This is a genomic window from Paraburkholderia lebeckiae (genome assembly GCF_050436325.1).
Classification (GTDB): Bacteria; Pseudomonadota; Gammaproteobacteria; order Burkholderiales; family Burkholderiaceae; genus Paraburkholderia; species Paraburkholderia tuberum.
Genome location: NZ_JBNDLZ010000003.1, coordinates 1 through 115,343 on the forward strand (window position 1 = coordinate 1; position 115,343 = coordinate 115,343).

Genomic DNA, 115,343 nt, shown 5'->3' on the forward strand with positions numbered 1-115,343 from the left:
GCAGTGATCACGCCGGCAATCTCGGTGATCTCGGCGGTCGAAGGTCTCGAAATCGCCGCGCCGCATCTGGCGCATCTGGTGATTCCGCTGACCGTCGTGATCCTGATCGTGCTGTTCTGGATCCAGCGGCACGGCACGGCCACGGTCGGCCGTCTGTTCGGGCCGATCATGACGCTTTGGTTCCTCGTGCTCGCCGTGCTCGGCCTGTGGCACATCATGCAGTCGCCGAATGTGATCCAGGCGCTCAATCCCTACTACGCGTACACGTTCATGGCCGCGCACGTGCTGCAGGCCTACGTGGTGCTCGGCTCGGTCGTGCTGGTGCTGACCGGCGCGGAGGCGCTGTACGCGGACATGGGCCACTTCGGCGCGCAGCCGATCCGCATGGCGTGGTACGTGCTTGTGATGCCTTCGCTCGTGCTGAACTACTTCGGCCAGGGCGCGCTACTGATGCACGACCCAAAGGCGATCGAAAATCCGTTCTTCCTGCTGGCGCCGGACTGGGCGTTGTTGCCGCTCGTCGTGCTTTCGACGGTCGCGACGGTAATCGCGTCGCAGGCGGTGATTTCGGGCGCGTACTCGCTGACGAGCCAGGCGATCCAGCTCGGCTACGTGCCACGCATGAAGGTCCTGCATACGTCCGAACTCGCGATCGGGCAGATCTATGTGCCGGTCGTGAACTGGTTGCTGCTGTTCATCATCCTGTGCATCGTGATCGCGTTCAAGAGTTCCGACAATCTGGCGGCCGCGTACGGTATTGCGGTGACGGCAACGATGGTGATCACGACGATCCTTGCCTGCGTGGTGATGGTGAAGGTGTGGAACTGGAACAAACTGCTCGTTGGGCTCATCATCGGCGTGTTCATGGTGGTCGACCTGGGCTTTTTCGGCGCGAACCTCCTGAAGGTCGAAGAGGGCGGCTGGTTGCCGCTGTGCATCGGCGGCCTGCTGTTCTTCCTGCTGATGACGTGGTTCAAGGGCAGGATGATCGTGAAGGAACGCACGGCCGCCGACGGTATTCCGCTGATGCCGTTCCTGCAAGGCCTGCTCGCGCATCCGCCGCATCGCGTGTCGGGCACTGCGATCTATCTGACCGGCAGCGATTCGCTGGTGCCGGTGAGCCTGCTGCACAATCTGAAACACAACAAGGTGCTGCACGAGCGCACGATCTTTCTGACCTTCGTCACGCGCGACATTCCATACGTGAAGGACGCCGATCGCGTGACCGTGAAGGACATGAACGGTGGGCTGTGGCTGGTGAAGGCAGCCTATGGCTTTAACGAAACGCCCGACGTGAAGGCGGTGCTGCTCGACGTCGGCCGCACGCACGACATGACCTTCGAATTGATGGACACGTCATTCTTCCTCGCGCGCGAAACGGTGGTGCCGACGCAATTGCCGGGCATGTCGGTATGGCGCGAGCGTGTGTTCGCGTGGATGCATCAGAACGCCGCGAAGCCGACCGACTTCTTCAGCATCCCGGCTAACCGGGTCGTGGAACTGGGAACGAAGATCGAGATTTGACGGCCCGCGCGTGACGTGCGAGAGCGCAAACAAAAAGCCCACGCAATGCGTGGGCTTTTTGTTCATGCGTGCGTGCAAGCGGTTGAGCGCGCGACGCAGTCATGTCACGGACCGGAGCGCGTGCGACGACGTGCTCCGGTCCGTGACCCTCACTTCTGCTTGAGCTTCGCAAACGCAGCCGCCATCGCGCCGCCCGGCTCCGGTTCGCGCGAACGTTGCGGCGCGCCGCGTGCCGCTCCGCCGCGATTGAAGCTGCCGCCCGAGCCACCGCGATCCTGCTGCGCACCACCGCTGCTGCGCGCGGCCGCGGCGCCGGGTTCGTCGTCGAGACGCATCGTCAGCGCGATACGCTGACGCTTCACGTCGACTTCGAGCACCTTGACCTTGACGATCTGACCGGCTTTCACGACCTCGTGCGGGTCCTTCACGAATTTCGTCGACATCGCCGACACGTGCACGAGGCCATCCTGATGCACACCGACGTCGATGAACGCGCCGAACGCCGCGACGTTCGTCACGACGCCTTCGAGCACCATGCCCGGGATCAGATCGCTGACCTTCTCGACACCTTCGCGGAACGTCGCGGTCTTGAACTCGGGACGCGGATCGCGGCCCGGCTTCTCGAGTTCGACCAGGATGTCGCGCACGGTTGGAAGACCGAAACGCTCGTCGACGAATTCGGTGGGTGACAGTCCGCGCAACGCGTCGCGATTGCCGAGCACTTCGCCGACCTGCTTACTGATCTTCGCGAGGATGCGCTGGACAACCGGATACGCTTCCGGGTGCACCGACGAACGGTCGAGCGGATTCTCGCCGTTATTGATGCGCAGGAAGCCGGCAGCCTGCTCGAAGGTCTTGTCGCCGAGACGCGGCACCTTGCGTAGATGCTCGCGCGACGGGAACGGCCCGTTCGCATCGCGATAGTCGACGATGTTGCGCGCGAGCGTTGCGTTTAAACCCGACACCCGCGCGAGCAGCGCGACCGACGCGGTGTTCGCATCGACGCCGACCGCGTTCACGCAGTCTTCGACGACCGCGTCGAGCGAGCGCGCGAGTTCGCGCTGGTTCACGTCGTGCTGATACTGGCCGACGCCGATCGCCTTCGGCTCGATCTTCACGAGCTCGGCGAGCGGGTCCTGCAGACGTCGTGCAATCGACACCGCGCCGCGCAGCGACACGTCCATGTCGGGGAATTCCTTCGCGGCGAGTTCGGACGCCGAGTACACCGACGCGCCGGCTTCGGACACGACGATCTTCTGCAGCTTCAGCTCCGGATGACGCGCGATCAGCTCGCTCGCGAGCTTGTCCGTCTCACGCGACGCGGTGCCGTTGCCGATGCTGATCAGCTCGGCCTGCGTCTGCGCGGCGATTCGCGCGAGCTTCGCGAGCGAGCCGTCCCAGTCGCGGCGCGGCTCGTGCGGGTAGATCGTGTCGGTCGCGAGCACCTTGCCGGTGCGGTCGACCACCGCCACCTTCACGCCGGTGCGCAAGCCCGGATCGAGACCGATCACGGCCTTCGGACCAGCCGGCGCCGCGAGCAGCAGGTCTTTCAGATTGCGCGCGAACACGCGGATCGCTTCGTGTTCGGCTTCGTCGCGCAGATTGGTCAGCAGCTCGTTTTCGAGGTGCGGCTGCACCTTCACGCGCCAGCACCAGCGGCACACGTCGGAGAGCCACTTGTCGGCGGGGCGGTTCTGATTGGCGATGCCGAAGTGCCGCGCGATCAGCGCTTCGCCCGGATGCGGCACCTGCGCGTCGAGCTCTTCGCCGAGGCCGAGCTTGATCATCAGCACGCCGGCATTGCGGCCGCGGAACAGCGCGAGCGCGCGATGCGACGGCACCGTGCGGATCGTTTCGGCGTAGTCGTAGTAGTCGCGGAATTTCTCTTCTTCCGCCGTTTCCTTGCCTTCCACGACCTTCGACGACACCACGCCCTGGTTGAACAGATAGTCGCGCAGCTTGCCGAGCAGCTCGGCGGTCTCGCCGAACTGTTCGGAAAGGATGTCGCGTGCGCCGTCGAGCGCGGCCTTCACATCGGCGACGCCTTTGTCCGCGTCCACGTACGCCGCGGCTTCGGCTTGCGGATCGAGCAGCGGATTGCCGAGCAGCGCGTCGGCGAGCGGCTGCAAACCGGCTTCGCGCGCGATCTGCGCGCGCGTGCGGCGCTTCGGTTTGTATGGCAGATAGAGGTCTTCGAGCACCTGTTTGCTGTCGGCGCCTTCGATCGCGCCGCGCAGCTCGTCGGTGAGCTTGCCCTGTTCGTCGATGCTCGCGATGATCGCCGCGCGCCGGTCTTCCAGCTCGCGCAAATAGACCAGGCGTTCCTCGAGATTGCGCAGTTGCGTGTCGTCGAGATTGTCGGTCACTTCCTTGCGATAACGGGCGATGAACGGAACGGTCGCGCCTTCGTCGAGAAGTTCCACCGCGGCCGCGACCTGGCGCGGCTGGACGGACAGTTCGGTGGCGATGCGCTGGACGATCTTGAGTGCTACGGTTTCCGTCATAAGGTCTTGGTGTTCCTGCGGACTCAGTGATGGGCCGCGCGCGGGCGGCAAATCGGACAGGCCGGGCGTGCGCCGCGACCAGGTTGCTAGAGCGGGGCATTTTGCCATAAATGCCAAAGGGCTCAACCGCGGGGTGTTAGAATTTCGGGCATGTTCCGTTGACCCTCTACGACGTTGCCAATCTCCTTGTCCCTCAACCGCCTGGTCTCTTCGCTGGCGTCAGGTTCACTGCCGGGTTCACTGCCGGGTTCGTCTCAATTGCCGCTGGTTTCTTTGCGCTCGTTCGGTCGGTCGGCTTTAACGGCTGCCGCGTCGTGCGTGATCGCCGCAGCGCTCGTCGTGCCGGTGTCGGCCGTGGCGCAAAGCGCGACGCCGGCGCAAGGTACGGCACCCGTCGCGGCCTCGGGCCCGCAAGCCGCCGCAACCGCCGACGGCCCTCAAAGCGCAAGTGACGTAGCCGTGCTGGACAAGTCGTTCGACGAGCGGCAACAGGTGCTCAATCAGCGCACCGACGACAACAACTATCAATTCGCTGTCGCGCAACACAACTGCTACAGCCGCTTCTTCGTCAATCACTGTCTGAACCGCGCGCGCGACGCGATGCGCAGCGTGCAGGCGGACATCCGCAAGGAACAGCTCGCGCTCGACGCCGAGCAGCGTGCGCAGCGCGCCCGTGAACGCGACGAACGCACCGCGTTGCGGCGCGCGCAAAACGAGGCGGAAGCGCCGCAACGTGCCGCCGAAGACGCGCGCAACGAGCAGGCGTATCAGGAAAAGCAGCGTCAACACGCGCTCGATCAGGCGCAGCACAACGCCGAGGCGCCGCAGCGCGAAGCCAATGCGCAGGCCTACGCGGAGAAGCAACGTCAGCACGCGCTCGATCAGGCGCAGCGCAACGCCGCGGCACCGCAGCACGAAGCCAACGCGCAGGCCTACGAGGAGAAGCAGCGCCAGCATGCGCTCGATCAGGCGCAGCGTGGTGTCACGCCTGCGCAGGCGGCGGCCAATCAGAAGGCCTACGACCAGAAGCAGAGCGACTACCAGCGCAAGCTCGAGGAAGCGCGTCGGCAGGGTGCGCAAAAGGCCGCGGAGCGCCAGCAGAAACAGGAGACTTTCGAGCGGAAGCAGGCCGAGGCCGCGCAGCACAAGCTCGATGTTGAAGCACGTCAAAAGCAGGCCGACGAGAAGGCCGAGCAGAAGCGTCAGGACGAGTTGAAGCAGCAACAGCTCGAAGACCAGCAAAAGCAGCAACAAGAGCAACAGTAAGCGTGCTGTAGTGGCTGTGCCGTAGAGTAAGCCGTGGCGGTCGTGGCCAGGCCGCCGTAGTCGCCGTAATGCGTTTTGAGGCGGACAGCAACCTCAGGCATCGGACCGCGCGCACGCGGTTCGTGCCGCCGACCAGAGGAGGCGAGCATGCGTGATCGTCATCACGTCATCGACGCAAACACACTTCGCGATCGCATTCTGCAACTGGAATCGGAGCATAGTGGACTCGACCGGTTGATCGACCGGATGTCGGATGAACCCGGCATCGACGACTTCGAGTTGCAGCGCCTGAAAAAGCGCAAACTTAAAGTGAAGGACACCATCATCTTGCTGCAATTGCAGCTCGAACCGGACGCGCGTGCCTGAGTTCGCGGCCTGGCAGGCGCCGGGCGCGCAGCGCGCGAGCCGGACTTAGCAGGAACGCTTGCCTTGAATTCATCGCATGACACTTCATCCCGGGCCGCGCCGGACAACGCATCTGCTTCGGGCACGCCCGCGCCGCGCGCGGCAGCACCGGTGCCAGGTGTGTCGCTGAATCGGCGCCGCGCGAGCGAGCTCGACGACATCTTCGCCGACAATGGTCTGCTCGCACGGCAGATCGACGGTTATCGGCCGCGTGCGTCGCAGATCGAGATGGCGCGCGCGGTTGCCGCGGCGATGGAGGCGTCGGGCCGCGCGATGCCCGAGCCCGTGATGTTCGAGACGCAGAAGCGCCCGGCGCGGCGCCTGCAGCAGACCGGCGCTGAAGCCGTCTCTGAGTCGACCGGGAGCAACGCACAAGCCGATGGCGTCGACGGTGGTGAGAATACGTTGATCGTAGAGGCGGGTACCGGCACCGGCAAGACCTATGCGTACCTCGTGCCGGCCATGCTGTGGGGCGGCAAGGTGATCGTCTCGACCGGCACCAAGCATCTGCAGGATCAGCTGTTCCAGCGCGACATTCCGACAGTGCGCGACGCGCTCGCGGTGCCGGTGTCGGTCGCGATGCTGAAGGGCCGTGCGAACTACCTGTGCCACTACTACCTGCAACGCACCGCGGACAACGGCCGTCTGCCATCGCGCCAGGAGACCTCGTATCTGCAGGACATCGTGCGCTTCGCGAAGATCACGCGCACGGGCGACAAGGCCGAACTCGCGAGCGTGCCGGAAACGGCGCAGGTGTGGTCGATGGTCACGTCGACGCGCGACAACTGTCTCGGCCAGGAGTGTCCCCACTACAAGGACTGCTTCGTGATGCAGGCGCGCCGCGAAGCGCAGCAGGCCGATATCGTGGTGGTCAACCACCATCTGTTTTTCGCCGACATCATGCTGCGCGATACCGGCATGGCGGAGCTGCTGCCGACTGCGAATACGGTCATCTTCGACGAAGCGCACCAGCTGCCCGAAACCGCGACGCTGTTTTTCGGCGAGACGCTATCGACCGCGCAGTTTCTCGAACTCGCTCGCGATTCGGTGGCCGAGGGCCTCGGTCACGCACGCGATGCGGTCGATTGGGTCAAGCTCGGCGCGACGCTCGAGCGCGCCGCGCGCGACGTGCGGCTCGCGTTCAAGGAAGACTCGGTGCGTCTGTCGATCGGCCAGCTGCCCGACGATCACCCGCTGTTCGCCGCGCTCGAGACGCTCGAGGCCGAACTCGACGCGTTGGCCTCGGCGTTGGCGGGCCAGGCCGAGCGAGCCGAATCGCTCGGCGCGTGTTTGCGTCGCGCGCGCGAGTTGCAGGACGTGCTGAGCGGCTGGACCGCGCCACCCACGAGTGCAGAACGCGACGCGGTTGCGACCCGCGAGGGTGACGCCAGCGCGGAGCGCGCTGACCCGAATGAAAAGGTGCGCTGGATCGAGGTGTTCTCGCACACGGTGCAGCTGCACGAAACGCCGTTGTCGGTCGCGCCGATTTTCGCGAAGCAGCGCGCCGGCGTACCGCGCGCGTGGATCTTCACATCGGCGACGCTGTCGGTGCGCGGCGACTTCACGCACTATGCGGCGCAGATGGGCTTGAACTCGAAGCGCTCGATGACATTGCCGAGCCCATTCGACTATCCATCGCAAGGGCTTCTGTACGTACCGCGCAATCTGCCACAGCCGTCATCGCCGATGTTCACCGACGCCGTGTTCGATGCCGCATTGCCCGCGATCGAAGCCTCGGGCGGCGGCGTCTTCATGCTGTGCACGACGCTGCGCGCGGTGGATCGTATCTCGGCGAAGCTGCGCGACGCGATCGAGTCGCGCGGCTGGGACTATCCGCTACTCGTGCAGGGCGATGCGAGCCGCACCGAACTGCTCGACCGCTTTCGCGCCTACGGCAATGCGATCCTGGTTGGCAGTCAGAGCTTCTGGGAAGGGGTGGACGTGCGCGGCGACGCGCTGTCGCTGGTCGTGATCGACAAGCTGCCGTTTGCGCCGCCGGACGATCCCGTGCTGGCCGCGCGGCTCGACGCACTGACGAAGAAGGGCTTGAGCCCGTTCGCCGTGCATCAGCTGCCGCAGGCCGTCATCACGCTGAAGCAGGGCGCCGGCCGGCTGATTCGCGCGGAGACCGATCGTGGCGTGCTGATGATCTGCGATACACGTCTCGTCGATAAGCCTTATGGCCGCCGCATCTGGCAGAGTCTGCCGCCGTTCAAGCGCACCCGCGAGATCGACGTGGTGCGTGAGTTCTTTGAGGAGAGCGCTGGGCCAGCGGCGCCGGTTCGATAGGGGATGTGTTCCACACATGCGACAAGCTCCGCAGCGGAAAGCGGCCCTGAATGACAAAACGCCACGGATGTGAATCCGTGGCGTTTTTCTTTTCCCGTTTGCGGCTCGCGCCGTTTCCGGCCAGCCTCCAAACGTTTCGTGCGCAGGCGCTGTAGCGGGAGCGCCGCTACAGCGCCGAACCGTTGCGGCTTACTGGCTTGCGCCTGCTGCCGGCGATGCTGCTTCAGCCGGCGATGCTGCCATTGCCGGCGATGCTGCTTCGGCCGGCGATGCTGCTTCGGCCGGCGATGCCGCAACTGCCGGCGATGCTGCTTCAGCAGGCGATGCTGCCGCCGGTGCGGACGCAGCTTCCGACGGTGCAGCAGCCTGATCGTTGCTCTTGTTGCATGCAGCGAGTGCCACAACTGCCAACAGGGATGCTACGAGGAGGGATTTCTTCATGATCACGTCCTTTTATGGTTTAAAGGTAAGCAACAGCGCAAAATAAAACCGGTAATGTGCTCCAACACCGACCTGGGCCGCTGGTGGAGATGCTCTTTTGACGAGCTGGAATCTTCCCTACGGCTTGGGCGGAAATTATATGCACTTTCGTACTGACAGTCGATAAATGCGGGTCAATACGTTGTCTTTCTCATACAAAATTTCACTGTACGGTATAACAGGCGGGCAGAGTTACGCAATCTCGCCTACCTGTATCCAGCCCGCACGATACCACTCGTGTAGCAGTGCTGTCACCGATGAATCGTGCGATAGTGTTACAAAGCGTTTCGCACTCATGCACCGTAGATTTGCGAGTTCAAACAGCCATTTTTTCGCGCCGGTCCACGATATTTCTTCTCCATTTACGAAGAAAAAACGTCGTTCATACAACAGGTTACTCTTGCGATCGAGCCGTAGACCGGATCGGGACGCTGCGCCAATGAAACGGGCTTCGTTGAGCGGCCGTTGCGGCGGATCGAAGACCACACTCGGCTTGGGTTCGCTGAGGTACGTGCCAAGGAACGACGCAATGTCCTGCTCATTCCATCGCACATTAGCAAGCATCGCGCCCACCCGTTCGACGAGCGCCGCGGGCAACTCGGCCGGCTGTTCGACGGCGGCCTGCCGTGGGTCGCGATAAAGGGCGCCCGCCTTGCCGGTGGCCTCTCCCCGCTCGGCCAGGTGGTACAGGAACTGCGTGGTCAGCTCGCTTTCGGAGGGCGCGCGAAAACCGATCGAGCAGGTCATGCATTCGCCCTCGGCGATGCCGTCGTGCGCGATGTGCGGCGGCAGGTACAGCATGTCGCCAGGCTCGAGTACCCATTCACGTTCGTGCTCGAAGTGCTGTAAAACTTTCAATGGCAAGCCCGGCTGCAGAGTCAGATCTTTCTGCGCGCTAATGCGCCAGCGGCGCTTGCCTTTTACTTGCAAAAGAAACACATCGTAGGAATCGAAGTGCGGGCCGACGCCGCCGCCATCGGTCGCATACGAAATCATCAGGTCGTCGAGACGCGCGTCCGGCACGAAACGGAAACGGTCGAGCAACGCGCGCGCGCGGTCGTCGTGCAGGTCCACGCCCTGCACGAGCAGTGTCCATGCGCGCTGTTTTACGGACGGCAGTTCGTCGGGCGCGAACGGGCCGTGCTCCAGCTGCCATTTGTTGCGAAAGTGCGTGATCAGGCGCGCTTCGACGTCGTCCCGATCGGCCAGCTCGAACAACTCGTCGCGCGATAGCGGCGCTTCGATGTCCGGAATCGCTTGACGGATCAGCAGCGGCTTCTTCTGCCAGTAGCGGCGCATGAATTGCGACGGGCTCAGATTGCCGAGAAGTGCGGTCGGAACGTGGGGCGAGGGCGGAAGAATGGGCCGCGTGGCCGGCTTTGCGGCAGACGGCGAATTGCTTGCCGAACCTGCATCGGCCGGGAGGTGAGTGGGCCGCCTGGGCATCGTATAATGTGAGTTGTATTCTGGAGAATCGAATGAAAATCGCAAAGAACACCGTCGTGTCGGTCGCCTACAAACTGTCGGATGCGCAGGGCAATCTGATCGAGGAAAGCGAAGAGCCGATGGTCTATCTTCACGGCGGCTATGATGGCACGTTCCCCAAGATCGAGGAAGAGCTCGACGGCCGCGAGGCTGGCTTCGAGACCCAGATCCAGCTCGAGCCGCAAGACGCGTTCGGCGAATACGATCCTGAGCTTGTGAAGATCGAGCCGCGCGATCGCTTCCCGGAACCGCTCGAAGTCGGCATGCAGTTCGAAGGCACCCCGGAAGATGGCGACGAGGAAATCGATGCGCTGGTGTACGTGGTGACCGACGTCGCGGAAGACAAGGTCGTGCTCGATGGCAATCATCCGCTCGCCGGCATGGCGCTGCGTTTCGCGTTGACCGTCAAAGACGTGCGTCCGGCTACTGAAGACGAAATCCAGCACGAGCACGCGCATGGCGCGGACGGCCTCGAAGTTCTCGACGACGATGAAGACGAGGACGAACAAGACGACTCAAAACCGACCCTGCACTGAGTTTGCGGGCATGCGCGGTGTTGTCGCGGGGGCAGGCGGCACCGATGCGGGCAACGCAGGCGAGGCTGGCAGTATCGACCCCGGCGGCATCGAGATAGCGGGCCCATAGTCGCCGCCGCCTTGGTCGGACGGGATGCGCGGCTGCTGGTCCTGCGACTCTCCAGGCGTCCCCAATACGGGCGGCAATTCCGACGCCGGCCCGAAACCTTCCACATTCGGCATCTCCGGCGCAACCGGCATCGACGCGCCGGATCCGTCGCGCGGCGATGCGGGCGGCAAGACCGGCGGCGTGGTGGGCAGCGGCATCTGCTTCGGCACGTCGCGTACGCTGACTCTGAACGGCGGCTTCCTGCCGAAATCCGCTTCTATCTGAATCCATTGGTTGAGACGATCATGCGGCGCGAGCGCAATCCGCGTGAGGTTCGTCACGACCGTCCCCTTGTCGTTGCGTAGCGGCTGATCGATGACGAAACCGCCGGCCGGCCGGTCGTCGTCTGCATGAATGACGACCACGGGTCCGGGGAAAATCTGCGCGAGCTTGACCAGACTGCGCTTGAATTCTAGAAAGCCGTCGCGGCGCGAGCTATGTGCGAAGTGCAGCCAGGCGAACCGTTCGGGTCGTTCGTAGCGCTCTGGGTCGAAGTCGCCCTGAATGAACACGACGATCGCGCGCGCGTCGCGGCGCTTCGCGTATTCGGCCGCGTGCTCGAGCCAGAATGCGTTGGCGATCACGCGATCTTCGAACTCGCCGTTGCGGCCGCCCGCGCTCAGGTAGTGATTGTTCGGACCCGGCGCGTTCAGGCCGATGAAGACGATGTCGCCGGCTTTGGTGTTCGCTTTGTCGTTCGTTTTTTCGTTGACCACCCAGCGCACGTTTTCACGGAACGTGCGGAAGCGCGACACCTCGCTCTCGCGCGTCAACGCGATCGGGTTCTGCCCCATCGACGTTGGATCGGCGAACAGCGTTTGCCGCAACTGGTCGAGCCGCTCGACCGGATCGAAGCCGCCGGCTTCCGCCGTGCCGCAATCGACCCAGTCATGCTGGCCGGGGATAAAGAAGAGGGCAGTGCGCGAGCTGTCGAGCAGCGCTTGGCGGCGCTCGAACAGCGCGTCGCGGCAAACTTCCTTCGGCCCCTTCAGATTGCCGTCGTAGACGATGAAGCGCACGTCGCGCTCGCGGCCCATCGCCTCGAGCAGCCGTTGCGTGGCGGCTTCGTCGGCGGGGCTGTGCATCGTGCCGGAAATCACCGCGAACGCGAAGCGCGAGGCCTCGGCGTGCGCCGGCGCGGTCCATGCGCACACTGCCGCGAGCACGACGATGCCGCCTGCCGGTGCGAGCACGTGGCGCAGCGCCGCGCGAAGCCCGCACGGGCGCGGCTGGTGTCTCGGCGTGTCAGTGGTCCGCATCCGGCGCGACGGCCAGTTCATGCAGTTCGTACAGCAGATCGAGCGCTTCGCGCGGCCGCAGATCGTTCGGATCGATGCCGCGCAGACGCTCGACGAGTGTCTGCATCGCAGGCGACGCAGGCGTTGCGTCGCTCGCCGCCTCGTGGTCGTCGTCGGCGTCTTCGGCGAGCATGGCAGGCTGCGTCGCGAACAAATCGAGTTGCGGCGCGGGCTGCGCGGCCGATTGCTGCTCCAGATGCGCGAGATGCTTGCGTGCCGCGCGGATCACCGCGTTCGGCACGCCGGCGAGTTGCGCGACCTGCAGACCGTAGCTCTGATTGGCGGGCCCTTCGTTGACCGCGTGCAGGAACACGATGCCGTGCCCATGCTCGACCGCCGACAGATGCACGTTGGCCGCGTGCGGAAACTCTGCGGGTAGTTGCGTCAGCTCGAAATAGTGCGTCGCGAACAGCGTGTAGCAGCCGTTGTGGGCGAGCAGGTGGCGCGCGATCGCCCACGCGAGCGCGAGGCCGTCGAACGTCGACGTGCCGCGGCCGATCTCGTCCATCAGCACGAGGCTTTGCGGTGTCGCGTCGTTGAGGATCGCGGCGGCTTCGGTCATCTCCACCATGAAGGTCGAGCGGCCGCCGGCGAGGTCGTCGGCCGCGCCGATGCGCGTGAAGATGCGGTCGATCGGTCCGAAGGCTGCGCGCCGCGCTGGTACATAGCTGCCTACGTAAGCGAGCAGCGCGATCAGCGCGGTCTGGCGCATGAAAGTCGACTTACCGCCCATGTTCGGACCGGTGATCAACAGCAGCTTGCGCTCGGTCGCGAGTGAGCAATCGTTGGCGATGAACTGCTCGACCTGCGCCTCGACCACCGGATGACGACCCTGCTCGATGTCGATACCCGCGTTCGCCGAGAACGTCGGCGCAACCCAGTCGAGCGCGCGAGCGCGTTCGCCGAGCGCGGCCAGCAGATCGAGTTCGGCGAGCGCGAGCGCAACGCGCTGACAGTCGGGAATGAACGGCAGCAACGATTGCAACAACGCGTCGTACAGTGCGCGTTCGCGCGCGAGCGCGCGTTCCTGCGCGGACAGCGCTTTGTCCTCGAAGGTCTTCAGCTCGGGCGTGATGTAGCGCTCGGCATTCTTCAGCGTTTGCCGACGGCGATAGTCGTCCGGCACCTTGTCGGTCTGGCCGCGCGTGACTTCGATATAGAAGCCGTGCACCTTGTTGTACTCGACGCGCAGATTGCCGATGCCGGTGCGCGCGCGTTCGCGTGTTTCGAGATCGATCAGGAACTGTCCGCAGTTCTCCGAAATATCGCGCAGTTCGTCGAGCTCGGCGTCATAACCACGCGCGATGATGCCGCCGTCGCGCACCATCGCGGCCGGCTCTTGCGCGACCGCGAGCTTCAGCAAATCGACGCACGCGTGCGGCGGTTCGAGCGCCGCGTCGATGCGCGCGAGCGAATCCGCGTCCGATGCCACCGCCGCGAGCTGCGCGCGCAATGCAGGTAGCGCGATGAAGGTATCGCGCAGGCTCGACAGATCGCGCGGCCGCGCCGACAGCAGCGCGAGACGTCCGGTGATCCGTTCGATGTCCGAAATCTGCCGCAATGCGCCGCGCAATGTATCGAGATCGGCGCCCGGCGGCGCGTCGAGCAACGCGCCGATCGCCTGCTGACGCGCCTGAGCCACCGCCGATTCGCGCGGCGGATGATGGAGCCAGTGCCGCAGCAGGCGGCTGCCCATCGTCGTGCAGCAGGTGTCGAGCAGCGAGCACAGCGTCGGCGATTCGGTGCCGCGCAGCGTCTCCGTGAGTTCGAGGTTGCGGCGCGTGGCCGGATCGAGGCCGATGTATTCGGATTCGTATTCGACCTTCAGGCTGCGCACATGACGCAGTTGCTGGCCTTGCGTGGACGCCGCATACAGCAGCAACGCGCCGGCCGCGCCGCACGCGCAGCCGAGCGAATGCGCGCCGAAGCCGTCGAGGCTAGCGACTTCGAGCTGGTCGCACAGGCGCTTCGTGCCCGAGGTGATATCGAAGTGCCAGGCCGGTACACGCTTGAGCGCGCTGGCGTTGACAGGCGGTGTCCAACTGGTCGAATCGGCGGTGGCGTCGGCGACCAGAATTTCCGCGGGACGGATACGCTCCAGAGCGGCGGCGACCTGATCGGGCGCGACTTCGGCGAGGCGCAGCGCGCCGCTCGCGAGATTGAGCCACGCGAGACCGACACTCGTGGCGACACCGCGGCGATTGTGCGCGACGCCCAGCGCGAGCAGATAGACGTCGCTCTTGTCGGACAGCAGCGCGGCGTCGGTCAGCGTGCCGGGCGTAACCACGCGCATGACCTTGCGCTCGACCGGGCCTTTCGAGGTCGCCGGGTCGCCGATCTGTTCGCAGATCGCGACCGATTCGCCGAGCTTCACGAGCCTGGCCAGATACTGTTCGACAGCGTGATGCGGCACGCCGGCCATCTTGATCGGATTGCCCGCCGACGCGCCGCGCTGCGTGAGCGTCAGGTCGAGCAGGCGCGCGGCTTTTTCCGCATCGTCGAAAAAGAGTTCGTAGAAGTCGCCCATCCGGTAGAACACCAGCGTGCCCGGATGCTCCGCCTTGATGCGCAGGTACTGCTGCATCATCGGCGTGTGTTGTGCGACGTCGTTGGCCGCTGCGGTTTGAATACCCATCCTTCGTGTCTTCTTGCGGTAGATGCTCAGGGCGTGAGTTTAACCCGCCGGCGCGGCGAGCGGACCCTGGCCGAACGGACGATGCCAAACCCGAGAGCCGAATGGCAGCATGACTGCTTCGATCGAAGCGTGCGTTTCACGCGGTCGCGGCGCGTTGCGCACGTCGAGCCGCGCCTCGTGCTGTCATTATTGGAGCTCTGTGATGCATTCATTCCTCGATCATCGCCCGCATGTCCACGCTGCGTTCGTTCGCGGCGCTGCGGCGCTTCGCGAGCCACATCATCAGCGTGACGAAGCTGCCGAACACGACGATGATCCACTGCGCGGGCATCTTCGCCGTGAGCAGCAGCGCGTATGCCCCGAGCATCAGCAGCACCGCGAGGTTCTGGTTGAAATTTTGCACGGCGATCGAGTGACCGGCCGACAGCAGCGTCGCGCCGCGATGCTGCAGGATCGCGTTCATCGGCACGATGAAAAAGCCCGACAGCGCGCCGAGCACGATCATCAGCGGATAGGCCAGCAGAATGTAGTAGGGCGCGACGTGCGTGCCAAAGCGCAGGCCCGCGCCCGCCGGGAACAAGTCCTTGTTGTAGAAGGCCATCGCGATCGCCACCGCGCCCGTCAGCACGCCGACCGGCAAAACCTTCAGCGAGCGGCGCAGCGGAATCAGCGCGGCCGCGCCCGCCGCGCCGATTGCGATGCCGAAGCCGGTCACGCCTTGCATCACCGCCGCCTTTGACAACGACAGCCCGAGGTTCACGTTCGCCCATTTGAGCACCAGCAGCTGCATCGTCACGGCGGCGCCCCACATCAGCGTGGTCACCCACAGCGCGATCTGCGCGAGCTTGTCGGCCCACAGCACCCGGAAGCAGTGATGGAAGTCGCCGACCAGCTTATTCGGCTCGGTTAGCCGGTTCGGATAGCGCGCGCCAGTGTCTGGAATGAAGATGTTGATCGCGGCGGCGATCGCGTAGGTGAGCATGACCGCGCCCATCGCGAGATCGGCGGCCGAGCGGATCAGCGGCATATGCGCACGCGTGACGAAATGCTCGACGACGGTGCTGATCAGCGCACCGCCGAGCATCGTGCCGGCGATCGTCGACAGCACCGTCGCCGATTCGAGCCACGCATTCGCCTGCACGAGCTTTTCGGCGGGCAGCAACTCGGTGAGGATGCCGTACTTGGCGGGCGAATACGCGGCTGCGCCGAAGCCGACCACGCCGTAGGCGATCATCGGATGAACGCCGAGGATCATCATCAGGCAGCCGCTCGCTTTCAGCGCGTTGGAGATGAACATCACGTGGCGCTTCTGCATCGAATCGGCGAACGCGCCGACGAACGGCGCGAGCAGCACGTACGAGATCGTGAAAAAAATCTGCAGCAGCGGCGTAACCCACGCGGCCGAGCGCATCACGGAAAGCAGGGCGATGGCGGCGATCAACAGCGCATTGTCGGCCAGCGACGAAATGAACTGTGCCGCGATGATCGTATGGAAGCCTTTTTTCATGGGGCAGATTGGAGGCTGCGCCCGGGGCGAAAGTCGGGCAGGGTCAAAGCGGCATGGAGCAGGGAACGGTCCCGGCGGAGTACCGCCCCGAATTACTTTCCGCTTTTTAGCACGACGCCCCACACACTGGAGCGCCGCCAACAGAAAAGCGGCCGAAGCCGCTTTTCTCTGCAATCGTTATGCGTTGCCGCGGACCGGCCGCGGCGGCGCACCTTACGCCGACTGCTGACGCGTGCGGCTGTAGCGCGACAGGATCGGAATCATCTGCGCGTAGACCTTCGGGTTGCCCGCGACGACTTCGCCGACGTGCAGGAACTCCGAATCACCGGTGTAGTTGCCGACCAGGCCGCCGGCTTCGGTGATCAGCAGGCTGCCCGCCGCGACGTCCCATGCGTTCAGGCCCTGCTCGAAGAAGCCGTCCATGTGGCCGGCCGCGACGTTGGCGAGATCGAGCGCGGCGGCGCCCGGACGGCGCAGGCCGGCGCAGGCTTCGGTCATCTCGGCGAACTGATGGCCGTACGATTCGAGGCTGTCCTGCGCGCGGAACGGAAAGCCGGTGCCGATCAGGCAGTCGGCCAGGCGGTCGCGCTTGGCGACGCGGATGCGGCGATCGTTGAGAAACGCGCCACGGCCGCGCGATGCGGTGAACAGATCGTTGCGGGTCGGATCGTAGACGACGGCCTGCGTGACGACACCCTTGTGCGCGAGCGCGATCGACACGCAGTAGTAAGGGAAGCCGTGGATGAAGTTGGTGGTGCCGTCGAGTGGATCGATGATCCACTGGTATTCGGAATCGTGGTCCGACTTGCCCGACTCTTCGGCGAGGATGGCGTGGTCGGGATAGGCGGTCTTCAGCGTATCGATGATTGCCGCTTCAGACGCTTTGTCGACCTCCGTGACGAAATCGTTGTGCTGCTTTTTGCTGACCTGAATCAGGTCGAGATCGAGCGATGCGCGGTTGATGATCTGAGCTGCGCGGCGCGCGGCCTTCACAGCGATATTGAGCATGGGATGCATAAACTGATCCTTGTGCCGGGGCAGCACGGCTGCCGGCCGGTAAATAAGCGCGAAACTGCGCTGACGGGCGCCGCAACGACGCAAAAACAGCACGGAACGGCAGACCGGCTATCAAACCGGAGAGCATTCCGTCGACGGAGACGAATTGAATAAGAACGGTGCGACCGGTTCGACGGAAGCTTCAGCAAACGTCGGCGCCGGACGCGAGAAGCGGTATTTTACCTGAGTCCGGGCGCCCTCGCGCCGGTGCTCGCTCACGTGCGGCTGATGTACCGCGTAGGCGGCCGCCGGTGCCGGTCATATGCTGCGCCCTCGTCCGCGCGCGTGAGTCGCGCGTGCGCCTGATTCGGCATAGGTGCCCGTTGGCGCTACCATACGCGTCTTGAGTCCTAGCCATTCGAGTTTCATCGTGGATCACACCCACCATTCCTCCGACCCCGCCGTGGCCGATTTGCGCGGCGGCTTCACGTCGACGCGTTTCGTGCTGGTCGAGCCCAGCCATCCGGGCAATGTCGGCGCCGCGGCGCGCGCGCTGAAAACCATGGGCTTTTCGCGGCTAGTGCTCGTGTCGCCACGCGTGCCGAACGTGCAGAACGACCCCGAGGCGATCGCGATGGCGAGCGGCGCCGATGACGTACTCGCCTCCGTGCACGTGGTGCCGTCGCTCGCCGATGCACTGACTGGCGTGCACTGGTCGATTGCGCTGACCGCGCGGCTGCGCGAATACGGTCCGCCGCAATGGACGCCGCGTGCGGCTGCCGCCGCCGCGCACGCAGAGGCGATGCACGGCGAGATCGCGCTGGTGTTCGGCAACGAGCGCACGGGCTTGTCGAACGAGGACGTCGAGCGATGCAGCGCGATCGCGCATATTCCGGCCAATCCGGCCTATAGCTCGCTCAATCTCGCGCAGGCGGTGCAGGTGCTCGCCTACGAGCTACGCACCGCGTACCTCGGCGCCGACGAAGCGAGCGACGGCGCACCCACCGCGGGAGCACACGCGGCGCTGGCCGAACCCGCCGCTCCACGCGCGCAGATGGCGGCCAGCGACGAGATCGAGAGCATGTTCGCGCATCTGGAAAGCGCACTGGTCGCGCTCGAGTTTCTCGATCCGGCCAATCCGAAGAAGCTGATGTCACGGCTGCGGCGGCTCTTCGCGCGCTCGGGCCTCGAGCGCGAGGAGGTCAACATCATGCGCGGCATCGCCAAGCACATCCTGCTCAAGACCAGGCGGACCGACTGACGGTCCGTCGACCAGCCCGTGACGGCGCACCTGATGCGCCGCCTTCGTCTGACGACAACCTTGCAGGTGACGGGGACTTCCGGCAGGTTTCGCGCAATCGCCCTACAATCCACGAAACGTTAGAAGCAAAGCTGCCGCCGTGCTAAGCGGCAGCGATGCCGCTACCTATGGCGCGAAATGCAGTGTCCCGCGCACGCGCAAACCGCGCGGATCCGCTCACGCAGACGGATTTTTCCCCCAACAATACAGTCCCTGCCATGTTCACGAGACTTCGCGAAGATATCGCCACCATCCGCGAGCGCGATCCCGCCGCCCGCAGCGCATGGGAAGTGCTCACGTGTTATCCGGGGCTGCACGCGCTCGTGCTGCATCGGATCGCTCACGCGTGCTGGCGCGCGAAGCGCCGCTGGCTCGCGCGTTTCGTGTCCCAGATGGCGCGCTTCATGACCGGCATCGAGATTCATCCGGGCGCGACCGTCGGGCGGCGCGTGTTTATCGATCACGGCATGGGCGTCGTGATCGGCGAGACCGCGCAGATCGGCGACGACTGCACGATCTACCAGGGTGTGACGCTCGGTGGCACGTCGCTCACGCGCGGCGCGAAGCGGCATCCGACGCTCGAGCGTGGTGTGATCGTCGGTGCGGGCGCGAAGGTGCTCGGCGGCTTCACCGTCGGCGCGGACGCGAAGATCGGATCGAACGCGGTCGTGACGAAGCCGGTGCCCGCGCGTGGCACGGCGGTCGGCAATCCGGCGCGGATCATCGTGCCGGCCGCGGCGGCTGCGAACGGTGCGAACGGTGGGAACCCGAATGCGAACAACGCCGCGCGTGACGCGAAGCGCGGCAGCGAAATCAGCGCGTTTTGCGCATACGGCATCACGCCCAACGCGGACGATCCGGTTTCGCTCGCGATTCACGGTCTGATCGACCATGCGGCGACTCAGGCGCGACGTATCGATGAAATCGTCGATGCGCTCGAGCGGCTCGGCACGAGCCTCGAAGGGCTGCAAGGCGCGGATGCGGCGTTGCTCGATTTGCGGCGGCTATCGGCGGCGATCGCGGGGAAGGTGGAGGGGCTGGCGGCGGAGCGCTAGATATCGGCGCCTCGGCGTCTCCGCAGCGCGAAGCGCACGCCGTACCCAGGAAGTCAATCCAGCGGCAACGCTCGAATCCCGTCGGCATCGATCTTCAGATAGCCGCCCCGGCGCTCGCCGTGATCGAGATCCCAGTCGGGCAGAACCCAGCGCGTGCCGCCCGGCTCGCGATGCCGCGCGGGCAGATGGGTATGCCCATGAATGATCGTCGCGGTCTTCGATTTCCTGAACAGCGCGGCGACACCTTGCGGGGTCACGTCATACTTGATCGGCACCGGCCGCGTGCGGCCATGTTCGCTCTTCGAGCGCATGTTCTCGGCGAGCTTGCGACGCCAACGAAATGGCCACGCGAGAAACAGGATCTGCGCGAGTCGATTGCGCGCGAAACACCTGAACAACTGATAGCCGCGATCCGCGGTGCACAGACCATCGCCATGGGCGAGTGCAATGCGCGTGCCGAACGCGGTAATCACGAACGGATCGGGCAGCCAGATCGCGCCGGCCGCTTTCATGAAGCGCTTGCCCAGCAGAAAGTCGCGATTGCCGTGCATGATGTAGAGCGCGATGCCGCGCTCGGATAGCGTGTGCAGCAGCGCCGCAATATGGGCGACGAACGGCTCGCTCAGCATGTCGTCGCCGACCCAGTACTCGAACAGGTCGCCGAGGATGAACACCGAGTCGGCCGCTTCCGCGCTCACGCGGATGAAATGCTCGAACGCGGCCACCGTGCGCGGAATCGCCCCGCTCAGATGCAGATCGGAGAGGAAGAAAAAAGGGCGCGCGGCGTGCGGGCGTTGGCCTTCGCCTGGGACGCCCGCGGCGACGCTTCGCAGCGGCGTCTCTTGCAGCATTGAAGGTGCCTGATTTCAGTTCAAACGAGTCGACGCCCGGATGAGGCGCGACTCACTCACGGCTTAGCCGACGACGACAGCTTTTTCGATCACGACGTCATCGACCGGCACGTCCTGATGGAAGCCCTTCGAACCGGTCTTGACCTTCTTGATCTTCTCGACCACGTCCATGCCTTCGACGACCTTGCCGAACACCGCGTAGCCCCAGCCTTGCGGCGTCGGCGACGAGTGGTTCAGGAAGTCGTTGTCGTTCACGTTGATGAAGAATTGCGCGGTCGCCGAATGAGGGTCGTTGGTACGCGCCATCGCGATCGAGCCGTTCTCGTTCTTCAGACCGTTGTTCGCCTCGTTGGTGATCGGCTCGGCCGTCGGCTTCTGCTTCATGCCGGGTTCGAAGCCGCCGCCCTGGATCATGAAGCCGTCGATCACGCGGTGAAACACCGTGTTGTCGTAGTGGCCGGCCTTCACGTAGTTCAGGAAGTTCTCGACTGACTTCGGCGCCTTTTCGGGGTTCAGCTCGAGTTTGATGACGCCGTGGTTCGTATGCAGTTCAATCATGATGGAATCCTTTGATGAACAGGTGGATAAAAGGCGCGGCGCGTCGTCATGTGCTGACGACCGGCCGCGCCGGGGCGTTGGTTGGGGCCGGGCTTCGGCCGCGCGGGTTCGCTTGCTCGTTCGCTCGCTGGTTCGTTTTTACTTGCTCACCACCGTCGCCGACTGGATCACGACCGGCTTCTGCGGCACATCGCTCATCGGGCCGCGCGTGGTGGTGGGCGTGGCTTCGATGCGTTTCACGACGTCCATGCCGCTCGTGACCTTGCCGAATACCGCGTAGCCGTTGCCGTCCGGATTCGGGTAGTCGAGATTGGCATTGTCCACCGTGTTGATGAAGAATTGCGCGGTGGCCGAATTCGGGTCGCTGGTGCGCGCCATCGCGATCGTGCCAGCGGTGTTCTTCAGACCGGTGCGGCTCTCGAGCGGAATCGGCGCGCGCGTCGGCTTCTCGACGAAGCTCTGCGTATAGCCGCCGCCCTGGATCATGAAGCCCGGAATCACGCGATGGAAGATCGTGCCGCTATATTGGCCGGCTTTCACGTAGTCGAGGAAATTGGCGACCGTCTTTGGCGCTTTCTCGGGATACAGCTCGACGCGGATGTCACCCTCCGACGTCTTCAGCAGCACGGAAGGATGAACGGCCTGCGAACCGGACTGCGCAAAGGCGGGTGCGTTTGCGATCAGGGCGGCGCTGCCGAGCGCCAACATCAACCATTTCATGAAAGTCCTCGGGGTTGGAGAAAAGTTGCGGCAGGCACCGAGCCCGGCGCTCAGCGCGACGGCGCCATGTACGGCGGCATGGCGAGCGAGCCATTCGGGCCGCCGAACTGGAAGCTCGGACTGTCCGTGATGTTCGACGTGGGGTGCGCGGCGGGCACGGCCGTCTGCTCGGCGGCAGGCTGCGACGCCGCGGCAGCGGGCGTTGCCGGCGACACGACCTTCTGGATATCCGCGAGACGCTGCGCGGTCCTCGGGCTCGCCTTGCCGAGGCTCTCCGCGCGACGGTACGCGGCATCGGCGAGGCGCAGATAGAGGTCGCCGAGGTTCTCGAACGCGAGGCCGTAGTTCGGATTCACCTTGGTGGCCATCTCGAGCGCCGCGCGCGCTTCGGTCAGGCGGCCTTGTCTCGCGAAGAGTGTGGCGAGGTTGTTGTACGGCTCGGGCAACTCGGGATACAGCTGCGTGAGTTCGGTGAACGCTGTGATCGCTTCGTCGTCGCGATTCAGATGCACGAGCACGTTTGCGCGTTTGAACTTCGCTTGTGCGTCGCGCGGATTCGCGGCGACGCGCGCATCGAGTTGGGTCAGCGCGGCTTGCCAGTTTTTCTGTGCGATCGACGCGTCGATTTCCGGCGTATTGTCACGCACGGCGGGGCCTTGCGGCATCACCGCGGCTTTCTGCGCATAAGCGCTGGCGACCGGCACCGCGGCAAGCGCGGCAACGACGGTGACGCGCCACGCGAGGGCACGCGCCGCTTCGAAAGTAACGCCACCGACAACGTTGCCAAACGCAGTCGCGGCGAGGGTCGCAGCGCTGCGCGCGCGGCCGCTGGAGTGTTTCATAGGCTCAGGTCTGGATGTTATACTCCGAGCCATTCTAACAAAAGGTCTGCGCGTTCCGTCGAACCGCCGACTGTCTTTTCGCCACTCGTGGCCGTCTCCGCCCGGTTCGCAGCCTCGTCTGCAGCCTGATCGCCGCACGAGGTGCGCCGGTTTCAGCTGTATGCGATGCACCCCGTCATCCTGTTCGTTTCGCGGGTCGTGGCGCGCATGAAGCACAATGCGGACTTCTTTCGGCCCACGCACCGCTCTCTATGGAATCTCTGCGCATTTACAACACGCTCGCGCGTGACAAACAGACTTTCGTGCCGCTGCGCGAAGGTGTCGTGCGGATGTACGTCTGCGGGATGACCGTGTACGACTATTGTCACGTCGGTCATGCGCGCGTGATGGTCGTGTTCGACATCGTGCAGCGCTGGTTGCGTGCGCTTGGCTACAACGTGACCTACGTGCGCAACATTACCGATATCGACGACAAGATCATCAGGCGCGCAGTCGAGAACGGTGAAACCATCAAATCGCTGACCGATCGCTTCATCGCCGCGCTGCATGAAGACGCGGACGCGCTCGGCATCGAGCGTCCGGACATCGAGCCGCGCGCGACCGACTTCATTCCGCAGATGCTCGGCATGATCGAGACGCTCGAGAAAAACGGCTACGCCTACCAGGCGAGCGACGGCGACGTCAACTACGCGGTACGCAAATTCGCAGGCTACGGCAAGCTGTCGGGGAAGTCGCTCGAAGACCTGCGCGCAGGCGAACGCGTCGCGGCCAACGACGCGAAACAGGACCCGCTCGACTTCGTGCTGTGGAAGCAGGCGAAGCCCGAGGAACCGGCCGACACTGGCTGGGATTCGAAGTACGGGCGCGGTCGTCCCGGCTGGCACATCGAGTGCTCGGCGATGGGCTGCACGCTGCTCGGTGAACAGTTCGACATTCACGGTGGCGGCCAGGATCTGCAGTTTCCGCACCACGAAAACGAGATCGCGCAAAGTGAGGCCGCGACCGGACAAACATTCGTCAATTACTGGATGCACAACGGCTACGTACAGATCGACAATGAGAAGATGTCGAAGTCGTTGAACAATTTTTTTACGATTCGCGAAGTGCTCGCGCAGTACGATGCAGAGGTGGTGCGTTTCTTCATCGCGCGCGCGCATTACCGCTCGCCGTTGAACTACAGCGATGTACATATCGACGACGCGCGCAATGCACTCGCGCGTTTGTACACGGCGTTGAAAGACGTGACGCCCGATAGCGCCGTGCTCGACTGGAACGAAGCGTACGCGCAGCGTTTCCAGGCGGCAATGAACGACGACTTCAACACGCCGGTGGCCGTGTCGGTGCTGTTCGAGCTGGCCACCGAAGTGAACCGCACGTGCGACCCCGCGCTGGCCCGTCAATTGCGCGCGCTTGGCGCGGTGCTCGGGCTGCTCGGACGCGAACCGCGTGCATACCTGCAGCAGGCAGCGGGTGCTGCAGCCGAAGGCGCGCTCGAGCCCGCCGCGATCGAAGCGAAGATCGCCGCGCGTATCGCCGCCAAGCAGGCAAAGGACTATGCGGCAGCAGACCGGATCCGGGCCGAATTGCTCGATGCCGGCGTTGCCCTTGAAGACAAACCCGGCGGGTTGACCGAGTGGCGGCGCGTGTGAGCGCACCTCGTACTTCCCTCTGAACGACTCGCCAGGCAGGAGGCAGGATGGCAACGGCCACGAAGACGCCGGCTAAACGCGCGGCGTCTCAAACCAGTGCGGCAGCCGCGGCATCGGCTGCCGCAGCATCGGCTGCCGCAGCTCAGTCGACTCGTGCGAGCGGCGGCGCGGTAGACAAAGCACCCTCGAAAGCGGGCGGGGCGGCGGCGAAAGCCGACTCGGCCGCGGCAAAGAAGAGCGCGGCCAAACGCTCGCTCAATGGCGCAGGCACTGAAGCTGCACACGCGCCTGCGAAACGCGCGAAAACGGCGTCGCGTGCGAAGGGCAACGGTGCGTTGCCGGCCAAACTCGCGGCCGAGCTCGCCGGCGACGTGCAGGAACTTGCGCGCGACACGAACGCGGGCGAAGTCGTGCGCAAGACGCGCGTATCGGCCACTTCGGCGAGCACGGCCAGCGCGGGCGGCGAAGCGGCCGGTGTCGCATCGCTCGCGAACGAAGTCGCGGTGCCGGTGCAGATCGGCGGTCTCGCGCCTGAAGTCACGCGTCCCGCGTACTGGGACAGGGCGTGCGCGGATCTCGTCAAGCGCGATCGCATTTTGAAGAAGCTGATTCCAAAGTTCGGCCCCGTGCATTTGCTGAGTCGTGGCGATCCTTTCGTCACGCTTGCGCGCTCGGTGGTCGGCCAGCAGATCTCGGTCGCGTCGGCGCAGGCCGTGTGGGCGAGGGTCGAAGTCGCGTGTCCGAAGCTCGTGCCGCAGCAGTTCATCAAGCTCGGTCTCGAGAAGCTGACCGCGTGCGGTTTGTCGAAACGCAAGGCCGAATACGTGCTCGATCTCGCGAGGCATTTCGTGTCGGGCGCGTTGCACGTCGGCAAGTGGACGTCGATGGACGACGAGGCGGTGATCGCCGAACTCACGCAGATTCGCGGCATCGGCCGCTGGACCGCGGAGATGTTCCTGATTTTCAACCTGTCGCGTCCCGACGTGCTACCGCTCGACGACCTCGGGCTGATCCGCGCGATCAGCGTCAACTATTTCAGCGGCGAACCCGTCACGCGCAGCGAAGCGCGCGAGGTTGCCGCGAATTGGGAGCCGTGGCGCACGGTGGCGACCTGGTACATGTGGCGTAGTCTCGATCCGTTACCGGTCGACTACTAAAGAAGAACAGGAAACGAAGCCGTTTCAAAGACTATCGCGTATATGATATCGATAGTTGAGAAATGGTTTTGACATTGGCGCACGCGGTTAGAATACGCGCTGCCCGGTAAGTCCAAGGATTACAACCAATGAAGACCACGTTTCTGGATTTCGAACAGCCGATCGCTGAACTCGAAGCGAAGATCGAAGAATTGCGCTTCGTGCAGGACGACTCGGCCGTCGATATTTCGGAAGAGATCGAGCGGCTGTCCAAGAAGAGCCAGCAGCTCACCAAAGATCTGTATGCGAACCTCACACCGTGGCAGGTTTCGCAAATCGCCCGTCATCCGCAGCGTCCGTACACGTTCGACTACGTGAGCGAGCTGTTTACCGATTTCCATGAACTGCACGGCGACCGCAGCTTCGCCGACGATCTGTCGATCGTCGGCGGTCTCGCGCGGTTCAACGGCCAGGCGTGCATGGTGATCGGTCATCAGAAGGGCCGCGATACCAAGGAGCGCGCGCTGCGCAACTTCGGCATGCCGCGTCCGGAAGGCTATCGCAAGGCCGAGCGGCTGATGCGCCTCGCCGAGAAATTCGGCCTGCCGATCTTCACGTTCATCGACACACCGGGCGCGTACCCGGGCATCGGCGCGGAAGAGCGCGGCCAGTCCGAGGCGATCGGCCGCAACCTGTATGTGATGGCCGAGCTGAAGACGCCACTGATCGCGACGATCATCGGCGAGGGCGGCTCGGGAGGCGCACTCGCTATCGCGGTGGGCGACAGCGTGCTGATGTTGCAGTTCTCGACCTACTCGGTGATCTCGCCGGAAGGCTGCGCATCGATCCTGTGGAAGAGCGCCGCCAAGGCACCGGAAGCGGCGGAGGCGCTGGGCCTGACCGCGCATCGTCTGAAGGCGCTCGGTCTGATCGACAAGATCGTCAACGAGCCTCTCGGTGGCGCGCATCGCGATCCGAAGGGCATGGCGGCGATGCTGCGCCGTGCGCTCGCCGATTCGCTGCGCCAGTTCCAGGGTATGAGCACCAACGACCTGCGCGAACGCCGTTTCGAACGGCTGATGGCGTACGGCAAATTCAAGGAAACGACGCCGGGCGCATAAGCCCGCGCGTTGGCCCGTCTCTTTCGTCCACCGGCGCTTTCCGCGCTAACGACGTGACCACCACCGCCGACTCATCCGCCGAGCGCCTCGTGATCGAGGCGCTCGGCGCCGCGCTGTCCGGGCTCGATTCGAACGCGCGCATTGCGGTCGCATTCAGCGGCGGCGTCGATTCGAGCGTGCTCCTCGATGCGGCGGTGCGCGTCGCGGGTGCGTCGCGCTGTATCGCGCTGCACGTGCATCATGGTTTGAGTCCACATGCCGATACGTGGCTCGCGCATTGCGAGGCTTTCGCGCGCGAACGTGGCGTCGAATTCGACGCGCGACGCGTGGATGTTTCGCGCGCGCCGGGCCTGAGCATCGAGGCCGCGGCACGCGACGCGCGTTATCGCGCGCTCGATGCGATGTGCGCGACGCACGGCATTAGCATGCTATGGCTCGCGCAGCATGCGGACGATCAGGCCGAGACCGTGCTGCTGCAACTGCTGCGCGGCGCGGGGCTCGCGGGTCTCGCGGCAATGGCGCCCGGCACGCTGCCGACGGGAGCGTCGACGACACGTGTGCGGCCGCTTTTGCATCTGCTGCGCGCGCAGCTCGAACACTATGCGAGCGCGCGCAAGCTGCGCTGGATCGACGACGAATCGAACGCGGACACGCGTTATGCACGCAACGCCTTGCGTCATCAGGTGATGCCGGTGCTCGCGGTGCACTTCCCGGGCTTTCGCGATGCGCTCGCGCGCACAGCCGCGCATTCGGCATCGGCGCAGCGATTGCTCGACACGCTCGCGCGCGCCGACATGGAAAGCGCGTCGCGCGATGAAGGACGCGCCCTCGCGCACGACGTGCTGCTCGCTCTCGACGACGATCGCGCGCTGAATCTGCTGCGTTACTGGATGCGTACGCTCGGCTTCGTCGCGGCATCGAGCGCGCGTGTCGCGGATGCGCTGCGGCAGTTGCGCGAAGTGGCTGCGGGGAAGGACGGACATCGGCTCCGCATCGATCATGCGGGGCATGCGTTGCGCAGCTATCGCGGCCTCGTCTACTGGGAAGCCGGTGATAGCAGCGAACCCGCCGACGAAACCGCGCTCGTCGAGCGCGAGATCAGTGAACTCGCGTGGCAAGGGCAAGAGATCTGGCATTTGCCGCAATGGCGCGGCACGTTTGTGTTCGCGATGGTGGATGCAGCCGCTGCTTCCGACGTAGCCGACGCAGCCCACGCGGCGCCACGTAACGAAGCATGCGACATGGTTCCCGTCAGCGTCCTGCAACGAGCCTCTCTAAGCGTGCGGGCGCGCCGCGGCGGAGAACGCATGCGCATCGGTGTGCCGAACACGCCGAGCCGCACGCTGAAGAACCTGTTTCAGGAGCGCGGCATTCCCGCATGGAAGCGCGACGTGCCATTGCTTTACGTTGGCGATCAACTGCTGTTCGTGCCGCTGATCGGCGTGAATCGCGGGACCGCGCGCGACGCATCTCCGGAACGCGAAGCGTGCGTGAAAATCGTCTGGCGCGAGGATCTGCTGATCGCCTGAGCGCCGGCCGGACAGTCGCGCAAGCCGTGCGTGCACATGTCGAAAGCGTGAAACAGGGCGCAAATCAGCGATAAAACAGGCCATTGCAGGCCTGATTCGACGCATTTGAGCGCTCGTTGCGTCTTGTCTTTTTGCGCCTAATCAGGTACGTTAACTTGTTTGCCCGACCCGATTTCGCTGTCGCTTTTGTCGCTATCGGTCGGTAGTGCCGGCAGGCGTGCGTGATCCGTCGTCGCCGCTCAATTCCGATCAGCCATTTGCGATTTCATCCCGGGCAAATCCGCGCGTGCTGCACGCGTGCTGCATCTACGCCGCCACACACTTTGCCGCCGTTCACGAGACGTTGCGCTCCTGTGCTTTCTGTGCGGTCGTCTCCAGCGCGCCAGCGCGGTATCTCTTCCAGTTCAGAACGACAATGGCACTCATCGTACATAAATACGGCGGCACCTCGATGGGCTCGGTCGAGCGCATCAAGAACGTCGCCAAGCGCGTCGCGAAATGGCACAAGGCCGGCCATCAGATGGTCGTCGTGCCGTCGGCAATGTCCGGCGAAACCAATCGCCTGCTTGGCCTCGCGAAAGAAATCACGACTCAACCGAGCCCGCGTGAACTCGACATGATCGCCGCCACCGGCGAGCAGGTCAGCTCGGGTCTGCTCGCGATCGCGCTGCAGGAAGCCGGCGTCGAAGCAGTCAGCTACGCAGGCTGGCAGGTGCCGGTCAAGACCGATAGCGCGTTTACGAAAGCGCGCATCAGCGACATCGACGGCGAGCGCGTCATACAAGACCTCGCAGCCGGCAAGGTGGTCGTGATCACCGGCTTCCAGGGCATTGACCCGGACGGCCACATCACGACGCTCGGCCGCGGCGGCTCGGACACGTCGGCGGTCGCGGTCGCGGCCGCGCTGAAGGCCGACGAGTGCCTGATCTACACGGACGTCGACGGTGTGTACACGACGGACCCGCGCGTCGTTGAAGAAGCGCGCCGGCTCGACCGCGTGACGTTCGAAGAAATGCTGGAAATGGCCAGCCTGGGTTCGAAGGTGCTGCAGATCCGCTCGGTGGAATTCGCCGGCAAATATCAGGTGAAGACGCGCGTGCTGTCGAGCCTGACCGATCCGCTGATGCCACTCGACGAAGAAATGAAGTCGGGCACCCTGATTACTTTTGAAGAAGACGAGACCATGGAAAAAGCAGTCATATCGGGCATCGCGTTCCAGCGCGACGAAGCTCGTATCGCCGTGATGGGCGTGCCCGACAAGCCGGGCATCGCGTATCAGATTCTCGGCCCGGTGGCGGACGCGAATATCGATGTCGACATGATCATCCAGAACCAGAGCGTCGAGGGCAAGACGGCATTCACGTTCACGGTTGGCCGCGGCGACTATGCGCGTGCAATGGAAATCCTCACCGGCACGGTAAAGGCGCACGTCCAGGCCGAGCAGGTGCTGGGCGACCCGAAGGTGTCGAAGGTGTCGGTGGTCGGCGTCGGGATGCGTTCGCACGTCGGCATTGCCAGCAAGATGTTCCGCACGCTGTCGGAAGAGGGCATCAACATTCAGATGATCTCGACCTCGGAAATCAAGATTTCGGTGTTGATCGACGAAAAGTACATGGAGCTCGCGGTACGCGCGCTGCATAAGGCCTTCGATCTCGATCAGGCATAAGTGGCGGTAAAAACGGGGGGCTCTAGAGCATCCCGTTTGTTTTATGGCGTTCATGTGAATGAATTGCGTGATGAGACGTCACGTTGGCACAAAAAATGTTCGTCAGACATTGACCTTATCGGCCCGGCCCGCTATCATCTTGGCTTCGTCGCACTGACTCCCTGTGCGACAGAAAGTTTGGGAGACGTGGCCGAGAGGTCGAAGGCACTCCCCTGCTAAGGGAGCATCTGGGCCAAAACCTGGATCGAGGGTTCGAATCCCTCCGTCTCCGCCAGCAATGGTGGCGAAACCCCGCAGAGTCCAGGCTCTGCGGGGTTTTTGTTTTTCCGCGGCTTGATTTCGATCTCGCTCGATACTTCAGCGATGTCAGCGGCATTCCCAACCCTCCAGCATGTGACCACGTCCTACGTGAATATGCAGGTCTGCTGATCAATGCATGCCGCCGTTCGCCCAGACACGCTGGTCCGCAGAAAACCACGCCAGATCCGGCGCGGCGTGCGCAAGGAGTCTGCATGACCGATCCCATCGTGCTGCTGACCGAGACCGCCTCGCTTAGAACGCGTGTCGCAACCCTACCATGCCGACGAACTGAGACGGACCCGATGACGGCGTCGTGTTCTGCGAGTCGCCGACCACCGCGACCGCGTCGGCGATGGTCACGCCGCTGCCCGACGAGATCAGCGACTTGCCGCCTGCATGCTGATAGGCCTCGAGCGCATACAGCGTGGTGCGGGTCGACAGGTTGTACGTTTGTTCGAGCGAGATCTGATGATAGTGTGCCGGATCGCTGATGCCGTTCGCCTTGCTTGCCTGGGTGAAGCTGTAGCCGCCGCCGACCGTCACGCTCGGCGTGATCCGGTACGTCGCGATCGCGCCGTACGTGTTGAACACGGCCTTGTCGAAGAACAGCGAGCCGTGGCCCGGCGCGTACTGCACATTCGAGTAGTTGAGGCCAACCATCATATCGTGCCACGTATAGCGACCCGCCGCGGCGAACAGCTGCGCGCTGCGCGCGCTGGCGTAACCGTTGTTGACCGGCGAGTTGATCGCGAAGCTGCCGAGCGCCGCGCTCGTCGAAATGTCCTTCAGCTTCACGTAGCCGGCTGCGAGCGACACGGGCTGGAAGTCATAACGCAGCGCTGCGCTGAACAGGCTGCCGTTCGCGACGCTGCCGGGCACGCCGCCGAGACCATACTGCGCGCTTGCCTGCAGGCCCCCGATCGTCGGCGATAGGTAGGTTACCGAATTATTGAAGCGCAGCGTCGTGTCGAGGGCGTCGAGATCGCCGGGGTGCGCCCCGGTCGCGCCGGTCAGCACGCTGGTCGGTCCGAGCGCGCCGACCATCTGGAAGTAGGGTGTGTACTGGCGGCCGAGCGTCACCGTGCCGTAGCGGTCGTTCGCGAGGCCGACATAGGCCTGGCGATTGAACAGGTAGCCCGCGGTGCTTTGCGCGCCAGTCAGCGAATTGAAGCCGCTCTCAAGCCGGAAGATCGCCTTCGTCCCGCCGCCGAGATCTTCCGAGCCGAGGAAGCCGAACTTGCTCGCCTGCAGGTTGCCCTGGCTCATATAGAAATTCGAATGCCCTTTCTGGTTGCTGGCATAGGCGAACGCATTGTCGACGACGCCATACAGCGTGACGCTGCTTTGCGCCGATGCGCTGGTGGACAACGCGGTGCCCGCGAACGGCAGGCAGCAGAGGACGAACGCGCGGGTGCGCGCGCGCTGGTTTATTTTCATGATTGGGATGTCTCCAGACTGATGGGTCGGCCTGATCCCTCAGGCCGGTGCGGTGGGTTGTTCAGTGCGGCACCGAAATCGTCAGGCAGCGCCAGCCGTCCGCGGTGTGATCGGTGACGAGCGTGCCGTTAGCGCAGACGACCGCGCGTGTCTCGCGCATCGGCACGAACACGCGCACTTGAGGCTGCACGCGCGGCATCCATTGCGAACGCTCGAGCGTCACTCGCAAAGTGTTTGCGTCGCCCGTCAGCGTAACGTTCCAGCGGCCTTGCTCGCCGTTGCGCCAGGCTTCGGTCTCGCCGTCGTCCTCGATCGAGCCGCCTTGCGCGGTGCCCGCGTCGGCATACGGCACCGCGAGGAATGCGCGTTCGTCGGCAGGGCGGCCAAAATGCTGCTCGGCGATGTTGAGCGGAATCACGCTGCCTTCACGCAGCAGGAACACCGGCCGCTCGAACGGCGCGGGCAACGTGACGGTCTGGCCGCCGTCGAACGTTTCGCCGCTCCAGTACGACACCCAGCGCGAACCGGCCGGTAGATACACAGCGCGCGTGCTCTGGCCCGGATCGACCACTGGCGCGACCAGCATCGACGAGCCGAGCATCATGTCGTCGCCATCGACGAGGCAGCCCGGATCATGCGGAAACTCCGCGAACAGCGGCCGCAGCACCGGCTCGTACGCGCTATGCGATTGCCACAGCAACTCGTAGAGATAAGGGATCAGGCGATAGCGCAGCTTGATCAGGTCTGCCACGTGCCGCGTGACTTTCGGGATGCATCCATGGCTCGTTGACGGTGCCGTCGTCGTTCCACGAGTGAATCGAAAAGCGCGGCAGGAAGATGCCGAACCCGACCCAGCGCGCAAACAGCTCCGGCTCCGGCGCCGGACCCGAGAAGCCGCCGATGTCGTGACCGCTATTCGACACGCCCGACATCGCGAGCCCGAGACCCATCTTCAGATTGAAGCGCAGCGTTTCCCACGACGTGTAGTTGTCGCCCGACCACGTCTGTACGTAGCGATGCATGCCGACGCCGCCCGAGCGCGACACGAGGAATGGGCGCCTGTCAGGCGCATGCTCGCGCTGCGCGTCGTGCGACGCGCGCATCATCAGCTGCGTCTGCAGCACCTTCGCCTGGTGTGCCGGATACGGCTTGCCGAAGCCGCGCGCGATCGCATGCGGCGACCAGATCTCGAACTCGTTGTTGTCGTTCCAGGTGGCCGCGATGCCGTATTTGAGCAGTGCGTCCTTCACGCGACCTTTCCACCAGTCGATCGTCGCGGGATTCGTGAAGTCGAGGTACGCGCCGACTTCGTCCCAGAACTGCACCCATGCGGGCTCGCCATCGGGCGCTTCGATCAGCAGGCCGGCGTGGGCGACGTCGTCGAACGCTGGGTGGTCTTGCAGCAGACACGGCTTGATGTTCGCGCACAGACGCACGCCGTGATCGAGATAGCTCCGCACGAAGCCGTCGATGTCCGGAAACTTCTCGTGATTCCAGTTGAACACGTAGCGCTTCGGCCCGATCGACGTATAGCCTGACGACAGATGAAACGAATCGCACAGCATGTCGTGTTCGCGGCAGCGCTCGATGAATTCGCCCATCTGCTTTTGCGCGTCCGGCGCGTCGGTGTAGGTCATCGTCGAGCCCGAGTAGCCGAGGCCCCACTTCGGCATCCACGCGGGACGTCCGGTGAGCCACGTGAAGCGGCGCACCGCGTCGAGCGGCGAACCGGGCGACGCGATGAAGTAGTAGTCGAGATCGCCATGCTCGGCGATGAAGTGCCGATAGTGACCATGATAGTTGTCGAGCTCGCGGCCCATGTCGAAGCGGCAATCGGCGAGCGTGTCATAGAACAGGCCGAAACCCGTCGACGTCTGCGGCTGCCACGTCACGTAGAACGGGATGTGCTTGTACAGCGGGTCCGTGGTGCGCGCGCTGTAGCCCATCGCGTCGATGTTGCGCATCTCGTAGCTTTGCCGCGCGCGATCGAGTGAGCCGGCACGCTCGCCGAGGCCCACGTACATCTCGTCGCGGCGCCGCTCGACGTAGTGATAGACGCGCGAATCCCACCAGCCGAAGTTGTACGCCTGAGTCTTGCGATCGCTCATCACGCGATGCCACTTGCCTTCGTGCAGGATGTCCCAGGCGCAGGCGCCGCCTTCGAGCGCTACGCTCACGCGCACGCGCGCCGTTTCGATCACGATGTGACCGGCTGCTTCGTTCACCGTGAACGGCGGCGGCGTGAAGCCATTCAGGTCGCGGCGTTCGCGGCCTTCGAGCGGCACGTCGTCCATACCGGGCGCGATCGCCCACGTGCGCGGGCCGCGCGTTGCGCCGTCCGGCAGCACGAGCACGCGGATGATGTCATCGGCGAGCACGAACAGCTCTATGCGGCAATTCGGTTGCGCGCTTAGCACGACCGGGTTGGCCGCGGGGTTGCCAGCGTGAGGGGCGAGCGCGAAGCGCGGCGGATGTTTGAGATTGATCTGTGAACGCATGATGAGTCTTCGAGGGAGGTCAGGTAGCAGTGTTGACGCTCAGGTCGGCGCGGCGCGCGCGGCCGTGGCGCGGCACATCGCGCATCAGGATGATCAGCAGCGTCGCGCCGATGATGTCGAATGCGCCGAGCGCACCGAACAGCGGCGTGTAGCCGATCGAATCGGCGAGCGCGCCGACCATCAGCGAGAAGCCGAGGCCGCCGGTCCACGCGGCCATGCCCGCGAAGCCGGCGACGGTGCCGACTTCGCCCGGATCGAATACGTCGGCGGCGAGCGTGTTCACGAGCGCCGAGATCATCTGGTGCGCGAAGCCGCCGACGCAGAAGAGGGCGATGGCCTGGTAGGGCGACGCGACGAGACCGATCGATGCGGGCCCGATCATCATCAGCGCGCCGAGCACGACGCCCGAGATGCGCGACCAGATCAGCGGCACGCGAAAATGCTTCATCAGGAATGGCGACAGATAGCCGCCGAACAGACCGCCCAGGTCCGCGGCGAGAAACGGCAGCCACGCGAACATCGCGATCTGCTTCAGATCCATATGACGCTGCGTGGCGAGATAGAGCGGAATCCAGAAGCTGAACGTTTGCCACGCGGGCTCGGCGAAAAAGCGCGCTTGCGCGATCGCCCAGAAGCGGCGCGTGCGCAGCACTTCACGCACGCTCGCGCGGCGTGCCGCGGGCGGTGCCTGGCCTTCGGCGATCGCGGTGCGCTCGGCGTCGCTCACGCGCTTGTGCTCGGCGGGCGAGCGGTACAGCACGAACCATGCGGCGGCCCACACGAAGCCGAGCGCGCCAGTCACCGCGAACGCGCTCTGCCAGCCGTAGCGCAGCGACAGGAAAACGACGAGCGGCGGCGCGAGCAGCGAACCGAGCGAGGTGCCCGCATTGAAATAGCCGACCGCGACGGATTTCTCGCGATCGGGGAACCATTCGGCGACGACCTTCATGCCGGCCGGAATCGCGACCGCTTCGGACAGGCCCATGAAGCCGCGCAGCGCCGCGAGCGAAAACCAGCTGCCCGCGAAACCGTGGAACACGCCGGTCAGCGACCACAGGCACGCGAACAGCGCGAAGCCGAGGCGCAGGCCGATCAGATCGATGATCAGGCCGCAGACGGGCTGCATCACCGTATAGCCCACCTGGAACGCGCCGACCACGTACGAGTACTGCCGCGTGTTCATGTGCAGCAGTTTCATCAGCTCGGGCGCCATCACGCCGAGCGCGTTGCGCGACAGATAGTTGACGATCGTCCCAACGCACACGAGGGCGATGATCCACCAGCGCAATCCCTTGATCGTTTTCAAAATCAGTCTCCGTGGCGCATTGAGCAGTTGCTTCCGATGCAGTGCTCAGGGATGCGCGAATTCGAACATTTGTTGGTTTTCGATGGAAGTCATCCTACCACTTGGAAGCGACCTGGATATCCGGGGAAACCATAGCTATTGCCGCGTTTTCCGTGATATACCCGGGACATTTTGATTTTTTTGCCCGGTCTCCCGACCAGTGATCGGATGACTTCGATGAATAATGTCGAAAAGATATGTTCTTTCGAACTTGAAAATGTTCGTTTTAGGATGTCGGCCAGGCCGCGAGCCGGCGCCCGCGCGGAGGGTGTTTTTTACCGCCGTCTGGCGTGTGTAACCAGACATTACGCCGCCGCCCGGCGAGGCGATTTTCAGCATCAGTTATTACAAAGTTGAAATACGCGCGTTGCTGCCTTGCGTTATATTTCCGCCAACAAAACATGTTCCTACAAAGGTGATCAATGAAGTCCGCTCGTCTTGTTCCGCTTGTGCTCGGAGTGTTGACGTTGGCTGCATCGGGTGCCGCGATGGCCGCAGGGCTCAACGTCGGGGTCAATATCGGCATTCCCGCGCCGGTCTACGTCGCACCGGCGCCGGTCTACGCACCGCCGCCGCCTCCGCCGCCGCCCGTCGTCTATCAGCCGGCTCCCGTGTACTACGGCGGTCCGCAAATCGTGATCGGCTGGCATGGCGACCGTTACTGGGACGGCCGTCGCTACTGGGCGCGCGACGACTGGTATCGCCACCATCCGCCGGGCCACGGCGGCTATGCGCGCGACCACTACGACCAGCATCGCGGCTGGCACTGAGTCGCCACTGCGTCGGCGCTGAAGCGCGCCAACCGGCCGCAGCGATGACAGAACCGCCCTTGGAGGGCGGTTTTGTTTTTTGTGCTGAAACATCCGTCGCTGACGCATTTCGTCGCAGTCGCCCGCCAGATCGCGCAAGCTAATTGGGTAAAATCCCCCACATCGCTACTGCCCACTTACCAGCACGACTCCATGACAACTGGCTCGCGACGGGTTCAAACGCCTGAGGGACTTCGACACAGCGTGATCCACGGACCCTTGCGCGCCGCGCTCGCCGTCGCGCTGCTGTGCGCGACTCTGCTCGTCGCGCCGCACGCGCATGCCGCGCATGCAATCGCGCAATACGGCGAGCCCAAATATCCGGCCGGCTTCAAGCACTTCGACTACGTCAATCCCGATGCGCCGAAAGGCGGCACGCTCGTGCTCGCGAACCCGAGCCGTCTAACGAGTTTCGACAAGTTCAACCCGTTCACTCTGCGTGGCAATGCGGCGCCCGGCCTCGAATTGATGTTCGAGAGCCTGACGATCGGCAGCAGCGACGAAGTCGCGTCCGCCTACGGGCTGCTCGCCGACGACATCGTCGTCGCGCCCGACGGCCTGTCGGTCACGTTCCACATCAATCCGCGCGCGCGCTTTTCGAACGGCGACCGTGTGACCGCCGACGACGTCAAGTTCTCTCTCGACACGCTGAAGAGCCCGCAGGCCGCGCCGCAGTTCGCATCGCTTTTCAGCGAGATCAAGCGCGCGGTCGTCGTCGATCCGGCCACGGTGCGCTTCGAGTTTCGCGAGCGCAATCGCGAGTTGCCGCTGCTCGCGGGCAGCATGCCGGTGTTCTCGCGCAAGTGGGGGATGAAGCCCGACGGCAGCCGCGTTCCGTTCGACCAGCTCGCATTCGAAAAGCCAATCGGCAGCGGGCCGTATCTGATCGACAGCTACGACAACGGCCGCACGATCACGTTCAAACGCGACCCGCACTATTGGGGCGCCGATTTGCCGGTGCGCGTCGGCATGAACAACTTCGATCGCATCGTCTACAAGCTGTATGCCGATAGCACCGCGCGGCTCGAGGCGTTCAAGGCTGGCGAGTACGACGCGCTGGTCGAATACATCGCGCGCAACTGGGTGCGGCGCGACGTCGGCAAGAAGTTCGACAGTGGCGAGTTGATCAAGCGCGAGTTTGCGCAGCACAACGGCACCGGCATGCAGGGCTTTTTCCTGAACATGCGCCGGCCGCTGTTCCAGGACGTGCGGGTGCGCAAGGCGCTCGATCTCGCGCTCGACTTTCAGTGGCTGAACCGCCAGCTGTTTTTCAACCAGTACACGCGCATCGACAGCTATTTCGCCAACACCGAATGGCAGGCGAAGGGGCTGCCTTCGCCTGGCGAGCTCGCGCTGCTGGAGCCGTTTCGCGCCCAACTCGACCCGGCGGTATTCGGGCCGCCGCCGAAGCAGCCCGATACCGATCCGCCCGGCTCGCTGCGCGCGAATCTGTTGCAGGCGCGCGATCTGCTGCAGCAGGCCGGCTGGACCTATCGTGACGGCGCGCTGCGCAACGCGAAGGGCGAGCCGTTCCAGTTCGAGATTCTCGACGACTCGGGTTCGGCCTCGTCGATGGAGCCGATCATCGCGACCTTCACGCGCAATCTGCAAAAGCTCGGCATTACCGCGAACTTCCGCACCACCGACTTCGCGGTCTATCAGAAGCGGCTCGACGCATTCGACTTCGACGTGACGACGATTCGCATGCCCGACGTGCAGGTGCCCGGCTCCGAGCAGATCACCCGCTTCGGCAGCAAGGCCGCCGATACGCCCGGCTCGGACAACGCGATCGGCCTGAAGTCGCCGGCCGTCGACGCGGTGTTGAACGCGCTCGTGCATGCGCAAACGCGCGAGCAACTGACCGATGCCGCGCACGCGCTCGACCGTCTGCTGACGCATGGCTACTATGTGGTGCCGCACTGGTACAGCGGCACGCATCGCGTCGCGTTCAAGCGCGGGCTCGCGTGGCCGAAGACTTTGCCGCTGTACTATGGCGCGGAGGGCTGGATCACGACGATGTGGTGGTACGAGGACCCGCAGGCGCGCACGCCCACGGGCAGCGCCGACTGATTCGCCGATCCATCGCCCCCACCAACGCGTTCGCACTGGAACACCGCCTATGTGGAGCTACATCCTCAAACGCCTGATGCTGATGATCCCGACGCTGCTCGGCGTGCTGACGCTGACCTTCGTCGTGATCCAGTTCGTGCCGGGCGGCCCCGTCGAGCAGATGCAGCACGAACTGCGCAAGGGCGCGGAGGGCGCCTCGCCGTTCGGGCTGCGCTCGCATAGCGGCGTCGATGCGCAACAGATCGCGCAACTGAAGCAGCTGTACGGCTTCGACAAACCGCCACTCGAACGCTATGTGCTGATGCTCAAGCGCTTCGCGACCTTCGATCTCGGCCAGAGCTATTTCCGTCATCAAAGCGTGTGGTCGCTGATCGTGTCGAAGCTGCCGGTGTCGATCAGCATCGGCCTGTGGACGTTCTTTCTCACCTATCTGATATCGGTGCCGCTCGGCATCGCGAAGGCGGTGCGCAACGGCTCGCACTTCGATATCGCGACGAGCCTCGTCGTGCTGGTCGGCTACGCGATTCCGGGCTTCGTGCTCGGCGTGCTGTTGCTCGTGCTGTTCGGCGGCGGCACGTTCCTGCAGCTGTTTCCGCTGCGCAACCTCACCTCCGACAACTGGGACCAGTTGAGCCTCGTCGGCAAGATCCTCGACTATCTATGGCATATCACGCTGCCGATCACGGCGTCGGTGGTGGGCAGCTTCGCGGTCGTCACGATGCTGACGAAAAACGCGTTCCTCGACGAAATTCGCAAGCAGTACGTGCTGACCGCGCGTGCCAAAGGTTTGTCCGAGCGGCGAGTGTTGTGGAAGCACGTGTTTCGCAATGCGCTGCTGCCGCTGATCGTCAATTTCCCGGGCGCGTTCATCGGCGCGTTCTTCACCGGCAGCCTGCTGATCGAAACGCTGTTCTCGCTCGACGGGCTCGGGTTGCTGTCGTATGAATCGGTGATGCGGCGGGACTATCCGGTCGTGCTCGGCACGTTGTATCTGTTCACGCTGATTGGCCTCGTCACGCGGCTGATCTCCGACCTTTGCTATGTGTGGGTCGATCCCCGCATCCAATTCGAACAACTGGAGCGCTGATGAATCGAGCCCGCCTTTCCGCCGACGCGGCGGCGCGCACCGAACCCGCGCTCGCACTGATGTCGCCGTCGCCGGCGCGTCGCGTGTGGCAGCGTTTTCGCCAGCAGCGTCTCGGCTACTGGAGCCTGATCATCTTCGTCGTCGCGTTCGCGGCGAGCCTCGTGGGGCCGCTGTGGTCGAACGACAAGCCGGTCGTCGTGCGCTACGACGGCCATCTGTATTTCCCGCTCGTCAGGACTTACGCCGAGACCACCTTCGGTGGCGACTTCCCCACGCCGACCGATTATCTCGATCCGTACATCCGTCACCGCTTCGATGCGCCGGGCAACTTCGCGCTGTATCCGCCGAATCATTACTACTACGACACGCTCAATTACTTTTCGAAGGCGCCCAACCCGGCGCCACCGTCGCGCGAGAACTGGCTCGGCACCGACGACCGTGGCCGCGATCTGTTCGCGCGTCTGCTGTACGGCTTCGGCGTGTCGGTCGTGTTCGGCCTCGTGCTGACCGTGATCAGCACGATCGTCGGCATCGTCGCGGGGGCAGTGCAAGGTTACTTCGGAGGGCGAACGGATATCGTCGGGCAGCGTCTGATCGAGATCTGGAACGCAATGCCGCAGCTCTATCTGCTGATCATCTTTTCATCGATCTTCGAGCGCAGCTTCGCTCTTTTGATCGTGCTGCTGTCGCTGTTCAACTGGATCGGCCTGTCCGACTACGTGCGCGCCGAGTTCCTGCGCAATCGCCAGCAGGACTATGTGCGCGCCGCGCGCGCGATGGGCTTGTCCCATTGGCAGATCATGTGGCGTCACGTGTTGCCGAACAGTCTGACGCCGGTCATTACGTTCCTGCCGTTCAGCATGAGCAGCGCGATTCTCGCGCTGACGAGTCTCGACTTCCTCGGCCTCGGCGTGCCGCCGCCGACGCCGAGCCTGGGCGAACTGCTCGCTCAGGGCAAGGCGAATCTCGACGCGTGGTGGATATCGGTGTCGACCTTCGGCGTGCTGGTGGCGATGCTGCTGCTATTGACCTTCATGGGCGACGCGCTGCGCAACGCGCTCGACACGCGTATCTCCGATGCGATACACGCCGGAGGTGGTCAATGAGCGCGCTGCCGCAAATCGATCCGCAGTCGACGGACACGCCGCTGCTCGAACTCGACCATCTGCGTGTCGCGTTCGGCGACACGGTGGCCGTCGACGACGTCACGCTCGCGATCGCGCGCGGTGAACGCGTCGCGCTCGTCGGCGAGTCGGGCTCGGGCAAGAGCGTGACCGCGCTGTCGGTGCTGCGCCTGCTGAACGACGCGCAGGTGAGCGGGGCGATCCGCTTCGATGGCGAAGATCTGCTCGCGAAGAGCGAGCGTGCGATGCGTGGCCTGCGCGGCTCGGACATCGCGATGATCTTCCAGGAACCGATGACCGCGCTCAATCCGCTGTACACGATCGGCGACCAGATTGCGGAAACGATCGTCGTGCATGACGGCGTCAGCGCGACCGAAGCGCGCAGGCGGGCGGTCGCGCTGCTCGCGCGCACCGGCATCACCGAGCCGGAGAAGCGCATCAACAGCTACCCGCATCAGCTGTCGGGCGGGCAGCGGCAGCGCGCGATGATCGCGATGGCGCTCGCCTGCCGGCCGCGCCTGTTGCTCGCCGACGAGCCGACCACCGCGCTCGATGTGACGATTCGCGCGCAAATCGTCGAGCTTCTGCTGGAACTGCAGCGCGACGAAGCACAAAAGCGCGGCACGGCCGTGCTGCTGATCACGCACGACCTGAACCTCGTGCGTCACTTCGCGCAGCGCGTCGCGGTGATGGAGCGAGGCGTGCTGGTCGAAACCGGCACGGTCGAGCAGGTGTTCGAGGCGCCGCGCCATCCGTATACCCAGCGGCTGCTCGCGAGCCGGCCGCAGCGCGAGGTCGTGCCGGTGCTGCCGATCTCGCCGGTGCTGCTCGAAGCGCGCGACGTGGCGGTCGACTTCAGAACGAAACTGCCCGGCCTGCGTGGCTGGTTCGGCGCGGGGCGGTTTCGCGCGGTCGACGCGGCGAACGTGTCGGTGCGCCAGGGCGAGACGCTCGGGATCGTCGGTGAATCGGGATCGGGCAAGTCGACGCTCGCGATGGCACTGCTCGGTCTGCAGCGCACCGCGCGTGGCGAGATCCAGTTTCAGGGCAGGGCGCTCGGGAGCTATCGCGGCGCCGAAAAGACCGCACTGCGCTCGAATATGCAGGTCGTCTTTCAAGACCCTTTTAGTTCGCTTTCGCCGCGGCAGACGATCGAGCGGATTGTCGGCGAGGGGCTCGCGCTGCATCGTCCGCAGATGACTCCGCAGGCGCGGCGCGACAAGGTCGTCGCGGTGCTGCGCGAAGTCGGCATCGACCGGACCGCGCTGTATCGCTATCCGCATGAATTTTCGGGCGGGCAGCGGCAGCGCATCGCGATCGCGCGCGCGCTGGTACTCGAGCCGCGCGTGCTGATCCTCGACGAACCGACCAGCGCGCTCGACGTCTCGATCCAGCAGCAGGTGCTCAAGCTGCTCACCGGTTTGCAGCACAAATACAACCTCGGCTTCGTGTTCATCAGTCACGACCTGGAAGTGATCGGGGCGATGGCGCACCGAGTCTTGGTGATGCAGAACGGATCGATCGTCGAAACCGGCGAAGTCGAGAAAATTTTTGCTGCCCCCGCGCATCCTTACACGCGAAAGCTGCTGAAAGCGGCGCTGGATCGTTGATTTTTCACCCTTTCCCCAATTGAGTGCGCCCGTCGATTGATTTTTCCTATTCCTTTTGACACGCAAATACTTACTGGCTAGTATCGAGCAAACTTTTTTTCTAGACCCCTGATTTTTTGGCAAAAACTACCGACCAATGCAGCACAGAAACTTCACCCAGGCTTGCACGCGCGTCGTCGCCGGGATGTTCATTGGCGTCTTGATGGCAGCAGCTCCCGGCGCGTTCGCCGACGAAGTAAGCGGTTTTAATCAGAATGCCTCATATCCGGCCACCAACGGCTCGGATCCTCTTTTTCTTCTCACTCCGCAAACCAAGGCCGCCGGCAGCGAAAGCGGCAGCGCCAAATCGTTCCTTTCGGGCATGGCCGGCAAAGCGGGCGACGTGGTGGTCGGCGCGTTGAACATGATCGGCGTTCGCTACCGTTGGGGCGGCAATACGCCTGATTCGGGGCTCGATTGCAGCGGTTTCGTGCGCTACGTGTTTCAGGACACGCTCGGTCTCGCGTTGCCGCGCCGTGCCGAGGAAATGAGCCGCTTGGGCGAGAAGGTGCGGGTAAGCGACCTGAAGCCGGGCGATCTGGTGTTCTTCAATACGATGCGCCGCACGTTCTCGCACGTCGGCATCTATATCGGCGACAATAAGTTCGTGCACTCGCCGTCCACCGGCAGCACGATCCGCGTCGACGACATGGATGACGGCTACTGGGAAAAACGCTTTACGGGTGCGCGTCGGATCGAGACCTCGTATCAGGCCGACGATCTGCGCAAGCGCGTGACCGCGACGATCGGCGGGAATAACTGATTCCGCGTTGCGCCGGGGCGATAAAAAAGCCTGCTTCGTTCGAAGCAGGCTTTTTGCGTTTGATGCGCGCATTTTTGCCATGGCGACGCACAGCGACTGTGCGCCACCGGGCTTTCAGGCTCCCATGTGCCGCGCGGCTAGCTTGCGCTGCAACTCCGGCATCATCTTCGCGACCGCTTCCTCGCCGGCGAGAATCGCGGCGTTGCGCTGTGAGAAATCGCTGCCGCTCATCGCCGCGAGATTCGGCCGGATCACCACGTCGGCGTACTTGTCGAGCTCGTAGGCCTTGATCGTCTGGCCCATGATCGTGAAGGTCTGCATCAACACGTCGAACGAGCTTGCCGTGACGCCGGTTTCCGGTCGCTGGGAAATATCGACGGCGATCACGAAATCCGCGCCCATCTTGCGCGCGAACGACGCCGGTACCGGACTCACGAGACCCCCATCCACGTACTCGTGACCGCCGATCTTCACCGGCTCGAAAATCGACGGCACGCTACACGACGCGCGCACCGCGATGCCGGTGTTGCCGCGCTGGAACAGGATCGGCTGGCCGGTTTGCAGATCTGTCGCGACCACGCCGAGCGGCCTCGCCATCTTCTCGATCGGGCGGTTGTTCAGCGTCGTGTTCAGGTAGTTCTGCAGCGCGACGCCCTGCAGGAAGCCGCGCGTACGAAACGGCATCGCCCAGTCGCTGATCGACGCTTCGTCCATCGACAGCGCGAGCTTGTTCAGCGCGAAGCCGTTCATGCCCGACGCGTACAGCGCGCCGACGACGGAGCCGGCGCTCGTGCCGGCGATCAGGTCGATCTGGATATTGCGCGCCTCGAGAGCCTTGATGACGCCGATGTGCGCAAAGCCGCGCGCGGCGCCGCCGCCGAGAGCGAGCGCGACGCGAACTGGCTTCTGTTGCGCTTTTTCAGGCGGCGGGGGAACGGCGGGCGTCGCGGTGATCGGCGCGCCATCGAGTTTGCCGGCGGTCGTGGTGCAGGCGGCAAGCACCGCGGATGCGGCCGCCATCGAAAAGCTGCGGCGGCTCAAGTTCGGGGATGAGGGTTTCAACGAGTTCTCCAGCAACGGCGCGGGCGACGCGAGCGGCGTCGCGCGTACCGCGATCAGGCTGAGGTCAGACCGGGCGGATCGCCGACGGCGATTGCGCGCGCTGCAGCGGTGTTCGCTCCGGATCGGATCGATGTGCGGTAAGCCCGCATCGCAGCGCGCGCACATCTTAATGCAAACGATCGGCTCGCGCCGTCCGCTGTAATGAAACGTTGCAGAGGAAGTATTCGGAACTGGCGCGGCGCTTTTTCAAGATGAGTTGGGCGAGCGCTGGGAAGGTGCGTACGCGGATGTCCGGACGCCGTTCGCCCATGCGCCTTAGGTCGTTCGGACGAGGGCGGCAACCCGCGTGCGGAAGGTATAATTCGGCTCTTGCACTTATTCCCTCGTGGCCGTGCGCGACGTCGCGCGCAGCATGGGCACGCTTCGCTGCCGCGCTTCGCAGTCGTGTTCGCCTGAGCGCCGGCGCCTGTTTTCCGAGTAACCGCTAATGACCACCTCCGTTCGTACCCGTTTCGCACCGAGTCCCACCGGCTTCATCCACCTGGGCAACATCCGCTCCGCGCTGTATCCGTGGGCGTTCGCGCGCAAGATGAAAGGGACCTTCGTGCTGCGGGTCGAGGATACCGACCTCGAGCGCTCCACGACCGAATCCGTCGACGCGATTCTCGAAGGCATGGCGTGGCTCGGCCTCGATTTCGACGAAGGCCCGTTCTATCAGATGCAGCGCATGGACCGGTACCGCGAAGTGCTGAAGCAGATGCGGGAGGCGGGGCTCGTCTATCCGTGCTACATGTCGACCGAAGAGCTCGACGCGCTGCGCGAGCGCCAGCGCGAAGCAGGCGAAAAGCCGCGCTACGACGGCACGTGGCGCCCGGAGCCGGGCAAGGTGCTGCCGGAGCCGCCCGTCGGCGTGAAGCCGGTGCTAAGGTTTCGCAATCCGCTGACCGGCGTGGTCGCGTGGGACGACGCGGTGAAAGGCCGCATCGAAATCTCGAACGAAGAACTCGACGACCTCGTGATCGCGCGTCCAGACGGCACGCCGACGTATAACTTCTGCGTCGTCGTCGACGATCTCGACATGCGCATCACTCACGTGATTCGTGGCGACGACCACGTCAACAACACGCCGCGCCAGATCAACATACTGCGCGCGCTCGGTGGCGAGCCGCCGGTGTATGCACACCTGCCGACCGTGCTGAACGAGCAGGGCGAGAAGATGAGCAAGCGCCACGGCGCAATGAGCGTGATGGGTTATCGCGATGCGGGGTATCTGCCGGAAGCGGTCGTCAACTATCTGGCGCGCCTCGGCTGGTCGCATGGTGACGCGGAGATTTTCACGCGCGAGCAGTTCGTCGAGTGGTTCGATCTCGAGCACCTCGGCAAGTCGCCGGCGCAGTACGACCATGACAAGCTGAACTGGCTCAACGCGCACTACATCAAGGAAGCCGACAACGCACGCCTCGCCGAACTGGCGAAACCGTTCTTCGCGGAGCTCGGCATCGAGGAAGCCACACTCGCCCAAGGTCCGGACCTGACGGGCGTGGTGGGACTGATGAAGGATCGGGCGTCGACCGTGAAGGAGATCGCGCAGAACGCCGCGATGTTCTATCGCACCCCGGCACCCGACGCTGAGTTGCTTGCACAGCACGTAACCGATGCGGTTCGTCCGGCGCTCGCTGATCTGGCCGCTGCATTGAAGACGGTCGAATGGACCAAGGAGACGATCGCTGCCGCGCTGAAAGCGACGCTCGGCACGCACAAGCTGAAGATGCCGCAGCTCGCGATGCCGGTGCGTCTGCTGGTGGCGGGTGCGACGCATACACCGTCGATCGATAGTGTGCTGATGCTGTTCGGTCGCGACGTCGTCGTTAGCCGCATCGAAAAAGCGCTTGGCTAATCCGTTGGCGGCGTGCGTCAGAGGTTTCGCATGCCGCCGGAAAAATCCGCATGTAATTGCTCAAAGGGTATTTACAAAGCGCAGATCGCCCTCTAGAATCTCGTTTCTCTGATGTGCGCGGGGGTATAGCTCAGCTGGGAGAGCGCTTGCATGGCATGCAAGAGGTCAGCGGTTCGATCCCGCTTACCTCCACCAACAGAGCAGAGAGATTAAAGTGGTTAAGAAGTCTGATGGTTGTAGAAAAAAGACTTCACAAACCGCTGAAATGTAGTTAAAGTAGCGGTCTTCGCTTTTGACCAGAAGATAGCTTGGCGAGTTAACTGAAAAGTTAGCGCGAGTTGATCAAGTCAAAAGCGAATTGAGACGGATCTGAAAAGATTTTGTCCCCTTCGTCTAGAGGCCTAGGACATCACCCTTTCACGGTGAGTACAGGGGTTCGAATCCCCTAGGGGACGCCAAACATCAGCGTCGCTTTGGTATTCAAGTAGTAGTAAAGCAGCGCAGCTTGCAGAGAATTAACCGACGCTCGCAAGCAGGGTGTAAAGACTGGAGTGGTAGTTCAGTCGGTTAGAATACCGGCCTGTCACGCCGGGGGTCGCGGGTTCGAGTCCCGTCCACTCCGCCAGACAAAGCCCGTTCACACATACTTGAACGGGCTTTTTCATTAAAGGTGTAAGCAGTACGTTGTCCCCTTCGTCTAGAGGCCTAGGACATCACCCTTTCACGGTGAGTACAGGGGTTCGAATCCCCTAGGGGACGCCAGAACATCGGCGTCGTTCGGTTGGAAGTTTGAACGGTGCAGCAAGCTGAGAGTATGGCATCGCAGGCTGCGGTGCAAAATCTGGAGCGGTAGTTCAGTTGGTTAGAATACCGGCCTGTCACGCCGGGGGTCGCGGGTTCGAGCCCCGTCCGCTCCGCCAGAATTGAGAAAGCCCACTTCGCAAGAAGTGGGCTTTTTTTTATTGTGCGCCCAGCATGGGCGCACTCCTGCGGGTGCAAGTTCCGCCATAAGCTGGTCACAGCGAATGAAGTGAAGCTCAACTGTATGAGGGCGGCCGAATGTGGGAAGGAAGCGTGGAGCGAAAATAGCGAGCCGATGAACAAGAACTGCATAGAAGGCGTTGTCAAGCACGGCGGGCGAGCAATAGATCGCGAAGCTCTCGTGACCAAGGCGAAGCGGCGTAAATGCGGCGGCTGTGCGATGAAGGAGTGCGCTCGTACCTTGGGAGATTTCGCCTCATGCCTGAAAGGGCGACGGCGTCGAGCCGGAGCTAGAAGTCAGCAGAGGCCGTAGTAGTCGCAGGACAGATCGGTGAGACTAAAGCTGGTGAGGAAGGGCCGAACGGGAGGGAGTGTCCAGCGCCATGTCGATGCGACAGGAATTGCGTCAGATGCCCGCGCAAGCGGGGCGATCGGAGGCACGCACGGTGAAGCTGCGCCTATTTCCGTGAGCGACGAAGCCTGTTGCCCGCGCCATGAATCCGGGCACACAGGGTCACCGCTGTCATCGCTGCTGGTAGCGGCGTTGACGAAAGAGAACCTGAAGCACGCGTTTAAACGGGTACGGGCCAACAAGGGAACCGCTGGGCGTGGACCGTCTGGACATTGACCAGACGTCGCGCGATCTGGTGACAGCGTGGCCCGCGATCCGTGAACAGTTTTGCTGAAGGGGACGTACCGGCCCAGTCCGGTAGGGCGGCTGATGATGCCGAAACCGGACGGAGGTGAGCGCGAGCCTGGCATCCCGACGGTAACGGACCGGCTGATGCAGCAGGCGCTGCAGCAGGTGCTGCAGCCGGTTCTGGGACCCTTCCTTCAACGAGCACAGCTGCGGCTTCCGGCCCGGACGGCGTGCGCACGATGCGGTGCTTGCCGCGCAGTCGTACGTGTAGTCGGGCCGGTGAATCGTGGTGGACGTTGATCTGGAGAAGTTCTTCGACCGGGTCAACCACGACATCCTGATTGACCGTCCACAGAAACGAATTGGGGAGGCCAGCGTGATCCGGCTGATCCGCCGTTGCTGGCTAACGTGTTGCTCGACGAGGTGGACAAGGAACTGGAACGGCGCGACCACTGCTTCGTGCGCTGTGCCGACGATGCGAACGTGTATGTCCGCAGCCGTCGTCGTGCTGGTGAGCGGATGATCGCGCCTGCACATAGGACCGCAACCGCTCGGTTTCTACTGCCGTTGCCGGCCGCCTCCCGGAAGGCTCGGGACAAACAGCCATTGCCAGCGCGCGCGGCCTGTTTTACCGTTTATCCGACTTATCCTCGCGGTCCTGCCATGTTCGATCCCACCGAAGCTCCGTCACCGTTTCACCTGCGCACGGCCAGCATGGACGATTTCGAGTTTGCCGAGGCGCTGACCCGCAATAACATGGGCGGTTACTATCGCCGGCATCATCTGGTGTGGCGCAGCGATCTGTTTCTCGGCAGTTGGCGTGAATCGGAGAATTTCATTCTCGAAGTGGATGGCGTGCCGATGGGCGTGCTGCGTATCACCGAGGAGGGTGATTCGCTGCATATCCGCGACGTGCAGATCGCCGAAGGATATCGTCGGCTTGGCGCCGGTACGTTTCTGCTCGACATCTCGCATCAGTGGGCGCGCGAGCGCGGGCTGCGCGAGTTGCAGTTGCGCGTGTTCGTCGACAATCCGGCGGCGCGGCTCTATCAGCGCAAGGGCTATAAGCTCGCCGGGCCGCGGCTCGCGCAGCTAGGCGCGATCCGTCATCTGGCGCGGCGGGTTTGAGGCGGGCCCCGCGTTGATGGCCGACGCGCACCGCTAGTTGTCGCCATTCACCGCTCGGCGACGTCCGTCGAACCGGCTTGATCCTGTGCCGTTTCATCATCCGCTTGGGCGTCATCATGCTCGCCGTTGCTCGCGCGATGCTCGGCGCCTCGCTCGATAAACGCGCGTGGACTCGCGCCGAACGCACGCCGGAACATCGCGGAGAAGGCGCTCTGGCTCTGATAGCCCAGTTCCTGCGCGACGTGCGACAGCGGCCGTCCCTGGCTCAACAATGGAATGGCGCGCGCGAGAATCGCCTGCTGACGCCACTGCGAAAAACTCACACCCAGCTCCTGGCGGAACAGCCGCGCGATCGTGCGCGTGCTCGCGCCCACCGTCGATGACCACTGCTCGAGCGACTCGCCATGCATCGGGTCGGCGATCACGGCCTCGCACAGCGCGCGCAGGCGCTTTTCGCTGGGCATCGGCACGGACAGCGGCAACGGCTCCGAGCGCGTCAGTTCATCGAGCGCGAGCGCGCCGAGCAGCTGCTCGCGCGCGGCGGACAGGCCAGGCGTATCGAGCGCGGCAATCACCTCGCGCAACAGGTTCGATACTTCGACGACGCGCGGCGTATCGAGCCCGGCCGGCACCGTACTCTCGGTGATGTACAGCGTGCGCAGGAACGCATCTTCGACGGCGACCACTTCGTGCGTCACATGCGGCGGCAACCAGATTGCGCGCGATGGCGGCACCATCCATGTCGTGCCCGTCGTTGCGACCCGCAGCACGCCGCGCGACGCATACGCGACCTGCGCCCAGGCATGCGTATGACGCGCGATATGCCAGCCCGCCGGCATGGGCCGCGAGCGCACGCGGATCGGATGCATGTCGTTCGGCGCGAACTCGGGCGGTATGTCCGCGAAACGCACGCGGCTCGACAGGTCGGAGTCGGTGGGCGAAGTCATGGCAAGGTCGGTTGGGATCACGGAGCAGCAAAGGCGAAGCGCGCTCGAGGCCATTCTCCGCCGCGGGCATCAAGCATTGTAGGGCGTGCCCAGTTTTCTGTTGCCGACGGGCCGCCGTTGCATAATGTCCCGATGGCCCCGAGCCACCGACATCACCTCTGACCATGGAGACTCAACGACGATGCAGACCGTCTTTGTCTACGGCACGCTGCGTGCCGGTGAAACCAACGACATCAGCGAAGCCGCCGCGCGCAACGACATCCCCGCACCGAGCCTGCTCGGCAGTACCACCGTGCGCGGCCATCTGTTCGATTTTGGCGACTATCCGGGTCTCGTCGTCGACGAAACGGGCATCGAAGTGCGCGGCGACGTCTATGAAATCGACGATGCGCTCGTCGCGGTGCTCGACGAAATCGAAGCCGTGTATCCGGGCGTCGAGAATCGTTTTCTGGCACGTGAGGTGATGGTCAAAGTGGACGGCAACGTCGTGAATTGCCGCTTCTATCCGGTCGCGCCGAGCGCGGTAAGAGGGCTGCCCGAGATCCGTTCAGGAGATTGGGTCGAACATCGGCGCACGCGCTGAGCTGGTCCACGAAGGCGAGCAAAAAAACGGCGCGCCACGTATGTCCGCGGCGTGCCGTCGTTCAAGCGGATGCGATCACCTGGCTCGAGCAGGCCCAAGGCGCTCGAGCCCGCATCGTCAACACCATCAAATCTCTTCGTAAAGCGGCAGCGTCAGAAAATCGGTGAACTGCTCCGCGGTCGACATCTGCTCGAAGATCTGCGCGGCACGCTCATACGGCTTCGTATCTCCGCCCACCGTCTGTTTGACCTTGTCGAGCTCCTGCGCCGCGAGCTCGCGCACCAGTTCGACCGTCACCTTGCGACCGTCGTCGAGTTTGCCCTTCGGCGAGCGGATCCACTGCCAGACCTGCGAGCGCGAAATCTCGGCGGTGGCCGCATCTTCCATCAGGTTGTGAATCGGCACACAGCCATTGCCCGCGAGCCACGAACCGAGGTAGTGAATGCCGACGTTGATGTTGTTGCGCAAGCCCGCTTCGGTGATCGGCGTTTCCGGGCGGAAGTCGAGCAGGTCGGTCGCGGTCACGAGCACGTCGACGCGCTGCTTGCCGATCTGGTTCGGCCGGTCGCCGAGCACCTTGACGAACTCTTCCATCGCGACCGGCACGAGGCCCGGGTGCGCGACCCAGCCGCCGTCGTAGCCGTCGCCCGCGTCGCGCGCCTTGTCTGAACGCACGCCGGCCATCGCCTTGTCGTTCGCGGCCGCATCGTTCTTGATCGGAATCAGCGCGCTCATGCCGCCGATCGCCGGCGCGTTGCGGCGATGGCAGGTCTTCAGCAGCAGCAACGCGTACGCGCGCATGAACGGCGAAGTCATCGTGATCTGCGAGCGATCGGCAAGGCAGAAGTCGCGGTCGCTCTTGAACTTCTTGATCGCCGAGAAGATGTAGTCCCAGCGGCCCGCGTTCAGGCCCGAGCTATGTTCGCGCAGCTCGTACAGGATCTCGTCCATTTCGAACGCGGCGACGATCGTCTCGATCAGCACCGTCGCGCGAATCGTGCCGCGCGGCACGCCGACCGCTTCCTGCGCGGCGACGAAGATGTCGTTCCACAGCCGCGCTTCGAGATGGCTCTCCATCTTCGGCAGATAGAAGTACGGGCCCGAGCCGCGCGCGATCAACTCCTTCGCGTTGTGCACCATGTATAGCGCGAAATCGAAGATGCCACCCGACACGCGCTGGCCGTCGACCTTCACGTGCTTCTCGTCGAGATGCCAGCCGCGCGGACGTACGATCAGCGTCGCGGTCTTGTCGTTGAGCCGGTACGACTTGCCGTTTTGTTCGAGCGAGATCGTGCGGCGCACCGCGTCCTTCAGATTGATATGACCGGTGATCTGATTGTCCCAGCTCGGCGCATTCGAATCCTCGAAGTCGGTCATGTAGGAGTCGGCGCCCGAATTGAGCGCGTTGATGATCATCTTGCGCTCGACGGGGCCGGTGATCTCGACGCGCCGGCACTGCAGATACTGCGGCAGCGGCGCGATCTTCCAGTCGCCTTCGCGCACGCTCTTCGTGGCGGCGAGGAAGTCGGGCCGCTCGCCCGCGTCGAGCCGGTTCGCGCGCTCGACGCGCGCCTGCAGCAACTGCTGACGTCGCGGCTCGAACGTACGGTGCAAGGCCGCGACGAGTTCCAGCGCTTCGCGGGTGAGGATCGCTTCAAAGCCGGGCTTGATGTCGCCGGTGATTTCCATGCCTTGCGGCAACGACAGCGGATTAGCCATGTTTTCTCCTTGGTCGGTCAGATTGCAAAAATGCGAAGGTTGAAAAGGGGGGAAGTGGATCGCCGAATGCGAGGGGCGCCGTCATACGCGCGGGCCGGCGCGCTTGCGACTGCCACTGCCAGGAACTTTCGTTTGACGGCCGCCGCTCGAGCGTGACGACGTCGCGAGTGTGCGCAGAAAGTCCAGCAGATCGTTCATGCCGCCACCGGTGCCATGCGGCGTCACGCCGAGTTCTTCGACGGGCAGGTTCTGCCGGTTCAGCCAGAATGTCGTGAAGCCGAACCATGTCGCGCCCGCGACGTCCCAGCCGTTCGACGACACGAACACGATCTCGCGCGCGGCCACGCCGAACGCGTCGGGGCCGAGCGCATACGCGGCCGGCGAGGGTTTGTACGCGCGCACGGCGTCGACCGACAGCACGTGATCGAAGAGGGCGTTCATGCCGGCGCTCTTTACCGCGATGTCGAGCATTTGCGGATTACCGTTTGACAGAATCGCGAGCCCCACGCGTGGCGCGGCGGCGGCCTCGCGCAACGCGCGCAGCACGGGCACCGCGTCGGGAAATGCGGACAGGCACGCGTATTCGTCCATCAGCCGCTTTTCGGCCGCGCGGCCGAGCGTGAGCTGCAGTCTTTTCGCGGCGAAGCGCAGCGCGTCGAGCGTGATGCCCCAGAACGGGCGGTAGTGTTCGCCGGGGGAATCGCTGCGCGCGGCGAGCGTGCGCAATTGCGTGTATTCGATCTGCTTTTGGCGCCACAGCTGCGACAGCGCGTCGCCGTGGCTGGGGAACAGTTGCTCCGCGGCTGCGATCACCGAATGCACGTCGAACAACGTGCCGTAGGCGTCGAAAATCACTGCTCGCGGGGAAGGTGTCGTTGTGGCCGACATTGCCATGCGCTCCTGTCAGAGGTCGGAATCGATTGTATTGCTGACCTTAGGTGCTAAGAAATAGGGTAAAGATCACTTGATCTTTTACTTTCGGGTATCTAATCTGACGCGCACTGCTCACTTTTCCGGCTCGCCGCGGCGCGTATCGTTCATGGACCGTTTCAAGCAGATCGAGACCTTCGCCACTGTCGCGGCCAAAGGGAGCCTGTCCGCGGCGGCGCTCGCCGAGGGCGTCGCGCCCGCGATCATCGGCCGGCGCATCGACGCGCTGGAGGAGCGCCTCGGCGTGAAGCTGCTCGTGCGCACGACGCGCAAGATCACGCTGACCTTCGAAGGCTCGGCCTTTCTCGAAGACTGCCAGCGCATTCTTCACGACATGCAGAACGCCGAGGCGAGCGTGTCGGCTGGCGGCGTGAAGGCGAGCGGCCATCTCCGGCTGTCGGCGCCGGCCGGCTTCGGGCGTCGGCACGTGGCGCCACTGGTGCCCGCGTTCACGGTCGCGCATCCGGACGTGTCGATCACGCTCGATCTGTCCGACCGCCTCGTCGACCTCGTCAACGAAGGCTTCGATTGCGCGGTGCGGCTCGGCGAGTTGCCCGATTCGTCGCTGGTGTCGCTGAAGCTCGCGGAGAACCGGCGCGTATGCGTCGCGTCGCCCGCGTATCTGAGCCGGCGCGGCGCGCCGCACAGCCTGGCCGATCTCGCGCGTCACAACTGCCTCGCGCTCGCCGCCAGCGCGAACCAGCAGCGCGGCTGGATGTTTCAGCACGATGGCAAGGTCGTGTCGATCAAAGTGTCCGGCACGATGGAGTGCTCGGACGGCGCGGTGCTGCACGAATGGTGTCTCGCCGGACACGGGCTCGCGTGGCGCTCGTGGTGGGAGGTCGGCGCGGAGATGGCGACAGGCCGCCTCGTCAGCGTGCTCGACGAATTCGCCGCGCCGCCGATCGGCATCCACGCGGTGTTCCCGCAGCGCCGTCATCTGCCGCTGCGGGTGCGGCTGTTTCTGGACTTTCTCAAGCATACGTACGGCGAACCCGGTTACTGGGACTGATGCGCCAATCTCCAGACAGACGCGAATACCCGCATTCATACGCATTACAATCGTTTCGAGCAGCCTGCACCCTGGGCTTTGTTGGACGCTGACGCCGTGCTGCGCGCAGCCGGCGACGGAGGGGAACATGTTCAGGCACATCCTGGTTCCGACCGATGGTTCAGATCTGTCACGCAAGGCGATAGCGGGCGCGATCGACCTCGCGCAGGCCGTGGGCGCCCGCGTTACCGCATACGCCTGTCTGCCGCAATATCCGTACTCGCCGTTCTCCGATGTCGTGGTCGAACCGCCCGGCGAGTTCCTGCGACGCAGCGAGCGCGAGGCGCGCGTGCATCTGCGCGAAGTCGAGCATGCGGCGCACCGCGTCGGCGTCAGTGTCGAGAGCCGCACGAGCGTGCATCCGGCGCCGTATCTCGGCATCATCGAAGCGGCCGAGCAGGGGCGCTGCGACGTGATCTTCATGGCATCGCATGGGCGGCGCGGGCTCGGCAGCCTGCTGATCGGCAGTGAAACGCAGCGCGTGCTCACGCATACGAAAATTCCTGTGATCGTCTATCGCTGAATCGCTTGGCACTGCCGGCCGCGTGCCGGCATGCACCGCCCTCGAAAAAAAAACGCGCCGGCGGCGCTGCCGGCGCGTTCAGGTTCGCCGCACGCTTGCCGCGCGCTGGCTTTTTTCAGACTTTCCGGCCGTCGGCATTCGCGCTGACGCTCTCGCCAATTCGGGACGGCACGGCCCTCCGTGCGTCGGCGGCACTCTGGTGGTGCCGCTCGACGTTTGCCGATCGTTCCTGCGCTCAGGCCACGGGACTGCATAACCCGACTGGCTGATCTCAGGCGACCTTCTTGTCGAAGAACTGCTCGTTTTCCGTCGAACCGTGCAGCGCGGTCGTCGATGCTTCGCGCTCGACCGTCTGCGTGACGGCGTCGAAGTAGCCGGTGCCGACTTCGCGCTGATGCTTGACCGCGGTGAAGCCCTTTTCGGCCGCCGCGAACTCCGCCTGCTGCATTTCGACGAACGCGGTCATCTGGTTGCGCGCATAGCCGTACGCGAGGTTGAACATCGAGTAGTTCAGCGCGTGGAAGCCGGCCAGCGTGATGAACTGGAACTTGTAGCCCATCGCGCCGAGTTCGCGCTGGAACTTCGCGATCGTCGCGTCGTCGAGGTTCTTCTTCCAGTTGAACGACGGCGAGCAGTTGTACGACAGCAGCTGGTCCGGGTATTCCTTGTGGATCGCGTCGGCGAATTTCTTCGCGAACTCGAGGTCCGGCTTGCCGGTTTCGCACCAGATCATGTCGGCGTACGGCGCATAGGCGAGGCCGCGCGAGATTGCCTGGTCGAGACCGGGCTTCGTGCGGTAGAAGCCTTCGACGGTACGCTCGCCGGTCAGGAACGGGCGGTCGTTGTCGTCGATGTCCGAGGTCACGAGGTCGGCGGCTTCCGCGTCGGTGCGGGCGAGCAGCACGGTCGGCACGCCCGACACATCGGCGGCCAGACGCGCGGCGGTCAGCTTCGCGACGGCTTCGCGGGTCGGCACGAGCACCTTGCCACCCATGTGACCGCACTTCTTGACCGATGCGAGCTGGTCTTCGAAGTGCACGCCGGACGCGCCCGCTTCGATCATCGCCTTCATCAGTTCGAACGCGTTCAGTACGCCGCCGAAACCGGCTTCCGCGTCGGCCACGATCGGTGCGAAGTAATCGACGTAGCCTTCGTCGCCCGGGTTCTTGCCTTCTGACCACTGGATCTGGTCGGCGCGCGTCAGCGTGTTGTTGATGCGCTTGACGACGAGCGGCACCGAGTTGGCCGGATACAGCGACTGGTCCGGGTACATTTCACCGGCGACGTTGGCATCGCCCGCGACCTGCCAGCCTGACAGATAGATTGCCTTCAGACCAGCTTTCACCTGCTGCATCGCCTGGTTGCCGGTTAGCGCGCCGAGCGAGTTGACGAACGGCTCGTTGTTGACGGCGGCCCACAGCTTTTCCGCGCCGCGCTTCGCGAGCGTGTGCTCGGGTTGCACCGAGCCGCGCAGACGCACCACGTCTTCGGCGGAGTAGGTGCGCTTGACACCTTTCCAACGCGGGTCCGCTTCCCATTGCTGCTTGAGTTGCTGCACTTGCTGTTCGCGGGTCATGGTCATGATGTGCTCCTTCGATGCCAGTTATGGAGGATGGGTGACTCTGTCTTCTCGAAGCGGCGAGCCCGGAGAGGCGTTCTGTTTCGTGAAGTCTTATATAAGAGTCTAGGCAAATCGAAGGACGCGCCATAGGCGCCGCAATGTGTTTTTCCAATATATATTTCTATATGAAATCAACGGCTTGACGTCTGCGTTTCGCCATAAGAAACGATATTTTCCCTGTTGCAATAGTCCTTCTTGTGCTTTGCAGCATGACTTTTTACGACGCAAAAAAATTTTTTACATCGTGAAATTTGGGTCGGGCAGTCGATAGACGAAAAAAAACCGGCGCCCGAGCGCCGGTTTTCTTTTTGTGTCACGGACGGCGCGAAGCCATCCGGTCGGTCAGGTCGCTATTAGCTGCCGCGACGTGCCGAACGGGGACCGTCGTTGCGGCGCGCGCCGTAGCCGTCACGCGAACCACCGCCGAAGCCTTCGCGCGAGCCACCGCCGAAGCCTTCGCGCGAACCGCCGGCCGACTTGTTGCCCCAGCCGCCGCCGTTGCCATTGCCACTGCCATTGCCATTACCGCTGCGCGAGCCGCCGTAGCCGCCCGGCTTGCCCGAGCCGCTGCCGAAGCGACGGCCGTTACCAGCCGGACGACCACGGCCGCCGAAGCCAGGACGGCCACTACCCGAAGACGGGGCCTTGCGCGGCTCGAAGCCTTCGACGACGTTGACCGGCAGCGGCGTGCGCACGAAGCGCTCGATACGCTTCAACGCGCCCTGTTCGGCGTGATGCACGAGGCTCACCGCGATACCCGAGCGGCCCGCGCGGCCGGTGCGGCCGATACGGTGCACGTAGTCTTCGGCGAACTTCGGCAGGTCATAGTTGAACACGTGCGTGATGCCGGGGATGTCGATACCGCGAGCGGCGACGTCGGTCGCAACCAGCACGCGCACGCGGCGCTCGCGCAGTGCGCGGATCGTGCGGTTACGCGCGCCTTGCGGCAGATCGCCGTGCAGCGCGGCCGATTCGAATCCGGCATCGGCCAGACGGCCCGCCAGCTGGTCGGCGTCCAACTTGGTGGCCGTGAAGACGATGGCCTGGTCGAGGCCGTCGTCACGCAGCAGATGGTCGAGCAGACGGTCCTTGTGATCGCGGTCGTCGACGTAGTGGACGGTTTGCGCGATGTTGGTGCGTTGTTCCAGGCGCTGGACGATCTCGATCCGCTCCGGGTCCTTCAACAGACGGCCGGTCAGCGAGCCGATCTTACCGTCGAGCGTGGCCGAGAACAGCATGGTCTGACGCGTAGCCGGCGTTTCGGCGACGATCGTGTCGATGTCGTCGATGAAGCCCATGTCGAGCATGCGGTCCGCTTCGTCGAGCACGAGGATCTGCAGTTGCGACAGATCGATGCGGCCGCGCTCGAGGTGGTCGATCAGACGGCCCGGCGTCGCGACGAGGATTTCAGGGTTCTTCGCGAGCAGCATCAGCTGCTGGCCATAAGCGACGCCGCCGAGAATGCTGACGGTGCGCAGGCGCTTCAGATGCTTACCATACGTTGCTGCGGCGGTCGTGACCTGCATCGCGAGCTCACGGGTCGGGGTCAGCACCAACATGGTCGGACGTGCGACCGGCTGCGGACGGCGGCCGCGGCCACCGTCGGCCGGGCGCGGTTCGCGCGGCTGGCTCGCCTGCGTCTTTTGCAACTGCGAGAAACGCTCGATGGCGGGCAGCATGAATGCGGCAGTCTTGCCCGAGCCGGTCGGGCTCGAAACCAGCAGGTCGCGGCCGGCGATAGCTGCCGGCACCGCGCGTTGCTGCACCGGCGTCGGGTGCTCGTAGCCGGCGGCGGTCAGCGCGGAGACGACGTCCGCGGACAGGCCGAGCGACGCGAAGGTCGGCTTGGCGTCAGCCTGCGCGACGGCTTCGGGAGCGGCGGGCGTAAGACCGAGTGCTTCGTCGGCGACGGCGTTCAACGGGCTGCTGGGGGTGTGGCTCAAAGTCATTTGAATCCTTAAAAACGATCCTGGGTGGTTCATCGGATGAAAACGTCAACGCCAATCGGCATACCCAAGTCGTCGGATTCAGCGAGCAAAAAAGCAGCGAGCAAATCGAAAAACGGGGGCAACTCGCGACCGTGAAGGCGAGTTTTTCGTTAGAAGCTGTATCGGATGCGACGTGCCAACATGGCGAGTCGCCAGCCTGGGACTTGAGCCCGTAGGGGGCTAGGCAGAAGGGGACAGGTTCTAAACTGGATTGGAGCAAACGCTATGGACGCTGCGCCGCGAGGACCGCTGGAAAAAACGGGCAAAGCAGTGAAGCGCAGGCGGCATTATAGCGACATTTGCTGCACTGCGCCACCATTCAGGCAGTTCCGACAGAAGAAAGTGCCGGAATGAAGTAGGCGAGTGAGGGCGGCGGCCCGGAGCTTCGTGTCCGAAATCGCCGCGAGGCGGTCGCAGAATTGCCAGACGGTCATTTCGACAGATGATTGGCGCGCCGGAAACTCAGGCCGCGGCGCCGCTCTTCAGCGATTCGACGAGTTCGATGTATTGCTGCTTCGCAGCGTCCTGCGCGGTGCCCTTGAGCGCCGCCCACGCATCGTACTTGTATTTGCCGACAATGTCGGTGAAGCCCGGCTTGTCGCCGTGCACGTCGCCTTCGCTCGCCTGCTTGAAGAGCGCATAGAGACGCAGCAGCGTCAGATTGCCCGGACGCTCGGGCAATTGCTTGACGTCTTGCTGGGCTTGCTCGAACTGGGAATTGATGTCGGTCATGGTCGTTTGGTCCGCGTGGCGGGATAGATGAGATCGGCCGAAAATCATACCAATTGCCTGCCGCCGTGGGGCCGAGGGCTTATTCCAAACGGTGGCGGCCGCGAAGCCTGGCAGCGCGGCCGCGCAATCCACCATTCACGCGCACCGCGCCGATTACAATACGGTCCATGACTCAAACAGTGCTTCTTGCCCTCGATACATCGACCGAGTTCTGCTCGGTGGCGCTCGTGTCCGCGTCCGTCGATGCCACCGGTCAGCCCAGCGCCGAACCGCGCGTCTGGGTTCGTCACGAACAAACCGGCGCGGTGTCCAGTACCCGCCTGCTGCCGGCGATTCGCGAACTGTTCGACGAAGCCGGCCTCACGCTGGCGGATTGCGACGCGATCGCGTTCGGCTCGGGTCCTGGTTCGTTCACCGGACTGCGTACGGCGACCGGCGTGGCCCAAGGCCTCGCGTTCGGCCTGAACCTGCCGGTCGTACCGATTGGCACGCTGCTCGCGTGCGCGGAGAGCGCCCGCCTGCGCGATCCGTCGACGACGCGCGTGCTCGCCGCGCTCGACGCGCGCATGGACGAAATCTACTGGGCCGACTACGCGTGGGACGACACGCAACACGAATGGCGCACCGTGCAGACGGCGACGCTCGATGCACCCGAGCGGCTCGTGCTGCCCGACGTGCCGTTCATACTCGCCGGCAACGCGGCCGCCGCGTTCGGCGAGCGCTTGCCGGCGGTCGCGGCCGCGCGGAGCGTCGATGGCGAAGCGTTGCCGCATGCGTTGCCGCTCGCGTACGCGGCGCTGCGCGCGTTTCATGCGGGCCGCACGGTGCGCGCCGATCAGGCCGCACCCGAGTACGTGCGCGACAAGGTCGCGCAGACGACCGCAGAGCGCATGGCCGACAAAGCGGCGAAATCAGCCAAAGCGGCTCATAGCGCCGAGCAGTCCGCGCAGCACGCGCCCGATGGCGGCTCAGGCCAACCGTCCCACGACGAGGCGCGCCCATGAGCGGTGTGCTGCTCACGGACCGCTACATGTCGCCGATGACCGAAAGCGACCTGGACGAAGTCGCCGCGATCGAGAAGCTCGCGTATGAGTTTCCGTGGAGCCGCGGCAACTTCGGCGACTCGCTGCGCAATGGCTATTTCGGCGTCTGTCTGCGTCACGTGACGGGGACGTTGATCGGCTACTGCGTGCTGATGCCAGTCGTCGATGAAATGCATCTGCTGAATCTATGCGTCACGCCGCAAGCACAAGGCGCCGGCGCAGGCCTCGCGCTGCTGCGCGAGGCGGTGCGCATCACGCACGCAGAGAGGCTCGAGGGGCTGCTGCTCGAAGTGCGGCCGTCGAATCATCGGGCGATCCGGTTGTATGAGCGCTTCGGCTTCGCGTCGATCGGCCGGCGCAAAAATTATTATCCGGCGCGGCATCGCGGCCGGGAGGACGCGATCGTGATGCGTCTGTCGTTAGCCACGGAGGGCGCAGATGGCGCTGCATGAATCGGTGCTCGAAGAATTCGGACTCGCGCCGTTGTGGGTGCGTCGCGGTCTCGCGGCGCGCGAGGAGGCCGGGCGGAGTGATGCAATTGCGGCGCAAACGCCCAGCGATCGACGTGCGCCGGTGCGCGACGACGCGGCTATGGCGGATGACGCAACTCAGCCGTCTTGCGAGCCCGCGACGCTGAAGCAAGCGGACGAGCCGTTGCAGTCGCTGCGGGAACACGCAGACGACGTGCGTCGCGCGGAGCCTGTGACGCAGACCTCGCGCGAACCGCTGCGGGCGTCCGCAGAGGTGCAGCCGCCGCAAGCGCAGAGCGAATCCACTGCGCGCTTCGACGAAACTGCAGCGCGGCGCGAAACATCGCAACCGCAAACTGACTTTTCAGCCCCGCGGACTTTCGACGCCCCTTCCGAGGACGACTTCGCGTGGTTCGACGATCCAGCCGCATCGGCCCCCGCGCCCGCCGAAGCGCGCCGCGACGCGCCCGCGCTGCCGTCTCTGCCGTCTATCCACACACTCGACTGGGACGCGCTCGCCGAGCGCGTCGCCGGATGCGAGGCGTGCCGGCTGTGCGAGAAGCGCACGAACACGGTGTTCGGCGTCGGCGATCGCGAGGCAGACTGGATGCTGATCGGCGAAGCGCCCGGCGAGAACGAGGACCGCCAAGGCGAACCGTTCGTTGGCCAGGCCGGCAAGCTGCTCGACAACATGCTGCACTCGCTCGCGCTCGCGCGCAGCACCAACGTGTATATCGCGAACGTGATCAAGTGCCGGCCGCCTGGCAATCGCAATCCGCAGCCGGACGAAGTCGCGCGTTGTGAACCTTATCTACAGCGTCAGGTGTCGCTCGTGAAGCCGAAGCTGATCGTCGCGCTCGGCCGTTTCGCCGCGCAAAGTCTGCTCAAGACCGACGCGAGCATTTCGTCGTTGCGCGGCCGCGTGCACACGTACGAGGGTGTACCGGTGATCGTCACCTATCACCCGGCCTATCTGCTGCGTAGCCTGCCCGACAAGGCCAAGGCCTGGGCGGATCTGTGCCTCGCGCGTACCACGTGGCTCGCGAACGGCGGCGTGCCGTCGAACGAATCAAAGTGACGATGCCCGAGGCACCGGCGGCGCGCATGCCCGCCGCGTCTGTCAGCCGCGCGGCGCTTCTCGATACCTTGCTGGGTTTGCGTGGCGATGCTTCAGTCGATGCGCTGCGCGATCCCGCTGTCCGCGATCTCGCGTGGCTACTGCTCAGTCCCGATCTGTTGCGCCCTCAGCTTCCCACAGGCGCGCTCGCCGATCCTTTCGGCACACCGCAGGAATTGCAGGCCACGCTCGACTGGCTGCGCGCGCTCGACGCCGCGCCGGCATTTCTGCTTCAGGATCTCGCGGCCACGCGTATCACGCGCGTTGGCCGCTACGCCGAACGCCTGCTGGGCTTTTTCCTTCGTCATGGACCGGCGACGCAACTGATCGCAGCGGGTGTGCCGCTACGACATGCGGGTCTCACGCTCGGTGAATGCGATTTCCTCGTGCGCACGCGCCAGGGCGCGCGACTGCATTGGGAACTCGCGGTGAAGTGCTATCTGCATGCGGGCGATGCGAATGGGGCAGAGGCGGCGCGTCTCGCCGATTATGTCGGCCCCAATCTGAAAGACCGCTTCGATCTGAAGCTCGCGCATTTGCTCGCTCATCAGTTGCCGCTCAGCGCGCGCGAGGAATTTGCCTCGACGGGCTATGCGGGCGCGTGGACGCCGCAGATGTTCGTCAAAGGCTGGCTGTTTTACCGGCATGGCGAGAGGCCCACCGATCCTGCCGAACTCGATCCCGCGCACGGTCGCGGCTGGTGGGTCACGCATCGCGACTGGCCGGGTTTCGCGTGCGCGCATGCGCACAGGTGGCGAGTGTTGCCGCGGCTCGAATGGCTCGCGCCGCAATATCGAACGCAAGCCGGTGCGGACGACACGTGGTACGTCGACGCAAACACGCTCGCCGCGCAGATCTCACCGCAACATGGCCCGACGATGGTCGCCGGATTCATCGAAGACAACACGGGGCGAGTACTTGAACTTGAACGCTCGCGCGGTTTTATCGTGCCCGACGACTGGCCCGAGCACGCGCGGCGTTACGCGAAGCAATGACGTCGCTCACCACCAACGATGAAAGTGATGCACCGGCCCCACGCCGTGGCCGACGTCGAGCCGCTCGCTCGCCTGCAACGCACCCGTCAGATAAACCTTCGCATCGGCGACGGCGCTAGCGAGATCGTCGCGCTGCGCAATCAAGGCCGCGATCGCCGACGACAACGTGCAGCCCGTTCCGTGCGTGTTCTTCACCGGCACGCGCGGACCGCCGAGACGCAACGTGCCGCTTTCCTGCACGAGCCAGTCGGGGCTATCGGTCGCGCTCAGATGGCCGCCCTTCATCAGCACCGCGCGCGCGCCGAGCGCGCGCAACGCTTCGCCTTGCTCGACCATGCCGGCTTCGTCGGCGGCGGGTTGCATGCCCAGCAATGCGGCCGCTTCCGGCAGATTCGGCGTCAGCAGATCGGCGAGCGGCAGCAGTTCGTCGCGTACCACCGCGACCGCATCGGGTAGTAATAGCGCGTGATTGCTCTTCGAGATCATCACCGTGTCGAGCACGATGTGTTTGGGCTGGTGACGGCGCAGCGCGTCGGCGACCGCACGCGCGATCGGCGCATTCGCGAGCATGCCGATCTTCACCGCGTCGATGCGGATGTCGTCGAACACCGCGTCGAGCTGCGCGGTGACGAAGCCCGGGTCCGGCGCGTGAATCGCGGTCACGCCGCACGTGTTCTGCGCGGTCAGCGCGGTGATCACGCTCGCGCCATAGGCGCCGAGCGCGGAGAAGGTCTTCAGATCGGCCTGGATGCCGGCGCCGCCGCCGGAATCGGAACCGGCGATCGTCAGCACATTGGGAATCGATTGAGTCATGGTCGAGCGAGGAAGAAGGGGGGCGCGCTCGTGTGTGCCGCGGCCGGCCCGGCGCAGCCGATCAGTGCTTGGCTTCGCCGATCAGCGCGACCGAATCGAAGGCGCGCTGGTTCGCCTGATGGCGTCGCATCACGAGCCACATCATCAGACAAACGAAGGTGCCGAACAGCACGATCACGACGGTGACCGGCACGTCGAGCCACACGAGCACCGCGTACAGGCACAGCATCACGAGCACGGACAGATTCTCGTTGAAGTTCTGCACGGCGATCGAATGGCCCGCCGACAGCAGTACGTGCCCGCGATGCTGCAGCAGCGCATTCATCGGCACGACGAAAAAGCCCGACAGGCCGCCCACGAACATCAGGAAGATATACGCGAAAATCAGATAGCCCGACACGTGCATGCGGCCAAAATACACGCCCCAGTGCGGGGGAAACAGATCGCGCGTGTAGAACGCCATCAGCATCACGGAGATACCCATCATGATGCCGACCGGCAATACCGACAGCGACTTCTTCAACGGCACACGCGAAGCCGCGAAAATCGCGCCGAACGCGACGCCAACCGCGACCACCGCCTGCAGGATCGCCGCCTCGGACAGCGACATGCCCAGCGACACCTCAGCCCACTTCAGCACGATGAATTGCAGCGTCGCTCCCGCACCCCAGAACAGCGTCGTCACGGCGAGTGAAATCTGTCCGAGCTTGTCACGCCACAGCACGAGAAAGCAGTCGGCGAAATCGGTGATCAGGCGGATCGGCCCGTGCTCCTGTCGCGGATAGCGCGCGCCGGTGTCGGGAATGCGCAGATTGAACAGCGCGGCGATCACGTAAATGGCCATGATCACGAGCATCGCGGCTTCCGCGGGCGTGTTCACGGTGGGGACGTGCCATTTGAGAATCGGCGCGGCGATATGCGGGCTGATCAGCGCGCCGCCGAGCACCGTGCCGAGAATGATCGAGCCGACCGTGGTGCCTTCGATCCAGCCGTTCGCGGCAACGAGCCGGTCAGGCGGCAACAGTTCGGTGAGAATGCCGTATTTGGCGGGCGAGTAGGCCGCCGCGCCGAAACCGACGATGCCGTACGCAATCAGCGGATGCGCGCCGACCAGCATCGTTATGCAGCCAACCACCTTGATCGTATTGGTGATGAACATCACGCGTCCTTTCGGACGGGAATCGGCGAATGCGCCCACGAAGGCGGCAAGAACGACGTATGACAGCACGAAAAACAGCTTGAGCAGCGGCGTCATCCAGTTCGGAGCGTGAAGATCTTTCAACAGTGCGATAGCAGCGATCAGAAGCGCATTGTCGGCCAGCGACGAAAAAAACTGCGCGGCCATGATGGTGTAAAAACCTTTTTTCATCTGATGCGATGCTGTCCTCGCTGCGGTCTGTCCGCCCCGGCCGTTTGTCATGCGTCCGGGCTTATGCCGATCGAAATGGGTTGTGCGCACGGCTTTATATCATGAAAATAGCTGAATTCGGACTAGCAGAATCCTTGATCGCACCGCCCAGCGGGCCGCCGAGCGTTGAAAACGCCCAGTAAGCCGCTGATTCGCAAGTGTCTTTACGAAAAAATCCCATGCCGCGCCCCCTTTCCGCCACGATTCATACCGCTGCTCTCGCCAATAACCTCGCTGTCGCGCGGCGCTATGCGCCGAAATCGAAAATCTGGGCCGTTGTCAAGGCTAATGCCTATGGGCATGGCCTCGCGCGCGTGTTTCCCGGTTTGCGCGCTACGGACGGCTTTGGGTTGCTGGACCTCGAAGAAGCGGTGAAGTTGCGTGAATTGGGCTGGGCGGGCCCAATTCTTCTGCTGGAAGGCTTTTTTCGGCCGACCGATATCGACGTAATCGACCGCTACAGTTTGACCACGGCGCTGCATTCGGACGAGCAGCTGCGCATGCTCGAAATGGCGCGTCTGTCGAAACCGGTCAATATCCAGTTGAAGATGAACACCGGCATGAACCGGCTCGGCTACACGGTCGAAAAATTCCGTGCCGCGTGGGAACGTGCGCGCGCCTGTCAGGGTGTCGGCCAGATCACGTTGATGACGCATTTTTCCGATGCCGATGCCGAGCGCGGCATCGCGCATCAGATGGAGGCGTTCCAGCGTGGCGCGCAGGGCATCGCCGGTGCGCGCAGTCTGTCAAATTCGGCCGCGACGCTGTGGCATCCGGAAGCGCATTTCGACTGGGTGCGTCCGGGCATCATCCTGTACGGCGCGTCGCCGTCCGGCGTGACGGCCGCGATCGACGGCACGGGTCTGCAGCCCGCGATGACGCTCGCGTCGGAACTGATCGCCGTGCAGACGCTCAGCGAAGGCAGCTCGGTCGGCTATGGGTCGAGGTTCACTGCGCGCGGTCCGATGCGCATCGGCGTGGTCGCGTGCGGTTACGCGGACGGCTATCCGCGCGTCGCGCCGGAAGGCACGCCGGTGATCGTCGATGGCGTGCGCACACGGGTCGTTGGACGTGTGTCGATGGACATGCTGACCGTCGACCTGACCCCGGTGCCGACCGCCAACGTCGGCTCGCGCGTGGAATTGTGGGGCACCGCGCTGCCCATCGACGACGTCGCGCAAGCCTGCGGTACGATCGGCTACGAGCTGATGTGCGCGGTCGCGCCGCGTGTGCCGGTTCGGGCGGAGTAACGCGTGGCGAGAGCGAAGACGTTGTACATCTGCGGGGAATGCGGCGGACAGTCGCCGAAGTGGTCCGGTCAATGCCCGTCCTGCCAGACGTGGAACACGCTCGTAGAATCGGTCGCGGAGGCGCCGTCCGGTCACCGTTTCCAGTCGCTCGCGAAGAGCGCGCCGGTACGGCGCCTCGCCGACATCGACGCGTCGGACGTGCCGCGCTTTTCCACCGGTGTCGGCGAATTCGACCGCGTGCTCGGCGGCGGCCTCGTGCCGGGCGGCGTGGTGCTGATTGGCGGCGATCCGGGCATCGGCAAATCGACGCTGTTGTTGCAATCGCTCGCGGAAATCGCGGCGGACAAACGCGCGCTCTATATCAGCGGCGAGGAATCTGGCGCGCAGATCGCGTTGCGCGCGCAACGGCTGGCGTTGCTCGAACCCGGCTCGAAGGCGAGCGAGCTGCAATTGCTCGCGGAAATCCAGCTCGAAAAAATTCAGGCGACGATCACGGAGCAACGGCCTGAAGTCGCCGTGATCGATTCGATCCAGACCGTCTATTCGGATGCTTTGACATCGGCGCCGGGCTCGGTCGCGCAGGTGCGCGAGTGCGCGGCGCAACTCACGCGCATCGCCAAGCAGTCGGGCACGACGATCATCATGGTCGGGCACGTGACTAAAGAGGGCGCGCTTGCGGGTCCGCGCGTGCTCGAACATATCGTCGATACGGTGCTGTATTTCGAGGGGGATACGCACTCGTCGTACCGTCTCGTGCGCGCGATCAAGAACCGTTTCGGCGCGGTCAACGAGCTCGGCGTGTTCGCGATGACCGAGCGTGGTTTGCGCGGCGTCGCGAATCCGTCGGCATTGTTTTTATCGCAGCACGAGCAGTCGGTGCCGGGCTCATGTGTGCTCGTCACGCAGGAAGGCACGCGGCCGTTGCTCGTCGAAGTGCAGGCGCTCGTCGATGCGGCCAACGCGCCAAATCCGCGACGCCTGGCGGTCGGTCTCGAACAGAACCGGCTCGCGATGCTGCTCGCGGTGCTGCATCGGCACGCGGGCATCGCCTGTTTCGATCAGGACGTGTTCCTGAACGCGGTGGGCGGGGTGAAGATCTCCGAGCCCGCCGCCGACCTCGCGGTATTGCTCGCGATCCATTCGTCGATGCGCAACAAGCCGCTGCCGAAGGGGCTCGTCGTATTCGGCGAAGTGGGCCTCGCCGGCGAAATCCGGCCGTCGCCGCGCGGTCAGGAGCGCCTGAAGGAAGCAGCCAAACTCGGCTTCTCGGTGGCGGTGATTCCGAAGGCCAATGCGCCGAAACAGCCAATCGAAGGCTTACAGGTCGTTGCGGTCGAACGGATCGAACAGGCCATCGACCGCGTCCGCACGCTCGAATAGACGGGGGCGAGGACGGCTCGCCAGTACTTTGTACGCTTGCGGTCCCGTAATGCCCGGTAAATATCTTCATATTGGCTGTAACCTGGCCGCCATACCATTTTTCTAAGCTGTAACGATATGCATCCCTTCTGATGCTCGAAAAAAGGATCGCGCCTTGAAACAGTCTCGTGAAACCGCTGCCGACCATCACATTCTGGTGCGCGGCTGCCGGATCTCCGCACCGATTCATCAGCCGTGGGGCGGCGCTTGCCGGATCGTCGAGTGGATCGACACCGCGGGCCAGATCTCGCGGCGGGTGGTGGCCGAAGACGTAACGGCCGCCGAAGTGCGTGCCACAATCAGCCGCCATGTGGAAGGCCGCAAGCACCTGCTGTACGACGACGAAAAGTCGCCGCGGCAAACGCTGCCGAGGCAGACGCCGACGCGGCGTTGATGGCGGCGGGTTTTTCGATTGCCCGGGCCTTGATCTTCATTGCGCCCGCCCGCGTCGCGGCTGCGCCACGCGCATTAGGCCCCGTCGTCGTGTGAGTCGGCGGCGCTCGCGGCCACCGCCGCATACGCGTGCGGATTGAACAGCGGATGCTGCGCCGCTTCAGCGGGCGTAAGCACCGGCGACACGCAGCAATCGAGCGATTCCAGCGATTCCACCCATTCGCCGAGCGTGCGCGTCGCAATCAGATTGGCGACTTCCTGAATGAGTGCCACGGCATCGGGACCGCCGATCGCCTGACCCAGGCTCCAGTGACGCGTCGCCCATTCCGGCCGATCGAGCGCCATGCACAGCGTTTCCCAGAACTTCAATTCGAGCGCGCCGACCGCGAGCCAGCGTTCATCGCTGGTGCGGTAGAGGTTGTAGCAGGGCACGCCGCCGTTCAAGAGACCACTGCCCGCGGCGGGCGCCGCACCTTCGTTGACGAGCGACACCTGCGCGACGAAGTTGTGCGCATAGCTCGTGTGCGTCATCGATACATCGACGAAGCGGCCCGCACCGCCTCGCGCGACATGCCAGAGCGCGGCGAGAATCTGCGTGACCGCGCTCAATGCGCCGCCGAGCAGATCGGCGATCTGGAAGTTCGGCAGGATCGGCGCACCGTCGCGGTTCGCCAGTTGATCGAGCACGCCTGCGTAGCCGATGTAATTCAGATCGTGGCCGGCATGGTCCGCGAACGGACCGCTCGCGCCATATCCGCTGATCGCGCAATAGACGAGCCGCGGATTGGCTGCGCTGAGCGTCGCGTAGCCGAGGCCGAGCCGCTCCATCACGCCGGGCCGGAAGCTCTCGATCAGCACGTCGGCTTCAGCCGCGAGTGCGCGCAGCACCTGGCGTCCTGCTTCGGACTTGAGGTCGAGGCGCGTCTCGCGCTTGCCGCGATTGACCATCCGGTAAAACGCGCCGGGTCGGCCCGCGACACGATCGCTCGACGACTGCATCATCGTGCGAGTCGGGTCGCCCGCGCCGGGCGCCTCGATCTTCAGCACATCGGCGCCGAGCTCGGCGAGGCGCAGCGCGGCCACCGGACCTGGCAGCAGACGCGTGAGGTCGAGCACGCGCAGTCCTTGCAACGGCGGCGCATCGGTTGCCGATGCAGTTGCTGATTCTGGGGCCGATAACCCGGACGATGAATTCGCAAATGACAAAGCCAAGCTCCCGTGGATGCCGGCGCGGTGCCGCTAGCCGATCTGTTCGAGTTCCTCGTGCGTCTCGAGCCATTCGGCTTCGAGCGTGTCGAGGCGCGCGTTCACGTCTGCCTGACGGCGGATCGCCCCCGTCAGTTTGCTCTTCTGCTCCGGTTCGTAACTCGCGGGATCGGCGACGAATGTATCGAGCGTCGCTTTCTCCGCGTTGAGTGCGTCCATTTCCTTTTCGATCTTCGCGATGCGGCTTTGCAGCGGCTTCTTCAGATGCGCGAGCTTCTGCCGCGTTTCCGCTTCGAGGCGGCGCTGTTCCTTGCGATTGACGTTGCTGTCGCCACTCGCCGCGCCGTTGGACGCTGGGTCCGACGCACCGGAAGCATTGGCCTTCAGCGCGGCGCGCTGCTCGGCCGCATGCTGCAGCAGCCAGTCGCGGTAGTCGTCGAGATCGCCGTCGAATTCCTGCAGACGATGCTTCGCGACCAGCATGAACTGATCGGTCGTCGCGCGCAGCAGATGCCGGTCGTGCGAGACCAGGATCAGCGTGCCTTCGAATTGCGCGAGCGCCATCGTCAGCGCGTAGCGCGTTTCGAGGTCGAGGTGGTTGGTCGGCTCGTCGAGCAGCAGCAGGTTCGGCTTTTGCCAGATGATCAGCGCGAGCGCGAGGCGTGCCTTCTCGCCACCGGAGAACGGCACGATCTTCGCGGTCGCCATGTCGCCGGAAAAGTTGAAGCCGCCGAGGAAGTCGCGCAGCTCCTGCTCGCGCGTATCTGGCGCGAGACGCGCGAGGTGCTGCAACGGGGTGTCGTCCGGACGCAGCGTTTCGAGCTGATGCTGCGCGAAGTAGCCGATGCGCAGACCCTTGCCTTCGCGTACGTGGCCGCTCAACGGTTCGAGCGTGCCCGCGAGCGTCTTGATCAGCGTCGATTTGCCCTGGCCGTTCGCGCCAAGCAGGCCGATGCGCTGACCGTTCTGGATCGACAGCATCACGCGCTCGACGATCGGAATCTCGCTGCCGTCTTCGGCATGGTAGCCGCAGCGCACGTCTTCCATCACCATCATCGGATTCGGCGCGGAGTCAGGGGTGCGGAACTCGAACGTGAACGGCGACGCGACGTGCGCGGGCGCGATCAGCTCCATTTTCTCGAGCGCCTTCACCCGGCTTTGCGCCTGACGCGCCTTGGTGGCCTGCGCCTTGAAGCGGTTGATGTAGCTCTGCAGATGCGCGACCGTGCGCTGCTGTTTTTCGTACGCGCTCTGTTGCAGCGCGATCTGCTGCGCGCGCAGCACTTCGAATTGCGAGTAGTTGCCGCCGTAGCGTTTGATCTGCTGGTTCTCGAGATGCAGCGTGACGTTGCAGACGGAATCGAGAAACTCGCGGTCGTGCGAGATCACGATCAGCGTGCCCGAATAGCGATTCAGCCAATCTTCCAGCCAGACGATCGCGTCGAGGTCGAGGTGGTTGGTCGGTTCGTCGAGCAGCAGCAGATCGGAGCGGCACATCAGCGCCTGCGCCAGGTTCAGGCGCATGCGCCAGCCGCCCGAGAAGCTGCTGACCGGCTCGCGGGTCTGATCGAGCGTGAAGCCGAGGCCGAGCAGCAACGCTTCGGCGCGAGCCGGCGCGGTGTAGCCGTCGGCGTCGGCGAACGCGGCGTGCGCTTCGGCTTCTGCCGCGCCGTCGTGCGCCGCGGAGGCCGAAGCGATGCGCGCTTCGATGTCGCGCAGCGCGGCGTCGCCGTCTAGCGTGTAGGCGAGGGCGGTTTTGTCGACGGCGGGCGTTTCCTGCGCGACGTGCGCGATGCGCCAGGTCGGCGGGATCGAGAAATCGCCGCCGTCCGCATGCAGCTCGCCGAGCAGCACGGCGAACAGCGTCGACTTGCCCGCGCCGTTCGCCCCGATGAGGCCGGCTTTTTCACCGGGGTTCAAGGTGAACGTGGTGTTGTCGAAAAGCGGCTTGGTGCCGCGTGCGAGGCTGAACTGATTGAAGCGGATCACGACGTGGCCGGCTGAAGAAAACCGCTATTTTAGACTGCCCGGCGCGTTGCCGGGCGCGCGGCGCCGATGGCCCGGCTGTCACTTTACGCGCGGCCGCCATCCGCCATCCGGCTAACTGTATCGGCAGCGCTTTTGGCATAGACTGACGGCTTTCACAGGAGGGCACATGACATCGATTTATTCGTTCTCGGCACGCACGCTCGGCGGCGCGGAAGCGAGTCTCGCGAAGTACGAAGGCAAGGTGATACTGATCGTCAATACCGCGAGCGAATGCGGGTTCACGCCGCAATACGCGGGCTTGCAGAAGTTGTATGACGCGTACGCGGCGCGCGGACTTGCAGTGCTCGGTTTTCCGTGCAATCAGTTTGGCAAGCAGGAGCAGGGCGACGCCGCGCAGATCGGCAGCTTCTGCGAGAAGAACTACGGCGTGACGTTTCCGATGTTCGACAAGATCGACGTGAACGGCCCGAACGCGCACCCGCTGTTCCGCTATCTGACGATCGAGGCGCCGGGACTGCTCGGTCTCGAGGCGATCAAGTGGAATTTCACGAAGTTTCTGATCGGCCGCGACGGCAATGTCGTCAAGCGCTATGCGCCGCTGACCAAGCCCGAGGCGATCACCGCGGATATCGAAGCGCTGCTGTAAGCGGGCACGCTTACAGGATCGGCGAAAAGAGCCGCGCGACGTGCATCAGCATGCGTCGCAGCGCGTTCGACTTGCGGTACTCGTCGCGGTCGATTTCGCGCGACTCGGCAAAGTCGTCGAGCAGCATCGTCTCGACTTCGAGCGCGAAGCCGCGGTCGACGGTCAGCACCATGATCTCGAAGTTCAGGCGAAACGAGCGGTTGTCGAGATTGGCGCTGCCGATCGCAGCCGCGCTGCTGTCGATCAGCACGACCTTCTGATGCAGGAAGCCCGGCTGATAGCGGAAGATGCGAATGCCCGCGCGCAGCGAGTCGTACGCATAGAGCTTCGACGCCGCGAACACCACGAGGTGATCGCGCCGGCTCGGAATCAGGATGCGCACCTCGACGCCGCGCAGTACCGCGAGCCGCAGCGCGGCGAACACGGCTTCGTCGGGGACGAGGTAGGGCGTCGTGATCCAGATGCGTTCACGTGCCGCGTTGATTGCTTCGACGAAAAACAGCGAGCAGGTCTCCTGCTTGTCGGCCGGGCCGCTCGGCAGCACGAGGCAGTGCATGTTGTTCGCGGCGCGTTCGTTGGCGCCGTGGTCGCCGGGCTGGTCGAAGGATGGGGTCACGGAATCCGCGGCCGGCGCGTCGAACTCGGGCAACTGCTGCGTGGCCCAGTACCAGTCCTCGATAAAGACGAACTGGATGCTTGCGACTGCTGGCCCGCGCACTTCGATGTGCGTATCGCGCCACGGCGACAGCGGCGGCTTCGCGCCCAGATATTCGACCCCGACGTTATGACCGCCGACAAACGCGCGCTCGCCGTCGACCGCCACGATCTTGCGGTGATTGCGGAAATTCAGTTGCAGACGGTTGACGAAGCGGCGGTTCGTGGCGAACGGCTGCATCTCGATGCCGGCGGCGCGCAGCGCCGCGACGTAGCGGTGCGGCAGATCGAAGCTGCCGATACTGTCATACAGGAAGTAGACCCGCACGCCCTGTTTGGCTTTGGCGATCAGCGCGTCCTTCAGCATGTCGCCGAGTGCGTCGTCGCGCACGATGAAGAATTGCACGATCACATAGCGGCGCGCGTTCTCGATCGCCTCGAAGATCGCCTCGAAAGTCGCCGTGCCGTTGACCAGCGTGCGCACGGTATTGCCTGGCAGGAACGGCATGCCGCCGAGGCGCGTCAGCGACTGCACGAGCCGCGAGCCGAGCTGCTGCGTCGGCGCCCCGGCCGACGACGCGTGCGTGTCCCACACCTGCGGATGCGCGTGCGTGCGCAGCAGCTCGTTCTCGACGCGGCGCGCGTCCGCGTAGCCGGCGAACTTGCTGCGGCCAAGGAACAGGTAGGGCACGAGCGTCAGATAAGGCATCGCGACCAGCGACACGGCCCATGCAATCGCCCCTTGCGAGGTGCGGGTATGGAGAATCGCGTGAGCGGCCGCGATGATGCCGAGAATGTGGGCAACAGCAACCAGCGTGCCGACGTGAAGCAGGTCGAATGACATAAGCTCGCGAACAGTTGGCGAAGCGCCGTGGTTCAGGAAACGGAGGCCGGCACGGGCTCGCTCCGTGGTCTGCGGGAACGCGTCGGGCAACGGGCTCAGGCTGCGGTTGCGGGCAAGGCCACGCGCTGTCGCGGCGATTGCTCGTGACCCTGCCTGAGAAACGCGCTTGAAACGACGACCAAACGATCAGCATGCCGGACTCAGACCGGCAAGTCGCTGGCCTGGATCAGAAACACGTTGTCGTCGCCGGCGCTGGTCGACAGCCACACGAGGTCGAGACCGCCGAACGCCGCTTCGACGTGCTCGCGTTCGTTGCCGATCTCGATGACGAGCACGCCGTCTTCGGTCAGCCAGTTGCGCGCGTCGGCTATGATCCGTCGCACGACGTCCATACCGTCGGCGCCACCCGCGAGCGCCATCTCCGGCTCGTGCTTGTATTCGGCCGGCAGCTCCTGCATCGACGTGGCGTTCACGTACGGCGGATTGCTGATGATCACGTCGTAGCGGCGCTCGGCGAGCGGCGCATACAGATCGCCTTCGAACAGCGCGATGCGCTCGTCGAGGTGGTAGTCCAGCACGTTGCGCGTCGCGACTTCGAGCGCGGGCGCGGACAGATCGACCGCGTCGACGTCGGCGTTCGGGAACGCGTGCGCGGCGAGGATCGCGAGGCACCCGGAGCCGGTGCACAGTTCGAGCACCGCGCCGACCTGCTCGGGGTCCTCGACGTACGGCTGCAGGCCGTCCTGCAGCAACTCGCCGATGAACGAGCGCGGCACGATCACGCGCTCGTCGACGTAAAAGCGATAGCCGTGCATCCACGCTTCCTGCGTGATGTACGCGGCCGGTACGCGTTCGGCGGCGCGTCGCTCGATCACTTTCAGCACCGCCTCGATTTCGGCCGTGGTCAGGCGCGCGTCGAGAAACGGCTCGAGCAGGTCGAGGGGCAAATGAAGCGTGTGCAGGATCAGGTAGGCGGCTTCGTCGTAGGCATTGGCCGAGCCGTGGCCGAACGACAGTTTGGCCTCGCTAAAACGCGACACTGCATAACGCAGCAGGTCGCGGACGGTGCAAAAAGGAAGCGTCATCGCAAAGTTCCAGGTTACGCGATCAGTTGTTCGAGCACGCGGCGATACACGTTCTTCAGCGGCTCGATATGGGCGACTTCGATATGTTCGTCGATCTTGTGAATGCTCGCGTTCAGCGGACCGAACTCGATCACCTGCTCGCAGATGCGCGCGATGAAGCGGCCGTCCGACGTGCCGCCGGTGGTCGACAGCTCGGTGTCCACGCCGGTTTCGTCCTTGATCGCTTGCGCGAGCGCGCTCGACAGCTTGCCGCGCGGGGTGAGAAATGGCAGGCCGCTCACGGTCCATTGCAGTTCGTATTCGAGGCCGTGTTTGTCGAGAATCGCATGCACGCGCTTTTGCAGTCCTTCGACGCTGCTCGCGGTCGAGAAGCGGAAGTTGAACATCACGTCCGCATGGCCGGGGATCACGTTGGTCGCGCCGGCGCCGCTGTGGAGGTTAGACACCTGCCAGGTGGTCGGCGGGAAATATTCGTTGCCTTCGTCCCAGCGCTCGGCGACGAGTTCGGCGAGCGCTGGCGCCAGCACGTGCACCGGATTGTTCGCCAGATGCGGGTAGGCGATATGGCCCTGCACGCCCTTGACGATCAGCTTGCCCGACATCGAGCCGCGCCGGCCGTTCTTGACCATGTCGCCGAAACGTTCGCTCGACGTCGGCTCGCCGACGATGCAGTAGTCCATGCGCTCACCCCGCTGCTGCAATGCTTCGACGACCTTGACGGTGCCGTCGGTGGCGGGGCCTTCCTCGTCGCTCGTGATCAGGAACGCGATCGAGCCGCGGTGCTCGGGGTGCGCGGCGACGAACTCCTCGCTCGCGACGACGAAGCCGGCGATCGACGCCTTCATGTCCGCCGCGCCGCGGCCGTACAGCTTGCCGTCGCGCTGGGTCGGCTCGAACGGCGCCGAGTGCCATTGTTCGAGCGGGCCGGTCGGTACCACGTCGGTGTGGCCGGCGAACGCGAGCAGCTTGCCTTGCGTGCCGTCGACGCCGCGTTTGACGGCCCACAGGTTGGTCACGCCGTTGGATTCGATCGTCTCGTGCTCGAAGCCGAGCGCGGCGAGGCGCTCGATCAGGAGACGCTGGCAATGCTGATCGTCGGGCGTGACGGACGCGCGCGCGATCAGTTGTTCGGTAAGGGCGAGGGTGCCGGACATGGATTTAGGACAAGCCATTTTGAAATGAAAAAATGCCGGCTCGCGGTGAGGCACCGCAGCCGGCAACAGCCTTTGAACGACGCGGCGCGAGGCCGCGTGTTCGACTACCTCGTGCGCGAGCCTGGCGCTTCAGCGCCGCGCTCAGACAAACAGCGCCGCGTACTCATCCGCCGAAAAGCCGAGCGACTTCACCCGCCCGTTCACGACCAGCACCGGCCGCTTGATCACCGACGGCTTGTGGATCATCAGCGCGATCGCGCCCGGCTGCGTTTCCGCGGCCGCCTTCATGTCGTCGGACAGAGCGCGCCACGTCGTGCCGCGGCGGTTCAGCAGCGCATCGAGCTTGACGTCCTTGAGCCAGTCCTGCACGAGCGGCTCGGTCACGCCGGCCTTCTTGAAGTCGTGGAACTCGAACTCGACGCCGTGCTCTTCGAGCCATACACGGGCCTTCTTCACGGTGTCGCAGTTCGGAATGCCGTAGACGACGGTTTTGGTGCCGCGCGCCATCAATCGCCTCGCAGCAACTCGTTCAGGCCGACCTTCGCGCGCGTCTTCGCGTCGACCTTCTTGACGATGACCGCGCAGTACAAGCTGTGCGTGCCGTCCTTCGACGGCAGGTTGCCCGCCACCACGACCGATCCCGCCGGAATGCGGCCGTACGTGACTTCGCCGGTTTCGCGGTCGTAAATCTTGGTGCTCTGGCCGAGGTACACGCCCATCGAGATCACCGAGTTTTCCTCGACGATCACGCCTTCGACGACTTCCGAGCGCGCGCCGATGAAGCAGTTGTCTTCGATGATGACCGGGTTGGCCTGCAGCGGCTCCAGCACGCCGCCGATGCCGACGCCGCCCGACAGGTGCACGTTCTTGCCGATCTGCGCGCACGAGCCGACGGTGGCCCACGTGTCGACCATCGTGCCTTCGTCGACGTACGCGCCGATGTTGGTGTACGACGGCATCAGCACGACGTTCTTCGCGATGAACGAGCCGCGGCGCGCGATCGCGGGCGGCACGACGCGGAAGCCGCCGGCGGCGAAGTCTTCAGCGGTGTAGTTCGCGAACTTCGACGGCACCTTGTCGTAGAACTGGCTGTAGCCGCCGGCCGGCATCGGCGCGTTGTCTTCCAGACGGAACGACAGCAGCACGGCCTTCTTCAGCCACTGGTTGACGACCCAGTCGCCGTCCTTCTTTTCGGCGACGCGCAGCGCGCCCTTATCGAGTTGCTCGATCGCATGGGCGACGGCTTCGCGCACTTCTGCCGGCGCGGCTTTCGGCGACAGTTCGGCGCGGTTGTCCCAGGCGGTATCGATGATGCTCTGAAGTTGTTGCGACATATGCGTGATTATCTGAAGGGTTGAAGTCTGAAGAAGGGGATGCCGTGTAGCTCAAGCGAGGCTCAGGCTGCGCTCAGTTGACACTGAGCGAGCGGCAGAATTCGACGATCCGCTGCGCGCCCGCCGTGCATTCGTCGACGTCGGCGACGAGCGCGAGGCGCACGAAATTGCGGCCGGGGTTCACGCCATGCGCGGTGCGCGCGAGGAACGAGCCCGGCAGAACCGTCACATTATAGTCGGCGTAGAGGCGCTGGGCGAACTCGGTGTCCGTGAGGCCGGTGCGCTCGACGTTGGCCCACAGGTAGAACGCGGCGTCGGGCAGGCGCACGTCGAGCACCTCGGCGAGCATCGGCGTGACGGTCGTGAACTTCCGCAGGTACCTGGCGCGGTTCTCGCGCACGTGCGTCTCGTCGCTCCACGCGACCACGCTCGCGCTCTGGAACACGGTCGACAGCGCCGTGCCGTGGTACGTGCGGTACAGCAGAAATGCCTTGAGAATCGCGGCGTCGCCGGCGACGAAGCCCGAGCGCATGCCCGGCACGTTCGAGCGCTTCGACAGGCTCGACAGCATCACGAGGCGCTCGAAACCGCGTCCGAGCTTGTGGGCCGCTTCGAGGCCGCCGAGCGGCGGCTTGGACTCGTCGAAATAGATTTCCGAGTAGCACTCGTCCGAAGCGATCACGAAGCCGTAGCGGTCCGATAGCGCGAACAGCTCGCGCCAGTCGTCGAGCGTGAGGACGGCGCCGGTCGGGTTGCCCGGCGAGCAGACGTACAGCAGTTGCGTGCGCGCCCACACGTCGGCGGGCACCGTCGAGTAGTCGCACGCGAAGTTGCGCGCCGGGTCGCTGTTGACGAAGTACGGCTGCGCGCCGCCGAGCAGCGCCGCGCCTTCGTAGATTTGGTAGAACGGGTTCGGACAGAGTACGATCGCAGGCTCGCCGTCAGCATCGCGGCGCGGATTGAGCACCGTCTGCGCGAGCGCGAACAGCGCCTCGCGCGAGCCCGCCACCGGCAGCACCTCGGTCAGCGGATCGAGCGGCGGCAGGTTGTAGCGTTGCGTGACCCATTTGGCGATCGACTCGCGCAGCGGCGACGAGCCGAGCGTGGCCGGATACGCGGCGAGGCCACCGAGCGAATCGATGACGGCGTCGCGGATCAGCGGCGGGGTCGGATGTTTCGGCTCGCCAATGCCGAAGCTGATATGCGCGAGGCCGGCCGGCGGCGTGACGTCCTTGAAAAGCAGGCGCAGCTTTTCGAACGGATAGGGCTGAAGGGAGTCGAGTAGCGGATTCACGGACGAAATGGCCTGATCGGAATGGACGCGGATGAAAGGCGGGACAACCGGGCACGCGCGCCGGCGGGCGGCGGTGCATCAATCATGAATCGGCATCCCTGCGCGCGATGGACTGGCCAGCGACGAGCCGGCCACCAGTGGCGGCGAACGGACGATTATAGCGTGGCGCGCCCGCGGACCAGGCGGGAGCCTGGCGCGCGGCGCGGGAGCAATCCGCGAGGCCGCGCACCGGGGCGCCGCGGCGGGAACGGCGCGAATCCGCCACGGTTCGCGTAAAAGAATACGCAGGAGCAGCAATGTACGCAGCAGTTCAGGAGACGGCCGGCTGGACCCTCATACGACCCGCCCACGACGCCCGTCGGAGTCCCGCCCCATGACCAACTGGCTTCGCAACGGCTGGCCGACGCTCGCGATCATGCTGGGCGCGTCGGTCTGGGGGATGGTCTGGTATCCGCTGCGGATGCTGGCCGCGCTCGGCGTGACCGGCACCGCCGCGAGCGCGCTCACGAGCGGCACCGGCTGCCTGTTCGTGCTGCTCGTGCGGAATGGCGCGCTGAAGACCGTGCGGTGGCACTGGCTGCTGCCGGCGCTCGCGCTCGCCGCGGGTGTCACGAATCTCGGCTTCGTGTGGGGCGCGATCCACGGTCAGGTGATGCGCGTGCTGCTGCTGTTCTATCTGACGCCCGCGTGGACCGCGCTGTTCGCGCATTTCATCCTGCACGAGCGCCTCACGTGGTCGGGCGCGGCGCTGGCCGCGCTGTCGCTCGCGGGCGCGATGACGATGCTATGGTCGCCGCGTCTCGGCATTCCGGTACCCGGCAATCCCGCCGAATGGGCCGGGCTCGCCGGCGGCATGGGCTTCGCGATGAGCAACGTGCTGATCCTGAAGACGAGCCGCGTGCTGCCGGACATGAAGCCCGAAATGCGCACCGCGGTGATCTTCGGCGGCGCGGCGCTGTTCGGCGCGCTGGCGTCGCTGTTCGAGCCGATGCCCGCGCCGCCCGTCGGCGCACATCTCGGCACCGCGGCGCTGCTGGTGCTCGGTCTCGGTCTGCTGCTCGCGTCGAACAACATGCTCGTGCAATACGGGCTCTCGCGCGTGCCGGCCAATCGCGCGTCGATCATCATGCTGTTCGAACTCGTCGTGACGGCGCTGTCGGCGTGGCTGTTCGCCGGCGAAGTACCGGGCCCGCGCGAATGGGCCGGCGGCGCGTGCATCGTGCTCGCGTCGGCCTTGTCGAGCTGGGTGCATCGGACGAAATTGGCGCCGCCCGATCCCGCCATTGGGGACACGGACGGGCCCGGCGGCGACGATGGACGCGGTGGTCAATGCCGTGGCAAACGCGGTGACCACCGCGGTGACGAACCCGGCCCTGACGGCGACAGCGACGAGCACCGAAAGGACGGTAAGAATCGTCCACGCGCGATGGTATGATTCCCCCTCATTAGCCGGCGCATGCGTACCTGCGTGTGCCTCAGATGTGCATGAGCGCATGCAGCCGGCAACCAAATTGCGAAGGCTCGCGAGGTTGCGTGGGGCCGTCCCGCTGCGGCGGTGAACGACTGGCGCAACCTCGCGAGCCACCTATCACTCTCTCTTTTCAAACAGCGAAATCGCCGTGCGGCTCACCTCGATCAAACTCGCTGGTTTCAAATCCTTCGTCGATCCCACGCATTTCCAGGTCCCAGGCCAGTTAGTTGGCGTGGTCGGTCCGAATGGGTGCGGCAAATCCAACATCATCGACGCCGTGCGCTGGGTGCTCGGCGAATCGCGCGCCTCTGAATTGCGCGGCGAGTCGATGCAGGACGTGATCTTCAACGGCTCGACCGCCCGCAAGCCCGGCAGCCGCGCGAGCGTCGAACTCGTGTTCGACAACGCGGACGGCCGCGCCGCCGGCCAGTGGGGCCAGTATGCGGAGATCGCCGTGAAGCGCGTGCTGACGCGCGACGGCACGTCGAGCTACTACATCAACAATCTGCCGGCGCGGCGCCGCGACATCCAGGACATCTTCCTCGGCACCGGCCTCGGGCCGCGTGCGTACGCGATCATCGGGCAGGGCATGATCGCGCGGCTGATCGAGGCGAAGCCCGAAGAGCTGCGCGTGTTCCTCGAAGAAGCCGCCGGCGTGTCGAAGTACAAGGAGCGCCGCCGCGAGACCGAGAACCGTTTGCACGACACGCGCGAGAACCTGACGCGCGTCGAGGACATCGTCCGCGAGCTCGGCGCGAATCTCGAGAAGCTCGAGGGGCAGGCGGTCGTCGCGACGCGTTATCGCGAGCTGCAAAGCGACGGCGAGGAAAAACAGCGTCTGTTGTGGTTGCTGCGCAAGAACGAGGCGGCAGGCGAGCAGCAGCGCCAGCAACGCGCGATCGAGCAGGCGCAGATCGACCTCGAGGCGCAAACCGCGAAGCTGCGCGAAGTCGAGGCGGAACTCGAAACGCTGCGCGTCGCGCACTATTCGGCGAGCGACGCGATGCAAGGCGCGCAGGGCGCGCTGTACGAGGCGAACGCGGAAGTGAGCCGGCTGGAAGCCGAGATCCGCTTCATCGTCGAATCGCGCAACCGCGTGCAGGCGCAGATCGCCGCGCTGACCGCGCAGCGCGAGCAGTGGCAATCGCAGGCCGACAAGGCGCGGGACGATATCGCCGACGCTGAAGAGCAACTGGCCGTCGCTGAAGAAAAAGCCGTGCTCGCCGAACAGAACGCCGCCGCGAAGCACGATGCGCTGCCCGCCCTCGAAGCGCGCTGGCGCGACGCTCAGGCGGAGCTGAACACCGAGCGCGGCGGCATCGCGCAGACCGAGCAGGCGCTGAAGCTCGAAGCCGCGCATCAGCGCAATGCCGATCAGCAGTTGCAGCAGCTGCAGCAGCGCCATGAGCGGCTGAAATCGGAAGAGGGTGGCCTCGACGCGCCCGACGAGGCGCAGCTCGAGGAGTTGCGCATGCAGCTCGCCGAGCACGAGGAAATCCTTCACGACGCGCAGGGCCGCCTCGCCGACGCGCAGGAAACACTGCCGCGGCTCGACGGTGAACGCCGCGCCGCGCAGGAGCGCGTGCAGGCCGAAAGCGCGCAGATCCATCAGCTCGACGCGCGCCTCGCCGCGCTCAGGCAGTTGCAGGAAAACGTGCAGACCGAAGGCAAGATCCAGCCGTGGCTCGACAAACACGAGCTGGGCAGCCTGCCGCGTCTGTGGAAGAAGCTGCATGTCGAGGCCGGTTGGGAAACCGCGCTCGAAGCGGTGCTGCGCGAGCGCCTCGCCGCGCTCGAGGTGTCGAATCTCGACTGGGTCAAGGCGTTCGCAACCGACGCGCCACCGGCCAAGCTGGCGTTCTACGCGCCGCCCGCGGCTGGTCAGCCGGCCCCGGCGGCGGGCGCGCTGCGCTCGCTGCTGTCGCTCGTGCGCATCGAGGACGCGGGCATCCGCGCGGTGCTGACCGACTGGCTGGGCCTCGCGTTCGTCGCCGACGATCTGCAGCAGGCGCTTTCGATGCGCGCACAGCTGCCCGAGGGCGGCGCGTTCGTCGTCAAGGCGGGGCACGTGGTCACGCGCGTCGGCGTGCAGCTGTATGCGGCCGATTCCGAACAGGCCGGCATGCTCGCGCGTCAGCAGGAAATCGAAAACCTCGGCCGCCAGGTGCGCGCACAGGCATTGCTTGCCGACGAGGCGAAGGCCGCCGCGATCCGCGCCGAAGCCGCGCACACGCAAGCCGCGCAGGCGCTCGCCGAGCTGCGCCAGCAGGCCGAACGCGCGACGCAGCGGGTGCACGCGTTGCAGATGGACGTGCTGAGGCTCACCCAGGCGCACGAACGCTACACGCAGCGCAGCACGCAGATTCGCGAGGAACTCGAAGAGATCGCCGCGCAGATCGACGAGCAGCGGGCGCTGCGCGCCGAGTCGGAAGCGAACTTCGAGCGTCACGACGGCGAGCTCGCCGAACTGCAGGCGCGCTTCGAAGACCACCAGCTCGCGTTCGAAGCACTCGACGAAGAACTGACGACGGCCCGCGGCGAAGCACGCGACCTCGACCGCGCCGCTACCGACGCGCGCTTCGCGGCGCGCAACATGGCGAACCGCATCGACGAATTGAAGCGCAGCATCCAGGTCGCGCACGAGCAGAGCGAGCGCGTCGCGGGCGCGCTCGAAGACGCGCGCGCCGAACTGGAAACGATCAACGAGCAGACCGCGCACACCGGTCTGCAGGACGCGCTCGACATCCGCGCCGTGAAAGAAGAGGCGCTGCGCGCCGCGCGCGTCGAGCTTGACGACCTGACCGCGAAGCTGCGCTCGGCCGACGAAACGCGCCTCACCGCCGAGCGCGCCCTGCAGCCGCTGCGCGACCGCATCAATGAATTGCAGTTGAAGGAACAGGCCGCGCGCATCAACGGCGAGCAGTTCGTCGAGCAGTTGGCCGCGGCCGGTGTCGATGAAGCCGAACTGCAAGCCAAGCTGACGGCGGACATGAAGCCGTCGTACCTGCAGGGCGAAGTCACGCGCATCAACAACGCGATCATGGCGCTGGGGCCGGTCAACATGGCCGCGCTCGACGAGCTGAAGGCCGCGACCGAGCGCAAGAGCTTCCTCGATTCGCAGTCGGCCGACCTGACGAGCGCGATCGAAACGCTCGAAGACGCGATCCGCAAGATCGACGCCGAAACGCGCACGCTGCTGCAAAGCACGTTCGACGAAGTGAACCGTCATTTCGGCGAGCTGTTCCCGCGTCTCTTTGGCGGCGGCCAGGCGAAGCTGATCATGACCGGCGACGAAATTCTCGACGCCGGCGTGCAGGTGATGGCGCAACCGCCGGGCAAGAAGAATTCGACGATTCACCTGCTGTCGGGCGGCGAGAAAGCGCTGACCGCGACCGCGCTCGTGTTCGCGATGTTCCAGCTGAATCCGGCGCCGTTCTGTCTGCTCGACGAAGTGGACGCGCCGCTCGACGACGCCAACACCGAGCGTTTCGCGAATCTGGTACGGGCGATGTCGGACAAAACCCAGTTCCTGTTCATCTCGCACAACAAGATCGCGATGGAGATGGCGCAGCAGCTGATCGGCGTGACGATGCAGGAGCAGGGCGTCTCGCGGATCGTCGCGGTCGACATGGAATCGGCGGCGGGTTTCGCCCAGAATATCGTTTGAGTTAACGCTTTCGCGGGCATCCGCATCCAGCGCAGCGGCCTCGATGAGCGCCGCGCGGTACGTGGAGCGGACGACAGGCCCGCGCGGATAGAAGAATTGCTGATGGAGCATGCATGGACGAGTTGACACTCGGTTTGATCGGCGCGGGTGCCGTGGTGGTGGGGGGCGTGGTCGTGTACAACGCGTGGCAGGGCGCGAAGGTGCGCCGCAAGATGCCGCGGTCGATGCCGGCCGACACCGCCGAGAGCTTTGCGCGGGACGAGCATGAGGAGCAGAGCCCGTTCATCGAGCCGGCCCGGCCGACCACGCGGCGCGAGCCGAGCGTGAGCGCCGAGGCGGCGGCGGGCCCGACCGCGGTGCGCGTCGAGCCGACGTTCGGCGCGGGCGCCGCACCGCTCGATACACCGGCCGATATCCAGGCCGAGATGACGTCGCCGAACGGTTATCCATCGGCGGACGGCGATACCGTGGGCGAAGGCGAACATGCGGCGGCGCCGGGCGCGCACGCGGAGCGGCCCGCGTCCGCCGGGCACGAGCGGGTCGAACCGATCCTGCCGGCCGCCACGACGATTTCGTCGGCGCCGCCCGCGATCGTCGATCGGCGCATCGACTGTATCGTGCCGATCCGGCTGAACGGCCCCGTGGCCGGCGACAAGATGCTTCCGCTCGCGCAGCGCTTGCGTCGCGCGGGCAGCAAGCCCGTGCACATCGAAGGCAAGCCCGAAGGCGGTGGCGCGTGGGAGCTGCTGCAGAACGGCACGCGCTACGAAGAGCTGCGCGCGGCCGCGCAGCTCGCGAACCGTAGCGGCGCGCTGAACGAGCTCGAATTTTCCGAGTTCGTGAGCGGCGTACAGCAGTTCGCCGATGCGCTCGACGCGGCGCCGGAATTCCCCGACATGCTCGAAACCGTCGCGATGGCGCGCGAGCTTGACGGCTTTGCCGCCCAGTGCGACGCGCAGTTGTCGATCAACGTGCTGTCGGACGGCGCGCCGTGGTCGGCCAACTACGTGCAGGCGGTCGCATCGCAGGACGGTCTGCTGCTGTCGCGCGACGGCACGCGCTTCGTCAAGCTCGACTCGCGGCAAAGCCCGGTGTTCATGCTGCAGTTCGGCGACACCAATTTCCTGCGCGACGATCTCACGTACAAAGGCGGCGAGATGATTACGCTGGTGCTCGACGTGCCGGTCGCCGACGAAGACATCCTGCCGTTCCGGCTGATGTGCGATTACGCGAAGTCGCTGGCCGAGCGCATCGGCGGACGCGTGGTCGACGACGGTCGCCGGCCGCTGCCGGAAAGCGCGCTGCTCGCGATCGAAAAACAGTTGATGACGCTGTACGCGAAGCTCGAACAGGCGGGTATTCCGGCGGGTTCGCCGGCCACGCGGCGCCTGTTCAGCCAGTAAGCCTTTGCAGCGTTCTACGCGTTTTGACGACGGCCGCACGATGTGCGGCCGTCGTCGTTTCCGGCTTACGTCGCAGCGCGGCCCGCCCCGATTCAGCGATGTAAAGGGGCACGCTTCCTGCGATAATCCGATGTCCGACTTTCTTCTCGAGAAGCTTCCGACAGCATGGCCCGATCCTCCGTCCCTCCTTCTGCAACCAGCGCTCCGGCCGAGCGGGCCGTGTGGTTGCGCGCGGAACTCGAACGCGCGAACTACGCGTATTACGTGCTCGATCAACCGGACCTGCCGGACGCCGAGTACGACAAGCTGTTCAAGGAGCTGGAGCGCATCGAGGCCGAGCATCCCGATCTGATCGTGCCGGATTCGCCGACGCAGCGCGTCGGCGGCGAGGCCGCGAGCGGTTTCGAGCCGGTCGTGCACGATCTGCCGATGCTGTCGTTGAACAACGGTTTCGCCGACGAAGACATCGTCGCGTTCGACAAGCGCATCGGCGACGCGCTCGGCAACAACGCGAGCGAGCCGCCGGTCCCCGTCGACTACGCGGCCGAGCTGAAATTCGACGGCCTCGCGATCTCGCTGCGCTACGTCGACGGCGTGTTCGTGCAGGCTTCCACGCGCGGTGACGGCACAACCGGTGAGAACGTCACCGAAAACGTCCGCACGATTCGCTCGATTCCGTTGAAGCTGAAGGGTAAGCGCGTGCCGCGCGTGCTCGACGTGCGCGGCGAAGTGCTGATGTTCAAGCGCGATTTCGAGCGCCTGAACGAACGCCAGCGCACCGCCGAACAACGCGAATTCGCGAACCCGCGCAACGCGGCGGCGGGCAGCTTGCGGCAGCTCGATTCGAAGATCACCGCGCAGCGGCCGCTGTCGTTTTTCGCGTATGGCATCGGCGTGCTCGAAGGCATCGAGATGCCGGCCACCCATAGCGAACTGCTCGACTGGTACAAGGAGATGGGCTTGCCGGTCAATGGCGAGCGCGCGGTCGTGCAGGGCGCCGAAGGCCTGCTCGGCTTCTTCCACGCGGTCGGCGAGAAGCGCGACAGGCTGCCCTACGACATCGACGGCGTGGTCTACAAGGTCAACCGGCGCGACGAGCAGGATGCGCTCGGTTTCGTGTCGCGCGCGCCGCGCTTCGCGCTCGCGCACAAATTCCCCGCGCAGGAAGCGCTGACGAAGCTCGTCGCGATCGACGTGCAGGTCGGCCGCACCGGCGCGATCACACCGGTCGCGCGGCTGGAACCGGTGTTCGTCGGCGGCGCGACGGTCACGAACGCGACCTTGCACAACGAGGACGAAGTGCGCCGCAAGGACATCCGCATCGGCGACACGGTGATCGTGCGGCGCGCTGGCGACGTGATTCCGGAGGTGGTCAACGCGCTGCTCGAGCGTCGTCCGGCCGACGCGCGCGAGTTCGTGATGCCGACGCAGTGCCCGGTGTGCGGTTCGGCGATCGAGCGGCTGCCCGACGAGGCGATCGCGCGCTGCACGGGCGGGCTCTTCTGTCCGGCGCAGCGCAAGCAGGCGCTGTGGCACTTCGCGCAGCGCCGCGCGCTCGATATCGACGGCCTCGGTGAGAAGATCATCGATCAACTGGTCGAACAGAACCTGGTCCGTACGCCGGCCGATCTATTCAACCTCGGCTTCGCGACGCTCGCGGAACTCGACCGCTTCGCCGAAAAGTCCGCGCAGAACCTGCTCGACTCGCTCGAAAAGGCCAAGCACACGACGCTCGCGCGCTTTATCTACGCGTTGGGGATTCGCCATGTCGGCGAATCGACCGCGAAGGATCTCGCGAAGCACTTCGGCTCGCTCGATCCGATCATGGATGCGTCGCTGGAGGAACTGCTCGAAGTCAACGATGTGGGGCCGGTCGTCGCCGAATCGATCCACCAGTTCTTCGCCGAGGACCACAACCGCACGGTGATCGAACAGCTGCGCGCGCCGGGCAAGGTCACGTGGCCCGAGGGGCCGCCCGCGCCGAAGGCGCCGCAGGGCGTGCTGGCCGGGCAGACGGTCGTGCTGACCGGTACGCTGCCAAACCTGTCGCGCGAGGACGCGAAAGAAATGCTCGAGGCAGCCGGCGCGAAGGTGGCGGGGTCGGTATCGAAGAAAACCGGTTACGTGGTGGCGGGGGCCGACGCGGGCAGCAAACTCGCGAAGGCGGAGGAACTTGGCATCCCCGTACTCGACGAAGATGGTATGCGCAAGCTCCTGGAGGGGCACTGATGATTCACGACATTCTAAAGATGGGCGATCCGCGCCTGCTGCGAATCGCCGAGCCGGTCGCTCACTTCGACACGCCCGAGCTGCACCGGCTCGTGGAAGACATGTTCGAGACCATGCACGCGGCGAACGGCGCGGGTCTCGCCGCGCCGCAGATCGGCGTCGATCTGCAGGTGGTGATCTTCGGCTTCGGTTCGAACGAGCGCTATCCGGACGCGCCGCCGGTGCCGGAGACGGTGCTGATCAACCCGACCATCACGCCGGTCTCGCAGGACATGGAAGAAAGCTGGGAAGGTTGCCTGTCGGTGCCGGGGCTGCGCGGCGTGGTGAGCCGGTTTTCGATGATCCGTTATCACGGCTTCGATCAGTTCGGCAATCCGATCGACCGGGTCGCCGAGGGTTTTCACGCACGGGTTGTGCAGCACGAATGCGATCATCTGATCGGCAAGCTGTATCCGATGCGGATTACCGATTTCTCGAAGTTCGGCTTTACCGAAGTCCTGTTCCCGGATCTCGATCCGAATAGCGACGACTGACACAACTGCCGCCAACAAAAAACCCACGCCATTTCGGCGTGGGTTTTTTGTTGTGCCGATGCGCCCGCTCTCAGCAAGGAGGCGCATTGGACGGACCTCAGAACGACTCGTCTTCCGACAGATAGCGCCACTGTCCCGGCGGCAGCGCGCCGAGCATCACCTGGCCCATGCGCACGCGCTTCAGGCCCACCACCTCGAGACCGACCAGTTCGCACATGCGGCGAATCTGACGCTTCTTGCCTTCGCGCAGCACGAAACGCAGCTGCTCGCCGTTCTGCCAGCTGACCTGCGCGGGCTTCAGCGCGACGTCGTCGAGCGACAGGCCGTGGCGCAGCAGCGCGATTTTTTCGGCCGGGAAATGGCTTTCGACGTCGACCGTGTGATCGCCGTAGGCGACGCGCACCAGATACTCCTTGTCCACGTCCGAGTGACCGCCGATCAGTTGCTTCGCGATGCGGCCGTCCTGCGTCAGCACGAGCAGGCCCGTCGAATCGATGTCGAGACGCCCGGCCGGCGCGAGTTGGCGCAGATGCGACGCCGAGAAGCGGATCCCCGAATGGTCGCCTTCCCAGCGATTCTCCGGCGTGACGAGCGTGATTGCCGGCTGATAGCCGTCCTCCGCCTGGCCCGACACGAGCCCGACCGGCTTGTGAACGATCACGGTCACCTGGCTCGACTGAAAGGCTTCGGCGGCCGGGTCGATGTCGATGCGCTGATCCGGGAACACCTTTGTGCCGAGCGTATCGACGCGCTCGCCGTCGACCATGACCCAGCCTTTCTCGATCCATTCGTCGGCCTCGCGACGCGAGCACATGCCGAGCTTGGACATCAGCTTCGACAGACGCAGCATGCCCGGCGCGTCTTCGCGATCGCGGCGGGGCGGGTGCGGGGTGTCGATGGCGCTGTCGACGGGGCGGGCCGTTGCTGATGCCGAGGCCCGCGGCTTGGCGGCGCGGACTGGTCGGTCGTCGCCGAAGCGGCGGTTCGCGGCCGGCAACGTGTCGTCGAAGCTGCGCGCAGGGCGCTCGCGACGCTCGGTGCGTTCGCCGTAGCCGCCTTTTACCGGCTTCGCGAAGCTGCGCTCGCCGCGCTCGCTTTCGAAGCGGCGCGAGGTGCTGTCGCTGCGCGCGCCTCGATCGCCACCGCGACGCTCCTGCGGCTCACCGCGATCGCTACCGAAGCGCGGACGGTCGGCGGCCTCGCGCTCCCGGCGCACCGGACGATCGCCACGCGCGCCGCCTTCCGGCGGCCTGCCTGTGCCTGGGCGCGGACCGCTGAACGGACGGCGTTCGCCGGCATCGCGGCCCGGTGCGCGCTCACCAAAACTGCGCGGTGCGCGCTCGCCGCGCTCCGCATTGCCCTCGAAACGACGGGGTGCGCGTTCTGCACGCTCGCCGAATTCGCGCCGAGGAGCACGTTCGCCACGCTCAGCGCTGCCTTCGAAGCGACGCGGCGCGCGTTCGCCACGCTCGCCGAATTCGCGCCGAGGAGCACGTTCGCCACGCTCAGCGCTGCCTTCGAAGCGACGCGGCGCGCGTTCGCCACGCTCGCCGAATTCGCGCCGAGGAGCGCGTTCGCCGCGCTCAGCGCTGCCTTCGAAACGACGCGGCGCGCGTTCAGTCCGTTCGCCGAAATCGCGCCGAGGCGCCCGTTCGCCGCGCTCAGCGCTGCCTTCGAAACGACGCGGCGCGCGTTCAGTCCGTTCGCCGAAATCGCGCCGAGGCGCGCGTTCGCCACGCTCGGCGCCGCCCTCGAAGCGACGCGGCGCGCGCTCTCCGCGCTCGCCTCGCTCAGCCGCACCTTCGAAGCGGCGCGGTGCGCCGCCGGCAGCCGTGCCCCGTTCGCGCACGCCCGACCCTTCGGCACGCGGCGCGCGTGCACGGGCACCCGCCGGCTTCGCGCCGACCGGCCGCTTCGCGCCACCACCCGTCGATACCGCGCCTTCACGCTTCGCGCCGGCCTCGGCCTCGAATGGCTTCGGCCGCGCTGGACGGGTCGGCTTACGCGCCGATGCGCTGCCGGGGCGGACAGGGGCGCGTTCGGACGACGCCGGCCGCGGATGTTTTGCTGTTAATTTGGTTCGCATGAAATCTCACACTGCAATCGCGCGCAGCAGTTCGGTCTCGACCTGAATTTGCAGGCGGTTGTCCGATAGGCTGTGTCCTTCGAGCAGGAACACGTCCTCGACGCGTTCGCCGAGCGTATTGATCCGCGCCGAGGCGACGCCGACCCGGTGCTCGGCTAGCACGCGCGCGATCGAATAAAGAAGGCCCGGCCGGTCGTTCGCCGACACGGACAGGATGTAGTATTGGCCGCGCTCATCGGCCCGCAGGTCGACGCGCGGCGTAATGGGGAAGGTGCGCGACAGCCGTGACAGCCGGCCCTTCGACGGTCCCGGCAGCAAGGTGCCGTGGCCCGCGAGGCGCGCGGTCAGCTCCTGCTCGACCAGATTGGCGATGTCGCGATAGTGCACGTCCTCTTCGGTGTGCGCGACGAGGAAGTTGTCGAGCGCATAGCCGTGGCGCGTCGTGCTGACGCGCGCATCGAGCACCGACAGGCCGTTGCGGTCGAAATACGCGCAGATGCCCGCGAACAGATCGGGCTGGTCCTTCACGTAGACGAGCACCTGCAGCGCCTCGCCGATCGGCGACGGCCGCGCGCGTACGAGCGGCGTCGGCGTTTCGACGTGGCGATATAGCACGCGCGTCTGCCACGCGATGTCCGCCGCGTCGTGGCGCAGGAAATAGCCGACGTCCAGCTTGTCCCACAGCGCCCGTTGCGCGCCTTCCGGCACGGTTTCGAGACGCAGCAGCGCGAGCGCCTCTTCCTGGCGCGACTTCAGCTCGGAATGCTCGTCCGGCTGGGCACCGCCAAGCACGGCGAGCGTGGTGCGGTAGAGGTCTTCGAGCAGCTTGCCTTTCCACGTGTTCCAGACCTTCGGGCTGGTGCCGCGGATGTCGGCGACCGTCAGCAGATAGAGCGCGGTCAGGCGGCGCTCGGTGCCGACCAGCTCGGCGAAGCGCCTGATCACTTCAGGGTCGCTCGTGTCCTGCTTCTGCGCGACCTGGCTCATCGTCAGATGCTGCTGCACGAGCCACACGACGAGCTCGCCATCCTCGCCTTCGATGCCGTGCTGGCGGCAGAAGCGCCGTGCGTCGGCCATGCCCAGCGTGGAATGATCGCCGCCGCGGCCCTTCGCGATGTCATGAAACAGCGCGGCCACGTACAGCACCCACGGCCGGTCGAAGTTGACGATCAACTGGCTGCAGAACGGGTATTCGTGCGCATGCTCGGCGACCGCGAAGCGGCGCAGATTGCGCAGCACCATCAGAATATGCTGATCGACCGTGAACACGTGGTACAGGTCGTGCTGCATCTGCCCGACGATGCGCCGGAAATTCAGCAGATAACGCCCGAGCACGCTCGTCTGGTTCATCAGCCGGAACGCATGCGTGATACCGGCCGGCTGCTTCAGAATTTCCATGAAGAGCCGGCGATTTTCCGGATCGCGCCGCCAGTGCTGGTCCATCACGTCGCGGGCGTTGTAGATCGCGCGCAGCGTGCGCGCCGACAGTCCCTTCACGCCGGGGGTGCGCTGGTATAGCAGGAACGCCTCGAGGATCGCGTTCGGCTCGCGCTGGAACACGTCGTCGGAGGCGATTTCGAGCATGCCCTGCTTTTCGACGAAGCGATCCGACAGCACGCGCGTGATGCCGCTTGTGCTCGGAAACAGCTGCGCCTCGATGTTCTGGATCAGGATCGTCGCGAGTTGCGTGACCGCTTTCGCGGCCCAGTAGTAGCGGCGCATCAGCTGCTCGCTCGCGCGCTTGGTCGCGGTCGGCTTGAGGCCGAAGCTTTCCGCGACCGGCGTCTGCAGGTCGAACACCAGGATGTCCTGGCGGCGCCCGGCGATCACGTGCAGCCGCGCACGCAGCGACTTCAGGAAGCCTTCGTTGTGGCGCAGCTCGCGCGCCTCGCGCTCGGTGATGAGTCCGCGCGCTTCGAGTTCGCGCCAGCTGCTGCCGAAGCCAGCCGCCTGTGTGATCCACAGGATCAGCTGCAGGTCGCGCAGCCCGCCCGGGCTTTCCTTGATGTTCGGCTCGAGCGCGTAGGGCGTGTCCTGAAACTTCGCGTGACGCTGGCGCATTTCGAGCACCTTCGCCTGGAAGAACGCCTTCGGGTCGAGCGCCGCACGGTAGCGCCGAGCGAAATCGTCGAACAGTGCGGCGCTGCCGGTGATGCGGCGCGCTTCCAGCAGCGAGGTACGTACCGTGACGTCGTTGGCCGCTTCCTCGAGGCATTGCGACACGCTGCGCACGCTGCTGCCGAGTTCCAGCCCGAGATCCCACGCGAGGCTGATGAAGCGCTCGATGCGCGCGTCCAGATGCTCGAGCCGCGCGTCGGGCAACAGCACCAGGATGTCGATGTCGGAGTGCGGCGCGAGTTCGCCGCGCCCATAGCCGCCAACCGCGACCAGCGCGAGGTCGTCGGGCAGCTCGCAGGTGTCCCAGGCGGCGCGCAGCGAATGGTCCGTGGCGCGCGCGAGGGCGGCCATCAACGCGTCGACGTTGGTGGCCGTTCGGAAGCGTTCCAGCAACTGGGCTTTGGCCACTTTGTAGTCCGCCTTGAGCGACGAGGCATGGGAGGGGGCGACGGCTGGAACGCTACTCATTGGCAGGAAGGCGGTGAGGTCGGAATCGGTCAGGCCGTGGCCGCGACCACGGGCGGACGCGCGGGCGTGCCGGCCGACACGGTCAGCACGTCGTAGCCGGTCTCGGTGACCAGCACCGTGTGCTCCCACTGCGCGGACAGGCTGCGGTCCTTGGTCTTGACGGTCCACTGGTCGGGCATCGTGCGGATGTCACGGCGGCCGGCGTTGATCATCGGCTCGATCGTGAAGATCATGCCGGCCTGCAGTTCGAATCCGGTGCCGGGGCGACCGTAGTGCAGGATCTGCGGATCTTCGTGGAATACGGTGCCGATGCCATGTCCGCAATATTCGCGCACCACGCTGTAGCCGAGGCCTTCGGCGTGCTTCTGGATCGCATAGCCGATGTCGCCGAGATGCGCGCCGGGTCGCACCTGGTCGATGCCGAGCCACATGCATTCGAAAGTGGCTTGCACGAGGCGCTTTGCCATGATCGACCCTTCGCCGACGATGAACATGCGGCTCGTGTCGCCGAAATAGCCGTCCTTGATCACGGTGACGTCGATGTTCAGCGCGTCGCCGGTTTTGAGCGCCTTGTCGCCCGGAATGCCGTGGCAGATCACGTCGTTGACGGAAATGCAGGTGGCTTTCGGGTAGGGCGGGTAGCCGGGCGGCTGGTAATTCAGCGGCGCGGGGACCGTGCCCTGGTCCTTCAGCATGTATTCGTGACACAGACGGTCGAGCTCGCCAGTGGTGACGCCGGCCTTGACGAACGGCGTGATGTAGTCGAGCACTTCGCTCGCGAGCCGGCAGGCGACGCGCATCTTTGCGATATCGTCTTCGTTTTTGATGGTGATAGCCATGGTTTCCTCGGAAGCCTTGCTGGATAAGGCTTGCTGGGTGTTGCGGTGGCCTGGCGGAGGGGCGTTTGCCGGGCACGGAATGCCGGTCGATCCTTAACGATCCCTCGCGCGTGGCGGAATCGAGCCATTTTACAGCAGTGGGGGCCGGGTCGTTGCGCTGGATCGGCCGGCAATGGGCTAAAAGCGACCAGAATCGGCTAATTGACGGCCCAAAGGACGCCAGCCCGGGCTTCGGGCCCAGCGGCGCGGTCCCGTGCGTAGGGTCATCGGCCGCTGGTCGGGCCGGTTGAGTCAGCCGGTCGTCGCGTGCTATAATCTTTGGCTAAGTCGGTCCTAGTCCGCTTTTATTCGCGAGTCCGCAAATTCGCGCATGGCAGCTTGGCGGAACGGCTTCTCGCGGCACTCCGGTTGCTGGTGTCGTGAGTGAGAGAAAGTCGTGTCAGGCAACCAATTCGCAAGCCGGCGCACCCAGGGTGTCGACGCGTTCCAGCCCAAGTCAGGGCGAGCGCGACCGATGCGGCAGCCGGCTTAAGACCCAACCCTCGTGGAGAATTTCATGGCAGTTACGATGCGTCAAATGCTGGAAGCAGGTGTCCACTTCGGTCACCAGACCCGCTTCTGGAACCCGAAGATGGCCCCCTTCATTTTCGGTCATCGCAACAAGATTCACATCATCAACCTCGAAAAGACGCTGCCGATGTACAACGACGCGCTGAAGTACGCGCGTCAGCTGGCATCGAACCGCGGCACGATCCTGTTCGTCGGTACGAAGCGTCAATCGCGCGACACGATCGCCCAGGAAGCGCAGCGCGCTGGTATGCCGTTCGTGAACGCACGCTGGCTCGGCGGCATGCTGACCAACTTCAAGACGCTGAAGGTTTCGATCAAGCGCCTGAAGGACATGGAAGCGGCGCTGGAAGCCGGCGAAACGGAGCGCATGAGCAAGAAGGAAGCGCTGCTGTTCGAACGCGAAATGGCCAAGCTGCAGAAGTCGATCGGCGGCGTGAAGGATATGGGCGGCATTCCGGACGCGATCTTCGTGGTTGACGTCGGCTACCACAAGATTGCCGTGACCGAAGCGAACAAGCTCGGCATTCCGGTCATCGCCGTGGTCGATACGAACCACTCGCCGGAAGGTGTGGACTACGTGATCCCGGGTAACGACGACGCCAGCAAGGCCGTCGCTCTGTACGCGGCTGGCGTGGCCGACGCGATCCTCGAAGGCCGTGCGAACGCGGTCAACGAAGTGGTCCAGGCTGCACGTGGCGGCGACGGCGACGAGTTCGTCGAGGTCAACTCGGAAGCGTAAGGCTGCCCAGTGTCCGGCACAAAAGGGGGCTTTCGACAGGCCCCCTTTTTTTAAGCCGCGACGTCTATGACAGTTGTCGTAACGGGCATCTGGCAGAGTGTTCGAGGCGACGCGTGGCGCGTCGCTCGCAAAAAATGCGCGAAAACGCTGAAACGAATTCCTGCCGCCGGCATCGAAATGCGGGCGGCGTGTGACAGACAGAACTCAAGGAGCAAATGATGGCGGCAATTACCGCAAGCATGGTTGCAGAACTGCGCGCGAAGACCGACGCGCCGATGATGGAATGCAAGAAGGCGCTGACGGAAGCCGACGGCGATCTGGCGCGCGCTGAAGAACTGCTGCGCGTGAAGCTCGGCAACAAGGCGAGCAAGGCGGCATCGCGCGTGACGGCCGAAGGCGTCGTCGCATCGTTCATCAACGGCAACGCTGGTTCGCTCGTCGAGCTGAACTGCGAAACCGACTTCGTCTCGAAGAACGACGACTTCCTCGCATTCTCGAAGAAGGTCGCCGAACTCGTCGCGACGCAAAACCCGGCTGACGTCGCCGCGTTGTCGGCACTGCCGCTCGACGGCCAGACCGTAGACGCAGTGCGCCTCGCGCTGGTCGGCAAGATCGGCGAAAACCTGTCGATTCGCCGTTTCGTGCGCTTCGACACCGCGAACAAGTTGGCGGCGTACCTGCACGGCACGCGCATCGGCGTGCTGGTCGAGTACACCGGCGCGGACGAGCAGGTCGGCAAGGACGTGGCAATGCACATCGCCGCGATGAAGCCGGTCTCACTGTCGTCGGACGACGTGCCGGCGGACCTGATCGCCAAGGAACGCAGCATCGCTGAACAGAAGGCCGCCGAATCGGGCAAGCCGGCTGAAATCGTCGCGAAGATGGTCGACGGCAGCGTGCAGAAGTACCTGAAGGAAGTGTCGCTGCTGAACCAGACGTTCGTGAAGAACGACAAGCAGACGATCGAGCAGATGCTGAAGGCGGGCAACTCAAGCGTGCAGAAGTTCGCGCTGTTCGTGGTCGGCGAAGGGATCGAGAAGAAGCAGGACGACTTCGCAGCGGAAGTGGCCGCCCAGGTCGCTGCTGCAAAGCAACAATAAGCGTTACCTAAGCTTCACCGCCGTACCGTTTGGACCCGCGGCGAGGCAACACCTCGCTGCGGTCGGCAGCGCCGCAAGGCCGCGCACGAGTTGACCCTCGCGGCGCGGCCGCCGCTGGCGAACCCCAGGGTTCGCCAATTTGGCGGTGCTTGCCCGAATCAGCATTTCACCCCTACATTAGTCCCTTGTTGTTGCCCTGTTCCGCGCGATCTGGATACCCCTATGCCCATTGCCTATAAACGCGTCCTGCTCAAACTCTCCGGTGAAGCTCTGATGGGCGACGATGCCTTCGGCATCAATCGCGGAACCATCGAACGAATGGTGGCGGACGTGGCCGAAGTGGTCCGTCTCGGAACGCAACTGGCCGTGGTGATCGGCGGCGGCAATATTTTTCGCGGCGTCGCGGGCGGTGCGGCGGGTATGGACCGCGCAACGGCCGACTACATGGGTATGCTCGCCACGATGATGAACGCGCTGGCGCTGCAGGACGCGATGCGCCACGCCGGCATCGAGGCGCGCGTGCAATCGGCGCTGCGCATGGACCAGGTCGTCGAGCCGTACATCCGGCCCCGCGCGATCCGCCAGCTCGAGGAAGGCAAGGTCGTGATCTTCGCGGCCGGCACCGGCAACCCGTTCTTCACGACCGACACGGCCGCTGCATTGCGCGGCGCGGAAATCGGCGCGGAAGTGGTGCTGAAGGCGACCAAGGTGGACGGCGTCTATTCGGCCGATCCGAAGAAGGATTCGAGCGCGACCCGCTACAGCACGATCAGCTTCGACGAGGCGATCGGCCGCAATCTGCAGGTGATGGATGCGACGGCTTTCGCTCTGTGCCGCGACCAGAAGCTGCCGATCCGCGTGTTTTCGATCGTCAAACCCGGTGCGCTCAAGCGCATCGTGCTAGGTGAGGACGAGGGCACCCTCGTCCACGTGTAAACTTCGCTTACTTTACGTGGGCTTTGACGCGAGCCCGGGCCGCCGCATCGAGCGTGCCGGGCGGCTCGCACCGTTTTGAAGGTTCGGAGGTTTAAAAATGTCTGTGGCTGATATCAGGAAGGGCGCTGAACAGAAGATGCAGCGCTCCATCGACGCGTTCAAGAACGACCTGTCAAAGATCCGCACGGGCCGTGCGCACACGGGCCTGCTCGATCATATCCAGTGCGACTACTATGGCTCGCCGGTGCCGATTTCGCAGGTCGCGAACCTGACGCTGATCGACGCGCGCACGATCGGCGTGCAGCCGTGGGAAAAGAAAATGGTCCAGGTCGTCGAAAAGGCGATCCGCGAGTCGGATCTCGGTCTGAACCCAGCTACCCATGGCGATGTGATCCGCGTACCGATGCCCGCGTTGACCGAAGAGCGTCGCCGCGAGCTGACCAAGGTCGTTCGCAGCGAAGCCGAAACGGCCAAGGTGGCCGTGCGCAACCTGCGCCGCGACGCCAACGAGCAACTGAAGAAGCTCGTCAAGGACAAGGAAATCTCGGAAGACGACGAGCGTCGTGCCGGTGACGACGTCCAGAAGCTGACGGACAAGTTCGTCGCCGAAATCGACAAGCTCGTCACAACGAAAGAAGCCGAGATCATGACGGTCTGACGCCGTTCGGCTCAGCATCTTCTGATTTCCACTTCTTTACTGGCATTACTGTCCCAACGGCCATGACCTATACCAGCTCAACCGTGCGCGTGCCTGAAGTCGCCGCGGTGCCGCGACATATCGCGATCATCATGGATGGCAACGGCCGTTGGGCCACGCAGCGGCGTCTGCCCCGCGTGGCGGGCCATACGCGCGGCGTCGACGCGGTGCGGGCGGCCGTCGAGGCGTGCGCGCGGCGGGGCGTCGAATATCTGACGCTGTTCGCGTTCAGCTCGGAGAACTGGCGCCGTCCGAACGAGGAAGTATCGTTCCTGATGCGCCTGTTCGTTACCGCGCTCGAGCGCGAGATCGGCAAGCTGCACGCGAACGGTATCCGTTTGCGCGTGGTGGGCGATCTCGAGCGTTTCGACGACAAGATCCGCGATCTGATCAAGCGCGCGGAAACCAAGACCGCGCGCAACGCCCGTCTCACGCTGACCATCGCCGCGAACTACGGCGGGCGCTGGGACATCATGCAGGCCACCCGCAAGCTCGTCGAGCAAGCGGCGGCGGCGGGCAAGCCGGTCGAGGTCAACGAGGACGCGTTCGCCGAGCACCTGTCGATGGCCTACGCACCCGAGCCGGACCTGTTCATCCGCACCGGCGGCGAGCGCCGCGTCAGCAACTTCCTGCTGTGGCAGCTTGCCTACACCGAGTTCTATTTCACCGACACGTTCTGGCCGGATTTCGACGCCGACGCGCTCGGTCACGCCATCGCTTCGTACGCGGAGCGGGAACGCCGCTTCGGCCGCACCAGTGCTCAGCTTGAGCCGCAATCGCAGAACGTCGATTCGCTTCCATGCTAAAGACCCGTGTCATCACGGCGATCGTGTTGCTGGCAGTGTTCCTGCCTGTCACGCTGTTCGCGCCTGTCGGCGCATTCGGCGCGCTGATCGCTTTCGTCGTCGTGTTCGCCGCGTGGGAGTGGGCGCGCCTGCTAAAGCTCGGCGGCGCGGGCCCGGTGCTGTACGCGCTCGTCGCGGCACTCGGACTCGTCACCAGTACGCGGGTGGGCATCGGCACCGAGCCTGCGCGGCCGTTCTTCCAGGCGGCGTCGATTTTCTGGGTGATCGCCGGTCCGTTCGTGCTGCTGCGCAAGCCCGTGCTCGCGCAGGGCGCCTGGCGCGCCTTTCTGTTTCTTGCCGGAATCGTTGGTTTCATCGCGTGCTGGCATGCTCTCGTCGCTGCGCGCATGCAGGGTGTGCCGTTCGTGCTGTCGCTGCTGCTGTTGGTATGGCTTGCCGATATCGGCGCATACTTCTCCGGGAAGGCATTTGGCAAGCACAAGCTGGCGCCAGCCATCAGTCCGGGTAAAACCTGGGAGGGGGCGATCGGTGGCTGGCTGCTGGTCATGATCGTCGCGGCGGCGGCGATCTTTTTGCACGCGTTCGAGCCGACCCTGTATTCTGCGCTGCTGGCGCAACTGGGTGCGCTGCGCACGGTGCTCGCGCTGACCCTGCTGGTGGTTTTCAGCGTGGTCGGTGACCTGTTCGAATCGATGATGAAACGCCAGGCCGGCGTCAAAGACTCGAGCGGACTGTTGCCGGGGCACGGCGGCGTGCTCGATCGCATCGACGCGTTGTTGCCGGTGCTGCCGCTCGCCATGCTGCTGCTCGGCTAGAGAAAAGAGATATGCAAAAACGTCTGACATTGCTCGGTTCCACGGGCTCGATTGGAGACAGTACGCTCGACGTGGTCGCGCGTCACCCCGAGCGTTTTTCGATTTACGCGCTGAGCGCGCATCGCAACGGCGACAAGCTCGTCAGGCAATGCCTGCGCTTTGCGCCCGAAGTGGCGGTGGTCGGCGACGCCGACACGGCCGCGAAGGTCGCCGCGAAGCTGCGCGAGGCGGGCAGCAAGACTGAGGTCACGTACGGGCCGCAGGCGCTCGTCGACGTGGCGAAGAGTGAGGGCTGCGACACGGTGGTCGCGGCGATCGTCGGCGCGGCCGGTCTCGCGCCGAGCCTTGCCGCGGCGCGCACCGGCAAGCGCATCCTGCTCGCGAACAAGGAAGCGCTGGTGATGTCCGGCGCGATCTTCATGGACGCGGTGCGCGACAACGGCGCGGTGCTGCTTCCGGTCGACAGCGAACACAACGCGATTTTCCAGTGCCTGCCGCGCGAAGCGTCGCTGCATGGCGGCGTCTCGAAGATCATCCTGACCGCGTCGGGCGGTCCGTTCCGCACACGCGAACCGGCCACGCTGGTCGACGTGACGCCTGACGAAGCCTGCAAGCATCCGAACTGGGTGATGGGCCGCAAGATCTCGGTCGACTCGGCCACGATGATGAACAAGGGCCTCGAAGTGATCGAGGCGCACTGGCTGTTCAACCTGCCCGGCGAGCGCATCGACGTGCTGATCCATCCGCAGAGCGTGATTCATTCGCTGGTGTCGTATGCGGACGGCTCGGTGCTCGCGCAGCTCGGCAACCCCGATATGCGCACGCCGATCGCGCACGCGCTCGCGTTTCCGGATCGCGTCGATTCCGGCGTCGCGCAGCTCGATCTCGCGGAGATCGCGTCGCTATCGTTCGAAAAACCCGACTACGCGCGCTTCCCGTGCCTCGCGCTCGCCATGAAGGCGCTCGCGGAAGGCGGCGTCGCGAGCGCGGCGTTGAACGCCGCGAACGAGGTCGCGGTGGAGGCGTTTCTCGCGCGCCGCATCGGCTTCATGGCGATTGCCGAGGCGGTCGACTCGGTGCTGAACGCGTTGCCGAACCGCAGCGCGCACGCGCTCGACGACGTCATCGAGGCGGACGCCGCCGCGCGCCGAGCTGCTACCGAATTCATCGCGCGTCTGCCTGACGGCGCCCGTCGCACGGAACGCGCCGTCCAGTGAGGCGCCTATGAACCTGCTGATCGAACTGCTCGCGTTCGCGGTTGCGATTGGCGTACTCGTGGTGGTCCACGAGTACGGGCACTACAGCGTCGCGCGTCTGTGCGGCGTGAAGGTGCTGCGCTTTTCAATCGGCTTCGGCAAGCCGCTCGTTCAGTGGGTCAGTCCGAAGACGGGCACCGAGTGGACGATTGCCGCGCTGCCACTCGGCGGCTACGTGAAGATGCTCGATGAGCGCGAGACCGGCCCCGGTTCGATTCCCGAAGCGGATCTGCCGCATGCGTTCAACCGCCAGTCGGTGTGGCGGCGCTTCGCGATCGTCGCGGCCGGTCCGGTCGCGAATTTCCTGCTCGCGATCGTGCTGTTCGCGCTCGTGTTCGCAACTGGCGTGACCGAACCGGCCGCCGTGATCGCGACACCCGCGCCGAACACGCCGGCCGCGCTGGCGGGTTTCGAGGGCGGCGAGACGATAGTCGGTGTGCGCACCGGCCATAGCGATGAGACCGAGCCGGTGCGGTCGTGGTCGGATCTGCGCTGGAAGCTGCTCGGCGCCGCGTTCGATCAGCAGCGCATCGTGCTCAGTGCAAAGGACGCGCACGGCACGTCCGATTTTCCGATGGACCTGCGCGGCCTCGGCGAGAAAGACGTCGACGACGATCTGATGTCGCGCCTCGGCTTCGAGCCCGGCGGCGGCAAGCTGACGGTGGCGGGCGTGCAGGCGGGTAGCGCCGCGCAAAAGGCGGGGCTCGTCGCCGGCGATCGGCTGCGCGCGATCAACGGCACGCCGACCGATAACGCCTCGGCCTTCATCGCATTTGTAAAGTCGCACGCCGGCGTGCCGGTCACGCTGCGGGTGGAGCGCGGCGGCCGTGGCGGTCATGCGGCGGGCGCGCTCGAAGAAATCACCATCGTGCCGCAGCTGCAGCGCGATGCGGCGAGCGGGCAGCAGATCGGCCGCATCGGCGCGGAGCTGGCGACCCAGGTGCCGTCGATCGACGTGCGCTACGGGCCGCTCGAGAGCCTCCACCTCGGCGCGCGCCGTACCTGGGATCTCGCGGTGTACTCGGTCAGGATGTTCGGCCGGATGATCGTCGGCGAGGCGTCGCTGAAGAATCTGTCCGGTCCGGTGACGATCGCCGACTACGCGGGAAAGAGCGCACGTCTGGGTCCTGCCGCGTTTCTGTCGTTCCTGGCCCTTGTCAGCATTAGCCTCGGCGTGCTGAACCTGCTACCAATTCCGGTATTGGACGGGGGTCATCTGTTATATTACTTGGTTGAAGCTGTGACCGGTAAAGTTGTCTCCGATCGCTGGCAACTCGTTTTTCAGAGAGCGGGGCTTGCCTGCATCGTCGCGTTGTCGGCGATTGCGCTGTTCAACGATCTGGCTCGTTTAATCCATTTTTAAAGTGTCCGGCGGCGTTCACGAGGGCGGCCGCCAGGCCTGATGCAGCTATACACACTGGGGAAGCACGTTGTTCAAACCTCATCGCTTTGGTCCAAAGACGGTTGTAGCCGCGGCGTTCGCCGCGCATGGGCTGGTTGCTCATGCAACGACGCCCTTCGTGGTGCAAGACATTCGCATTGAGGGATTGCAACGCGTCGAACCGGGCACGGTGTTCGCGTACCTGCCCATCAAGCAAGGCGATACCTTTTCCGACGACAAGGCGTCCGAAGCGATTCGCGCGCTGTACGCGACGGGCTTCTTCAACGACGTCAAGATCGCGACCGAAGGCAACGTGGTGATCGTGCAGGTGCAAGAGCGCCCGGCCATCGGCACGATCGACTTCGCCGGTATCCACGAGTTCGACAAGGACAACCTGATCAAGGCGCTGCGCGCGGTCGGGCTGTCGCAAGGCCGCTACTACGACAAGGCCCTCGTCGACAAGGCCGAGCAGGAACTGAAGCGCCAGTATCTGACGCGCGGATTTTACGCGGCTGAAGTCACCACGACGATCACGCCGATCGACCGCAACCGCGTCGGCATCCTGTTCTCGGTGGCCGAAGGTCCGAGCGCGAAGATCCGTCAGATCAACTTCATCGGCAACAAGACATTCAGCACCGGCACGCTGCGCGACGAAATGCAGCTGTCCACGCCGAACTGGTTCTCGTGGTACACGAAGAACGACCTATACGCGAAAGACAAGCTCACCGGCGACCTCGAGAACGTCCGCTCGTACTACCTGAACCGCGGCTATCTCGAGTTCAGCATCGAATCGACCCAGGTGTCGATTTCGCCGGACAAGAAGGACATGTACCTGACGGTCACGCTGCATGAAGGTCAGCCGTACACGATTTCGAACATCCGCCTCGCCGGCAATCTGCTAGACCGCGAAGCGGAGCTGAAGAAGCTGATCAAGATCAAGCCGGGCGACCGCTTCTCGGCCGAAAAGCTGCAGGCCACCACGAAGGCGATTGTCGACAAGCTCGGCGAGTACGGCTACGCGTTCGCGACCGTCAATGCACAGCCGCAGATCGACCAGAACAACCACACCGTCGACCTGACGCTTCAGGTCGACCCGAGCCGTCGCGTGTACGTGCGCCGCATCAATGTGGTCGGCAACACGCGCACGCGCGACGAAGTGGTGCGCCGTGAAATGCGCCAGCTCGAAAGCTCGTGGTTCGATTCGAACCGCCTCGCGCTGTCGAAGGATCGTATCAACCGTCTCGGCTACTTCACCGACGTCGACGTGACCACGGTGCCGGTCGAAGGCACGCCCGACCAGGTCGACATCGACGTGAAGGTCGCCGAAAAGCCGACCGGCGCGATCACGCTTGGCGCGGGCTTCTCATCGACGGACAAGGTGGTGCTGTCGGCGGGTATCTCGCAGGACAACGTGTTCGGCTCCGGCACGAGCCTCTCGGTGAACATCAATACCGCGAAGACGTACCGTACGCTGACGGTCACGCAGGTCGACCCGTACTTCACGGTGGACGGCATCAAGCGGATCACCGACGTCTACTACCGCACGTACCAGCCGCTGTACTATTCGACCGATTCGAGCTTCAAGATCGTCACGATAGGCGGTGACCTGAAGTTCGGCATCCCGTTCTCTGAAGTCGACACGGTATTTTTCGGCGTGGGCTTCGAGCAGAATCAGCTCGACATCGACTCGAACACGCCGCAAAGCTATATAGACTACGTGCACGAGTTCGGCCGCGTGTCGAACAACGTACCGCTGACGGTCGGCTGGTCGCGGGACGCGCGCGACAGCGCACTGGTGCCGAGCCGCGGCTACTTCACGCAGGCGAACGCCGAGTACGGCACGCCGGTCGGCGGCACGCAGTACTACAAGGCCGACATCAACGCGCAGTACTATTACTCGTTCGCGCGGGGCTTCGTGCTGGGCTTCAACTTCCAGGGCGGTTACGGTAACGGCCTTGGCGGCAAGCCATATCCGATTTTCAAGAACTACTTCGCCGGCGGTATCGGTTCGGTCCGCGGCTACGAGCCGAGCTCGCTCGGTCCGCGCGACGCGAAGACCGGCGACCCGATCGGCGGCTCGAAGCTGCTCGTCGGCAATATCGAGCTCACGTTCCCGCTGCCGGGCACGGGCTACGATCGCACGCTGCGTGTGTTCACCTTCCTCGACGCCGGTAACGTGTGGGGAACGGAAGGTAACAGCATCGGCGCAAATGGCCTGCGTTACGGCTACGGTGTGGGTCTCGCGTGGATCTCGCCAATCGGCCCGCTCAAGTTGAGCCTTGGCTTCCCGCTCACGAAGCACACTGGCGACCAGTACCAGAAGTTCCAGTTCCAGATCGGGACCGCGTTCTGATCGGGCGGCGGGTGTTCCCGGCGGCCGGCGTTGCCGGCGGCCGGCTGCGGCGGCGGACCCGGCCAAACTACAGTATCGAGAGGATGACTTTGCTAACCGGTATGTTTTCGAAACGTGTAGCGTGCGCATTGGCGCTGGCAATGACCCTCGGGGTCGGCATGGCGCACGCGCAGGAGGCGAGGATCGCCGCGGTGAATTCCGACCGCATCCTGCGCGAATCGGCGGCGGCGAAAGCCGCGCAGCTGAAGCTCGAGGCCGAATTCGCGAAGCGGGACAAGGATCTCGCCGACATGGCGCAAAAGCTCAAGTCGATGTCCGATGCACTCGACAAGAATGGCGCGACAATGTCGGCGACCGATCGCGCGCAGAAGCAGCGCGACCTGTCGCAGCTCGACTCGGACTTCCAACGCAAGCAGCGTGAGTTCCGCGAAGACCTGAACCAGCGCCGCAACGAGGAACTCGCGGCGGTGCTCGATCGCGCGAACAAGGTCATCAAGCAGATCGCCGAAACGCAGCACTACGATCTGATCGTCCAGGAAGCGGTGTACGTGAGCCCGCGCATCGATATCACCGACCAGGTGCTGAAGGCACTGGCGGCATCGGGCAATTGAGGGCAACTGAGGGCAACTGAGGGCGGCGCACGGTCGCCCCGCACGCCTCGGCGCGCGCCCTCCAATGATTGAACGGGTTGGAGACAGGATAGGCATGGCATTTACGCTCGAGGACATCGTCCAGCGGTTCGGCGGTGAATTAGTCGGTAACGGGGCGCAGCGCGTGAGCAGTCTTGCGCCGCTCGACCAGGCAGGGCCGGACCAGTTGGCGTTCCTCGCCAATCCGAAATATCTGTCGCAGGTCGAAACGACCCGCGCCGGCGCAGTACTGATCAATGCCGGCGACCTCGCGAAGCTCGCCTCGCGCGAAGCTCGAAACTTCATCGTCACGCCGAATCCCTACGCTTACTTTGCGCGCATCGCGCAAACCTTCATCGACCTGGCCGCGCCGAGGGCGGTCCCCGGCGTGCATCCGAGCGCAACCATCGATCCTGCCGCCCAGGTCGCCGCGAGCGCGGTGATCGGTCCGCGTGTCACCGTGGAAGCGGGCGCGGTGATCGGCGAGCATGCGCGGCTCGACGCCAACGTCGTGATCGGCCGCGGCACGCGTGTCGGCGCGAACGCGCATCTGTATCCGAACGTGACCGTGTACCACGGCTGCAAGCTCGGCGAGCGCGTGATCGTCCACGCCGGCGCGGTGATCGGCTCGGACGGCTTCGGCTTCGCACCGGACTTCGTCGGCGAGGGCGACGCGCGCACCGGCAGTTGGGTGAAGATTCCCCAGGTCGGCGGCGTGTCGATCGCGAACGACGTCGAAATCGGCGCGAACACCACGATCGACCGCGGCGCGATGGCCGACACGATCATCGAGGAGTGCGTGAAGATCGACAACCTCGTGCAGATCGGCCACAACTGCAAGGTCGGCGCCTACACGGTGATCGCGGGCTGCGCGGGCATTGCGGGCAGCACGACGATCGGCCGTCATTGCATGATCGGCGGCGCGGTCGGCATCGCCGGACACGTGACGCTCGCCGATTACGTGATCGTCACCGCAAAGTCGGGCGTGTCTAAGTCGCTGCTGAAGCCCGGCATGTACACGAGCGCGTTCCCGGCCGTGAACCACGCGGACTGGAACAAAAGCGCCGCGCTGCTGCGCAATATCGACAAGCTTCGCGATCGCATCAAAGCGCTGGAGAACGCCACCGTCGACAAAGCCGGCAATGCCACTGACGGCGCCGCAGGTCAACCCGCAGGCAACAAGATCTGACAGTTATCCCGGCGACCCATCGGCACCACGTAAAATAGTGGTCGAGCATCATGAAGCGAAGCCGGTGGCCGTGACCGGGTGGCACGGCCACCGGTCATCAGAGGCGCCGGTCGTGCGCGTTTTCAACCCACCTGCACCAGCATCCGCAGTCATCATCGCGCAGTCAATGCGTGAGCAGAAACACCATGAGCACCGAAAAAATCAATCTCGACATTCATAAGATTCTCACGCTGCTGCCGCATCGTTATCCGATCCTGCTGGTCGACCGGGTGCTCGAACTCGAACCGCACAAGAGCGTCAAAGCGTTGAAGAACGTGTCGATCAATGAGCCGTATTTCCAGGGACATTTCCCGACGCGGCCGGTGATGCCAGGCGTGCTGATCCTCGAAGCGCTCGCGCAGACCGCGGCGCTGCTGACGTTCTCGGAAGAACCGAGCGATCCGTCGAACACGCTGTACCTGTTCGTCGGCATCGACAACGCGCGCTTCAAGCGCGTGGTGGAACCGGGCGATCAGCTGATCCTGAACTGCACGTTCGAGCGTCACATGCGCGGCATCTGGAAGTTCAAGGCGCGCGCCGAAGTGGATGGCGTCGTCGCGGCGGAAGCCGATCTGATGTGCGCAGTGCGCCACACGGACAAAGACGCGTAAAGCCCGTGTCGGGGCAGGTCGCGGCGCGGCAAGGCACGCGCGCGGCGGCCCTGACGGCAAGGCCATCCACACAACGCAACAGAATCAGAAGCGAGGACGCATGAGCAGGATCCATCCCACTGCGATCATCGAGCCGGGCGCGCAGCTCGACGAATCCGTCGAAGTCGGACCCTATGCCGTGATCGGCGCACACGTGACGATCGGTGCGCGCAGCACGGTCGGCTCGCACAGCGTGATCGAAGGCTATACCACGCTCGGTGAAGACAACCGCATCGGCCATTACGCATCGGTCGGCGGCCGCCCGCAGGACATGAAGTACCGGGACGAGCCGACCAGGCTCGTGATCGGCAACCGCAACATGATCCGCGAGTTCACGACGATCCACACCGGCACGGTGCAGGACGCGGGCGTCACCACGCTCGGCGACGACAACTGGATCATGGCCTACGTGCACATTGGTCACGACTGCCACGTCGGCAACAACGTGATTCTGTCGAGTAACGCGCAGATGGCCGGTCACGTGACGATCGGCGACTACGCGATCATCGGCGGCATGTCGGGCGTGCATCAGTTCGTGCGCATCGGTGCGCATTCGATGCTCGGCGGCGCGTCGGCGCTCGTGCAGGACGTGCCGCCGTACGTGATCGCCGCGGGCAACAAGGCCGAGCCGCACGGCATCAACGTCGAAGGGTTGCGCCGCCGCGGCTTCTCGGCCGACGCGATCTCGGTGCTGCGCACCGCGTATCGCGTGCTGTACAAGAACGGCCTGTCGCTCGAAGAAGCGAAGGTGCAATTGAAGGAACTCGGTTCGGCCGGCGGTGACGGCGACGCCCCGGTGCAGACGCTGCTCACGTTCGTCGAAGCGTCGCAGCGCGGCATCATCCGCTAACCGATGACGTTGCAACCCAGTCCGCTGCGCGTCGCGATGGTGGCCGGCGAGCCGTCCGGCGACCTGCTCGCCGCGTCGCTGCTCGACGGTCTCGCCAGCACGCTGCCGGCCACCACCCAGTACTACGGCATCGGTGGTCCGCGCATGATGGCCGCGGGCTTCGACGCCCACTGGCCGATGGAAAAGCTGACGGTGCGCGGCTATGTCGAAGCACTGCGGCACATTCCCGAAATCCTCGGTATCCGCAACGAGCTCAAGCGTCAACTGCTCGCCGAACCGCCGTCCGTATTCGTCGGCGTCGACGCGCCCGACTTCAATTTCGGGCTCGAGCACGCACTGCGCGACGCCGGCATTCCGACCGTGCACTTCGTCTGCCCGTCCATCTGGGCGTGGCGTGGCGGGCGCATCAAAAAGATCGCCAAGGCCGTCGACCACATGCTGTGCGTGTTCCCGTTCGAAACCGCGCTGCTTGAAAAGGCGGGTGTCGCGGCGTCGTACGTCGGGCATCCGCTGGCCGATCAGATCCCGCTCGAACCTGACACCCTCGGTGCGCGCCGCGCGCTCGATCTCGCGGAAAGCGGGCCGGTGATCGCGGTGCTGCCGGGCAGCCGGCGCTCCGAGATCGACCTGATCGGCCCGACGTTCTTCGCGGCGATGGAGATGATGCAGCACCAGGAGCCCAGCGTGCGCTTCGTGATGCCGGCGGCGACGCCCGCGTTGCGCGCGTTGCTGCAGCCGCTCGTCGATGCGCATCCGGGCCTCGCGCTGACCATCACCGAAGGGCAGTCGCAACTCGCGATGACCGCCGCCGACGCGATTCTCGTGAAGAGCGGCACCGTCACGCTCGAAGCCGCGCTGCTGAAAAAGCCGATGGTGATTTCGTACAAAGTGCCCTGGCTAACCGGCCAGATCATGCGCCGGCAGGGCTATCTGCCGTACGTCGGCCTGCCGAACATCCTGGCCGGGCGTTTCGTGGTGCCGGAGATCCTGCAGCACTTCGCGACGCCGCAGGCGCTCGCCGAGGCGACGCTGAAACAGTTGCGCGACGAGGCGAACCGGCGCACGCTGAAGGAAATCTTCACGGAGATGCATCACGTGCTGAAGCAGAACACAGCGCAGCGCGCGGCCGAAGTCGTGGCGAGCGTCGTCGAGCAGCGGGCGGGGCGGCCATGACCGCCGCGCCCGCGCCTCGCAGGAAGATCGCGGCCACCGTTCGGGTCGTGGCGCAAGCCGGCCTGAACTTCGAGAGCGCCGACGACATCGTCTGCGGCGTCGACGAGGCAGGGCGCGGACCGCTGGCTGGTCCGGTCGTCGCGGCGGCGGTGATTTTCGATCCCGCCAAACCGATGATCCGCGGCCTCGACGATTCGAAGGTGCTGAGCGCACTCAAGCGCGAAGCGCTGTACGACAAGATCGTCGAGCGTGCGCTCGCGTACTGCGTCGCGTCGGCGACGGTCGAGGAAATCGATTCGCTGAACATCCTGCACGCCACCATGCTCGCGATGAAACGCGCGGTCGAGGGCCTGTCGGTCGTGCCGACGCTCGTGAAGATCGACGGCAACCGTTGCCCGACGCTCAGTATTCGTAGCGAAGCCGTGATCGGCGGCGACGCGCTCGTGAAGAGCATTTCGGCGGCGTCGATTCTCGCGAAGGTCACGCGCGACCGCATGCTGGTCGAACTGCACCAGGCGTATCCGATGTACGGCTTCGACGCGCATGCCGGTTACGGCACGCCGCAGCATCTCGCGGCGCTGCTCGAGCATGGGCCGTGCGAACATCATCGGCGGTCGTTCGCGCCGGTGCGCGAAGCGCATCTGCGGTTCGGCACAGGCGTGCCGTTGCCGCCGGCGGACGCCGTCATCGTGGCCGACGCGCTGCTGCTCGACGGCGATGCGTTCGGCGAGGCCGGCCTCGCTTGACCGACCCCATCAGCGCGGCTCGAGCGCGCTCCGCGCTTGCGTGCCGTTGATTGCCGCCGATTCCTTTTCCCTTCTCACCGCCTTCGCTGCCTGTGAAAGCCATCACCTCGCGGGACAATCCGCTCTACAAGCGCCTGAAGGCACTGGCGGGCTCGACGCATCAACAGCGCCGCAGCGGCCACGCGCTGCTCGAGGGCTTCCATCTCGCGAGCACGTATCTCGATATCGCCGGTCAGCCGGAGCTATGCGTCGTCACTGATGGCGCGCTGCGTCACGACGAAGCGCGGGCGATCGTTTCGCGCATCGGTGAGCATCGGCTCGTGACGTTACCGGATGCATTGTTCGGGCAGTTGTCGAATGTCGTGCATGGGGTCGGGATTCTGCTGCTCGTCGAGAAGCTCGACGCGCCGCTGCCCGAGCGCGTCGAGCAAAACTGTCTCGTGCTCGACGGCGTGCAGGACGCGGGCAACGTCGGATCGATTCTGCGCAGCGCAGCGGCCGCGGGTATCGAGCACGTGTTCTGCGCGCCGGGCACCGCATACGCGTGGTCGTCGAAGGTGCTGCGTTCCGGGATGGGCGCGCACTTCCTGTTGCAGATTCATGAGGATGTCGAAGCGCGTGCGCTGATCGAACGGCTCGCGGTACCGGTCGCCATCACAGATTCGCACGGTGCCGAAGCGATCTACGACTGTGACCTGAGCAGGCCGCTCGCGTGGGTGTTCGGCAACGAAGGGGCGGGCGTGTCGCAGGTGTGGCGCGATGCCGTGTCGTTGCGCGTGACGATCCCGCAGCCCGGCGGCATGGAGTCGCTGAACGTGGCGGCCGCGGCGGCGGTCTGCCTGTTCGAGCAGTGCCGGCAGCAGCGCGGGCGCAAAAAGTAGACTCACCGTAAGTGGCGTTGCCAGGGCTCTGGCGCGGCAACGCAATGCCTGCCCGGCTGTCCGTCAATACGACGGCCGATCCAGCTTGATCTCCTGCAGGATCGTCGTCGCGATCTCCTCGATCGACTTGTGCGTCGACGACAGCCACTTGATCCCCTCGCGCCGCATCATCGCTTCCGCTTCGTTGATCTCGTAGCGACAGTTTTCCAGCGCCGCATACTTGCTACCCGGCCGCCGCTCGTTGCGGATTTCCGACAAGCGCTGCGGATCGATCGACAACCCGAACATCTTCTGCCGATGCTCGAGCAGCGGCGTGGGCAGCTTGCCGCGTTCGAAATCTTCGGGAATCAGCGGATAGTTCGCCGCTTTCACGCCGTACTGCATCGCCAGATAAAGGCTCGTCGGCGTCTTGCCGCTGCGCGACACGCCGACGAGAATCACGTCGGCGTCTGCGAGATTGCGGTTCGATTGACCGTCGTCGTGCGCGAGCGAGAAATTGATCGCCTCGATCCGGTTCTTGTACTCCTCGGTGTCCGCGTTCTGGTGGCCGCGGCCCATCGCGTGGCTCGACTTCAGCTCCAGTTCCTGCTCGAGCGGCTCGACGAAGGTCTGGAACATGTCGAGCACGAGCGCGTTCGAATCCTTCACGATCTGATTCGACGAGCTATCGACCAGCGTGGTGAACACGATCGGACGACGGCCGTCCTGCACGACCGCTTCGTTGATCTTTTCGAGCGTCGCATAGGCCTTCTCGGTCGAGTCGACGAAAGGCACGCGGACCAGGCGGAATTTCTGGTCGAACTGGGAGAGGATCGAATGCGCGAAGGTTTCGGCAGTAATCCCGGTACCGTCTGAGACGATGAATACGGTGGGCGGCATCAGTGGAGCTGTGAACGTGAAAGGCAAATGAGCCGGAAAGCGCGAGCGCGACAACGCGCTCGAATCAAACCGCGCGGCGGCGGCCGCGCCACGCTCGCGCCCGCGCGGGCGGTCTCGCAAAAGCCCGCTGGCTCGGTCGGGGCGCGATTCGAGGCGCAATTCTCGACCGACTGTCACATTTCAGGAGTCGGCACGGTAGAATAACGGCAACCTGTTGGATAAGCAATTGCAGGCGATTGGCCGCTAACTTGCCGCGAACGGTCGTTCAACGTCACGCTATCTAATGGCAATGTGCGTTGAACGCGACAGATCGAGCGGTAAGTCCGCTCAACCGCGTTCTTCGGTGCGTCCGCCTCGTGCTGCACGGCCGGCGCGCCATGCAACGCATCTCCGCTGTCCAGGCGATTGCTTATCTAACAGGTTGTGCAAGACACGGGGTCGAGCTTCCAATGGGCTGCCCGTGTTCAAGCCCACTTGCACAGCCGCGAATTTCTTTCACACTTAGGGGCTTGTATGACTAACGCAGTTAACGTCGCAAAGGACAAGGCGTATGTAGTTCCGTTCGAGCAGTTGCGGATGACCGACGTGGAAATCGTCGGCGGCAAGAACGCGTCGCTGGGCGAGATGATCAGCCAGCTCGCGGAAGCCGGCGTGCGCGTGCCGACTGGCTTCGCGACCACCGCGCTCGCGTTCCGTGACTTCCTGCAGCACAACGATCTGACTGAACGCATCGCCAAACGTCTCGAGACGCTCGACGTCGACGACGTGAAGGCGCTCGCCGAAGCGGGCAAGGAGATCCGTCAATGGATCGTCGACGCGCCGCTGCAGCCGCAACTCGAGGCTGACATTCGCGCGGGTTTCGACACGCTGCAAAAGAGCTCGCCCGAGGAGCTGTCGTTTGCCGTGCGTTCATCCGCGACCGCGGAAGACCTGCCGGACGCATCGTTCGCCGGTCAGCAGGAAAGCTATCTGAACGTGGTCGGCATCGACGACGTGCTCGATCGCATGAAGCATGTGTTCGCGTCGCTGTACAACGACCGTGCCATCTCCTATCGCGTGCACAAGGGCTTTACGCATGCTGAAGTCGCGTTGTCGGCGGGTGTGCAGCGCATGGTGCGCTCGGATGTCGGCGCCGCGGGCGTGATGTTCACGCTCGATACCGAATCCGGTTTCAAGGACGCCGTCTTCATCACGTCGAGCTATGGCCTTGGCGAAACCGTCGTGCAGGGCGCGGTGAATCCGGACGAGTTCTACGTGTTCAAGACCACGCTCGCCCAGGGCAAGTACCCGATCATCCGCCGCTCGATCGGCTCGAAGCTGATCAAGATGGAGTTCACGAAGCCGGGCGAGCCGGGCCGCGTGAAGACCGTCGACATCGCGCACGAACAGCGCAACCGCTTCTCGATCACCGACGAAGACGTGATCGAGCTCGCGAAGTACGCGGTGATCATCGAGAAGCACTACCAGCGTCCGATGGACATCGAGTGGGGCAAGGACGGCCGCGACGGCAAGATTTTCATCCTGCAGGCGCGTCCGGAAACGGTGAAGAGCCAGGGCGGCGGCAAGGCCGAGCAGCGCTTCAAGCTGAAGGGCCAGTCGAACGTGCTGGCAACGGGCCGCGCGATCGGTCAGAAGATCGGCGCGGGTCCGGTGCGCGTCATCCACGACCCGTCGGAGATGGACCGTGTGCAGCCGGGCGACGTGCTCGTCGCCGACATGACCGACCCGAACTGGGAGCCGGTCATGAAGCGTGCGTCGGCGATCGTCACGAACCGTGGCGGCCGCACCTGCCATGCGGCGATCATCGCGCGTGAGCTGGGCGTGCCGGCCGTGGTCGGCTGCGGCGACGCGACCGACGTGCTGAAGGACGGCGCGCTCGTCACCGTGTCATGTGCCGAAGGCGACGAAGGCAAGATCTACGACGGCCTGCTCGAAACCGAAATCACCGAAGTGCAGCGCGGCGAACTGCCGCCAATTCCGGTGAAGATCATGATGAACGTCGGCAATCCGCAACTCGCATTCGACTTCTCGCAACTGCCGAACGCAGGTGTGGGTCTCGCGCGGCTCGAGTTCATCATCAACAACAACATCGGCGTGCACCCGAAGGCGATCCTCGAGTACCCGAACGTCGATCAGGACCTGAAGAAGGCGGTCGAAAGCGTCGCGCGCGGTCACGCCTCGCCGCGCGCGTTCTACGTCGACAAGCTGACCGAAGGTATCGCAACGATCGCGGCGGCGTTCTATCCGAAGCCCGTCATCGTGCGTCTGTCGGACTTCAAGTCGAACGAGTACAAGAAGCTGATCGGCGGCTCGCGCTACGAGCCGGACGAGGAAAACCCGATGCTGGGCTTCCGCGGCGCGTCGCGCTATATCGCGGAAGACTTCGCCGAGGCGTTCCAGATGGAATGCGTCGCGCTGAAGAAGGTGCGTGAAGAGATGGGCCTCGACAACGTCGAGATCATGGTGCCGTTCGTGCGTACGCTGAAGCAGGCAGAGCGCGTGGTCGGGCTGCTCGCGAAGTTCGGCCTGAAGCGCGGCGAGAAGGGCCTGCGTCTGATCATGATGTGCGAAGTGCCGACGAACGCGATCCTCGCGGAAGAGTTCCTGCAGTACTTCGACGGATTCTCGATCGGCTCGAACGACCTGACGCAGCTCACGCTCGGCCTCGACCGCGACTCGGGCATGGAGCTGCTCGCGGTCGATTTCGACGAGCGTGATCCGGCGGTCAAGTTCCTGCTCAAGCGCGCAATCGAAACCTGTCTGCGTCTGGACAAGTACGTCGGTATCTGCGGCCAGGGGCCGTCGGATCATCCGGACTTCGCGCAATGGCTGACGGACGAAGGCATCAAGTCGATCTCGCTCAACCCCGACACGATCATCGATACGTGGCAGCAACTGGCAAAGGCGAAGCAGTAACTCGCGAGGCATCGAATGCCGCTTCGCAGGCGGCATTCGGCACGCGTTAAAGGCACGTCCGCTTCGTGCTATAAACACCCCGGTAGAACCGGGGTGTTTTGCTTTGTGGAGGTCGATGTGGCGCCTGGTGGACTGTTCTGGTGGATCGGGGCGGGTGTGCTTGTCGTGCTGGAACTGATGAGCGGCACCTTCTATCTGTTGATGATCGCGTTCGGCTTCGTCGCGGCGGCACTTGCGCGCATTGCCGGCGCCGGGACCGATCTGCAATTCGTAGTGGCGGCGCTGGTTGCGCTTGCGGCGGTCGTGGTGCTCAGACGCTCGCGCTTCGGTCGTCGTAGGCGCGAGCAGGCGTCGCGCAATCCGGATGTCAATCTGGATATCGGGCAGACGCTGAACGTGCCGGCCTGGCAGGGGCGCAAAGCACGCGCGACCTATCGTGGCGCGGCATGGGACGTCGAGCTGGCCGCGGGCGAACCGGAAGACGCGCAGGTCTACGAGATCAGGGAGTTACGGGGCAGTTGCCTCGTCGTCGTCGCGAGCCGGCAGCCGAAGGCGCGCGCGAGCGCGACCTGATCATCTGAGCGCCGGCCGCCTAAGCTGAAAACGCAGGCCCGACCAACCTGCGCACAACTATTCGAAGCAGAACCGGAGGATAAAGATATGGATTCAACCATCGTCGGGGCAGTGCTGCTGATCGTCGTAATCGTGCTCGCGTCGCAGACCATCAAGATCGTGCCGCAGCAGCATGCGTGGGTGCTCGAGCGCCTCGGCCGTTATCACGCGACGCTGACGCCGGGTCTGAGCTTCGCGTTCCCGTTCGTCGACCGGGTCGCGTACAAGCACGTGCTGAAGGAAATTCCTCTCGAAGTGCCGAGCCAGGTCTGTATTACGCGCGACAACACGCAACTGCAGGTCGACGGTGTGCTGTATTTCCAGGTCACCGATCCGATGAAGGCATCGTATGGATCGAGCAACTTCGTGTTCGCGATCACGCAGTTGTCGCAGACCACGCTGCGCTCGGTCATCGGCAAGCTGGAGCTGGACCGGACCTTCGAGGAGCGGGATTTCATCAATCACAGCATCGTGTCCGCGCTGGACGAGGCGGCCGCGAACTGGGGCGTAAAAGTGCTGCGCTACGAGATCAAGGACCTGACGCCGCCAAAGGAAATTCTTCACGCGATGCAGGCGCAGATCACCGCCGAGCGCGAGAAGCGCGCGCTGATCGCGGCATCGGAAGGGCGCAAGCAGGAGCAGATCAATATCGCGTCGGGCGGCCGCGAGGCGGCGATCCAGAAGTCCGAGGGCGAGCGTCAGGCAGCGATCAACCAGGCGCAGGGGCAGGCCGCGGCGATTCTGGCGGTGGCCGAGGCGAACGCGCAGGCGATCCAGAAGATCGCGGCGGCGATCCAGCTGAACGGCGGCATGGACGCGGTGAATCTGAAGGTGGCCGAACAATACGTGAACGCGTTCTCGAACCTCGCCAGGCAGGGCACGACACTGATCGTGCCGGGCGACATGTCGAACATGAGTTCGATGATCGCGTCGGCGCTGACCATCGTGAACAAGGGCAAGGCGGCAGCGGAGCCGCCGCGCGGCGACTTGCGCTGACGAACGGCCAATGCATGCGCAATGAGCGCGTGACGTAAAAGCAAATGGCCCGCACATCGATGTGCGGGCCATTTTTGCATGAGCCGGAAACGAATCGCGTTCAGGTCGGCGAGCGCATCAAGCGCGCCTTCTCGCGCTCCCAGTCGCGCTTCTTCTCGGTCTCGCGCTTGTCGTGCATCTTCTTGCCTTTCGCGAGACCGATCTCGCATTTGACGCGACCGTTCTTGTAGTGAAAATTCAGCGGCACGAGCGTGTAGCCGCGCTGCTCGACCTTGCCGATCAGCTTGCTGATCTCCTCGCTATGCAGGAGCAGCTTGCGCGTGCGCACCGGATCGGGATGGATGTGCGTCGACGCTTCGGGCAGCGGGCTGATGTGCGTGCCGATCAGGAACAGCTCGCCGTTGCGGATCACCACGTAGCCTTCCTTGATCTGGCCGCGCCCGGCGCGCAACGCCTTGACCTCCCATCCTTCGAGCACGAGGCCTGCCTCATAGCGTTCCTCGACCGAGTAGTCGTAGAAGGCTTTTCTGTTGTCTATGATGCTCATGAATGGAAAGTGCCCAACTCGTTTAAAATCACGATTTTAGCAAAGCGGGGCAAGGAAAGCCCGCGGCGCTCGTCCACCGTTGCCACGCGCTGTTCAATTTATGGCAGATGTCCAGAAAACCGTTTTGATTCGCCATTCGGCGGAGCAGATGTTCGACCTCGTCACCGACGTCGACGATTACCCCAAGTTCCTGCCATGGTGCGGGGGCATCGAAATTCGTCACCGGGACGACACCAGCATGGAGGCGAGGATCGATATCAACTTCAAGGGC

At 64.6% G+C, this 115,343-nt stretch carries 91 protein-coding genes, 6 tRNA genes and 2 pseudogenes (1 of these 99 running past the window's edge); 63 read left to right on the forward strand and 36 right to left on the reverse strand.

Annotated elements, in window-relative coordinates; all coding sequences use genetic code 11:
• A partial coding sequence (locus OKW44_RS18110) for a potassium transporter Kup (protein WP_429410951.1) occupies window positions 1–1,524 on the forward strand: 1,524 nt, incomplete at its 5' end.
• A 149-nt stretch (window positions 1,525–1,673) separates the two neighbouring features.
• On the opposite strand, the gene OKW44_RS18115 is transcribed toward OKW44_RS18110, so the two are convergent.
• Window positions 1,674–4,028 carry a Tex family protein gene (locus OKW44_RS18115; protein WP_018417577.1) on the reverse strand — a complete coding sequence of 785 codons (2,355 nt, stop codon included), beginning with the start codon at window positions 4,026–4,028 and terminating at the stop codon, window positions 1,674–1,676.
• Between the two features lie 318 nt (window positions 4,029–4,346).
• Here OKW44_RS18115 and OKW44_RS18120 point away from each other — a divergent pair, with 318 nt between their 5' ends.
• The 3 genes from OKW44_RS18120 (at window position 4,347) to yoaA (ending at window position 7,988) form a co-directional block, all read left to right on the forward strand.
• Complete coding sequence (locus OKW44_RS18120; RefSeq protein WP_018417578.1) at window positions 4,347–5,294, forward strand: coiled-coil domain-containing protein; 948 nt, start codon at window positions 4,347–4,349, stop codon at window positions 5,292–5,294.
• A 147-nt stretch (window positions 5,295–5,441) separates the two neighbouring features.
• Window positions 5,442–5,660 (forward strand): DUF465 domain-containing protein, encoded by a 219-nt coding sequence (locus OKW44_RS18125; RefSeq protein ID WP_013089766.1) that lies wholly within the window; start codon window positions 5,442–5,444, stop codon window positions 5,658–5,660.
• A gap of 63 nt (window positions 5,661–5,723) precedes the next feature.
• Complete coding sequence (gene yoaA, locus OKW44_RS18130) at window positions 5,724–7,988, forward strand: DNA repair helicase YoaA (RefSeq protein ID WP_018417579.1); 2,265 nt, start codon at window positions 5,724–5,726, stop codon at window positions 7,986–7,988.
• A gap of 189 nt (window positions 7,989–8,177) precedes the next feature.
• On the opposite strand, the gene OKW44_RS18135 is transcribed toward yoaA, so the two are convergent.
• Both OKW44_RS18135 and OKW44_RS18140 read right to left on the reverse strand, forming a co-directional pair.
• Window positions 8,178–8,429, reverse strand: a complete 252-nt coding sequence (locus OKW44_RS18135) for a hypothetical protein (protein ID WP_084753953.1) — start codon at window positions 8,427–8,429, stop codon at window positions 8,178–8,180.
• A gap of 231 nt (window positions 8,430–8,660) precedes the next feature.
• Complete coding sequence (locus OKW44_RS18140; protein ID WP_026225302.1) at window positions 8,661–9,914, reverse strand: cupin domain-containing protein; 1,254 nt, start codon at window positions 9,912–9,914, stop codon at window positions 8,661–8,663.
• Window positions 9,915–9,946: 32 nt separating this feature from the next.
• Between OKW44_RS18140 and OKW44_RS18145 the strand changes: the two genes are divergently transcribed.
• A complete protein-coding gene (locus tag OKW44_RS18145; protein ID WP_018417582.1) occupies window positions 9,947–10,489 on the forward strand; it encodes an FKBP-type peptidyl-prolyl cis-trans isomerase in 543 nt (180 codons plus the stop codon).
• Here OKW44_RS18145 and OKW44_RS18150 read toward each other — a convergent pair.
• The 4 genes from OKW44_RS18150 to OKW44_RS18165 form a co-directional block, all read right to left on the reverse strand.
• Window positions 10,469–11,896 carry a hypothetical protein gene (locus OKW44_RS18150; protein WP_026225303.1) on the reverse strand — a complete coding sequence of 476 codons (1,428 nt, stop codon included), beginning with the start codon at window positions 11,894–11,896 and terminating at the stop codon, window positions 10,469–10,471. The two genes, OKW44_RS18145 and OKW44_RS18150, sit on opposite strands and share 21 nt — an antisense overlap.
• Window positions 11,883–14,570, reverse strand: a complete 2,688-nt coding sequence (gene mutS, locus OKW44_RS18155; protein ID WP_018417584.1) for a DNA mismatch repair protein MutS — start codon at window positions 14,568–14,570, stop codon at window positions 11,883–11,885. The genes OKW44_RS18150 and mutS overlap by 14 nt, the downstream gene beginning before the upstream one ends.
• A 208-nt stretch (window positions 14,571–14,778) precedes the next feature.
• Entirely contained in the window at window positions 14,779–16,077 is a 1,299-nt protein-coding gene (gene lplT / locus OKW44_RS18160; protein ID WP_018417586.1) for a lysophospholipid transporter LplT, read from the reverse strand.
• 213 nt (window positions 16,078–16,290) lie between these two features.
• Window positions 16,291–17,094: an inositol monophosphatase family protein gene (locus tag OKW44_RS18165; protein WP_018417587.1), complete on the reverse strand. Its 804-nt coding sequence runs from the start codon at window positions 17,092–17,094 to the stop codon at window positions 16,291–16,293.
• Window positions 17,095–17,503: 409 nt separating this feature from the next.
• Between OKW44_RS18165 and OKW44_RS18170 the strand changes: the two genes are divergently transcribed.
• Window positions 17,504–18,334, forward strand: coding sequence for an RNA methyltransferase (locus tag OKW44_RS18170; RefSeq protein ID WP_026225304.1), 831 nt, complete (start codon window positions 17,504–17,506; stop codon window positions 18,332–18,334).
• Window positions 18,335–18,591: 257 nt separating this feature from the next.
• Complete coding sequence (gene cysE / locus OKW44_RS18175; protein WP_018417589.1) at window positions 18,592–19,428, forward strand: serine O-acetyltransferase; 837 nt, start codon at window positions 18,592–18,594, stop codon at window positions 19,426–19,428.
• Window positions 19,429–19,481: 53 nt separating this feature from the next.
• Here cysE and OKW44_RS18180 read toward each other — a convergent pair whose 3' ends face one another.
• The 4 genes from OKW44_RS18180 to OKW44_RS18195 form a co-directional block, all read right to left on the reverse strand.
• Window positions 19,482–20,279, reverse strand: coding sequence for a UDP-2,3-diacylglucosamine diphosphatase (locus OKW44_RS18180; RefSeq protein ID WP_018417590.1), 798 nt, complete (start codon window positions 20,277–20,279; stop codon window positions 19,482–19,484).
• A 63-nt stretch (window positions 20,280–20,342) separates the two neighbouring features.
• Window positions 20,343–20,837 carry a peptidylprolyl isomerase gene (locus OKW44_RS18185; RefSeq protein WP_018417591.1) on the reverse strand — a complete coding sequence of 165 codons (495 nt, stop codon included), beginning with the start codon at window positions 20,835–20,837 and terminating at the stop codon, window positions 20,343–20,345.
• 138 nt (window positions 20,838–20,975) lie between these two features.
• Entirely contained in the window at window positions 20,976–21,557 is a 582-nt protein-coding gene (locus OKW44_RS18190) for a peptidylprolyl isomerase (RefSeq protein WP_018417592.1), read from the reverse strand.
• Between the two features lie 50 nt (window positions 21,558–21,607).
• A complete protein-coding gene (locus OKW44_RS18195) occupies window positions 21,608–22,399 on the reverse strand; it encodes a tetratricopeptide repeat protein (protein WP_018417593.1) in 792 nt (263 codons plus the stop codon).
• Window positions 22,400–22,650: 251 nt separating this feature from the next.
• On the opposite strand from OKW44_RS18195, the gene cysS reads away from it, so the two are divergent.
• The 6 genes from cysS to OKW44_RS18225 all read left to right on the forward strand — a co-directional run bounded on the left by cysS (window position 22,651) and on the right by OKW44_RS18225 (window position 29,774).
• Window positions 22,651–24,048: a cysteine--tRNA ligase gene (gene cysS / locus OKW44_RS18200; protein WP_018417594.1), complete on the forward strand. Its 1,398-nt coding sequence runs from the start codon at window positions 22,651–22,653 to the stop codon at window positions 24,046–24,048.
• 47 nt (window positions 24,049–24,095) lie between these two features.
• Window positions 24,096–25,205, forward strand: coding sequence for a DNA-3-methyladenine glycosylase family protein (locus tag OKW44_RS18205; RefSeq protein ID WP_018417595.1), 1,110 nt, complete (start codon window positions 24,096–24,098; stop codon window positions 25,203–25,205).
• Between the two features lie 128 nt (window positions 25,206–25,333).
• Window positions 25,334–26,305 carry an acetyl-CoA carboxylase carboxyltransferase subunit alpha gene (locus tag OKW44_RS18210; RefSeq protein WP_013089750.1) on the forward strand — a complete coding sequence of 324 codons (972 nt, stop codon included), beginning with the start codon at window positions 25,334–25,336 and terminating at the stop codon, window positions 26,303–26,305.
• Between the two features lie 53 nt (window positions 26,306–26,358).
• A complete protein-coding gene (tilS, locus tag OKW44_RS18215) occupies window positions 26,359–27,834 on the forward strand; it encodes a tRNA lysidine(34) synthetase TilS (protein WP_018417596.1) in 1,476 nt (491 codons plus the stop codon).
• Window positions 27,835–28,249: 415 nt separating this feature from the next.
• A complete protein-coding gene (locus OKW44_RS18220; RefSeq protein ID WP_018417597.1) occupies window positions 28,250–29,500 on the forward strand; it encodes an aspartate kinase in 1,251 nt (416 codons plus the stop codon).
• A 180-nt stretch (window positions 29,501–29,680) separates the two neighbouring features.
• Window positions 29,681–29,774 (forward strand) — tRNA-Ser (locus OKW44_RS18225).
• 278 nt (window positions 29,775–30,052) lie between these two features.
• Here OKW44_RS18225 and OKW44_RS18230 read toward each other — a convergent pair.
• The 3 genes and pseudogenes from OKW44_RS18230 to OKW44_RS18240 all read right to left on the reverse strand — a co-directional run bounded on the left by OKW44_RS18230 (window position 30,053) and on the right by OKW44_RS18240 (window position 35,041).
• Window positions 30,053–31,237 (reverse strand): porin, encoded by a 1,185-nt coding sequence (locus OKW44_RS18230; protein WP_018417598.1) that lies wholly within the window; start codon window positions 31,235–31,237, stop codon window positions 30,053–30,055.
• Window positions 31,238–31,298: 61 nt separating this feature from the next.
• Window positions 31,299–33,735 (reverse strand): annotated as a pseudogene (locus OKW44_RS18235) (glycoside hydrolase family 31 protein).
• A gap of 19 nt (window positions 33,736–33,754) precedes the next feature.
• Window positions 33,755–35,041 carry an MFS transporter gene (locus OKW44_RS18240; protein ID WP_018417600.1) on the reverse strand — a complete coding sequence of 429 codons (1,287 nt, stop codon included), beginning with the start codon at window positions 35,039–35,041 and terminating at the stop codon, window positions 33,755–33,757.
• Between the two features lie 461 nt (window positions 35,042–35,502).
• Between OKW44_RS18240 and OKW44_RS18245 the strand changes: the two genes are divergently transcribed.
• From OKW44_RS18245 to OKW44_RS18270, 6 genes are all read left to right on the forward strand, one after another.
• Window positions 35,503–35,850 (forward strand): hypothetical protein, encoded by a 348-nt coding sequence (locus OKW44_RS18245; RefSeq protein ID WP_026225305.1) that lies wholly within the window; start codon window positions 35,503–35,505, stop codon window positions 35,848–35,850.
• Window positions 35,851–36,042: 192 nt separating this feature from the next.
• Window positions 36,043–37,959, forward strand: a complete 1,917-nt coding sequence (locus OKW44_RS18250) for an extracellular solute-binding protein (RefSeq protein WP_026225306.1) — start codon at window positions 36,043–36,045, stop codon at window positions 37,957–37,959.
• Window positions 37,960–38,008: 49 nt separating this feature from the next.
• Window positions 38,009–39,046: a microcin C ABC transporter permease YejB gene (locus OKW44_RS18255; protein ID WP_018417603.1), complete on the forward strand. Its 1,038-nt coding sequence runs from the start codon at window positions 38,009–38,011 to the stop codon at window positions 39,044–39,046.
• Complete coding sequence (locus tag OKW44_RS18260) at window positions 39,046–40,152, forward strand: ABC transporter permease (RefSeq protein WP_018417604.1); 1,107 nt, start codon at window positions 39,046–39,048, stop codon at window positions 40,150–40,152. The genes OKW44_RS18255 and OKW44_RS18260 overlap by 1 nt, the downstream gene beginning before the upstream one ends.
• A complete protein-coding gene (locus OKW44_RS18265; RefSeq protein ID WP_018417605.1) occupies window positions 40,149–41,780 on the forward strand; it encodes an ABC transporter ATP-binding protein in 1,632 nt (543 codons plus the stop codon). The genes OKW44_RS18260 and OKW44_RS18265 overlap by 4 nt, the downstream gene beginning before the upstream one ends.
• A 136-nt stretch (window positions 41,781–41,916) precedes the next feature.
• Window positions 41,917–42,582 carry a C40 family peptidase gene (locus OKW44_RS18270; RefSeq protein WP_026225308.1) on the forward strand — a complete coding sequence of 222 codons (666 nt, stop codon included), beginning with the start codon at window positions 41,917–41,919 and terminating at the stop codon, window positions 42,580–42,582.
• 114 nt (window positions 42,583–42,696) lie between these two features.
• On the opposite strand, the gene OKW44_RS18275 is transcribed toward OKW44_RS18270, so the two are convergent.
• The gene (locus tag OKW44_RS18275; RefSeq protein WP_026225309.1) at window positions 42,697–43,644 is read right to left on the reverse strand and encodes a patatin-like phospholipase family protein; all 948 of its coding nucleotides are present in this window, start codon (window positions 43,642–43,644) and stop codon (window positions 42,697–42,699) included.
• A gap of 487 nt (window positions 43,645–44,131) precedes the next feature.
• On the opposite strand from OKW44_RS18275, the gene gltX reads away from it, so the two are divergent.
• The 8 genes and pseudogenes from gltX (at window position 44,132) to OKW44_RS18315 (ending at window position 48,290) form a co-directional block, all read left to right on the forward strand.
• Complete coding sequence (gene gltX / locus OKW44_RS18280; protein ID WP_018417608.1) at window positions 44,132–45,541, forward strand: glutamate--tRNA ligase; 1,410 nt, start codon at window positions 44,132–44,134, stop codon at window positions 45,539–45,541.
• Between the two features lie 119 nt (window positions 45,542–45,660).
• Window positions 45,661–45,736: transfer RNA gene (locus OKW44_RS18285), tRNA-Ala, on the forward strand.
• A 187-nt stretch (window positions 45,737–45,923) separates the two neighbouring features.
• A tRNA-Glu gene (locus OKW44_RS18290) sits at window positions 45,924–45,999 on the forward strand.
• Between the two features lie 90 nt (window positions 46,000–46,089).
• Window positions 46,090–46,166, forward strand: a tRNA-Asp gene (locus OKW44_RS18295).
• 61 nt (window positions 46,167–46,227) lie between these two features.
• Window positions 46,228–46,303, forward strand: a tRNA-Glu gene (locus tag OKW44_RS18300).
• Between the two features lie 81 nt (window positions 46,304–46,384).
• Window positions 46,385–46,461 (forward strand) — tRNA-Asp (locus tag OKW44_RS18305).
• A gap of 444 nt (window positions 46,462–46,905) precedes the next feature.
• Window positions 46,906–47,702 (forward strand): annotated as a pseudogene (locus OKW44_RS18310) (reverse transcriptase domain-containing protein); the annotation flags it as partial.
• A gap of 123 nt (window positions 47,703–47,825) precedes the next feature.
• Window positions 47,826–48,290, forward strand: coding sequence for a GNAT family N-acetyltransferase (locus OKW44_RS18315; RefSeq protein ID WP_018417609.1), 465 nt, complete (start codon window positions 47,826–47,828; stop codon window positions 48,288–48,290).
• Between the two features lie 47 nt (window positions 48,291–48,337).
• Here the strand turns inward: OKW44_RS18315 and OKW44_RS18320 are convergent, their stop codons facing one another.
• Window positions 48,338–49,237 (reverse strand): AraC family transcriptional regulator, encoded by a 900-nt coding sequence (locus tag OKW44_RS18320; protein ID WP_018417610.1) that lies wholly within the window; start codon window positions 49,235–49,237, stop codon window positions 48,338–48,340.
• Between the two features lie 181 nt (window positions 49,238–49,418).
• Here OKW44_RS18320 and OKW44_RS18325 point away from each other — a divergent pair, with 181 nt between their 5' ends.
• Window positions 49,419–49,820 carry a gamma-glutamylcyclotransferase family protein gene (locus OKW44_RS18325; RefSeq protein ID WP_018417611.1) on the forward strand — a complete coding sequence of 134 codons (402 nt, stop codon included), beginning with the start codon at window positions 49,419–49,421 and terminating at the stop codon, window positions 49,818–49,820.
• A gap of 126 nt (window positions 49,821–49,946) precedes the next feature.
• Here OKW44_RS18325 and aceB read toward each other — a convergent pair whose 3' ends face one another.
• Together aceB and OKW44_RS18335 are read right to left on the reverse strand one after the other, a co-directional pair.
• Window positions 49,947–51,539, reverse strand: a complete 1,593-nt coding sequence (gene aceB, locus OKW44_RS18330) for a malate synthase A (protein ID WP_018417612.1) — start codon at window positions 51,537–51,539, stop codon at window positions 49,947–49,949.
• 81 nt (window positions 51,540–51,620) lie between these two features.
• Window positions 51,621–52,427 carry a haloacid dehalogenase type II gene (locus OKW44_RS18335; protein WP_026225310.1) on the reverse strand — a complete coding sequence of 269 codons (807 nt, stop codon included), beginning with the start codon at window positions 52,425–52,427 and terminating at the stop codon, window positions 51,621–51,623.
• Window positions 52,428–52,578: 151 nt separating this feature from the next.
• Here OKW44_RS18335 and OKW44_RS18340 point away from each other — a divergent pair, with 151 nt between their 5' ends.
• Both OKW44_RS18340 and OKW44_RS18345 read left to right on the forward strand, forming a co-directional pair.
• On the forward strand, window positions 52,579–53,481 hold the full coding sequence (locus tag OKW44_RS18340; protein ID WP_018417614.1) for a LysR family transcriptional regulator: 903 nt from the start codon (window positions 52,579–52,581) through the stop codon (window positions 53,479–53,481).
• Between the two features lie 127 nt (window positions 53,482–53,608).
• Entirely contained in the window at window positions 53,609–54,043 is a 435-nt protein-coding gene (locus OKW44_RS18345; protein WP_018417615.1) for a universal stress protein, read from the forward strand.
• 271 nt (window positions 54,044–54,314) lie between these two features.
• Here the strand turns inward: OKW44_RS18345 and aceA are convergent, their stop codons facing one another.
• From aceA to OKW44_RS18360, 3 genes are all read right to left on the reverse strand, one after another.
• Window positions 54,315–55,619: an isocitrate lyase gene (aceA, locus tag OKW44_RS18350; RefSeq protein WP_026225311.1), complete on the reverse strand. Its 1,305-nt coding sequence runs from the start codon at window positions 55,617–55,619 to the stop codon at window positions 54,315–54,317.
• Window positions 55,620–56,017: 398 nt separating this feature from the next.
• Window positions 56,018–57,613, reverse strand: coding sequence for a DEAD/DEAH box helicase (locus tag OKW44_RS18355; RefSeq protein ID WP_026225312.1), 1,596 nt, complete (start codon window positions 57,611–57,613; stop codon window positions 56,018–56,020).
• A gap of 501 nt (window positions 57,614–58,114) precedes the next feature.
• Entirely contained in the window at window positions 58,115–58,384 is a 270-nt protein-coding gene (locus OKW44_RS18360) for an acyl-CoA-binding protein (protein WP_018417619.1), read from the reverse strand.
• Window positions 58,385–58,551: 167 nt separating this feature from the next.
• Here OKW44_RS18360 and tsaB point away from each other — a divergent pair, with 167 nt between their 5' ends.
• From tsaB to OKW44_RS18380, 4 genes are read left to right on the forward strand one after another with little or no spacing between them, the layout of a single operon-like run.
• Window positions 58,552–59,388: a tRNA (adenosine(37)-N6)-threonylcarbamoyltransferase complex dimerization subunit type 1 TsaB gene (tsaB, locus tag OKW44_RS18365; protein WP_026225313.1), complete on the forward strand. Its 837-nt coding sequence runs from the start codon at window positions 58,552–58,554 to the stop codon at window positions 59,386–59,388.
• Window positions 59,385–59,879 carry a ribosomal protein S18-alanine N-acetyltransferase gene (gene rimI, locus OKW44_RS18370; RefSeq protein WP_018417621.1) on the forward strand — a complete coding sequence of 165 codons (495 nt, stop codon included), beginning with the start codon at window positions 59,385–59,387 and terminating at the stop codon, window positions 59,877–59,879. The genes tsaB and rimI overlap by 4 nt, the downstream gene beginning before the upstream one ends.
• Window positions 59,866–60,975, forward strand: coding sequence for a uracil-DNA glycosylase (locus OKW44_RS18375; RefSeq protein WP_018417622.1), 1,110 nt, complete (start codon window positions 59,866–59,868; stop codon window positions 60,973–60,975). Before rimI ends, OKW44_RS18375 begins: the two co-directional genes overlap by 14 nt.
• Window positions 60,972–62,009: a DUF1853 family protein gene (locus tag OKW44_RS18380; protein WP_018417623.1), complete on the forward strand. Its 1,038-nt coding sequence runs from the start codon at window positions 60,972–60,974 to the stop codon at window positions 62,007–62,009. The genes OKW44_RS18375 and OKW44_RS18380 overlap by 4 nt, the downstream gene beginning before the upstream one ends.
• 6 nt (window positions 62,010–62,015) lie before the next feature.
• Here the strand turns inward: OKW44_RS18380 and thiD are convergent, their stop codons facing one another.
• The gene (thiD, locus tag OKW44_RS18385) at window positions 62,016–62,822 is read right to left on the reverse strand and encodes a bifunctional hydroxymethylpyrimidine kinase/phosphomethylpyrimidine kinase (protein WP_018417624.1); all 807 of its coding nucleotides are present in this window, start codon (window positions 62,820–62,822) and stop codon (window positions 62,016–62,018) included.
• A gap of 61 nt (window positions 62,823–62,883) precedes the next feature.
• Window positions 62,884–64,191 (reverse strand): lysophospholipid transporter LplT, encoded by a 1,308-nt coding sequence (gene lplT / locus OKW44_RS18390; RefSeq protein ID WP_018417625.1) that lies wholly within the window; start codon window positions 64,189–64,191, stop codon window positions 62,884–62,886.
• A 218-nt stretch (window positions 64,192–64,409) separates the two neighbouring features.
• On the opposite strand from lplT (OKW44_RS18390), the gene alr reads away from it, so the two are divergent.
• The 3 genes from alr (at window position 64,410) to OKW44_RS18405 (ending at window position 67,293) form a co-directional block, all read left to right on the forward strand.
• A complete protein-coding gene (gene alr / locus OKW44_RS18395; RefSeq protein ID WP_018417626.1) occupies window positions 64,410–65,480 on the forward strand; it encodes an alanine racemase in 1,071 nt (356 codons plus the stop codon).
• Between the two features lie 3 nt (window positions 65,481–65,483).
• Entirely contained in the window at window positions 65,484–66,860 is a 1,377-nt protein-coding gene (gene radA, locus OKW44_RS18400; protein WP_018417627.1) for a DNA repair protein RadA, read from the forward strand.
• 154 nt (window positions 66,861–67,014) lie between these two features.
• The gene (locus OKW44_RS18405) at window positions 67,015–67,293 is read left to right on the forward strand and encodes a DUF2866 domain-containing protein (protein ID WP_018417628.1); all 279 of its coding nucleotides are present in this window, start codon (window positions 67,015–67,017) and stop codon (window positions 67,291–67,293) included.
• Window positions 67,294–67,367: 74 nt separating this feature from the next.
• Here OKW44_RS18405 and OKW44_RS18410 read toward each other — a convergent pair whose 3' ends face one another.
• Both OKW44_RS18410 and OKW44_RS18415 read right to left on the reverse strand, forming a co-directional pair.
• Window positions 67,368–68,423: a CaiB/BaiF CoA transferase family protein gene (locus OKW44_RS18410; protein ID WP_018417629.1), complete on the reverse strand. Its 1,056-nt coding sequence runs from the start codon at window positions 68,421–68,423 to the stop codon at window positions 67,368–67,370.
• Between the two features lie 108 nt (window positions 68,424–68,531).
• Window positions 68,532–70,487: an ATP-binding cassette domain-containing protein gene (locus OKW44_RS18415; protein WP_018417630.1), complete on the reverse strand. Its 1,956-nt coding sequence runs from the start codon at window positions 70,485–70,487 to the stop codon at window positions 68,532–68,534.
• A 166-nt stretch (window positions 70,488–70,653) separates the two neighbouring features.
• Here OKW44_RS18415 and OKW44_RS18420 point away from each other — a divergent pair, with 166 nt between their 5' ends.
• Window positions 70,654–71,133 carry a glutathione peroxidase gene (locus tag OKW44_RS18420; RefSeq protein WP_018417631.1) on the forward strand — a complete coding sequence of 160 codons (480 nt, stop codon included), beginning with the start codon at window positions 70,654–70,656 and terminating at the stop codon, window positions 71,131–71,133.
• A 10-nt stretch (window positions 71,134–71,143) separates the two neighbouring features.
• On the opposite strand, the gene cls is transcribed toward OKW44_RS18420, so the two are convergent.
• From cls to dapC, 6 genes are all read right to left on the reverse strand, one after another.
• Complete coding sequence (gene cls / locus OKW44_RS18425; RefSeq protein WP_018417632.1) at window positions 71,144–72,631, reverse strand: cardiolipin synthase; 1,488 nt, start codon at window positions 72,629–72,631, stop codon at window positions 71,144–71,146.
• A gap of 200 nt (window positions 72,632–72,831) precedes the next feature.
• Entirely contained in the window at window positions 72,832–73,716 is an 885-nt protein-coding gene (gene prmB, locus OKW44_RS18430) for a 50S ribosomal protein L3 N(5)-glutamine methyltransferase (protein ID WP_018417633.1), read from the reverse strand.
• A gap of 14 nt (window positions 73,717–73,730) precedes the next feature.
• The gene (gene dapE, locus OKW44_RS18435; RefSeq protein WP_018417634.1) at window positions 73,731–74,870 is read right to left on the reverse strand and encodes a succinyl-diaminopimelate desuccinylase; all 1,140 of its coding nucleotides are present in this window, start codon (window positions 74,868–74,870) and stop codon (window positions 73,731–73,733) included.
• A 141-nt stretch (window positions 74,871–75,011) separates the two neighbouring features.
• The gene (locus OKW44_RS18440) at window positions 75,012–75,377 is read right to left on the reverse strand and encodes an ArsC family reductase (protein WP_018417635.1); all 366 of its coding nucleotides are present in this window, start codon (window positions 75,375–75,377) and stop codon (window positions 75,012–75,014) included.
• Complete coding sequence (gene dapD / locus OKW44_RS18445) at window positions 75,377–76,204, reverse strand: 2,3,4,5-tetrahydropyridine-2,6-dicarboxylate N-succinyltransferase (RefSeq protein WP_008923562.1); 828 nt, start codon at window positions 76,202–76,204, stop codon at window positions 75,377–75,379. The genes OKW44_RS18440 and dapD overlap by 1 nt, the downstream gene beginning before the upstream one ends.
• A 73-nt stretch (window positions 76,205–76,277) precedes the next feature.
• On the reverse strand, window positions 76,278–77,498 hold the full coding sequence (gene dapC, locus OKW44_RS18450) for a succinyldiaminopimelate transaminase (RefSeq protein ID WP_018417636.1): 1,221 nt from the start codon (window positions 77,496–77,498) through the stop codon (window positions 76,278–76,280).
• A gap of 373 nt (window positions 77,499–77,871) precedes the next feature.
• Between dapC and OKW44_RS18455 the strand changes: the two genes are divergently transcribed.
• From OKW44_RS18455 to def, 5 genes are all read left to right on the forward strand, one after another.
• Window positions 77,872–78,933 carry a DMT family transporter gene (locus OKW44_RS18455; protein WP_018417637.1) on the forward strand — a complete coding sequence of 354 codons (1,062 nt, stop codon included), beginning with the start codon at window positions 77,872–77,874 and terminating at the stop codon, window positions 78,931–78,933.
• 184 nt (window positions 78,934–79,117) lie between these two features.
• Window positions 79,118–82,636 carry a chromosome segregation protein SMC gene (smc, locus tag OKW44_RS18460; protein ID WP_018417638.1) on the forward strand — a complete coding sequence of 1,173 codons (3,519 nt, stop codon included), beginning with the start codon at window positions 79,118–79,120 and terminating at the stop codon, window positions 82,634–82,636.
• Window positions 82,637–82,749: 113 nt separating this feature from the next.
• Window positions 82,750–84,039 carry a cell division protein ZipA C-terminal FtsZ-binding domain-containing protein gene (locus OKW44_RS18465; RefSeq protein ID WP_018417639.1) on the forward strand — a complete coding sequence of 430 codons (1,290 nt, stop codon included), beginning with the start codon at window positions 82,750–82,752 and terminating at the stop codon, window positions 84,037–84,039.
• 165 nt (window positions 84,040–84,204) lie between these two features.
• Complete coding sequence (gene ligA / locus OKW44_RS18470) at window positions 84,205–86,268, forward strand: NAD-dependent DNA ligase LigA (protein ID WP_026225314.1); 2,064 nt, start codon at window positions 84,205–84,207, stop codon at window positions 86,266–86,268.
• Window positions 86,268–86,801: a peptide deformylase gene (gene def, locus OKW44_RS18475; protein WP_018417641.1), complete on the forward strand. Its 534-nt coding sequence runs from the start codon at window positions 86,268–86,270 to the stop codon at window positions 86,799–86,801. The genes ligA and def overlap by 1 nt, the downstream gene beginning before the upstream one ends.
• A gap of 97 nt (window positions 86,802–86,898) precedes the next feature.
• Here def and OKW44_RS18480 read toward each other — a convergent pair whose 3' ends face one another.
• The 3 genes from OKW44_RS18480 to map are packed head-to-tail and all read right to left on the reverse strand — an operon-like array spanning window position 86,899 to window position 92,393.
• Window positions 86,899–88,887 (reverse strand): pseudouridine synthase, encoded by a 1,989-nt coding sequence (locus OKW44_RS18480; RefSeq protein ID WP_084753954.1) that lies wholly within the window; start codon window positions 88,885–88,887, stop codon window positions 86,899–86,901.
• A 6-nt stretch (window positions 88,888–88,893) separates the two neighbouring features.
• A complete protein-coding gene (locus OKW44_RS18485; protein ID WP_026225316.1) occupies window positions 88,894–91,473 on the reverse strand; it encodes a [protein-PII] uridylyltransferase in 2,580 nt (859 codons plus the stop codon).
• A gap of 29 nt (window positions 91,474–91,502) precedes the next feature.
• Window positions 91,503–92,393, reverse strand: a complete 891-nt coding sequence (gene map, locus OKW44_RS18490; protein ID WP_275426068.1) for a type I methionyl aminopeptidase — start codon at window positions 92,391–92,393, stop codon at window positions 91,503–91,505.
• Between the two features lie 475 nt (window positions 92,394–92,868).
• Between map and rpsB the strand changes: the two genes are divergently transcribed.
• The 16 genes from rpsB to OKW44_RS18570 all read left to right on the forward strand — a co-directional run bounded on the left by rpsB (window position 92,869) and on the right by OKW44_RS18570 (window position 109,122).
• Entirely contained in the window at window positions 92,869–93,621 is a 753-nt protein-coding gene (gene rpsB / locus OKW44_RS18495) for a 30S ribosomal protein S2 (protein ID WP_018417646.1), read from the forward strand.
• A 218-nt stretch (window positions 93,622–93,839) separates the two neighbouring features.
• Window positions 93,840–94,721, forward strand: a complete 882-nt coding sequence (gene tsf, locus OKW44_RS18500; RefSeq protein ID WP_018417647.1) for a translation elongation factor Ts — start codon at window positions 93,840–93,842, stop codon at window positions 94,719–94,721.
• Between the two features lie 222 nt (window positions 94,722–94,943).
• Window positions 94,944–95,657, forward strand: a complete 714-nt coding sequence (gene pyrH / locus OKW44_RS18505) for a UMP kinase (RefSeq protein WP_018417648.1) — start codon at window positions 94,944–94,946, stop codon at window positions 95,655–95,657.
• A 97-nt stretch (window positions 95,658–95,754) separates the two neighbouring features.
• Window positions 95,755–96,315: a ribosome recycling factor gene (gene frr / locus OKW44_RS18510; RefSeq protein ID WP_013089702.1), complete on the forward strand. Its 561-nt coding sequence runs from the start codon at window positions 95,755–95,757 to the stop codon at window positions 96,313–96,315.
• 62 nt (window positions 96,316–96,377) lie between these two features.
• Window positions 96,378–97,160 carry a polyprenyl diphosphate synthase gene (gene uppS, locus OKW44_RS18515; RefSeq protein WP_018417650.1) on the forward strand — a complete coding sequence of 261 codons (783 nt, stop codon included), beginning with the start codon at window positions 96,378–96,380 and terminating at the stop codon, window positions 97,158–97,160.
• Complete coding sequence (locus OKW44_RS18520) at window positions 97,154–97,975, forward strand: phosphatidate cytidylyltransferase (RefSeq protein ID WP_018417651.1); 822 nt, start codon at window positions 97,154–97,156, stop codon at window positions 97,973–97,975. The genes uppS and OKW44_RS18520 overlap by 7 nt, the downstream gene beginning before the upstream one ends.
• Before the next feature lie 11 nt (window positions 97,976–97,986).
• Window positions 97,987–99,192: a 1-deoxy-D-xylulose-5-phosphate reductoisomerase gene (locus tag OKW44_RS18525; RefSeq protein WP_018417652.1), complete on the forward strand. Its 1,206-nt coding sequence runs from the start codon at window positions 97,987–97,989 to the stop codon at window positions 99,190–99,192.
• A 7-nt stretch (window positions 99,193–99,199) separates the two neighbouring features.
• Window positions 99,200–100,594 (forward strand): RIP metalloprotease RseP, encoded by a 1,395-nt coding sequence (gene rseP, locus OKW44_RS18530; RefSeq protein WP_018417653.1) that lies wholly within the window; start codon window positions 99,200–99,202, stop codon window positions 100,592–100,594.
• Between the two features lie 67 nt (window positions 100,595–100,661).
• Complete coding sequence (bamA, locus tag OKW44_RS18535) at window positions 100,662–102,965, forward strand: outer membrane protein assembly factor BamA (protein WP_026225317.1); 2,304 nt, start codon at window positions 100,662–100,664, stop codon at window positions 102,963–102,965.
• Between the two features lie 89 nt (window positions 102,966–103,054).
• Window positions 103,055–103,576, forward strand: a complete 522-nt coding sequence (locus OKW44_RS18540; RefSeq protein WP_026225318.1) for an OmpH/Skp family outer membrane protein — start codon at window positions 103,055–103,057, stop codon at window positions 103,574–103,576.
• Between the two features lie 94 nt (window positions 103,577–103,670).
• Entirely contained in the window at window positions 103,671–104,783 is a 1,113-nt protein-coding gene (lpxD, locus tag OKW44_RS18545) for a UDP-3-O-(3-hydroxymyristoyl)glucosamine N-acyltransferase (RefSeq protein ID WP_018417656.1), read from the forward strand.
• Window positions 104,784–104,968: 185 nt separating this feature from the next.
• Entirely contained in the window at window positions 104,969–105,433 is a 465-nt protein-coding gene (fabZ, locus tag OKW44_RS18550) for a 3-hydroxyacyl-ACP dehydratase FabZ (RefSeq protein ID WP_018417657.1), read from the forward strand.
• A gap of 100 nt (window positions 105,434–105,533) precedes the next feature.
• Window positions 105,534–106,322, forward strand: a complete 789-nt coding sequence (lpxA, locus tag OKW44_RS18555) for an acyl-ACP--UDP-N-acetylglucosamine O-acyltransferase (protein WP_018417658.1) — start codon at window positions 105,534–105,536, stop codon at window positions 106,320–106,322.
• A gap of 3 nt (window positions 106,323–106,325) precedes the next feature.
• Window positions 106,326–107,495: a lipid-A-disaccharide synthase gene (gene lpxB, locus OKW44_RS18560; RefSeq protein WP_018417659.1), complete on the forward strand. Its 1,170-nt coding sequence runs from the start codon at window positions 106,326–106,328 to the stop codon at window positions 107,493–107,495.
• Window positions 107,492–108,241, forward strand: coding sequence for a ribonuclease HII (gene rnhB / locus OKW44_RS18565; RefSeq protein ID WP_018417660.1), 750 nt, complete (start codon window positions 107,492–107,494; stop codon window positions 108,239–108,241). The genes lpxB and rnhB overlap by 4 nt, the downstream gene beginning before the upstream one ends.
• 92 nt (window positions 108,242–108,333) lie before the next feature.
• Window positions 108,334–109,122: a TrmH family RNA methyltransferase gene (locus OKW44_RS18570; protein WP_026225319.1), complete on the forward strand. Its 789-nt coding sequence runs from the start codon at window positions 108,334–108,336 to the stop codon at window positions 109,120–109,122.
• Between the two features lie 63 nt (window positions 109,123–109,185).
• Here OKW44_RS18570 and ppsR read toward each other — a convergent pair whose 3' ends face one another.
• Window positions 109,186–110,001 carry a posphoenolpyruvate synthetase regulatory kinase/phosphorylase PpsR gene (gene ppsR, locus OKW44_RS18575; RefSeq protein WP_013089690.1) on the reverse strand — a complete coding sequence of 272 codons (816 nt, stop codon included), beginning with the start codon at window positions 109,999–110,001 and terminating at the stop codon, window positions 109,186–109,188.
• A 513-nt stretch (window positions 110,002–110,514) separates the two neighbouring features.
• Here ppsR and ppsA point away from each other — a divergent pair.
• The 3 genes from ppsA to OKW44_RS18590 all read left to right on the forward strand — a co-directional run bounded on the left by ppsA (window position 110,515) and on the right by OKW44_RS18590 (window position 114,525).
• The gene (ppsA, locus tag OKW44_RS18580) at window positions 110,515–112,917 is read left to right on the forward strand and encodes a phosphoenolpyruvate synthase (protein ID WP_026225320.1); all 2,403 of its coding nucleotides are present in this window, start codon (window positions 110,515–110,517) and stop codon (window positions 112,915–112,917) included.
• A 117-nt stretch (window positions 112,918–113,034) separates the two neighbouring features.
• Complete coding sequence (locus OKW44_RS18585) at window positions 113,035–113,490, forward strand: NfeD family protein (protein WP_018417664.1); 456 nt, start codon at window positions 113,035–113,037, stop codon at window positions 113,488–113,490.
• 87 nt (window positions 113,491–113,577) lie between these two features.
• Window positions 113,578–114,525, forward strand: coding sequence for an SPFH domain-containing protein (locus OKW44_RS18590; protein WP_018417665.1), 948 nt, complete (start codon window positions 113,578–113,580; stop codon window positions 114,523–114,525).
• Window positions 114,526–114,625: 100 nt separating this feature from the next.
• On the opposite strand, the gene smpB is transcribed toward OKW44_RS18590, so the two are convergent.
• A complete protein-coding gene (gene smpB, locus OKW44_RS18595) occupies window positions 114,626–115,072 on the reverse strand; it encodes an SsrA-binding protein SmpB (protein WP_013089686.1) in 447 nt (148 codons plus the stop codon).
• A gap of 100 nt (window positions 115,073–115,172) precedes the next feature.
• On the opposite strand from smpB, the gene OKW44_RS18600 reads away from it, so the two are divergent.
• Window positions 115,173–115,343, forward strand: the 5' end (the start) of a protein-coding gene (locus tag OKW44_RS18600; RefSeq protein ID WP_018417666.1) for a type II toxin-antitoxin system RatA family toxin. It continues 267 nt past the right edge of the window; 171 of the gene's 438 nt are visible here — the first part of the coding sequence; its start codon is at window positions 115,173–115,175; its stop codon lies off the right edge, out of view.

Coding starts and splice junctions, on each gene's coding strand:
- OKW44_RS18115 (WP_018417577.1), bottom strand. CDS start 4,028: ATGACGGAAACCGTAGCACTCAAGATCGTCCAGCGCATCGCCACCGAA.
- OKW44_RS18125 (WP_013089766.1), top strand. CDS start 5,442: ATGCGTGATCGTCATCACGTCATCGACGCAAACACACTTCGCGATCGC.
- OKW44_RS18135 (WP_084753953.1), bottom strand. CDS start 8,429: ATGAAGAAATCCCTCCTCGTAGCATCCCTGTTGGCAGTTGTGGCACTC.
- OKW44_RS18140 (WP_026225302.1), bottom strand. CDS start 9,914: ATGCCCAGGCGGCCCACTCACCTCCCGGCCGATGCAGGTTCGGCAAGC.
- OKW44_RS18145 (WP_018417582.1), top strand. CDS start 9,947: ATGAAAATCGCAAAGAACACCGTCGTGTCGGTCGCCTACAAACTGTCG.
- OKW44_RS18150 (WP_026225303.1), bottom strand. CDS start 11,896: ATGCGGACCACTGACACGCCGAGACACCAGCCGCGCCCGTGCGGGCTT.
- mutS (WP_018417584.1), bottom strand. CDS start 14,570: ATGGGTATTCAAACCGCAGCGGCCAACGACGTCGCACAACACACGCCG.
- lplT (WP_018417586.1), bottom strand. CDS start 16,077: ATGAAAAAAGGCTTCCATACGATCATCGCGGCACAGTTCATTTCGTCG.
- OKW44_RS18165 (WP_018417587.1), bottom strand. CDS start 17,094: ATGCATCCCATGCTCAATATCGCTGTGAAGGCCGCGCGCCGCGCAGCT.
- cysE (WP_018417589.1), top strand. CDS start 18,592: ATGTTCACGAGACTTCGCGAAGATATCGCCACCATCCGCGAGCGCGAT.
- OKW44_RS18180 (WP_018417590.1), bottom strand. CDS start 20,279: ATGCTGCAAGAGACGCCGCTGCGAAGCGTCGCCGCGGGCGTCCCAGGC.
- OKW44_RS18185 (WP_018417591.1), bottom strand. CDS start 20,837: ATGATTGAACTGCATACGAACCACGGCGTCATCAAACTCGAGCTGAAC.
- OKW44_RS18190 (WP_018417592.1), bottom strand. CDS start 21,557: ATGAAATGGTTGATGTTGGCGCTCGGCAGCGCCGCCCTGATCGCAAAC.
- OKW44_RS18195 (WP_018417593.1), bottom strand. CDS start 22,399: ATGAAACACTCCAGCGGCCGCGCGCGCAGCGCTGCGACCCTCGCCGCG.
- cysS (WP_018417594.1), top strand. CDS start 22,651: ATGGAATCTCTGCGCATTTACAACACGCTCGCGCGTGACAAACAGACT.
- OKW44_RS18205 (WP_018417595.1), top strand. CDS start 24,096: ATGGCAACGGCCACGAAGACGCCGGCTAAACGCGCGGCGTCTCAAACC.
- OKW44_RS18210 (WP_013089750.1), top strand. CDS start 25,334: ATGAAGACCACGTTTCTGGATTTCGAACAGCCGATCGCTGAACTCGAA.
- OKW44_RS18220 (WP_018417597.1), top strand. CDS start 28,250: ATGGCACTCATCGTACATAAATACGGCGGCACCTCGATGGGCTCGGTC.
- OKW44_RS18230 (WP_018417598.1), bottom strand. CDS start 31,237: ATGAAAATAAACCAGCGCGCGCGCACCCGCGCGTTCGTCCTCTGCTGC.
- OKW44_RS18245 (WP_026225305.1), top strand. CDS start 35,503: ATGAAGTCCGCTCGTCTTGTTCCGCTTGTGCTCGGAGTGTTGACGTTG.
- OKW44_RS18250 (WP_026225306.1), top strand. CDS start 36,043: ATGACAACTGGCTCGCGACGGGTTCAAACGCCTGAGGGACTTCGACAC.
- OKW44_RS18255 (WP_018417603.1), top strand. CDS start 38,009: ATGTGGAGCTACATCCTCAAACGCCTGATGCTGATGATCCCGACGCTG.
- OKW44_RS18260 (WP_018417604.1), top strand. CDS start 39,046: ATGAATCGAGCCCGCCTTTCCGCCGACGCGGCGGCGCGCACCGAACCC.
- OKW44_RS18265 (WP_018417605.1), top strand. CDS start 40,149: ATGAGCGCGCTGCCGCAAATCGATCCGCAGTCGACGGACACGCCGCTG.
- OKW44_RS18270 (WP_026225308.1), top strand. CDS start 41,917: ATGCAGCACAGAAACTTCACCCAGGCTTGCACGCGCGTCGTCGCCGGG.
- gltX (WP_018417608.1), top strand. CDS start 44,132: ATGACCACCTCCGTTCGTACCCGTTTCGCACCGAGTCCCACCGGCTTC.
- OKW44_RS18315 (WP_018417609.1), top strand. CDS start 47,826: ATGTTCGATCCCACCGAAGCTCCGTCACCGTTTCACCTGCGCACGGCC.
- OKW44_RS18320 (WP_018417610.1), bottom strand. CDS start 49,237: ATGACTTCGCCCACCGACTCCGACCTGTCGAGCCGCGTGCGTTTCGCG.
- OKW44_RS18325 (WP_018417611.1), top strand. CDS start 49,419: ATGCAGACCGTCTTTGTCTACGGCACGCTGCGTGCCGGTGAAACCAAC.
- aceB (WP_018417612.1), bottom strand. CDS start 51,539: ATGGCTAATCCGCTGTCGTTGCCGCAAGGCATGGAAATCACCGGCGAC.
- OKW44_RS18335 (WP_026225310.1), bottom strand. CDS start 52,427: ATGTCGGCCACAACGACACCTTCCCCGCGAGCAGTGATTTTCGACGCC.
- OKW44_RS18340 (WP_018417614.1), top strand. CDS start 52,579: ATGGACCGTTTCAAGCAGATCGAGACCTTCGCCACTGTCGCGGCCAAA.
- OKW44_RS18345 (WP_018417615.1), top strand. CDS start 53,609: ATGTTCAGGCACATCCTGGTTCCGACCGATGGTTCAGATCTGTCACGC.
- aceA (WP_026225311.1), bottom strand. CDS start 55,619: ATGACCCGCGAACAGCAAGTGCAGCAACTCAAGCAGCAATGGGAAGCG.
- OKW44_RS18355 (WP_026225312.1), bottom strand. CDS start 57,613: ATGACTTTGAGCCACACCCCCAGCAGCCCGTTGAACGCCGTCGCCGAC.
- OKW44_RS18360 (WP_018417619.1), bottom strand. CDS start 58,384: ATGACCGACATCAATTCCCAGTTCGAGCAAGCCCAGCAAGACGTCAAG.
- tsaB (WP_026225313.1), top strand. CDS start 58,552: ATGACTCAAACAGTGCTTCTTGCCCTCGATACATCGACCGAGTTCTGC.
- rimI (WP_018417621.1), top strand. CDS start 59,385: ATGAGCGGTGTGCTGCTCACGGACCGCTACATGTCGCCGATGACCGAA.
- OKW44_RS18375 (WP_018417622.1), top strand. CDS start 59,866: ATGGCGCTGCATGAATCGGTGCTCGAAGAATTCGGACTCGCGCCGTTG.
- thiD (WP_018417624.1), bottom strand. CDS start 62,822: ATGACTCAATCGATTCCCAATGTGCTGACGATCGCCGGTTCCGATTCC.
- lplT (WP_018417625.1), bottom strand. CDS start 64,191: ATGAAAAAAGGTTTTTACACCATCATGGCCGCGCAGTTTTTTTCGTCG.
- alr (WP_018417626.1), top strand. CDS start 64,410: ATGCCGCGCCCCCTTTCCGCCACGATTCATACCGCTGCTCTCGCCAAT.
- OKW44_RS18420 (WP_018417631.1), top strand. CDS start 70,654: ATGACATCGATTTATTCGTTCTCGGCACGCACGCTCGGCGGCGCGGAA.
- cls (WP_018417632.1), bottom strand. CDS start 72,631: ATGTCATTCGACCTGCTTCACGTCGGCACGCTGGTTGCTGTTGCCCAC.
- prmB (WP_018417633.1), bottom strand. CDS start 73,716: ATGACGCTTCCTTTTTGCACCGTCCGCGACCTGCTGCGTTATGCAGTG.
- dapE (WP_018417634.1), bottom strand. CDS start 74,870: ATGTCCGGCACCCTCGCCCTTACCGAACAACTGATCGCGCGCGCGTCC.
- OKW44_RS18440 (WP_018417635.1), bottom strand. CDS start 75,377: ATGGCGCGCGGCACCAAAACCGTCGTCTACGGCATTCCGAACTGCGAC.
- dapD (WP_008923562.1), bottom strand. CDS start 76,204: ATGTCGCAACAACTTCAGAGCATCATCGATACCGCCTGGGACAACCGC.
- OKW44_RS18455 (WP_018417637.1), top strand. CDS start 77,872: ATGACCAACTGGCTTCGCAACGGCTGGCCGACGCTCGCGATCATGCTG.
- OKW44_RS18465 (WP_018417639.1), top strand. CDS start 82,750: ATGGACGAGTTGACACTCGGTTTGATCGGCGCGGGTGCCGTGGTGGTG.
- ligA (WP_026225314.1), top strand. CDS start 84,205: ATGGCCCGATCCTCCGTCCCTCCTTCTGCAACCAGCGCTCCGGCCGAG.
- def (WP_018417641.1), top strand. CDS start 86,268: ATGATTCACGACATTCTAAAGATGGGCGATCCGCGCCTGCTGCGAATC.
- OKW44_RS18480 (WP_084753954.1), bottom strand. CDS start 88,887: ATGCGAACCAAATTAACAGCAAAACATCCGCGGCCGGCGTCGTCCGAA.
- OKW44_RS18485 (WP_026225316.1), bottom strand. CDS start 91,473: ATGAGTAGCGTTCCAGCCGTCGCCCCCTCCCATGCCTCGTCGCTCAAG.
- rpsB (WP_018417646.1), top strand. CDS start 92,869: ATGGCAGTTACGATGCGTCAAATGCTGGAAGCAGGTGTCCACTTCGGT.
- tsf (WP_018417647.1), top strand. CDS start 93,840: ATGGCGGCAATTACCGCAAGCATGGTTGCAGAACTGCGCGCGAAGACC.
- pyrH (WP_018417648.1), top strand. CDS start 94,944: ATGCCCATTGCCTATAAACGCGTCCTGCTCAAACTCTCCGGTGAAGCT.
- frr (WP_013089702.1), top strand. CDS start 95,755: ATGTCTGTGGCTGATATCAGGAAGGGCGCTGAACAGAAGATGCAGCGC.
- uppS (WP_018417650.1), top strand. CDS start 96,378: ATGACCTATACCAGCTCAACCGTGCGCGTGCCTGAAGTCGCCGCGGTG.
- OKW44_RS18520 (WP_018417651.1), top strand. CDS start 97,154: ATGCTAAAGACCCGTGTCATCACGGCGATCGTGTTGCTGGCAGTGTTC.
- OKW44_RS18525 (WP_018417652.1), top strand. CDS start 97,987: ATGCAAAAACGTCTGACATTGCTCGGTTCCACGGGCTCGATTGGAGAC.
- rseP (WP_018417653.1), top strand. CDS start 99,200: ATGAACCTGCTGATCGAACTGCTCGCGTTCGCGGTTGCGATTGGCGTA.
- lpxD (WP_018417656.1), top strand. CDS start 103,671: ATGGCATTTACGCTCGAGGACATCGTCCAGCGGTTCGGCGGTGAATTA.
- fabZ (WP_018417657.1), top strand. CDS start 104,969: ATGAGCACCGAAAAAATCAATCTCGACATTCATAAGATTCTCACGCTG.
- lpxA (WP_018417658.1), top strand. CDS start 105,534: ATGAGCAGGATCCATCCCACTGCGATCATCGAGCCGGGCGCGCAGCTC.
- lpxB (WP_018417659.1), top strand. CDS start 106,326: ATGACGTTGCAACCCAGTCCGCTGCGCGTCGCGATGGTGGCCGGCGAG.
- rnhB (WP_018417660.1), top strand. CDS start 107,492: ATGACCGCCGCGCCCGCGCCTCGCAGGAAGATCGCGGCCACCGTTCGG.
- ppsR (WP_013089690.1), bottom strand. CDS start 110,001: ATGCCGCCCACCGTATTCATCGTCTCAGACGGTACCGGGATTACTGCC.
- ppsA (WP_026225320.1), top strand. CDS start 110,515: ATGACTAACGCAGTTAACGTCGCAAAGGACAAGGCGTATGTAGTTCCG.
- OKW44_RS18590 (WP_018417665.1), top strand. CDS start 113,578: ATGGATTCAACCATCGTCGGGGCAGTGCTGCTGATCGTCGTAATCGTG.
- smpB (WP_013089686.1), bottom strand. CDS start 115,072: ATGAGCATCATAGACAACAGAAAAGCCTTCTACGACTACTCGGTCGAG.